We start from the raw sequence: 108,290 nt of genomic DNA on the forward strand, positions 1-108,290 counted from the left end.
ACGCTGGGTGCGCGCAGCTCCTCCGTGCCGCGCTCGCCGCGGAACGGAAGGCCCGACCTCATGCACGGACAGCAGCCCCATGCCGAGAAGCAGGGCGGATACAGCCTGCGGACCACCGACGCGGACGTGGCCGGCGACTGGCTGAAGGCGGCCTACGGGACGAGTCTGCGCATGAAGACGCCGGCGCGGCACGGCTCCTTCCGCTACACCCGCACCGGAGCCGGGCCGATGTCGGTCAGTACCATCGCGCTGCCGGCGGAGTACGCCTACACGACCGACCCGCTCGGCTCCGTGGCCATCACGGACGTGGCCGGCGGCCGCATGGCCCGCGAGTGCGCGGACGACGTCACCGAGGCCGGACCGGGAGACGTCCTGGCGATCTCACAGCCCCATCTTCCCTATGCCGGCCGCGTGTACTCGGCCGAGTTGCGCGCGGTGTCACTGCCGCTCGCCTACCTGGAGCAGGTCTCGGGCCGCCCGGCCGGGCAGGCCTCCCGCCCGCTGCGCTTCACCCGTCTCACCCCGGTCTCGGGGGTGATGGCGGATCAGTGGAAGAGGACCGTCGACTACGTGGAGAGCGTCCTGGACTCGCCGGCGACCGGCGAACCGCTGGTGGTCGACGCGGCGGCAAGGATGCTCGCCGCGATGGTCCTCGCCGCCTTCCCCACCGACGCCCGTCCTGCCCGGGCGCTCGCCGACACCAGGGACGCGACCCCGGAGACGGTGCGCCGGGCCGTCGCCTTCATCGAGTCGCATCCGGCCGCCGAAATCGGCCTGACGGAGATGGCCGCCGCCGCGGGCGTCACACCGCGGGCCCTGCAGTACGCCTTCCGCGGCCACCTCGGCATGACCCCGATGGCCTACCTGCGCCGCGTACGACTGGCTCTCGCCCATGCCGACCTGGTCGCGGCGGACCCGTCGACGTCCACGGTCACGGACATCGCCCACCGCTGGGGCTTCCATCACCACGGGCGCTTCTCGGCGGCCTACCGCAAGGCGTACGGGGTCTCGCCCCGGCACACCCTGGCGGGGTCCTGAGCCGTCAGCCCGCAGCTCCGCCCCCTCCGTCCACCGGTGCGGTCCCCGGCAGGACGGCCAGCAGGCGCTCCCCGTGCGGCGCGACGTCGAGGCCCGCCTCGCGGAGGATCTCGGCCAGCGCCGTCTGGAGCGCCTTGTGCAGACCCGCCAGGTTCGTGAACCGGGACAGGTCCTCCTCGTGGCCGTGCACCTGGACGGTCGGCCGCAGCACCTCGTGGGCGACCCACCCCACCATGACCCCCGCAGGCGTGGGCCACACGCGAAGGCCCTCCCCCTCGCGCGAGGACGTGTCGAAGCCGGCCCGAGCCAGGACACGCCGGACCCGTTCGCAGTCCGAGCCCGCGTGTCCTTCTCCGGGAGACTCCGCGGCCGGGAGCTTTGGGGGTGGCATGTGCCCACTCCATCGACCCGCGGCCCGCGGCGAAAGCCGCCGGGCGAACTGATCCGCCGCGGCCGTCCGGAAAACGAAACGGCCCGTCAGGCGGGAGTTGCGGGCGAGGTCCGTGGCGACGGCCGCGTGGTGCGCTCAACCGGTCACGGGCATGCCGGAGAGCAGCCGGGAGGCGTCGATCTCCGCCCACACCAGCTTGCCCCGGGCGTGCGCCTGCGCACCCCACCGGTCGCAGAGCCGGTCGATGATGTGGAGCCCGTGGCCGCCCGGCGCCCCGGGCCGGGGCGAGGAGCGGCGGCGGGGCAGTGCCGTGGAGCCGTCGAACACCTCCATGCGCAGGACGCCGTCGCCCCGGGACAGGACCAGCTGGAGGCAACCGCCCGCGTGCAGAACGGCGTTGGCGACGAGTTCGGAGATGACGAGCAAGGCGTCCTGCGAGGTGTGGCTCCCGTCCCAGCCCCAGTCACGCAGGGCCTGCCGCAAGAAGTCACGGCCCTTGGCGACCTGGCCGCGGGCTCCGGCCAATGCCAGGAGCCGGCGTTGTGCCGGTGCCCCGGTCCGCTGCGCCGGACGCCGGTCGGTCTGCGATCCCCTGCTCGTCACTGTGGTCTCACCCCCGCCGCTGACACGGCTCTTGTCTCGTGGTTACCGCTCGGTCTCCGGTTGCTTCGGTCGGTTCAGGCGCTGTCGAGTACCGGAGCGGTTCGGGCGGCACGGTGCTCAGACGTCTGCCATGTGCATTCTCAGGGTGAGCCCGGAGTGCGCGGCCCGGATTTCCACGAGGTCGCACAACTGGTGGATCATCCACAGGCCCCGGCCGCCACGGGTGGAGGCGAGCGCGGGACGGCGGCGGCCCGCGAGCGGATCGGCCAGGTGCCCGGCGTCCCTGACCTCGGCCACGACCTCCCGCCGGTCGACGCTCCACAGGCGCAGGCTGCCGCGGCCGCCCCCGTGCGCGAGGGAGTTGGCCGTGGCCTCACTGATGGCCAGGACCAGGTCGCATCGCCGGCTCGCGGGCAGGGCCGTCCCGCGCATCCATGCCTCGGCGAACTCGCGGACCCGGGCCAGTTCCCCGTCCGTGTAGTCCAGGCTCGCCGCTCCCGGGCCCGGTTCCACCAGCGGAACGTCGCATGCAGCGCTCACGACGGAGGCGTCGGTGTACTCGGGGCTCGCCAGTTCGCCGCCCGCCCCCCACAGCGTGGGATGCGTACGCCGGGCGTCGGCGACCACGCCGGCGGAGAGACCGGCCACGTCGTACGGGCACACGATGGTGGCGTCGCGGCCGGCGAAGGCCGTGTTGATCAGGGCCTCGTGCCGGGTGGCCTCCAGCACCTCGGCCCGCGAACGGCCGGGCCATATCGGTTCGCCGACGATCCGGGCGGGCCGACCCTCGTGACGACCGGCGAAATCCTGGAGTGCGGCGAGGATCCGGCCCGGGTTGCGGCCCAGCTGCGACATGTCCACGAACTCGACTCCCGCGGCCTCCCCACCGAGGCTCTCCCGCAGCGGACCCAGCCGGGGCGGGGGTACGGCGACCAGGACCGGTTCGGCCGCCGCGAGCGCGGTGCGCACGAATCCGCCCACGCCGGCGAGGTACTCGTCGGGGCTCCGGTAGAACAGCGCGGGATGGACGAAAGCCCCGGGCCGGTCGGCCGCTGGAACTGTGATCATGCTGCGACCTCCAGCGCGGCACATTCGTCCGGGAACATCTCCGCCACCTTGCGGAGCGAGTAGGGCGGGTGGTGGAGCAGCAGGCGCCTGCCCTGGCCGCGCAAGAGGGCCGATGCCTGCACGACGGCGGCCACGGCGGCCGTGTCGAGGAAACTCACAGCGGACAGGTCGAGGTGGACGACGGGACCCGTCATCCGGCTGACCTCGGTCAGTGCCGCGCACAGCGCGGGCCGGGTGTCCAGGTCTCCGCTGCCGCTCAGGCGAGCGCCGGCGCGGTCTTCCAGCGGTACGGCTGTCAGGGCCACCAGTACCTCCTACGAGGTGAGCATTCCGGTGCGCAGTCGGGCGAGCGTGCGGGAGAGCAGCCGGGAGACCTGCATCTGCGAGATTCCCAGTTCGGCGCCGATCTCGGCCTGGGTCTTCTCCTGCCCGAACCGCAGACTCAGGATCAGCCGGTCCCGCGGAGCCAGCTCACGCAGCAGCGGGGCGAGGGTGTGGAACTCCTCGAAGAGCTCCATCCCCGGGTCGTTCTCGCCGAGCCTGTCGGCCAGGGCGGCGGAGCGGCTCGCGTCCGTGTCCGTCTCGCTGGCGGTGTCGAGCGAGCCGCTGGTGTAGCCGTTCGCCGCGACCAGACCGTCCAGCACCTCTTCCTCCGACAGGTCGAGGTGCTGCGCGACCTCCTTGACCGTCGGGGCCCGGTGCAGTGTCTCGGTGAGGGCCTCCTGCGTCTTGGCGAGCACGGAGCGCAGTTCCTGCAGGCGGCGCGGGACGTGGACGGCCCAGGTCGTGTCGCGGAAATGCCGCTTGATCTCACCGGTGATGTACGGGAGGGCGAGGGTCGAGAACTCGACCTCGCGCTCCGGTTCGTACCGGTCGATGGCCTTGATCAGCCCTATCGTCCCGACCTGGATGATGTCGTTCATGTCGAGCCCGCCCCCGGCGACCCGGGTGCGGAAGCGGCGGGCCGCGTAGTGCACGAGGGAGAGATTCATCTCGATCAGGGTGTTGCGGGCGTACTGGTACTCCCGCGTGCCCTCCTCCAGGGATCGCAGCTTGCCGAAGAACAGCCTCGACAGCTCCCTGGCGTCCGCCGGCGCGACCTCCCGGGCCTGCTCGATCCGGGGGAGCGGGGCGTCGGGGGCGGCCTCGGCCGGGGTGACCGGCGTAGGGGCCGGTGTGTGGTGGTCCGTCGTACGTTCAGGGCTCACGACTGCGGCCGAACGGAGCATGGTGGCGGATCCCTCCCTGTGTGTCGATGGCTGCAGCCGCGCTTGTGCCCCGGTATCCGAGCCTTACACGTGCGGATTCCGGAATCCCGGTCGTGACCGGTCCCCGGGGGCCGGACCGGGCGGCGGGGAGGCAGGCGACGGCCGTGGCGCACGTCGAGCGGGGGTTAGCCTTCACCCGTCGGGTACGTCGAGAGTGAGGTGGGCGATGGCTGAGCGGACTGGCGCCGGGGCACCGGGCGGAGCGCCAGCGGTGGCCGGTGAGGGCGGCATCACCGAGTCGGAGCTCCGGCTGCTGCTGGAGGGGCTCACGGCCGTACGGGACGGAGATTTCCGCACCCGGCTGCCCGATGCGGCGCAGGGGCTCCTCGGGGAGATCGCCACCGTCTTCAACGGGATGGTCAAGCAGCTGTCGCTGTTCACTTCCGAGGTGACGAGGGTGGCGCGGGAAGTGGGCACCGAGGGGACGCTGGGCGGTCAGGCCGAAGTTCCCGGCGTCGACGGAGCGTGGTTGGACCTCACGGATTCGGTCAATTTCATGGCCGGAAACCTCACCGACCAGGTCCGCAACATCGCGCAGGTCGCCACCGCCGTCGCCCAGGGTGACCTCTCCCAGAAGATCACCGTCACCGCGCGCGGCGAGATCCTGGAGCTGAAGACCACCATCAACACGATGGTCGACCAGCTGTCCGCGTTCGCCGACGAGGTGACCCGCGTGGCGCGCGAGGTCGGTACGGAGGGCAACCTCGGCGGTCAGGCCAAGGTCCAGGGCGTTTCCGGGACCTGGAAGGACCTCACCGACAACGTCAACGTGATGGCGTACAACCTGACGGGCCAGGTGCGCTCGATCGCCCAGGTCGCCACCGCTGTCGCCCGGGGCGACCTGTCGCAGAAGATCACGGTGGAGGCCGAGGGCGAGGTCGCCGCGCTCGCCGGGGTCATCAACACGATGGTCGACACGCTGTCCGCGTTCGCCGACGAGGTGACGCGCGTGGCCCGTGAGGTCGGCACCGAGGGCCGCCTCGGGGGTCAGGCCCGCGTGCCCAATGTGGCGGGCACCTGGAAGGACCTCACCGACAACGTCAACTCGATGGCGAACAACCTGACCAACCAGGTCCGCAACATCGCGCTCGTGACGACCGCCGTGGCCAACGGCGACCTGTCGAAGAAGATCGACGTGGACGCGCGCGGCGAGATCCTGGAGCTGAAGACCACCATCAACACGATGGTCGACCAGCTCTCGGCCTTCGCGGCCGAGGTCACCCGCGTGGCCCGCGAGGTCGGCAGCGAGGGACGGCTCGGCGGCCAGGCCGAGGTGGAAGGCGTCTCCGGCACCTGGAAGCGGCTGACCGAGAACGTCAACGAACTCGCCGGCAACCTCACCCGCCAGGTGCGCGCCATCGCCGCCGTCACCAGCGCCGTCGCCGAAGGCGACCTCACCCGTTCCATCACCGTGGACGCGCCGGGCGAGGTCGGCGACCTCAAGGACAACATCAACTCCATGGTCGGCTCGCTGAGGGAGACCACCCGCGCCAACCAGGAGCAGGACTGGCTGAAGTCCAACCTGGCGCTGATCTCGGGCCTGATGCAGGGCCACCGTGACCTCGCGGTCGTCGCCGAACTCGTCATGGACGAGCTGACGCCTCTGGTGGCTGCCCAGTACGGCGCCTTCTACCTCGCCGAGGACACCCCGCAGGGCACGATGCTCACGCTCGTCGGCTCGTACGGGCGCTCCCCGTCCGACGGAGTGGCGCGCCGCTTCGCCCTCGGTGACTCCCTCGTCGGCCAGGCGGCCCGCAGCCACCGGATCATCTCCACCGACCAGGTACCCGCCAACTACGTCATCTCGTCCGGACTCGGCCACACCACACCCGGCAGTCTGATGATCCTGCCGATCGTCGTCGACGACCAGGTCCTCGGTGTGATCGAACTCGCCTCGTTCTCCTCGTTCACGCCCGTCCACCGCGATTTCCTCAGCCAGCTGATGGAGACCATCGGCGTCAACGTGAACACCATCGTGGCCAACGCCCGCACCGACGAGCTCCTCGGTGAATCCCAGCGTCTGACCGCCGAGCTCCAGGCCCGCTCCGCCGAACTCCAGGACCAGCAGGAGGAGTTGCAGCGTTCCAACGCCGAACTGGAGGAGAAGGCGGCTCTGCTGGCCAGCCAGAACCACGACATCGAGGCGAAGAACCTCCAGATCGAACAGGCGCGGCAGGAACTCGAGGACCGAGCCCAGCAGTTGTCACTGGCCTCGAAGTACAAGTCCGAGTTCCTTGCGAACATGAGCCACGAACTGCGCACCCCCCTCAACAGCCTGCTCATCCTCGCCCAGCTGCTCGCCCAGAACCCCTCCCGCAACCTCACCCCGAAGCAGGTCGAGTACGCCGGGATCATCCACTCTGCCGGCTCGGACCTGCTCCAGCTGATCAACGACATCCTCGACCTGTCCAAGGTCGAGGCGGGCAAGATGGACATCCACCCCGAACGCGTCCACCTGCCGCAGCTCCTGGAGTACGTCGAGGCCACCTTCCGGCCGATGACCACGCAGAAGAGCCTCGACTTCACCGTCACCACCGCCCCCGACGCACCCGCCGACCTGTTCACCGACGACTCCCGGCTGCGCCAGGTCCTGCGGAACCTGCTCTCGAACGCGGTCAAGTTCACCGAGCGCGGCGGCGTCGAGCTGCGCATCGAACGCGCCGGTGAGGCCGAGGTCCCGGCCGACGTGCTCCGCCGGGGGAGCGTGATGGCCTTCCGTGTCCGCGACACCGGCATCGGCATCCCGGAACAGCAGCTGGAATCCGTGTTCGGTGCCTTCCAGCAGGCCGACGGCACCACGAGCCGCAAGTACGGGGGCACGGGACTCGGTCTCTCCATCACCCGCGAGATCGCCCAACTGCTGGGCGGAGCCGTGAGCGCGGAGAGCACCCCCGGACAGGGCAGCACCTTCACCCTGTACCTCCCGGTCAGCCACGCCGGCTTCGACGAGGGCCCGGCGGCCCTCCCCGCCGCCGCGGCGCCGTCCCCGTCCGGCGGCGCGTACCGGACGCCCGAACCGCGTCGCGAGGCCGACGGCGACGCCCCCGGGGGCCGGCCGCGCCCGCCCAGGCGCCTCCTCGTCATCGAGGAACGCATGGGCGGCCTGCTCTCCCTCGTCGCCGAGAGCGCCGAGCGCGACCTCGTGCCGCGCCACGCCGGGAGCGGGGAGCACAGCGGCATGCAGGTGGTCGGCGCGACCAGCTCGCAGGAAGCCGCCGCCGTGCTGGCAGCCGAGCCCTTCCACTGCGTCGTCCTCGAACTCGACATGCCCGACGGCGAGGCCCTGCGCTTCCTCGACGCCCTCGACGGGGACCCGGCGCTCGGCTCCCTGCCGGTCCTGGCGCACAACAACCCCCGCCTGAAAGACGGCCAGGAGCAGGCCCTGCGCGAGCGGGCCGCGTCGCGGCGTCTGGAGGTGCTCAGCAGCCTCGACGAACTCCGCGAACGCATCGTGCTGCACCTGTCCGCCGAGGCCCCGGGGGAGGTCCTGCCGCTCGTCGGCCCGGGGGAGAGCGGCGAGCACCCGCCCCAGGTGCTCGACGGCGACCTCGCCGGACGCACCGTCCTCGTCGTCGACGATGACGCACGCAACCTCTTCGCCCTCAGCGGCATCCTGGAACTCCACGGCATGCGGGTACTGCGCGCGGAGGACGGCCGCAAGGGCATCGAGACGCTCACCCGCAACCCCGGCGTCGACATCATCCTGATGGACGTCATGATGCCCGAGCTGGACGGCTACGCCGCCACCGCGGAGATCCGCCGCATGAGCGAGTACGCCGAGCTGCCCATCATCGCCGTCACGGCCAAGGCGATGCCCGGTGACCGGGAGAAGAGCCTCGCCGCCGGCGCCAGCGACTACGTCACGAAGCCCGTGGACGCGGACGACGTCATCGCACGCGTCCGCCACTGGCTGACCCGGCCCGGCCGGGCCGTCGAGGAAGCGGCGGTACGGTGACCTTCTCGCACACCTCCCCGCCCCCCGGGACACGGGCCGACGAGCTGCCGCTGCCCCGCCTTCCGCAGCAGGCACCGTCCCCCCTGGGCCGGCTCGTCGCCACGGTCGAGCGCCTGCGCCGGGAAGTACGGGAGGCCCACGCGGCCGCCGATGGCCGGGCGCTGGTCGAGCTGGCCAAGGGCATCCTGATGGGACGGCTGAACTGCACGCCCGCCGCCGCGGCCCACCAGCTCGACGAGCTGCGCCGGGAGGCCGAGGTGTCCCTCCTCGAACTCGCCGCGGACATCGTCAACCAGGCGGCCCGCGACCACGTCAGCGAGGTCGCCGCCGAGTTCGTCGAACGCACCGCGGCGGCCCTGCCCGCCCCGCAGGCCCCGCAGGCCCCCACCGTGTCCGTACGGCTGCGCACCGCCGAGAGCGGGGTCCTCGCCGCGGCCGACACCCAAGCCGTGGCCGACTCCCTGCTGGCCAACGCGCTCAGCCCGCTGGGAGCGGTCGCGGTCGCCGTGTGGGCCGCGGCCCCCGACGGCTCGCTGGACCTCGCCGGGCACGCGGGTTTCCCCCCGGAGGAGGCCGCCCGCTGGCGACACGTTCCTCCGGGCGTCGCGACCGTCCCCCGCCAGGCCCTGGGCGAGCGCGCCCCGGTGACCATCTCCGACCTGGGGCGCGAGGGCATCCCCTCGGTCGGCCACCGGCTGTGGCCCGACGGGGGCCGGATGGCCGTGCCCGCCGGTACCGGCGGACGCGTGCTCGGTGTCCTCGAAGTCTGCTGGCCCGGGCCCCTGCCGCCGCAGCCGCCGCAGATCCGGCGCCAGGTCGAGGCGCTGGCCGAACTGTGTGCCCACACCCTGGACACGGCACCGCGCACCGAGGCCACGGCAGCGGAGGGACTGCTTCCCGACGTATCGGAGCTGATCGGTCTCGCCGAGGGACTGCGCGACCCGACCATCATCCTGACCCCGGTCCTCGACCCGGCCGGACAACTGGCCGACTTCCGCATCCGCCACGTGAACAGCCGGTTCGTCGACCCCGTCGGCCGAGCCCGCGGAGACGTCAACGGCGCACTGCTGCTGGAGGCCTACCCGATGGCCGCCGGCGAGAACGGGCTCTTCGAAACCGTCGAGCGGGTGCACGCCACCGGCGAACCGTTCCGCGCCGAACGCATGAGCCTGACCGCCCTGGTCGACCAGATCCCCCTGACCTCGGTCGCCGACATCAGTGTCAGCCGGCACGGCGCCGCCGTCCTGCTCATCTGGCGGATCGAGGACGAGGCCGCCCGGCTGGCGAACCTGCTCCAGCACGCCCAGCGCCTGGGCCGCATCGGCGGCTTCGAAGAGAACCTCGCCACCGGCGCGGTGACCTGGAACTCCGAGCTCTACGCCCTCCACGGACTCCCGAGCACCGCACCCCCCGTGCCGCTGAGCGACCTGCCCCACTACGCCCACCCCGACGATTCCGACGCACTCGGCCGCTTCCTGCGCACCGTCCTGCGCTACCGGCGCCCGGCCTCCGTCAACCTGCGCCTGCGCCGGTCCGACGGCATCCTGCGGCACATCCGGGTCGTCGCCGAGCCCGTCCTCGACGCGGCCCAGAGGCTGCACGCCGTACGCGGCGCCTACCAGGACATCTCGGCGCAGCACTGGACCGAGGTGGCCCTCGCCGCGACCCGGGACCAACTGGCGCTCACCGAAGCCGAATCGGCCGAACGCAACAGGCTCGCCCTCCAGCTCCAGCACGCCATCATGCCCCCGCACCACCACGTGGAGGCGCCGGGGCTGAGCGTCGCCGTCCGATACCGGCCCGCCGAGACGGAGTCCCTGGTCGGCGGCGACTGGTACGACACCCTGGTCCTGCCCTCGGGCCTGATCATGCTGTCGGTGGGTGACGTGGCCGGTCACGGCATCGAGGCCGCGACCGGAATGGTCGTCCTGCGCAACGCGCTGCGCGGCCTCGCCGTCACCGGAGCGGGTCCCGCGCAGCTGATGTCCTGGCTCAACACCGTCACCCACCACCTGACCAAGCAGCTCACCGCGACCGCCGTCTGCGGCCTCTACGATCCGCGGACCCGCGTCATGCGCTGGGCCCGCGCGGGTCACCTGCCGCCCGTACTGGTCAGGAAGGGCGAGGCGCAGGCGCTCCCCCTCGTCGACGGACTGCTCCTGGGAGCGCTGCCCGACGTGACGTACACCGAGCACGAGGTACGGCTCGAACGGCAGGACACCCTGCTGATGTTCACCGACGGACTCGTCGAGCGCCGGGACGCCTCCGTACAGGAATCCCTGGCCCACCTGCTGGAGACGGCGGCCGGCGGCGGCGGCGACCTCGACGGCAGGCTCGACGCCCTGCTCACCCGGAGCTGGTCCGACACCGACGACGACACCTGCGTCATCGGAGTGGAGGTCGTCGACTGACCCGCGTCGCTGTCGGCGGGGCGGTCGTCGTCCCGCCGGCGGCCCGGGGACCACTGCGTGGACAGCGAGCGCCGGGGGCTCGGCCGGACCGGATCCGCGGGGAGGCACGGACGTCGGCTGCGCGGCTCGCGTGCGGCGGGACGACGAGGGGTTACACGTGGCGGCGGCCCGTGGACGGCACCCCGGGGAGCGGTGCCGCCCACGGTCACCAGCGGCGACGTTCGCCGTACTGGAGAGACGTGCCACCGTCACCGTCGCGTCTGTCCACGCCTGCGATCCTCAAACCCTGTCTGCGGCAACGGATTTCGGAGCCTGGATGGCGAAGGCGGCAGAACGGGAAGGCGACCGCCTGCATCTGACGACCGGTCAAGCGCTCCGGAGCCCGGTCGCCGGCAGCGAAACGACTGCGCGAGGGACCGGGCCTCGCCGGACCCGCGTCACGGCGGCCTCACCGGGCGTCCGCGATGGGCGGGATCAGGCCACTCCTTGTGTCACCTGATCGGCCCAGCAGCACCTAGAGTGTGCGCGTGACCGAGCAGAACCCCGAACTCATCGCCGGCCGGTACCAGCTGGTCGAACGTATCGGCCAGGGCGGTATGGGCCGGGTCTGGCGTGGCCTCGACCAGCACCTCTTCGGACGTGAGGTCGCGGTCAAGGAGATCCTTTTCCCGCCAGGCATGGAGGACGCCGACCGCGCCGAGCTGCTCCGCAGGTTCGTCGGCGAGGCACGCGCAGCGGTCACCCTCAGCCACCCCGGGATCATCACCGTCCACGACGTGGTGGAGCACAGGGGCGCGCCCGTCATCGTGATGGAGCTGGTCCGCGGGCAGTCCCTGGCCGCAGCCATCCGCGACGCCGGGCGGCTGCCCGTACAGCGCGTGGCCGAGATCGGCGCCGCCGTGCTCGACGCGCTGACCGAGGCGCACAGGGCCCGTATCGTCCACCGGGACATCAAGCCGGACAACGTGCTCCTCACCAAGGACCGTGTCGTCCTGACGGACTTCGGCATCGCCCACCTGTCGGACGCCACGACCAAGCTGAGCCGCAGCGGGACCGTGATCGGCACGCCGCACTACATGCCGCCGGAGCAGCTGGAGGGCAAGCGCCCGACTCCGGCCAACGACCTGTGGGCCCTTGGGGCGACCCTGTACCACGCGGTCGAGGGGCAGCCGCCGTTCGACGCGGACGGTCTGCACGCCCTCGCCGTGGCCGTCTTCACCCGCCCGCACCGGCCGGCACTCCACGCGGGACCGCTCGCGCCCGTGCTGGACGCCCTCCTGACCAAGGACCCGGCGCGGCGCGTGAGTGCCGAGGAAGCGGCCGAGATGCTGGCAGGCGTACTGCGGTCCGCCGCGCCCGTCCGCCGCGCGTCCGGGCCGGGGCACGAAGCCGAGCCCGCCTCCCCGGACGCCTCCTCGCACGCTCCGGACCCCCGGGCGTCGCGGACCCCGACGGTCCTGGACCCCGCCGCCGGTGCGGGCACCGGCAGCCCGAGGCGCCCCCGGCCGGAGTCCACGAGGCGCGCGCGCCCGTCCCGGCGCTCGGTGGTCCTGGCCGCGGTGCTGGCCACGCTCGCCACCGGTTCCGTCCTGACCTGGACCCTCACCCGTGGCGAGGACGCTCCGCGCGGCGGGGGCGCGGCGGCCGGCAGCGGGTCGGCGGCCTCCTCCGTCACCGTGGTGATCGGGGTGGACGCGCCACTCAGCGGTGGACTGGCCTCCATGGGCGTCGGCATCAGGAACTCGGCGGAGCTGGCCGCCAGGACGGCCAACGAAACCAGACACGTCCCCGGGGTGAACTTCGAGATCAAGGCCCTGGACGACGGGGCCGACGCCGCGAAGGGCGCTTCCAACGCGGCCCGGTTCGTCGCCGACGAGAAGGTGCTCGGGGTGGTCGGCCCCCTCAACTCCGTCGTCGCCAAGACCCTGGTGGCGCCGCTCGCGCAGGCGAACATGGCCGTCGTGTCACCGGGCAACACCGACCCCGTGCTGACACTGGGCCGCGACTGGGCCGCGGGCGCCGCCACGCGTCCGTACTCGACCTACTTCCGCACCGTCGCGACGGACGTCGACCAGGGGCCGTTCGCCGCCCGCTACCTGCACGGCGGGGCCAAGAAGACCAAGGTGTACGTGGTGGACGACGGGAGCGCCCACGGCACCGCCCTCACCTCCGGATTCACGGCCGAGTTCACGAAGCTCGGCGGGACCGTCGTCGGCACGGAGCGGGTCGACCCCGCGGAACGGGCCTTCGCGGGCCTCGCGGGGAGGGTGCGGTCCGCGGGAGCCGACGCCGTCTACTTCGGCGGCTACTACGACACCGCGGCACCCCTCTCCCAGCAGCTGAAGCGGTCCGGGGCGAACGTCCCCCTCATGGGCGGCGACGGCATCTTCGACCAGCAGTACCTGACGGCGAACCCGAAGGCCGAGGGCGACCTCGCGACCAACATCGGTGCGGCCGCGGAGGAATCGACGGCGGGACAGGACTTCCTCGCCCGATACCGCGAAGCGGGGTACCCGGAAGCGGCCGGCTGGTACGGGCCGTACGCGTACGACGCGACCTGGACTCTCATCGAGGCGGTGAAGGCGGTCGTGACGTCCAACGGCGGCACCCTCCCCGGCGACGCCCGGGCGAAACTGCCGCCGGCCGTGGCACGGCTGGGCTTCGACGGAGTCACGGGCCGCGTCGCCTTCGACGGGAGCGGCGACACGGTCACCCGCCGGCTGACGGTGTACGCGGTGAACGGGGGCCGCTGGACGGCCGTGACGAGCGGACCGGCCGTCCACTGAGCCGCCACGGCCGCCGCCGGCACCACGGCCGCCGCCGGCACCACCGCCACCGCCGCTGACACGCGGGCCGGCCCGTATCAGGCGTGACCGCTCACGTCGTGTCCCGTGACGGCTCGCGCGTAGGCGTGCAGGGCCGTGATCACCTCGGCACGGGAGCGGCGACCCGCGAGGACCTCCATCTGGTAGCCGTCCTCCATGGCGACGAAGCTGGCGGCCAGCAGCCGGGGCGGATCCTGCAGGGTGAAGTGCCCTTGGGCCTGGCCCAGGACCAGGATGCCGGAGTACACGGCGATCTGGCGTTCGGTCAGTGCGCTGTCCAGGGCCGCTGCCTTCGCGTCGCGCAGGCAGCGGGGCCAGTACTCGAAGAGCAGCCGGGTGAGCGTGTCCTCCGGCCCGCTCGCGACCCCCTTGTCGATGCACGCCGCGAGTTGCCCGCGGGCGTCCGTGAAGCGGTTCGCGGCCTGCTCGCGCTCCCGGCTGTAGCGCTCGATCGCCTGCTGGTAGGTCTCGTGGACCAGGGCGTCCAGGTCGCCGTAGTAGAGCACGGCGGCGGGGGTCACCCCCGCCTCCTCCGCGACGTCACGCAGGCGCAGGCCTTCCAGCCCGCGCGTGACCAAGGCGCGCTCCACCGCCCTGCTGAGCTCGGCCCGGCGGGCCTCCTTGTTGCTGCCCTTCCTCGTGGCCACGCCGTTCTCCCTCGTCCTTCAGTTGCATCTGGATTTAACAATAGCTCCCCATCCCTTGACGTCCCAGCGGTGCAGCTCTTAAATCTGCGTTTAACAATCTGCGTCCTGTGGAGGAACCATGCGCGACCTGAACGACGCCGAGGCCAGAACCGGGCCTGGGTCCGCCCCGGACAAGGGGCTGCGCGGCGGCTCGGTGGGGCTGCTCGCCTCCGTCACCCTCGGGCTCTCCTGTGTCGCCCCGGCCTACAGCATCGCCGTGACCCTCGGCTTCGTGACCCTGGCCGTGGGGGACCTGGCCCCGGCCGCGCTGCTGCTGGGATTCGTCCCGATCCTGCTGACCGCGTTCGCCTTCCGTGAGCTGAACCGGGAGATGCCGGACTGCGGCACCACCTTCGTATGGACCACGCGGGCGTTCGGACCGCTGACCGGCTGGTTCACCGGCGGCTGGGTGGTGCAGGCCGCCACGTTCATCGCGATGACGGCCCTCTCCCAGGTCGGTGCCGTCCACCTGCTCGACCTGCTCGGGTTGGACTCCCTCGCCGACAGCGGCGCCGCCGTGACGATCACCGCGGTGGGGCTGCTGGCGGCGGTGACGGCTATCGCCCACCGGGGCCTGCACCTCTCGGCCACAGTCCAGTACGTACTGCTCGGACTGCAGCTGGCCGCGCTGCTCGGCTTCGGCGCCGTCGCCCTCGTCCGCCACGGCGCCGTCACCCCGACCCTGGGGTGGCTCAACCCCTTCGCCTTCCCGGGTTTCGGCCCGTTCGCCGAGGCGGTGATGCTGTGCCTGTTCATCTACTGGGGCTGGGACGCGCTGATCACCGCGAACGAGGAGACGCGCGACGGGGAACGCGTCGCCGGCCAGGCCGCCGTACTCTCCACCCTCGTGCTTCTGGGGACCTACCTGTTCACCGCCTTCGCGGCCATCGGCTTCGCCGGGACCGGCACCGCCGGCATCGGGCTCGGCAACCCCGACAACGCCGCCGACGTCCTGTCCACGCTCGCCCCGCCCGTCCTCGGCCCGGTACTGGCCAAGGTGATGCAGCTGGCCGTCTGCGTGTCCGCGGTCTCCGCCCTCCTCACCAGCCTCGTCGGTTCGTCCCGCGGCACCCTGTCCATGGCAGCCCACGGTGCCCTGCCCTCCTGCTTCGCCCGCATTCATCCCCGGCACCGCACCCCAGGGTTCGGGACCCTCTTCGCCGGCGGTACCGCCGCCTGCCTCCTCGTCCTGTTCACGTCCGTATCCACCGACTTCCTCGGCGACGCGATCCTCTGCGTCGGACTGCTGATCGCCTGCTACTACGGCACCACCGCACTCGCCTGCGTCTGGTACTTCCGCGGACGGCTGCGGCACTCGCTCCGCGACCTGCTGCTGCGCGGGATCCTGCCCCTGCTGGGCGGGCTGATCATGCTCGCCGCCTTCGCACGCAGCGCCCACGACATGTACGACCCGGGCTACGGCAGCACCTCCTTCCACGGCATCGGCGGAGTCTTCCTCCTCGGCGCCGGCTCCATCGCCACCGGAGCCCTGGCCCTGACCGCCGCCCGCTCCCGCTTCCACCGCTTCTTCCGGGACGGCCGCACGGCCGTGGCCGCACTCACCATCACCGAGGACTGACGCCCCATGCGCACGCTCGCCATCGCCGCCATCCAGACCAGGCCCGTACCCCACGACCTCGAAGCGAGCTGGCAGCGCTTCGCCGACCAGGTCCGCAGCACCCGCGCCCTGTTCCCCCATGTCCAGCTGGTCGTCGTACCCGAACTGCTGCTCGCCGCGGAAGGGACCCTCCTCCACCCGGCCGCCGAAGACTGGATGGAACGGGCCGCCGTCTCGGTCCCGGGCCCGCTCACCGAGCGGATCTGCGCCCTGGCCGTGGAGACCGGCCTGTGGCTCGTCCCGGGAAGCGTGTACGAGCGCACGGAGGACGGACACATCCACAACACGGCCCTCGCCGTCTCACCCGAAGGCGAGATAGCCGCCCGCTACCGCAAGGTCTTCCCCTGGCAGCCGTACGAGAAGACCACCCCCGGACGTGAGTTCACCGTCTTCGACATCCCCGGCGCGGGCCGGGTCGGCCTGGCCGTCTGCTACGACGGCTCCTTCCCCGAAACCGTCCGCCAGCTCGCCTGGCTGGGAGCGGAGATCGTCATCCAGCCCACCCTCACCCCCACCCGCGACCGGGAGATGGAACTGGTCTGCGCCCGCGCCAACGCCTGGACCAACCAGGTCTACATCGTCAACGTCAACGCCGCCGACCCGGCCGGGGTCGGCCTGAGCACCGTCGTCGACCCGGAGGGAATCGTGCGCCAGCAGGCCGGCCCCGGCGAGGAGATCCTCGTCGACGTTCTGGACCTGGAGGCCGTCGCCCGGACACGCGCCTACGGCTCCGCGGGCATCAACCGCCCCTGGAGCCAGCTGGCCCGCTACGGGGAGTCGGTGACCCTTCCGATGTACGCGGGCGGACGCTTCAGGACACCGGACTGGCTCAAGGACGACACCCCGTAGCACCGCGCGCCCCGGGGAGCCGGGGATGCGCATCAGAAGCCGCTGCGGTGGAACACGCACGGGAGGGGACCGGCACACCCCCACGGAGGTACCCCAATGCCCGAGCACCCCGACCGCACCGCACCCTGCGCCGCCCACCCCGAAGCCGACGGCCTCGGAGCGGTGTGCGACCGGATCCGGCAGGAGGTCGCGGCCCGTGCCGACCGCCTCTGGGACGTCGCCCTGACCCTCCACCGCGACCCCGAGCCGGCGTACGAGGAGCACCGGGCGGCCGCCCTGCTCGCATCGGAGCTCGCGCTGGAGGGCTTCCGGGTCGACCGCGGGACGGCCGGCCTGCCCACCGCGTTCACCGCGTCCGCCGGCGACGGCCGGGGACCGCGGGTGGCACTGCTCATGGAGTACGACGCGTTGCCGGGGCTCGGCCACGCCTGCGGGCACAACCTGATCGCCGCGGCCGGGCTGGGGGCGGCCCTCTCCCTGCGGGCCGCCCTCGGCGACCCGCAGGGCTCCCTGCTGGCCGTCGGGACACCCGCGGAGGAGCGGGGCGGCGGCAAGGTCACGCTGGTGGACGCCGGGGTGTTCGACGGCGTGGACGCCGCCCTGATGGTGCATCCCGGCGTCTACAGCTGGTCGTGGGCCCCGCTCACGGCCAGCGCCCTGGTGCGCGTGGGATTCCACGGGCGCGCAGCCCACCCCACCGGCAACCCGACCGACGGCATCGACGCACTGGGCGCGCTGATCCAGCTGTTCAACACGCTCGGTGTCCTGCACCGTCGGCTCCCGTCCGGCTCCCACGTCCAGGGAATCATCACCGACGGCGGGCGGGCCACCAACATCGTGCCCGAATACGCGGAGGGACAGTTCGGGCTCCGCGGCGCGACCACGGCAGCCCTGGAGGAACTCGCGGCCGAGCTGGAGCGGTGCGCCGAAGGGACCGCCGCGGCCACGGGGACCCGGGTCACGGTGGAGCGGGTGGGCGGGCGCTGCGAGCACTTCCGCGACAACCCGGAGCTGTCCGCCCGCTTCGCCGGACACCTGGCGCGGGCCGGGATCCAGCTGACGGAACCGGAACCCGGCGTGTACCTGGGGTCCTCCGACATCGGCAACGTGAGCACGCGCGTACCGGCCATCCACCCGTTCATCGCCATCATGGACGCGGCCGACGGCTCCGACCACACCCCGCTCTTCGCCGGCGCGGCCGCGTCCGCGCGCGGGCGCCACGTCCTGCTCGCGGCGGCGGAAGCACTCGCCTGCACAGCGGTAGAGGTGCTGCTGTGTCCCGAACTGCGCGACCGGGCGTGGGAGTCGCTGCGGGAGAAGGCCGCGGCCGGCCTGTGAGGCCCGGGGCCGGGAGCCTCGGCTGCGGCTTGCCCCGGGTCAGGTGTTGCGCTGGTCGCGGGTGTCCTGGCGGAGCTGCTGGGTGTGGCGGGTCATGGCGTCGATACGGTCGGCGAGCTCGGCGTCCTCGGGGCGCATGAGGTGGGGGCGGCTGTCGGTCAGGGGCTGGAGGAGGCGCGCCGCGTCGTTCTCGGCCAGTGCCGTGTTCAGGTCGCCGACGGCGCCCTGGGCGGTGGCGGGCAGGCCGGCGAGTGACGTGACCTGCCCGGCGAGCCGGCGCAGGTCGGCCGCGTTGTCCCGGGCCCAGGTGGTGACGGTGCGCTCGGCGGCGCGCGAGTCGCGGGTGGCCTGGACCCGCTCCTCACCGGTACTGCCGGCGGTCCCGGGCCGCAGGCGGAGGTAGCGGCGTTCGGCTGCCTGGCGGCTGGCCACGCCGAGAGGTGCGGCCAGGTCGGCCCAGCTCGCGCCCCGGCCCCGGGCGGCCTCGATCAGGCCGCTCTCCCAGCCGGCGAGCTGCTCACGGATCTCCCGCAGCGAGGCCAGGGCGGCCAGCGCAGCCTGCGGACCGGAATCCGGGAGCGGGGCGGGTCCGGCGGGCGCAGCGGGATCCGTGCCGGATTGCCGCGCGGCCTCACTGACGGCCTGGCGAATGGTCGCCAGGGCCGCGGCCGCGGCTGTGAAGGGGATCGGCGGGGCCGGCTGCGCGGGCTCGTTCATGTCTCTCTCCATCGCGCTGTCATCGTTCGGGTGACACCCTGCTTGTCATCATTTCGATGACATGTTACAACGGAAGCACGTTGAAGCGCATTGGCAGTTCCTGCCTGAACCAACTGGAGGTGTTTCGCGATGTTGATGCGCACCGACCCGTTCCGCGAGATGGACCGCATCGTCCAGCAGCTGTCCGGTACGTCGGGCACCTGGTCGAAGCCGTCCGTCATGCCGATGGACGCCTACCGCCAGGGCGATGCCTACGTGATCGCTTTCGACCTTCCCGGTGTGAGCACCGAGGCGATCGACATCGACGTCGAGCGGAACATGCTGACGGTGAGGGCCGAGCGCCGGCCCACGGGGAAGTCCGACAGTGTGCAGATGGAGCTCTCCGAGCGCCCGTTGGGTGTCTTCTCCCGTCAGGTCATGCTGGCCGACACCCTGGACACCGAGAACATCGAGGCCGACTACGAAGCGGGTGTCCTGACCCTGCGCATCCCGATCGCCGAGCGGGCCAAGCCCCGCAAGGTGACCATCGGGGGCGGCGCCGACCGCAAGCAGATCTCCGGCTGACAGACCGGCGACCAGCGGCGGAGGACGGGGGAACCGACCCCCCTCCGGCACCCCCGTCCGCCGCACCTCTCATCCCCTCACCCTCCCGGAGGTGACGTGATGGCGATGCGCCCGGAAGCGTTCCTGGCACAAGTCCAGGAACGCGGCGAGTACAAGACCCGGGAGGACGCCGAACGAGCTGCCCGTGTCGTCCTGGCCCTGCTGGGCGCCCACCTCGTCGGGACCGTCCGCGCCGAACTCGCCGCCCGGCTCCCCGAGACCTACGCCCTGATCCTCCTGAACCCCCTGCAGGCCGCAGAACCGCTCTCGCCCGAACGCTTCGTCCGCGCGACCGCGGCCTGGATCGACGGGGCCACCGAGAAGACAGCCCTCTGGGACATCGGCGCGGTCCTCTCCACCGTCGCCGCGGCAGCGGGCGACACCCTCACCCGGGAGGCCCTGCTCCAGCTCCCGCCCGGCTACGACCTCCTCTTCGGCCACCCCCAGTCCGTCTGACCATTGCCCGCCCAGCCCGGGCCCTCCGAGAAAGGCAACCGCACCGACATGCACGACCAGCTCCACGCGCACCCGGCAGCATCCACCGTGACGCACGAGGAAATGCTGGAACACGTGCGCTACGAAGGCGCCTACCCCACACGCGAACGCGCCGCGGAAGCCGTCCGCACCGTCCTGAGCGCCCTCGGCCGGCAGATCACCGGAGACGAACGCGTCGCCCTCGCCCAACGCCTGCCCGTCGAGGCCGCCCTCGTCTTCACCGCGCAGATCCCGGACACCGAACAGCTCACCGGCTGGGGCTTCATCAAGGACATGGCCGCCCGCACCGGGGCCACCCCGGCCACCGCCCGCTGGGACACCGGCGCGGTCCTCGCCGCCGTCTCACGCCTCGCCGGACCCGACCTCCTCGCCCGCATCCTCCGCCGACTCCCCGACGGCTACGCCCTCCTCTTCGGGCAGCCCGAGCTCCACCGGCCTCAGCGCGCCGCCTGACCCGCAGCTGCGCGGGCTCCGGCCGGCAGCTCGCGGAGGAACCGGGCGAGCACGCGGGTGCCGAGGCGGAGGGCCCGGATGTCGACGCGCTCGTCGGGCCCGTGCCAGTGGTCCCCGGGCAGGCCCGGTCCGAAGAAGAGCACGGGCGCGTCGCAGGCCCGGGCGAGCTGGGCGGCAGGGGCGGCCCCGCCGTTCCCGATCAGCAGCGCCGGCGCGCCGTAGGCATGACTGACGGCCCTGTGCAGGGCCGTCAGGGCCGGATGCCCGGCAGGCGTCCTGTAGGGGTCCGAGATGGTCCGGGCGATGTCCAGGTCGTACGTGTATCCCGGCCGCCGGTGCTCGCGCAGCCAGGTCCGGAGCTGCTCGGCGACCCGGTCGGCGCGCTGGTCGGGAACGAGCCGGAACAGCAGGTCCGCACCCGCCCGCGCGGGGATCAGTCCGAGGGCCGGCGCGTCCGTCCGGCCGGCGGTGAGCCGGGCGATCTCGAAGGAAGGCCGGACCCAGAGCCGCTCCGGCGCCGAGAACCCCGCCTCGCCGGGAGCGGCGAAGGTGCCGGTGCCGGCGAGCCAGGACGGCAGGTCGAAGGGCAGTGTGTCCAGTGCCGCCCGGACGGCCGGCCCCGGCTCGGCCACCGCGTCGTAGAAGCCGGGCAGGGTGACCCGGCCGGATTCGTCACTCAGCTCGTTCAGGACCCTGCACAGCTCGGAGGCGGCGTTCGAGGCGGCCCCGGAGACGGCCCCGCTGTGGAGGGCGTGCCTGGCCCCGCGGACGGTGAGGGACGCGGTCACCGACCCGCGGACCATGGCGCAGACGGCGGCCTGGTCCAGGGACCAGAGCATCGAGTCGGAGACCATGACCACGTCCGCGCGCAGTTCCCGCGCGTGCTGCGCCAAGCAGTCGGCGAGGTGCACGGAGCCGATCTCCTCCTCTCCCTCGACGAGGTATTTCACCGTCACGGCCGGTGCCCGGGCGTGGCCCGTCGCACGGCGTTCGGCCAGGTGGGCGGCCAGGGCCCACAAGTGGCACATGACCTGTCCCTTGGCGTCGGACGTGCCGCGCCCGTACAGGTGGCCGGGACCGGGCAGCGCGGAGAAGGGCCGGGTGACACGCCATTCGGAGGGGTCGACCGCGTGGACGTCGTGATGGCTGTACACGAGCAGCACCGGCGCGTCCGGATCGGAGGCAGGCCAGCAGCCGTAGACGGCCGGATGGTTCCCGGTCTCCCAGGTCTCCGCCCGGGGGAAGCCGGCGCGGCGCATCGTCCCCACCAGCCATTCGGCGGACCTGCGCACGTCGGCGGCCCGGTCCGGGTCGGAGGAGACGGATGCGATGCCCACCCATTCCGCCAAGTCCGCCAGCGCGTCCCGGGCGGGCACCGCCGTCACCGCGGCCATGATCCACGCCTCTCGCCGGCCGATGCCGTGCCCGGGGCGCCTTCCCAGTTGACGGACGTCCATGCGGAGCCCCCGGCCCCCGGCCCCCGGCCGGAGCGAGCGACCGCGACCGGGAGGGCCTCAGGCGTTCTCGCGCAGGTGACGCGCCTGCGCGGCGAGCCAGGCAGGACGGACCATCTCCACGTTGCGGCCGGCGCCCCGCGCGGCCCGCTCCAGCGCGTCGGCGGCGTCGCGCGGAGCCGGCACGGCCCTGGCCCGGGCCGCTTCGGCGAGCGCGTGCGCTGCCGCGGATTCGGTCGCCCCGGCGCGGTCCAGGGAGGCGGCCGCGCGTTCGGCCGTCTCCGCCGCCTGCCCGTACCGGCCCACGCTCCAGTGCGCCCAGGCGGTGTTGTAGAGGCAGACTCCCTCGGTCCGCGGGTTCTCCATGGCCGACGCCGCGGTCAGCGCCTCCGCCAGGAGGGCCAGGGCCTCCTCGGGACGGTCCAGGGCGAGCAGGGCCACACCTTGGGCGTTCAGCGCGTAGTCCGTCGCCTCCGGGACGCCCGCCGCCGCGTAGGCACGTACGGCCTCACCGCCCGCCACGACGGTCTCCTCCCAGCGGCCCAGGGTCAGCAGGGCCGTGAACCGGGCGTTCCAGGAGCGGGCCTCGGTGAGCCGGTCCCCCGAGGCCGCGGCGAGTTCGCCCAGCCGGTCGGCGCCCGCCAGGGCGGCTTCGCCGTCGCCGAGAGTGCTGTGCGCGAGGCTGAGGCTGAGGACGGCGTGGGCCTCTGCTTCGGCGTCGCCGTTCTCCCGGGCCAGCTCGCCTGCCCGGGCCAAGGGGACGGTGGCGTCCCCGAGGCGGCCGAGCTGCCGGTACGCGTCACCGAGGCCGAACATGGCTTCCTGGAGCACGCGGCGGTCCTGGAGGCGCTCGGCCAGCTCGGCGGCCTCCGTGAAGAGCTCGAGCGCGTGCGGCAGCGGGCCGCCGCTCAACCGGGCGTACCCGAAGCTGATGAGATGGGCGAGACGTGCCCGGTCGTCGGTCACTTGTCGTTCCTCCAGTGTCAGATGCATCGAGATCGCCGCGAGCACGGAGCCGTGCCGGACCATCCATCTCCCGATGGCGCCGAGGACCAGCGCGGCGCCGTCGATGTCCCCGGCCCGCACCCGGTGGCCGAACGCGCGCCGGTGTGCCTGTATGTCGTCCAGCGTGCGCCAGTCCCGGCGCGTCGGGGCGGTCCGCGCGTACCATTCGGCCGCCCGCAGCTCCAACGCCCGCCGCCCCTGCGGCCCTTCAGAGGGGAGGGCCCCGTACGCGAGGTCGGCGTCCATCGGGTGCAGCGCGAAGGTGCGCGTTCCCCGGTCCACCGACACCATGCGCATCCTGAGCAGGCGGGACAGGGCGGCCGCCACGTCGAGGCCGGGAGCGATGCCGTCGGCGATCCACTCGACGGTTTCCCGCGGGGCGGGTGTACGCAGCACCGCGAGGACGTTCAGCACGCTGCGGCTGTCTGCGCCGAGGCGCCGGTAGCGGTCCTGGGCGAGGCCCGCCACCACGTCACCGCGCAGCGTGAAGTCCTCCAGTACGTCCTCCAGGGTCGGCAGCATCAGCGTGTCGTCGGCCATCGCGCCCACCAGCAGCTCCAGTGCCCGCGGCACCCCGTGGACCCGGACCGCCGCCCGCAGCAGCTGCTCGTCCGACAGCCGTGCCACTCCGAGGCTGCCGTCCTGGTCGAGTTCGCGCAGCAGCGCGACGGACTCGGCGGGCGGAAGTCCGTCGGACAGCTCGACCTCGGCTGCGAACCGGCGCAGCTCGGGCGGGAGCCGCAGGGGCACTTGCGAGGTGATCAGCAGCCGCGGCGTCGCCCGGGCTCTGAAGAGGCAGTCGAAGAACGCTTCGAGTTCCTCGTCGTCGAGCCGGCCGTCGTCCAGGAGCCGGTCCTCGAGGTTGTCGACCAGGATGACGAAGAGCCGGTCGCCCATCGCGGCGAACAGCTCACCAATCTTGTCCGTGACGGTCCGGTCGGCGGCCCAGACCTCCAGGAGACGTGCTTCGTGTGCGGGGCCGAGGGCGCGGGCGCAGTCGAGGTAGAGACGTTCGAGGGAGACCCCGGAGGTACGGGTGCTCAGGTTGACGAGGCCTGCGGGAAGCGGCGCCTGCGCCTGCGCCTGCCCCGGCCACTCGCCGCGTTCCAGCATCTCCATGACCTTGGCGGCGACCGCGCTCTTGCCGATGCCGCGACGTCCCGTGACCGTCACCATGCGGATGGCCGGGTCGGCGAGGTGGCGGCCGACCAGGTCACGTGCCTCGGCCCGGTCCTTGAACAGCTCCAGCCCGTGTGCGACCGGCAGCCCGATCACCTTCGACGTGGCCGGCTGGACCGGCTCGTCCGGGCCGGGCGACCCGGCGCCCACGTCCGGCAGCGCCGCCGGATCCGGGATCGCCAGCAGCGCGGCCAGCTCCGCCCGGCGGGGTTCGGAGACCCCGTGCAGTGTGTGGTCGATCCGGACGGCCGTCAGCCGGCCCAGCCCTTCTCCGCGGTGGTGCTCGGCGACCACCCCGACGAGGTGGTGCCCGGCCCATACGGCGGCTCCGGACATGCCGGACCACGGCGACACGGCGGGATCGGGGTCCGCGGCCGCCACCGGAACGGTGATCTCCAGGGTGCCGGTCCGCAGGTTGGACAGGGCCGCCACGGTCCCGTCGGCCTGGTGCAGTTCCCGGAACTGCCTGCCGTCGGTGCCGCGCCGGCGTTTCCACAGGGGGAAGCCCGCCGCGTGGACGTCGATGACCGCGTGCCGGTCGTCACCGATGCGGCCGAACCGCGCGGGCGGCACGGGCGTGACGCCCGCCGGGGGAGTGAAGGTCAGCGCGGCCACGTCGCTGGCCGGATCCGACCAGGCGAGCTCCGCCTCGGCGACCCACTGGCCCGGCCGGTCCGCGTCGAAACGCACCCGCACCGCCTCCGCCCCGGCCACCACGTGGAAGGCGGTCAGCACCGTGGCCTCGGCGACCCGGTACCCCGACCCGCGACGCCCGCCTCCGCCCGGGGTCGTGACGATGACCTCGGCGATGCGGTGGGGGTCCAGTCCGCCGCGCCCGGCGGGCGCGTCAGTCCTCACCGAGCAGCTCGTCCCCGGAGATCAGGACCGCCTGCTCCGGTGCGTCCGCACGCACCGGCTGGAGCGTCAGCGTGAGCTTCTGGGTGACCGTGGCCGAGCGCTTCGCCGAGGCGCCGGCGTCGAACACCCAGAACTTCACCTTCACGCCCGGTTCGCGGGTCCGCTCCACTCCCACCGTGAGTTCGAGTTCGACCCGTTCCGCCTTGAACTTCAGACCGGAGTCCTCCCCGTCGGACATCGCCCGGCTCAGCTCCCGGCGTAACTGCGTGATCATGTCCGACAACTCGACCGCATCGTTCACTGGCAAGGCCCCCAAACCGGATCACACGTCAACTGCCCACGATGGTAGGCAACATCATTGCGCATGATCACGCAGGGCCCCTCTTCCCGGCCCGCTCCGCCGGGCTGGTTCAGGGGTGGAGGCGCGTGTCGCTGCCGTCCTGCTGCTCGGCGTGGCCGTGGTCGAACCAGTAGTCACCGGCGGTCAAGTACCGGCAGGAGTACGCGCCGTGCGCCGGCCCGGCGGCGCCGGCCGGCCCCGGCCGGCTGTCCTCGGGCAGGACGAAGGTGTTCCGGGTCCGGTCCTTGAGCCGCTGGTGTTCGAGCACGGAGGTCTCCAGCCGTGGAAGTGGTCGTGGTGGGCCCGCGCATCGTCGCCCTTACGGAGTGGTCATGGGCGGAACACGGCCGGGGCACTCTGCGGGGCACCCGGCCGGCGTCCGTCCGATGACGGTGTGAACGGCGACGTCCACGGGAGGCGGCGGCGAGGGACGGGGGCGATGGCGGGGCCTGGCCGGCGCTTCCTCGCCCGGCCGGGCCCCCACGCATGGACCTTCTCGTCGCCCTGCCACCGTGCCACGGACCGCGCCGGGCCGCCGCCCCGGTGCCTGCGGCCATGGGCCGGTCGGGTGACTCCACCGGCCCGGCCGGACCCGGAGGAGGCCCCCATGGCGGCCGTCGGCATCACCGATCGGCGCGCGACGACCGTCGTAGGGAACCCCGCGCGGGCACGACTGCGCACGCACGGGCAGGAGTCCGACCGCCGGGAGCCCGAGGGGTCGCAGAAGTGGCGGTCCTACTGCTCCCCGGTCCTGTTCTCAGCCGTCTGGAGTGCCTGACTGGCGATGGTGAGGGCCTCTTCGTCGTGGCCCGCCGCCTTTGCCGTCTCGGCCTGGCTGAGGGCGACGCGCAGCAGCTCGACCACGTGCTCCGGCAGGGTGTCCGACGCCACCACGTCAGCCAGCTTCCGGATGGTCTCGGTGGCCAGGTCCTCGGACATCGGGGCGGTCTCCTCGGTCGTCGGTCTTCGTCGTCCACGGTGATCAAGACCATGCGACGCTAGCAGCCGCCGACGGGCTCACGGCGGACCGGAGTCGGCGCACCCGGATGAATCCGCGCTGCCTCCGTCGGGTCCCGGCCCGCTGCCGGATCACGTCTCGTCGGCGTCGGCGTCGGCGTCATCGGCTCCGTACACGTGCGGGCGGCCTCCTTGCCAGGCGATCACGGCGGAGTCACCGAGGACCAGCTCCTCCGGGTCGGGCACCTCGATACGTCGCAGAAACTCGATCAGGTCCGCGTCGGAGTGCGCGATGCCGAGGACGGTCTCGATGCCACGGATACGGATGACGACGCGGCGACCGCCGGTCGGAGAGATGCGGTGAACGAGGATCGGCGCCTGGTCCATGGCTCAGCGGCCGTCGAAGAGGCTGGTGGGAGCGTGCGCGACGCCGACGGCCCGATCTTCGCCATGGACGGGGGCCACGACGGAGCGGCCACCGGCGACGACAGGGCGGACAACGAGGGGGATGTGATCGGCCATGCCTCCAGACTGAGCCGGGCCGGTCGGTCCAGCACGCCGAGCGGTCCGTCGGGAGCGGTCCCGGCCGCCCCTCTCGCGGGACGGCCGGCCTGGGCGGCCGCCCCGGACGGCGGAGCGCCGCGCCCGCCGTTCCGTGTCCGGCGTGGAAACGAGCGCCCGGGGGGTACAACCGTGGGTGCCGGGGCACGTGAGACGGACGGGGCGCACAAGCCCGGTCGTGGTCCGCCCGACACGGGCGCGCGCCGAGCGTACGACGCCGATGAAGGGAACGTGACGGGCATGCGCAGCGTAGGAGTGGAGGAGGAGCTCCTGCTGGTCGACGCCGGCACGGGAGAACCGCTCGCCCTTTCGGCCGCCGTGATGTCGGCCGCGTCCCGCGAGGGCAGCGGGACGAACGCGCCGGCCGAGGGCGCCCTGGAGACCGAGCTCAAGTGCGAGCAGGTCGAGTTCGCCACTCGTCCCGTCCTGCGGATGGGAGAACTGGCCGAGGAGATCGTCCGCTGGCGGGCCGAGGCGGCACGGCACGCCGCCGACGCCGGCGGTGCCGTCGCGGCGCTGGCCACCTCGCCGCTGCCGGTGCGCCCGTCCACGATGCCCGGAGAACGCTACCGCTGGGTGAGCCGGCAATTCGGCCTGACCGGCCAGGAGCAGCTCACCTGCGGCTGTCACGTCCACGTGTCCGTGGCCTCGGACGACGAGGGCGTGGGGGTCCTCGACCGTATCCGGCCGTGGCTGCCCGTCCTGACCGCTCTCAGCGCCAATTCACCGTTCTGGCAGGGCCAGGACAGCGCCTACGGCAGCTACCGCAGCCGGGTGTGGAACCGGCTGCCCTCCGCCGGGCCCACCGACGTGTTCGGCAGCGCCGAGCAGTACCACCGGCAGGTGGGCGAGATGCTCGCGACCGGCGTCCTGCGCGACGACGGGATGATCTATTTCGATGCCCGGCTCTCCGCCAGCTACCCGACGGTCGAGATCCGAGTCGCCGACGTCTGTCTCGAACCCGGCACCCCCGTCCTGCTCGCCGCCCTCACCCGCGCCCTGGTCGAGACCGCCGCCCGGGAGTGGCACGCAGGCCGGCCGCCCGCGCGGATCGGCGTCGGCCTGCTGCGCCTCGCCTCCTGGCAGGCGGCCAAGTCGGGCCTGGACGGCCCGCTCCTCGACCCCCGGAGCATGTGCCCGGCCCCGGCGGGGGTGGTCCTCGACCTTCTGCTGGACCACGTACGGGAGGCACTCGACGACCACGGCGACCTCGAACTCGCACGCGCGGGCGTCGCCCGCCTCCTCGAACGGGGCAACGGGGCCCGCCTCCAGCGCCGCATGCTGCAGAGCACCGGAGACCTGCGTGCCGTCGTGGCCGAGTGCACCCGCCTGACCACGACCGCTTGAATCGCCCCGGGCCACGCGTTCGAACGCACGGCCCCGTCGAATCCGGCCATCGCGGTGCATTGCCGCCAACGCTCGGCGATCCCGTCACATCGCTGCCCGCCTCGGGCTACACAGGACCAAGGGGGTGGTGACCGCTGCTCCCGTGAGGGTCGGACCGGGGGGACTGGGCGCGTGCTCACGATCAACGTGGCGGTACTGCTGGCGTTCATCGTCTTTCTGCGGCTGCGCCGCCGCACCGAGGCCCGCAGCCGCTTCGACGAGAAGATGACCGTGGTCATCGTCCTGGCGCTGGGCATCATCCTCGCCCCCACCGACGTCGGCCAGGGGATCGCCGGCTTCCTCGGCCAGCTGGTCAGCGGAGTCTCGGAAGCCGGCCAGTGACCCTCGGACGCCACCCCGGGCGGGAAGGCGCCGGCTCGGCGGCCGCCGCTGCGCGCCCGGCAGGAACCGGGTGAGCGGCCGCCGCCCCGCCCGGCGCACCACCGGTCGGCCCCGCAGGCGCCGCCGCGGCGGGAACCAGCACGGGGAGCAGGTGGTCCTCGCCCTGCTCGCAGCCGCAGTCGTGTTCAGCCTGGCGGCAGCAGCGTTGCGGTGGCTGGCGGCGCACCCCTGGACGGTGGCCGCCGCCCTGCTCCTGGCCGCCGCAGGAGCCGGCACCTGGATGTGGCGGCGCAGCGATGCCGCCCGGTGGGAGCAGGTACGGGCCAGTGGCCTGCGCTACGCGCTCGAACAGCTCGACCGGCTGCACCACCGGGCGTTCGAGTTCGCGGTGCGGGACCTGATGCGCCGCGACGGCTGTACGGACGCGCGACAGGTCGGCGGGCGGGGGGACAACGGCGCCGACGTCAAGGCCACCGACCCCTTCGGGCGGCGCTGGGTCATCCAGTGCAAGCACAGGAAGGACGGCTGGTCCGGGAAGCCCGTCGGAACCCCCGACCTGCAGGTCCTCAACGGCACCGGCCGACAGATCCACCACGCGGACGTCCTGGTCATGCTCACCAACGGCCGCATCACCGCCAACGCCGCAGACTTCGCGAAGTCCCAGCGCCTCCACCTCGTCGACCGTCACCTCCTCGCCACATGGGCCGGGGGATCCCGCCCCCTGCGGGACCTCCTGCGCGCACTTCCCCCGGCCGACCGCAGAGAGGCTTCCTGAGAGCAGCCGTCGGTCTTCACCAGGAGCTGCCCCCGCCGCGCATGGGCGCCGACGTGGCGGGCAGGTGCCGGTATCTGCTGCCAGCCGCGGTCCGACTCGGCAGCGGTGCCGGACGGGAGGAGATGCCATGGCCCTGGCGTCGGCGGAGTTCGCGGGTGCGCCGTGCTGGATCAGTCTGGCGGCGCGGGACTTGGCCGCTTCGGAGAGCTTCTACCGGGCGGTGCTCGGGTGGTCGTTCAGACGTGGGTCGTTCGGTCGGGCCTTCTCGGTCGCGGAGGCGGACGGGGTGCCTGTGGCCGGCATCGCCCAGGTGGCGCGGGAGCTGGCCGTGGCCGTGGAGTGGACCCCGTACTTCGCCGTCGACCACGCGGACGAGGCGGTGGCCCGGATCCGCGAACGGGGCGGCACCGTCGGCGTCGGCCCGGTCGCCTATCCGCCGCGTGGCCGGGCGGCGCTGGCGATGGACCGCGAGGGCGCGGCGTTCGGGATCTGGGAAGGGCGGGTACTGTCCGAGTGGCGCATCGGCGACGGCGAGACACCGGCGTGGCTGGAACTCCGCAGCCAGGACGCCTTCGCGGCCGCCCTCTTCTACGGCGAAGCGCTCCAGTGGACCACCGGGGGCGGACGGGGCTGCTGCGACGTCTCCTACGAGCACGACCAGGTCGTCCTGCGTTACGCGGGCGAGGCGGTGGCACGTCTGCACGGCGGCCCCGTGGAGGAGGCGGCCGCCCAGCCCCACCTGCGGCCGCGCTGGATGGTCCACTTCCGGGTCCGTGATCTCCAGGCCGCCGCGGCCGCCGCCTCCTCGCACGGCGGCACGGTCGTGGCCGACGGCACGTGGCCGAAGGGGCAGGGGCAGGGGCAGGTGACCGTGCAGGACCCGGACGGAGCCCTGTTCACCCTCGACCACTCACCTGGCGCCCCTTGGCCCGTCCGGACATGACGCGCATGCCGGTCGGCGGCGCGCCCGCTGCGGCCGGGCCGGGCTGATGGTGGTCGGCATGTCCAGGGTTTTCTGGGTAGACGCTGTGCATGAACAATGCGACCATCTGGATCTTCTTGCTGGTAGGAGTGGCTGTCGTGGCGTTCCTGCTGATCGCGTTCGCCCGAGGGCGGCGTATTCATGCCCGCGACAGTGGACCGCTCCACACGGAACCACCTTCCCGCAGCTCCGGTCCGAGTCCCGCTCCGCAGGAGGCAACAGGCGCACGGGAGGCCGATCCCCTCCCGGACCCCGGCTCGGGGGAACGCCTGAAGCCCCACCAGCTCAAGGGATACGGCAACTTCGGCACCCGGCCCGCCTCCGGAGACGACCGCTGAACGGAGACCGGAGTCCGGTGGGGTGAATAGTCCGATGAGGTGAATCGGTGATGTTGCGACCACCGGTGGAGCCGATGCTGGCCAGGGCCGCCGAGTCGGTGCCGGGCCCGGGAGTCCTGGGCGGGCTGGCGTTCGAGCAGAAGTACGACGGCTGCCGGGCGCTGCTGTTCACTCCTCCCGGGGCGGGCGGTCAGCTGCTGGTCCAGACCCGGCGCCGAGCGCTGATCCAGGACCGGTTCCCCGACCTCGTCGCGGCGGCCGGGCAGCTTCCCCGCGGCCTGGTCCTGGACGGAGAGCTCGTCGTCTGGGACACGAAGGCGGCCCGGCTGTCGTTCGAGGGGCTGCAGCGCCGGACGGCCGCCCAGGGCAATGCGCGCGAACTCGCCGCTGACCTGCCCGCGCTCTACATCGCCTTCGACGTCCTGCAGCAGAACGGAACCGAGCTCCTGGACCACCCCTACTGGCAGCGCCGGCTCCGGCTGGAGGACCTGTTCACCACGCACCGGCTCGCAACGCCCTGGACGCTCTGCCCGATGACGACGGACCTGGTCACAGCGCAGCACTGGCTGGAGTCCTGGACCGAGGAGTCAGCGGTCGAGGGCATCGTCGTCAAGGCCATGAACCAGCCCTACCAGGTCGGCCGCAAAGGCTGGTACAAACTCAGGCGCCGGGACACCACCGAAGCGGTCATCGGCGCGATCACCGGCAGCATGGTCCGGCCGCGGCTCCTCCTCCTGGGCCGCCGCAACCCTCTCGGCCGCCTCTGCCCCGTGGGCCGCACTGCGCCGCTGCGCCCCGAGGCGGCACGCCTGGTCGGGGGCAACCTGACTCCGGCAGATGCCGTGCACCCGTGGGCGGGCCTCCGGTTCGCGTCGGCCTCGAACAGGAAGGACGTACTGGACGTGATCCTGGTCCGGCCGGAGCTGGTCGCGGAGATCAGTGCCGACACGGCGGTCGACCGGGGCGGTGTCTACCGGCACCCGGTGCGGTTCAAGCGGCTACGGCTGGACGTCACCGTGGAGGACGTGCCCTGGTTCGGGGAGGGCGTGGAGGGGGCCGCCGACTGAGGATGCGGGGGACCGCCTCCGGTTCAGGGGATCGGCAGAGCGGCCCTCCGGTGCGTGCCCGTCGCAGGAGGGGGCAGGCGGACGGTAGGCCCAGCCGACAGCGGACCCCAGAGAGGCATTGGCCGATGAGTGACTCGAATCCCGACCCGCGAACAGCCCTGCTGCCCGATCGAGGGGCGGCTGTGGACGAGCACGGCCGCCCGCCGGGAGTCCCGTCCCGGATCGGCCCGGGCACCGGCCCGGCCGCCGACCCGGAACGCGTGGCCCGTAACCGCGCCCCCCGAAAACACGGGGTGCGTGAGGAACCGGCACCCTCCGTGGAGGAGTGACGCCGTAGGAGCATCTCACCGCCGACGTCCTCCTGGTGCGAACGGGTGGTGTGCAGGCGGCAGGGGAGGGGTGCTGCGTCGGTGTATCGATTCGCCGCGAAGCACCGCCTCTAGGGTCGCTCGCAGCAGCTCAGAGCGAACGACGTCGTACCGTCGACAGCAGCCAGGAGGCCCTGTGTCCCAGTCCGCGTCCAACTCCCCGCAGCACCGCATCTTTGCCATGCTGGATGTGGACGGTGATGGTGTGGTCACCCACGCGGAATACCTCGGCAGGGTGGAGCGTGTCGCCTCGGCGATGGGCCGCGACGCCACGCATCCCGTGGTCGTCGCGTCGCGGGCAGCGCATGAGGCGGTCTTCGCGGACATGGACGGTGACCACGACGGCCGGGTGACGTTCGAGGAATACCGGACGTGGGTGGGTCACGACGCGTTCGAGCGTTCCTGCCGGCCCGCTCTGGGTTCGCTCTTCGACATCGCGGACGCCGACGGCGACGGGTGCCTGGACCGCGTGGAGTTCATCCGCATGCGCACGGCGGCAGGCAACGCCGAGACCGATGCCGCGGCCGCTTTCGACGACCTGGACGCGGACCGTGACGGGCGCGTAGACCGCGAGGCGTACCTGGCTGCGATCCGGGCTTTCGTCACCACGGGCACCTCGCCCATGGCGGCCTCGTACGGCCCCGGCCTGGCCACGCTCAATGCCGTTCGCTAGCGCCGTGACCGGAAGGGTTCACCGGGTCGCGCTGCCCGGCACGGCACCTCGCCGCGTTGTCGGACCACGGCGGTACGTCCAGTACGAGCCGTGGCCCTCCGCCTTGCGATGCACCGCACCGGACAACGCGCCCCGGCAAACCCTTCCGGTAACGGCACTAGCCGCGAATGTCGTCTCCATCCCCCCACGACGCCGGTCCCGACACCTTCTTGGGTGTCGGGACCGGCGTCGTCGTGAGGGGGAGTGCGATCAGGCGGGTCGGCCGCCGAAGGGCGCGCCGGTGCCGTAGTACGTGCCCAGCTCCTCCCGGTACCCGGCGTCGCCGAGGTGCTTGTCACGGTGGAACTCGGGGGCGTTCTTGATCTGTTCCTTGGTGCGGTCGACGAAGATCTTCTTGTCCTCCGGGTCGATCCTGACAACGGTACTGGCCGGCAGCAGGACCTCCTTACCGAAGATCCATACGCCGGTGTCCACGACCAGGTAGGCGTCACCGACCTCGTCGGAGTGCTTGTCGACCTTGCCGATGCTGCCGTCGGTCGCCTCGACCTTGTATCCGGTCAGATCGGTACCGGCCAGGTGGCCCGCGGTCGGCTGGTAGCTCCACATGTGTTCAGTCACGCGAAAAACAACTCCTCCGGTCATCGAGGGGGCGGTGGAAGAACGAATTCTTCACCGTCCTCCTGTTCCGTTTCCGTACATCGTGCTCGGCAGCTGTGCTGCTTTCACCTGGACTTCGCTTGCCCCCACTTCACGACATCACGCACCCGAATCGAAAACGGGCCCGGGAGGCAAGGGCCTGACGAAAGCGACATGGCACGGCGGTGGCCGGGCACCCCTTGGAAGGGGGCGACCGGCCACCGCCTGCGGTGTCAGAACCGCTTTTCCGCGGCTACCAGCGATACCAGCGGCCACTGCCGCCCTTGGGTCGGGCGACGAAACCGATCAGCCACAGGATCAGGACTGCGACAGCCACCCACCAGAGAATCTTCACCGCGAAGCCCGCGCCGAAGAGGAGAAGGACCAGCAGGAGAACGAGAAGCAGGGGAACCATGATTATCAACCTCCGAAGCGCCGTGTGCCCCACCGTTCCCGGGGCATGCATTCGATTCCTCTTTGTTTCTTCTCCTGATTCCCGGGCAGACGGTTCCGCCCGCATGCGCGACGCGCTTCGGCGAAGCCGCATCGGAATGAGATGCACTGGAAAGTTCTTGCGCTGGTTGGCCCAATCGGCGCACCAGTGAGGCGTTCTGAGGGCAGAACAGTCCTCATGGACAGCAATCACGACATGGATCCGGCACACCAGGTTCCGGAGGGTGTGGACGAGAAGACGGTGCGCGCTCTGGGAGCGTTGTCGAAGGCGCTGGAAACCACCGAGCGAGCCCGTGGCCATCTCTACGGCTTCCACCAGCTCACCGGGACCGCGGACTTCGAGCTCGGCGACGCGGTCCGGCTCCTGCGCGAGGCGGGGCACGAGGAGCAGGCCGATCGTGTCGAGCGCGAGATCGTGGGCCGCAACGTCATCCCGGGTCACTGGACCTTCCAGATCATCGAGGCGTACAACTCCACGTACTACCGGCCCTTCGCCGCAGTGGAACGGGACATCGTGGCCGAGCTGGCCGGCGGGCGGGACCACCTCCTGGAGGCCCGCCTGAAAACGATTCGCCGCACTCCCCACCACCCCGACCACACCGCGACGCCCCCGTCCTGAAGGAAGGGCACCCCCACCCCCACCCCGGTCGGAGCCCCCTTCATGCCACAGCGTGCGCTCCGACCGTCTGCCGGTAGGCCACGTGCCCGCCCAGCGCACCGCTGACGGCTACGGCGGCCATCCCGCTCAGGCCCCACAGGCGCCCCCTCGCCGTGCGGCCGCGGAGCCGCGCTGTCAGGGACGTGGCGTAGCAGGCCACCGCGGCGACGTTCAAGGCCGCGTGGACCAGGCCGACCCGGGCCTGTTCGGGAGGCAGGTCCGCCCAGTCCGCCCAGCCGGCGGCCACGGCCGGGGCAACGCCGGCCAGTCCGACGGCGGTCAGAAGGGTCGTCGCGTGGCGCGTCCCGGGCGCCACGTCGAGTACCGACGCCGACAGCCAGCATCCGATGGGCACCTGTACGAGCACAGGGTGCACGGGGTGGCCCAGTTGCCTTCCGCGCAGCAGATCGCGCATGCCGCCCAGGGGGAGGGAGCGGATTCCCCGCTGCAGCACCTTGATGGCCGGATCCGCCGCCGTCGCCCGCTCCAGCCCGTCCAGGGTCTTCAGCCAGCGTGCCGAGGTGGTGTCGAGGGCCGCGGTCAGCCGGGCCGTGGGCGCGATGTCAGGCGTATGTGAGTTCATACACGACGCCTACCCACTGCCCTGCCGCCGTCCCGCCCTGCCCGCGACTGCACCCGAACGGCAAACCGGCCGAATGGAGGAGCGCCAGCCTCCATCGCGGTTCCGGACCGGCCCGATCCTCGTGTCGGGCGGCCGCCCGACACCGCCCGCACCGGGTGGTGCATGGCGTCAGGCGGTCACGGTGTCGCCATGGCGGTGAGCCACCCTCCAGACGCCGTCTTCCCTGCGGTACACCTGGGTGGCCCGCAGGGTGTAGGTGCGGGGCTGCCCTTGCACGGACGTGGACGTGTGCTCCAGGCCGACGGTGTAGGCCATGTCGCCGCTGACGTCGTAGGCCAGCAGCTCGTACTCGTACGACGTGCACGCGGAGAAGGCCTCTGCCAGATCGGTGAAGAGGGTGTCGAGCTCGTCGCGGCCGACGGCGTTGCGCCAAGCCCCGAGGACGCTCACCGGTTCGGTGCGGGACCAGAGTGCGCGTCGGGGAGCCGCGTCGCCGTTGTGCAGCGAGATCTCCGCCTCGCGCAGCGTGGTCCTGACCCAGGTCAGGAAGTCGTCACGATCGTTCATTCCTTCAGCATGGCCCGGCCCGGCGCCGGGCTCACGGAGGGCGCCGGTCGCCTTTCGCAGGAAGTGGGGCTGGGTCAGTCGGGTCCTGCGGCTGCGCCGGGTGGGTGGAGGCCGGGCCCCAGCGGCGGCCCGGCCAGGGGCGTGGGGGAGAGGTCGGTGGGCGCTTCGCCGGCTTCGAGGAGGGTGTCGGCGGCGCCGACGATGAGCGGGTCGGGCCGACCGACGGCCGTCTCGTCCTTGCGGTCGTAGTCGACGCGCCACAGCAGGCTGCGCATGGCTTCGAGCCGGCCCCGCCGCTTGTCGTTGCTCTTGACCACGGTCCACGGCGCGTGAGCGGTGTCCGTCGCACGGAACATGGAGACCTTCGCCTCGGTGTAGGCGTCCCACCGGTCCAGGGAGGCCAGGTCGGTCGGCGACAGTTTCCACTGCCGTACCGGATCGACCTGCCGGATGGCGAACCGGGTGCGCTGCTCGGCGCGGGACACCGAGAACCAGAACTTCACCAGCAGGATCCCGTCCTGCGTCAGCATCTCCTCGAAGACGGGGCACTGCCGCAGGAACAGTTCGTACTGCTCCGCGGTGCAGAATCCCATCACCTTCTCGACGCCGGCCCGGTTGTACCAGGACCGGTCGAAGAAGACGATCTCGCCGGGTGCCGGCAGATGGGCGACGTACCGCTGGAAGTACCACTGCCCCGCCTCCCGCTCGCTCGGCTTGTCGAGGGCCACGATCCTCGCGCCACGGGGGTTGAGCCGCTCGGTGAACCGCTGGATCGTGCCGCCCTTGCCCGCCGCGTCCCTGCCCTCGCAGACCACCACCAGGCGGCCACCGGTGTCCTTCACCCAGCGCTGCAGCTTCAGGAGCTCGATCTGCAGGACCCGTTTGGTCCGCTCGTACTCGCGCCGCCGGATCTTGTGGTCGTAGGGGTAGTTCTCCCGCCAGGTGCGGATGGGAGCGCCGGAGGAGTCCAGCAGGACCGGCTGCTCGGGCCGCCGGTCGTCCACACGCAGCCCGGACAGCAGCCCCGAGGCCTCCCGCCGGTCGAACCGCTCGTCACTCACGCCATGCCCCTACCCAGCGCAGCCACCTCCATGGCCGCGCAGCCATCTGCCCGCGGCCGGCGACGACTGTGAGTGCCAGGCGGGTGACCGGCGGATTGCCGGGTATGCGCGCCTGGGAACACCCCTGGCGAGCGGAGGAAGGTGAGGAATCGATGAATGCCGTCGGAATGCGTACGGACCGCGGCAGTGACGAGTCGATGGGCGAGCTCGTGACACGGGCGTCGCAGCAGATCTCGGAACTGGTCCGGCAGGAAATGCAGCTGGCTCGGACGGAGACGATCCAGAAGGGCAAGCGCTACGGCATGGGCGGCGGCCTGTTCGGCGGAGCCGGCCTCATCGGCATCCTGGCGGCCCAAGCTCTCGTCGCCGCCGCGATCGCAGCCCTCTCGCTGGTCCTGCCGGTGTGGGCGGCCGCTCTGATCACCGGCGGCGTGCTGGCAGCGGTGGCCGCTGTCCTGGCCGTGGCCGGCAAGAAGCAGGTCGTCCGGGCCGGCGGCCCCGCACCCGAACAGACCATCGAAAGCGTCAAGGCCGACATGGCCGAAATCAAGGAGAAGGCACACCGATGAGCCACCAGCCCCCGAGCGACGAATCCGCACCGACTCCGGACCAGCTGCGCGAACAGGTCGAGCGAACCCGCCACGAACTCGGCCGGACCGTGGAAGCGCTCGCGGCCAAGGCCGACATCAAGGAACAGGCCAAGGAGAAGGCGGCCGAGATCAAGGAGCAGGCGGCGGACGCGGCCGAGTTCGTGACGCACCAGGTGCGGGAGAAGGCGGCGCAGGCGGCCGGACTGGTGAAGGACAAAACCCCCGACCCCGTCCTCGACAAGGCGGCCCAGGTCCGTGACAGCGCGGTCCACGCCGGGCATCTGGCGGCCTCCAAGTCCCCGGAACAGGTACGCGAGAAGGCGGCGTCAGCCGCCACCATGGCACGGGCCAACCGCGTCCCGCTCATCGCAGCCGCCGCGGCGGTCGTGGTCTTCCTGCTCCTGCGCCGCAACCGGAGGCGCCGGTGAAGGCGGCCAAAATCGCTTATCAGCCCGTGGGGCTGATGTTGGGCGCTGTGAGCGGCCTGGCGGCCGGGGCGGTGTTCAAACAGACATGGAAGATGATCGGCCACGAGGACGATGCCCCGGATGCCATCGATGAGAACCGCACGTGGAAAGAGGTACTCATCGCGGCGGCTCTGCAAGGCGCGATCTTCGCGGTGGTCAAGGCTGCCGTCGACCGCGGCGGGGCGGCCGCCATGCGGCGTCTGACCGGCACCTGGCCCGGCTGAACCAGCCCCCGCGGCGTCCCGCCCCCGGCCGCGGCCCCACCGCCCGCGGCCGAAGGGGCGGCTCCGGCACCGCAGGGGTGCCATGGCGGCGCGTGCCCCGGCGACCGGCTACGTTCCCGGCGCCGGGGCGCGGCGCTGCCGGATGCTGCGCACACCTCGGACGCGACCCGGCGTCAGCTGCATCCGCCCGGCTCTCCCGCCGTCCTCACTTGCTTGCGGTACGCCCCCGGCGGCGATCCGAAGTGCCGTTTGAAAGCCTTGGAGAAGGCGAACTCCGACGTGTACCCCGTGTGCTGGGCGATGGTGCCCAGCGGGGTCGGCGACCGCTGCAGCAACCGCGCCGCGGTGGCCATCCGCCAGTTGGTCAGGTATGTCAACGGCGGCTCGCCGACCACCGAGGCGAAGCGGCGGGCGAACGCCGCGCGGGACAGTCCGGCGCGGATGCCGAGAGACTCCACGGTCCAGGGATGGCCGGGATCGTCGTGGATCGCCTTCAGGGCCGGGGCGACCGCCGGGTCACTCAGCGCGGCCGCCCAGCCCCGGCTCCGCTCCTTCGGCAGCTCGGCGTACCACGACCGGAGGATGTACAGCAGCAGCAGATCGACGAGCGCCGTGACGACCGCGTCCGAGCCCGGCTGCGGGGCGTGGAACTCGGCGCAGAGCTGATCGACCGCCGAGCGCAGCACCGGGTGGCGGCCGGGCACCGCGGGGAGGTGGATGACCTCCGGCAGGTCGCTGAACAGCGGATGCGGGCGGTCGACGTCGAGCGCGTACGCGCCGCACACCAGCACCGTGCGCGGTCCCGGTCCGCCCAAGGTGACCTGGCCGATCGGCGAGGAACGGTCCACGCGCTCCGGTACGAAGTCCACCGGCTCGCGGCCCGGCGCGTCACACAAGGTGTGTCCGCTGCCGCGCTGCAGGAACACGATGTCGCCGGGTCCGAGCGCGAGCGGTTGGCCGTGCGGTGGAAGCAGGTGGCAGTGGCCTTCGACGACCACGTGGAATCCGGCTCCTGAGACGGGTCGGAACTTCAAGGCCCACGGGGCGTGCGCGTCGGTGCGGGTCACCATCGGGCGTCCCGTGCGCAGGACTTCGAGGGTGTCGCTCAGGATGTCCATGACGCCACTCTAGTCCCTGGCTGGCGAGACGATCAGACAACAAACGGAGACTTGTAGTCATTCACCGTCTCGATCGGGAGACGTACGTTCTTGCCATGGCGGTCGCCGAAGCCCGGTACCGCACAGGCGAAGGAATGGATCCCATGTCTCTGACTCTGGCTCTGGCCGGCAAGAAGATCGTGATCATCGGTGGAACCTCTGGCATCGGCTTCGCGGTGGCCCGACAGGCCGCGGCGGCCGGCGCGGACGTCGTGGTCGCCTCGAGCAATCAGGGCCGTGTGGACGCCGCGGCGAACCGGCTGGGCGAGCGGGCCGAGGGCCGCCGCCTGGACGTCGCCGACGGCGACGCCATCGCCGCGTTCTTCGAGCAGGTCGGGGAGTTCGACCACCTCGTCTACACCGCGGGTGAATCCCTGCTGATCAAGCCGTTGGCCGACACGACCCCGCAGGAGGCCAGGGCCGTCTTCGAGCGCCGGTTCTGGGGTGCGTTCCTCTGCGCCAAGTACGCAGCACCCCGACTTCGCGACGGCGGGTCGATCACGTTCAGCTCCGGCGTCCTCGCGATCCGCCCCCTGTCCGGAACCGCCCTCACGGCGGGCATCACCGGCGGCATCGAAGCTCTGTCCCGGGCGCTCGCCGTCGAACTCGCCCCTCTGCGCGTCAACGTGATCCAGCCCGGTGTGATCCGCACCGAGCTGTGGGAGGGCAGCGTCCCGGACCCGGAGGCTTTCCTCCGTGGCGCCGGGTCCGAGCTGCTCACGCGACGTGTCGGAACCGCCGAGGAAGCCGCGGCGGCCTATCTCTTCGCGCTGACCAACGCCTACGTCACCGGCACCACGCTCGCGATAGACGGCGGCGCGGCGCTGGTGTGACACAGGCCCCGGATCACAGCCGGCGGCCCTCGCGTCCGGCACGCCGGGCACCGCCGCGGCTGCGGGCGTCCCCGGAGCCGCCGCCCAGTCGGGCCGGCCCCCGGTCGCACGCCCCCGCTGGCCGGCGACGCGGTCGCGGGTCGGCATCAGTGGCGGCCCTGGCCCGCCAACGCTGCGGTCGACGGGGCGGCAGGCGCAGGCCCGGGCCCGGTCCCCCGGGCCGGCGTGCGGGCGGCGCGGCGCAGCTCCACGCGGCCGGCCCGCCAGCCCGTGGGGGAGTCCCAATGGGGGTGGGTGCACAGCCGCCCGGAAAGTGCGATCAGCCGACGCCGCAGCACGGTCGTCCCGGCCGTGGCCGGGGCCTCGGCCAGGGCGGTGTAGGTGGTCAGCCACGCCCGTTCCAGGGCGAGCAGGTCCGGAGGGAAGCGGAACGGTGTATTCACTCCTCCATCCGAGCATATGTTCGATTTTGTTGTCGAGTGACGACGCGCGCGGTGTCGCTACCCGGCCCGGGCGTGGTGCGGGCGGGAGACTGCAGCATGGACGTGGAGTCGGTGGCGGTGGAGTTGTACGGGCTGCGGCCGACGGAGTTCACCGCGGCCCGTGACCGGTACGCCGCCCGCGCCCGCCAGGCCGGCGACCGGCCGCTCGCCACCGCGATCACGGCACTGCGGAAACCGACCGTCGCGGCGTGGACGGCCGGCCTGCTGGTCCGCCACAGAACCGAAGAGGCGCAGGCCCTGCTCGCGCTGGGCGACGCGCTGCGCGCCGCGCACCGGACGCTCGACGCCACGGCCCTGCGAAAGCTGTCGCATGACCAGCATGTGGTGATCGGCCGCCTCGCACGCACGGCGCGCACACTGGCCGCCGAGGCCGGGCAGACGGTGAGTGAACCGGTCCTCCACGAGGTGGAACAGATCCTCCATGCCGTTCTCGCCGATCCCGGCACCGCCGCGCAGTGGTCCGCGGGACGGCTGGTGAAGACCCCGGACGCAGTTCAGGGCTTCGCCGGCCTCGAACCCCTTCCCGGCTCCGCCCCGCCAGGGCGGGCTCCTGCGGCCGGGCCTGCGGAACCAGCGGTGAAGCGCGTACGGACCCCTGCGCCGAAGACGGAGGAGCGGAAAGACCGGGCGGACCGGGCGGACCGGGTACGCCGCGAGCGCGTGGAAGCGGCCCGCGGGGAGCTGGCCGAGGCCACGGCCGAGAGGGAGCGGCTGGAGGCGGAAAAGGCCGCGGCCCGGGAGCTGGCCGACAGTGCGGCGGCCGCCCTGACCGCGGCCGAGGACGACCTGCGGGACGCGAAGGAGCGGCTGGAGGCGGCACGCGCGGCGAGCACGGAGGCGGCAGCCCGCTCGCGGGATGCCGCGCGTGCCGCGGCGAATGCGAAGACGCGGGAGCGGAAGGCGGCACGGAACGTCGAGAAGCTGACCGGCCCCGCGGGATGAACCACCCGTTCCGGTCCATCCCGCAGGGGTGAGCAGCGCCAGGCGGGGCAGGAGCCAAGAAGCACGACACCGCAGGTCGAGGTGGTGATCCCAGTATGGCCAGACCCGTATGGACCGGGGTTGTATCTTTCGGGCTCGTCTCGCTGCCGATCGCGCTCTACAGCGCCACCGACAGCCACACGATCCGTTTCCACCAGCTCCAGCGCGGCACCGCGGACCGCATCCGCAACCGGCGCGTCAACGAGCGCACCGGCGACGAGGTCGACAACGCGGAGATCGTGAAGGGCTTCGACACCGGCGACCAGTACGTCGTCGTCGAACCGAAGGAACTCGAGGACATCGCGCCGGGCCGCTCCAAGGCCCTGGAGGTGTCCGGGTTCGTCGACCTCGACACAGTCGACCCGATCTTCTTCGACAAGACGTACTACCTCGGCCCCCGCGGCGAGCAGCACGGCAAGGTGTACGCGCTGCTGCAGCGGGCCCTGGCGGAGTCCAACAAGGCCGGTATCGCCACCTTCGTGATGCGCGGCCGCGAATACCTCGTCGCGCTGAAGGCCGAGGACGACCTGTTGACCCTGCACACCCTGCACTGGGCCGACGAGATCCGCGACCCGCACCGGGAGGTCCCCGACCTGCCGGACAAGACGGAGCCCACCGCGGCCGAGGTGAAGATGGCCCACCAGCTCATCGACGCCCTCACCACCGACTGGAACCCCGAGGACTTCCATGACACCTTCCAGGAGAAGGTGAAGGCCCTGATCGAGGCCAAGGCCGCCGGAGAGAGCGTGGAGAAGGCCGAGCCGGCCGCCCAGCCCACCGGTGTCGTCGACCTGATGGAGGCGCTGCGCGCGTCCGTCGAACAGGCCCGCAGCCCGAAGGCCACCGGAGGGAAGGCCGCCACGCAGGGCGCCCGGAAGGCCGGCGCGCAGAAGAAGCCCGCGGCGAAGAAACGCGTCACGGCACACGGCTCGGCCCCCGGGAAACCGTTGATGTCCCTGACGAAGGCCGAGCTGTACAAGAAGGCCGCGGCCGCCGGGATCGAAGGCCGCTCCACCATGAACCACGACCAGCTCGCCCGGGCTCTGTCCGGCGGCAGCGACTGAGCGCGGATTCGGCGCAGGGGTGGGCGGACAAGCCGGTCCGCGACGGGTGCGCCCCGACCGCGCGTGGCGCGTGGGCGTGGCCGGGACGGGAGTTCAGGAACGTCTGCCCGCGCATGCGCCGGGTGTTGTTCCAAGTGCCTGTTGCGACTGCGCCTTACGGTGGGCTCCGTGACGGAGCACGTGGCGGACACGACGAGCACGGCGATGGCCGCGGCCCACCTCAAGGAGAGGCTCTACGCGACGATCACGATGATCTCCGTCGTCATCGGGCTCGCCGGCGGCACCCGTCTGGACGTCGTCGGAGCCGCGGCGACGGTCGCAACCGCCGCTGTGGGCCTGTGGCTGGCCGCGCTGGTGGCCGACCAGCAGGCTCATCGCGTGACGCACGGGGCCGTCGCACGGGGGCGCGAACTGCGCGCGATGCTGTTCGTCAGCAGCCCGCTGCTGCTGTCTGCGGTGGGGCCGCTCCTTCTGATCGGCGTCTCGGCACTGGGAGTGATCGGCTTGGACACGGCGCTGTACACGGCTGCCGGGGTCAACATCGCCAGCCTGTTCGCGTGGGGGTGCTACGGCGGGATCCGGATGGGCGGAGGGACGGCGTTCGCCCTGCTCGCCGGCGCGATCGACGCGGCGATCGGGACAGCGGTCGCGGTGGTCAAGGCAGCCAACGGCCACTGACACCCGCCCGTACGGGCGAAGGAGCAGGTCGGCGATGCGCCGCCTCGGCCCTCGCCTACGGCCCCTCTACGGACCTGAGGGGCTCAAGCCGCGCGGACTTGGCGAGCGTCGGCTGCGGCGGTCACCATCCCCGCCGCGCCCCCTCCCCGTCGAAGTGGCGGGCGGAACCGTCCCCGTGACCTCGGCAATCCGGGCGGCACCGGCACTGAAGGTGAAGGAGCGAGAAGCGGCGGGGGGACAGCGAGGTTCCCCCGGGCGGGCCAACCGGGCCTGCTGCACAGCAACCAACATCGCCAGGGCGCTGGTCCAATACGGCAGATTCGGTGCCCTCGGCACGGCCTTGTGCGGGGGCTCCGCGTGGGTGCGGAACCCGTTCGGCGGGGTCACGGTTCGTGCAACGTCAGCCGGCCGCCATTGACGTAACCGTCCGGACATGCGACAAAGGCCTCAGGCAGCCCCGCCGGACCAGCACATCCGCGCGGGCCCCATTCCTGCTCACTTCGCGCCGCCTCCCACGATGGGCCCTCGCGCGCATTCGACTACTCCATCAGTCGGGCAGAGGCGCCGCCCAGTACCAGCACCACGACGACGGGAACACCAACTTGACCCTCTTGCCCGGATCCCGTGTGCCGGGGCGGACCTGGACGGTCCGGCTCACCGGTCATCCCGATCACACCGTGTCCGTCACCTGCAGCAGCACAGCGTGCCGGATGCCGGCCCGCTCGAAGGACACCGCGAGTCTGCGGCGCTTCGCCGCGGACCACGCCAAGGCACACGCGCGCCTCGCCGCCATCCGGCCCCATACCGCCTGCGCCTGCGGCAGCGCAGAGTGCGCCCTCCACGAGGCTCGCGTCCAGTGTGCCGGGACCACGTTGTTGGTCCTGGTCCACAATCAGGCCATCGGCCAGGTCTGGACCTTGGCGGAAGTGTGCCAGGCCTGCGCGAGGCAGATCCCGCACACCACGATCCTGGCCACGGGCAGGCCCCCCGTTCCGGCGCCCGCATCAGCTGGCGTGGCGCAGCCCGTGCAGCGGGCCGCAGTGCCGGGCGGGTTCTCCTCACCCGACGCCGCGCCCGAGCCTTCGCCCGGGCGGCGGCAGCCCCCACGCCGACGGGCCTGACGCGGTGGGCCGGCCCTGAAGGACTGCGTACTCCGCACTGCTGAGTCCGAGTGTGCACTCGGGTGAGCCCCGGCCGGCCGTGCCCTCACCGAACGCGGCAAGCGATTGCGGGCGACACGCCCACAGAGTGCGGTGGACGGGCAGTGACACCGCCCTCGTGAGCGGGAATACGAGGCCCGCAGCGGTGCACAGCGGGCACAGGAAGGGTTCGGTCGGCTGATACGCCAACGCGGCTTGCCGCGCCGGGTTGTGCAGCCCCCATGTATGACCGACGGACTGAGCTGGGCTGGTCACCGCGCCAGTGGCGGAGGCGGCCAGGAGCCCTGCGAGCCCTGAGGCCCTGCACAGGGGTTGCGGAGGCACTGGGCGTGGTGCCCGTACTGCGACGACGGGGACGAGGGCGACGAGTCGCCGGCCGTCGACCCCGCCGACGGCCCGGGCCGGCCCACGGGTCCCTCCTGGCATCGGCGACGCCCAGCTCAGGGCCTCCCCGCCCGACCGCGCTGCCTGCCCCCGGGCCTGGCCGGCCCGCCGGCGTGTCCGGGGCGACAGGGGTCCGGCCATTGTCCGTATGCCGGTCCCGGCGGACGCCGACGCGGATACCTCGTCATGATGTGCACATGATGCGCAGCGACGACAAGAACACCGACTCCCCGGCGATCGCCCTGCTCAAGGAACTGGGAGCCGAGTCCACCAAACACTCCGGCGGTACGCTGCTCGCCCACCTGCTGCGCGTCGAGGCGCTGCTCGCCGCGTGGGGCGCACGGCCTGTTCTGCGGACGGCGGCCCTGTGCCACGCCTTCTACGGTACGGACGGGCTGCCGCTGAGCCTCCTCGAACTCTCCGAGCGCGCCCGCCTCGCCGAGGCGATCGGTGCGGAGGCGGAAGAGCTCGTGTACTTCTACGCCAGCTGCGACCGCAAGGCCTCCTACCCCAGCCTCGCCTCCCCGGACGAGGAGTCGGTGACTTTCCGGGACCGCTTCACCGGTGAGGAGTTCACTCCGTCCCCGCAGCAGCGCCGCGACTTCGCCGAGCTGACGGTGGCCAACGAACTGGACCTGGCCAAGGTGAATGCGTCCTTCCGTGAGCGCAACGGCGCGCACCTGCTCGAGCTCTTCACGAGCTGGGCCCCGCTTCTGTCGGAGGCGACCCGCCGAGAAGTGACCACGGTCCTCGGCTGACCCGTGCGGACCGCGGCGTACTCGTCCGCCGGCTCCTGGAACCCTCGCCTGCCGTGAGTGGTCAGCGCATGCGGACGGTGACCTCGGGAAGCGGTAGGTCGGCCAGGTTGAGCTGGAGGCCGGTCAAGGTCAGGTAGGTCTGCGAGTCGCTCAGGGTGTCGGACGGTGCCTGGGTCTTCCCGCGTGTGCTCACCAGCAGGTACCAGCCCCCGCGTTTGTAGCTGCGGGAGACGTCGGCGCTGTCGCCGTTCGGGTTCAGCACCCAGCCCTCGTGCTCCAAGTCCGTACAGATCGCCTTCATTTCGGCCTGCGCGGCCGCCTTCTCCCGGACGGCCGTCCAGCCCGTCCTGTTCAGGTTGGATCCGGCCGGGGCCGTCGACCTGCCCTGCTCCGGGTCGAGGCCCGCCGCTCGCACCGCCTTACGGATCACTTCGTCCACCTCGGCCCGCGTGAGGGGAGGCGAGGTGGGTTCGGGCTGCGGCGCGGGCGCCGACGCGGATCCGGATGGTGTGGACAAGGGTGCGCCCAGGTGGACGCGCCCCTCGTCGTCGATCTGGACCCGGTCCGGCATGACTGCGGCAGCCAGACTCACGATCAACGTCGCGGCCAGTCCGATCCACACCCTCTTCAAGAACGCGTTCAACGTGGAAACTCCCCCCGAATGATCATCGAAGGCGAGTCTCACACACCCGTCGAAGTCGTCCGGGCGGCGGGCGCCCCGCCCCCGGGTTGACCCTCCCCCTACGTCAGGCTTGAGGCTGTTGCCGAACGAAAGGGCAGGTCCATGGGCTACACCGTGGGTCAGGTCGCGGCATTGGCCGGGGTGACCGTACGCACGCTGCATCACTACGACCGGACGGGACTGCTGTCACCCGGCGGCCGCAGCCGGGCCGGCTACCGCCGCTACGGCGAATCCGACCTCGCGCGGCTCCAGCAGATCCTCTTCTACCGCGAGCTCGGCTTCACCCTCGACGAGATAGCCGAGATCCTTTCCGAGGCCCAGGGCAACGCCCTGGAGCACCTGCGGTCGCGACAGCGGGAGCTGGCGGAGGAGATCGCCCGGTTGCAGCGCCTCATGGTGGTGACCGAGCGGGCGATCGAAGTCCAGCAGACCGGTGTACCACTGACGCCGCAGGAGCGGTTCGAGGTCTTCGGGGAGATCACCTTCGACCTCAGCTACGCCACCGACGCGCAGCTGAAGTGGCAGGACTCCGCAGCACACGGGGAAGCGATGGCGCGTGCGGCCGCCCACACCAAGGAGGACTGGGAGCAGCTGATGGGGGAGGCCTCGGCGTGGCGGACGGAACTGCTCCGCGTATTCGACGACGGGGAACCGGCCGACGGCGAACGGGCCATGGACATCGCCGAGGCGCATCGTCTCCATGTGGCCCGCTGGTTCACACCCTGCTCACCCGACGTGCACCGCCGTATCGCCGATGACTTCACCGCGGACCCGCGTGCCTTCGCCCTCGCCGTCCCGGCCCCGCAGCAGCGGCCGGGCCTGGCGGCCTACCTGGCCCAGGCGGTCCACGCCAACGCATCCCGTTCGTATTCCCTTTCCCTGGAAGAACCACCAACGAGGACACATGAGAATCCTGATCGCCACGGCCGGCTCACGCGGTGATGTCGCCCCCTACACCGGGCTGGGCGCCGCACTGCGCGAGGCCGGGCACGAGGTAGCTCTCGCCGCCACCGGATCGTTCGCGCCCCTGGCGGCAGAGGCCGGCCTGGAGTTCCGCCCGCTGCCCGCGGACCCGCGGGCACACGGCGACGTCCAGGACAAGCGCGAACTGCTGGGAGTCGCGGCCGCGTTCATCACACAGCTGGGCGAAGGCTTCGCCGATGCGGTCACCGACCGTACGGACCTGTTGCTGCTCTCGGCCACCACGGCCCCGCTCGGCTGGCACGTCACGGAAGCCAAGGGCATACCCGGCCTCGGCGTGTACCTGCAGCCCACCCACCCGACCGGCGACTTCGCGCCCACCGTGGCGGGAACCCGCTCACTGGGCCGGCTCGGCAACCGGGCCGCCGGACGGTTCGCCCTGCGCATGACCGACCGCGTCTTCACCCAGGCCGTGGCCCGCCTGCGTGAACGCCTGGAAGTGCCCCCGCTGTCCGCCGCGCGCATGCGCCGCCGCCGGCACGCGGACCGTTGGCCCGTACTGCACGGCTTCAGCACGGCGCTGCTGCCACGCCCCCACGACTGGCCGCCCCACCTCAGGGTGACCGGCAACTGGTGGCCCCACGCCGATGCGGACCACCGACTGCCCGACGAACTGGAGGACTTCCTCGCAGCAGGACCGCCCCCGGTACTGATCGGGTGGGGCAGCATGGCCGCCGGAGAGGGAGAGCGGCTGAGCGAGATCGCCGTACGGGCCCTGCGCCGGGCCGGGCTGCGCGGCGTACTGCAGTCGGGCAGCGCCGGGCTTGCCGCCGAGGGCGACGACGTCCTGACCATCGGCGTCGTCCCGCACGCCGTGCTGTTCCCGAGGCTCGCCGCCGTCGTCCACCACGCCGGTGCCGGCACGGCGGCGGCCGCTCTGCGGGCCGGGATTGCGTCCGTCACGGTGCCGGTCGCCGCCGACCAGCCCTTCTGGGCCATGAGGCTCGCGGCGATCGGCGCGGGCCACACCCCGATCCCCTTGCGCGGCCTGACCGCCGAACGGCTCGCCGACGCCCTCGTCCGCGTGACGTCGGATCCGTCGTACGCCGAGGCCGCCGGAGCCGCCGCGCGGCACATGGCGGTGGAGGACGGCGCGGCCGCCGTCGTGACGGCCGTACGACAGCTGTCCGTGTGACGCGGGACCAGGTACGACAGGCGCGACGCTCGCCGGGGGCCGGCGGAGGTGGGGGCGAATGTCCGTGCGGGGCCGGGACCGTGTGCCTACGATCGGGCCATGACGATGACGGACGGCTCCCGATGGTCCTTGTGCTCCCGCAACTCGTTCCTGTCGATCGGGTCCGTCGGCTCTGTGTTGTCGGTCGGGTCGGTCGGCTCGTTCTTGTCCATCGGGTCGGTCGGTTCGGCCTCGTCCGTCCTCTCGGTCGGCTCGTGGGCGAGCCTGGGCTCACTGCTGTCTGCCGGATCCCGGTGGTCGGTCCTCTCCTGGCGCTCCCGCTGCGGTGTCCTGGCCGGGGGAGCGGCCCTGGCCGCGACGACCGCCCTGGCCCTGACCCGGCAGGGCACCGACGGCTGACCTCCGGTTCGGGCCATGGCCCATCCCACCCCCTGGGCCTGAGCGGGCCGGGCTGCCACCGGAGGCCTCCGCGGGGTGCTGTCATCCCCCACCTGCGGTTGGGCGGGATGACAGGACCCCGCCAGGTGACACACGGTCCGGGCGGGGTCCTGGGCATGGACGTTCAGCCGGTCTCAGCGCTTTCTGCCGCGCGCCTCGCCCTCGCCGCGGTCGCGCTTGCCCTGGTCCTGGCTGCTCGGCCTGAGCTCTTCGGGGGTCTTGCCGCGGGCGGCTTCCTGCTCGGTGCCGGGGTGCGCGGGGTCCTGACCGGCCCGCAGGCGTTCTTGCTCTTGCCGGCTCTTGCTGGGTTCCTGGCGCTTGTTCTGCTTGCTGGCCATAACGGTGGCTCCTATGGAAGCTGGGGGGAATCCCAACCTGCCACGCAAAGCGACGAGGCGCACTATCTGAGTAACCGTCCGTGTTGGTTCTCTGATCGATCGGGCGCCCCTCAAGGTGCGGCACGGCGCGCCTTCCCCCCCGGCCGCTGCCTCCGCGAGAGAGCGGGCCGGCCGGATTGCGCCGGAGGGCGGATGGGTGGCGCATGGCGAGTGGGCCCTCGCCGGTGTAACCCACCTGGGTGAGCGGGCCACGTCGAGGAACTCGCCCACCCCCGTCTTCGCCTTCGGCCGCCCTCTCCGGCGTCAGACGCCCGCCCTATGGCCGTCCGCCCGTGAACCGGCCGGCGCGGGTGCCGCCTCCGCCACGCGGAGACCGGTCGCGTTGGCCCGCAGAAGCGAGCGGACTCCTGGCTCGGCGCTGACCGCGGTCAAGGCGATGCCGAGGCCGGAGCAGGTACGGGCAGTGCGCAGCAGGGCGGACAGCGCGGCCACCGTCGCCGCTCCCGGATGCAGGACGATGACGACCTCCTCCGGCCGGAAGGCGTGGATCATGTCGTACAGGGAGTTCGTCAGGTGCGCGCGGTCCGCCATGTCCACCGGATGGTCAAGTGTCACGGTCAGCAGGCCGGGGACGTAGAAGTGGTTGACCAGCATGGTGCCGCCTCCTTTCGGAGTGCGTATACCCGCGATCAGGAGCAGTACCGTCGACCCGCGGCAGGCGGCCACGCGCGCCGTCCTATCCGCCCGGCAGAGCAGGGCCGGTCAGGACGAGGAGCGTGGCGTCGGCCGTGGCCAGGGCCAGGACGACCAGGAACGGCACCCTTCCACCCGCGAGGGCGGGTGGCGCGACCACGGCCGATCCGCTCAGGGCCAGGGTCACCCCCAGGAGCAGGGCGCCCGCAGGGTGGACAGAGCCGGTCGGGCCCACGGTCACCAGCACGCACGAGGCGAAGGCGAGCGCGGAGGCCACTGCGATGGACAGGCGTCGCCCCAGCCGCTGCGGGAGCCCCAGAACCCCGCTCGCGACGTCCTCGTCGAGGTCGGGCAGGGCATTCGCGAAGTGCGCGGCGGCACCCAGCACGGCTGCCGCGGCGGTCAGCCACGGCGGAGGCCAGCCACCGGGCCGGGCGGCCAAGGTCCCGAACGCGGGCAGCAGACCGAAGGCGACGGCGTACGGCAGCCAGGAGGCGACCGTGCGCTTGAGCCGGAGGTTGTAGGACCAGGCGGCGGCGACGCAGCCCAGGTGAACCAGGCCGGCCGCGACCCCGCAGGCCAGCGACAGCGGGACGCAGGCGACCAGGGCGGCAAACGCGGCGCCGGTCACGACTCCCGGCCGTACTTCCCCTGTGGCCAAAGGCTTGTCCCGTCGGCCGGCGGCCTGGTCGCGCCGCATGTCCAGCCGGTCGTTGCACCAGCCGATCGACAGCTGGCCGGCGGCGACCGCTGCCACCGCTGTGGTGGCCGCGGCGGTGTTGAGCCCGACCGCCGTGGCCAGCAGCGCCGCGAGGAGTGTGACGGCGGCAGCCGGGACGGGGTGACTGGCCTTCAGGAGGCGCATGAGGCCCAGGAGGCCTGGGAGGCCTGGGAGCGCGGCGGGAACGGGCTCCCGGTTTGCCCGGTACTCCACCGAACCCGTGGGCGCGGTGCGTGCGGGCTTCGCCGCGGGTCCTTCGCCGGTGGTGACGGGCACCTGCCCACCCTATGAGTACGGCGCGCCCGCTGGTGGCCGCGTTACGGCGTGCCGTGGCCCGCTGTCCCTATGTTGGAGCAATGACACGCGTCCTCGGGGTGAGCACGGTGTACCCGCCCCATCGCCATACGCAGCAGGAAATCACCGATGTGCTCGCCTCCTGCCTGCCGTCCGGTGCCGACGGCGCGCTCCTGCGCCGGCTGCACGCCGCGGCCCAGGTGGATGCGCGTCACCTCGCCCTGCCCCTGGAGGAGTACCGGGAGCTCGGCAGCTTCGGTCACACCAACGGCCTGTTCGTCGAACTCGCCGTCGCCCTGGGGGCGGAAGCCGTCGAGCGGGCGCTCGACGACGCCGGGGTGCGCGCCGAGGACATCGACCTGATCGTCTCGACGACCGTGACCGGCATCGCGGCGCCGTCGGTGGACGCGCGCCTGGCCGCGCAGGCCGGTCTGCGCCCCGATGTCAAGCGGCTCCCGCTCTTCGGGCTCGGCTGCGCCGCGGGAGCCGCCGGGCTGGCCCGTGTTCACGACTTCCTCACCGGCCCGCCGGGCCGCACCGCGCTCCTGCTGTCCACCGAACTCTGCTCACTCACGTTGCAGCCCACCGACACCTCGCCGGCGAACCTGGTGGCCGGAAGCCTCTTCGGGGACGGGGCCGCCGCGCTGGTGGCGGTCAGCGGTGAGGAGTCCGCAACGGGACAAGGAGCGCGCCCCCGCGGACCGCGGGTCGTGGCCACGCGCAGCCGCCTGTACCCGGGGACGGGGCACCTGCTCGGCTGGGACGTGGGCGACTGGGGCTTTCGCATGGTGCTCGGCCGAGAGGTCCCCGAGCTCGTCAGGCTGCACGTGGCGGAGGAGGTCGAGTCCTTCCTCGCGGCTCATGACCTCAAACCGCGTGACGTCGCGGCATGGATCTGCCATCCCGGCGGCCCGCGCATCCTCGACGCCCTCGCCGAGGAACTCGGGCTGCCCGACGCTGCCCTGGCTCCCTCCCGCCGCGCCTTGGCCGCCACCGGCAACCTGTCCTCCGCCTCGGTGCTCCAGATCCTGCGCGACACGTGCGCCGCGCCGCCGCCACCACCGGGCGCGGCCGGCCTGATGATCGCCTTCGGGCCCGGCTTCGCCTCCGAACTCGTACTGCTGGCCTGGTGAGCGCGCCATGACTCCGTACGTCGTGCTGGTCCTGCTGGTCGTGGGTGAACGGTGCGCCGAACTCGTCGTGGCACGGCGCAACGGCCGCTGGAGCGAGGCCCGCGGAGGCCGCGAACACGGGGCCCGGCACTACCCTGCGATGGTCGCCCTGCACACGGCACTGCTGCTCGGCTGCCTCGTGGAGCCCTGGGCGGCCGACCGGCCCTTCCTGCCCCTGCTCGGCTGGCCCGCGCTGGCCCTGGCCCTGGCCGCGCAGGGGCTGCGCTGGTGGTGCGTCAGCACCCTCGGCCCCCGCTGGCACACCCGCGTGCTGGTCGTGCCGAGCCTTCCCCCGGTCGTCTCCGGCCCCTACCGCCACCTCCGCCACCCCAACTACCTGGCCGTCGCGGTCGAGGGTCTGGCCCTTCCCCTGGTGCACACCGCATGGGTGACCGCCGTGGGCTTCACGCTGCTGAACGCGGCGCTGCTGACCGTTCGCATCCGCTGCGAGGACGCGGCGCTGGCGCCCCTGCGGGCCCTCCCCGTCACCGGCGCGACACCGTGATCGACCTGTTCGTCGTCGGAGGCGGTCCGGCGGGTCTGGCCACCGCCATCCACGGGGCGCTCGCCGGCTTCGACGTGGTGGTCGCCGAACCACGTCCCACGCCGATCGACAAAGCATGCGGCGAGGGCCTGATGCCGGGCGCGGTACGTGCTCTGGAAGCGCTCGGCATCGAAGTGCCCGGCCGGCCCCTGCACGGTATCCGCTACGTGGACGCGGCCGGCGGCCAGAGCGCCGAAGCCCGGTTCAAGGCGGGGCACGGCCTCGGTGCGCGCCGCCTCCTGCTGCACGAGGCACTCGCCGCGCGGGCCGCCCGGCTCGGTGTCCGGATCCTCCCGCACCGGGTCCGCCTGGTCAGCCGGCACGAAGCCCACGTCACGGCGGACGGGATGGCAGCCCGATACCTCGTCGCAGCGGACGGACTGCATTCGCCGACCCGCCGGGCGCTCGGCCTGGCCGTACGGCCGGACCCCAGGCGTCAGCCGCCCCGGTACGGATTGCGCCGCCACTACTCGGTCGAGCCGTGGAGCGACCTGGTGGAGGTGCACTGGTCGGCCGGCTGCGAGGCGTACGTCACGCCGCTGGGCCCGCAGCAGGTCGGGATCGCCATCCTGACGTCCGAGCAACTGCCCTACGACGTCCAGCTGTCACGCTTCCCGGTGCTGGAGTCCCGGCTCTCGACGGCCCGCCGGACACCCGTCCGGGGCGCGGGGCCGCTGCGCCAGCAGGCGCGCTGCCGGGTGGCCGGCCGGGTGCTGTTCGTGGGTGACGCCGCGGGATACGTCGACGCTCTGACGGGTGAGGGACTCAGCCTGGCCCTGCTGGGGGCGGCGGAACTGGTCCGCTGCCTGAGCGCGGGGCGCCCGCAGGATTATGAACGGGCGTGGTGCCGACTGTCCCGCGACTACCGGATGCTGACGCGGTCCCTGTTGTGGGCGCGCAACCGACCCCGGCTGGCTCCTCTGATCACCCCGGCGGCGGCACGTTTCCCCGGCCTCTTCCAGCACGCCGTCAATCTGCTGGCCTGAGCCGCGGTCCGGCCCCGGTCGGCGACCCCCTGCCGCTCAGGCGGGGCCGGCGTACCCGAACCGCTACTTGAGCGGATCATGGCCCCAGTTCATCAGTGAGTAGCGCCACCGGGTCTCGGTGACGTCGCCGCCGGGGCGCTGCTCGATGTGACGGTGGACGTAGCCGACGACCTTGCGCATGTGGCCGAGATCGTCGTCGGTGAGGTCCGCCTTCTTCTTCCGCAGGAGTCTGACGATACGGCGGCCGGAGGCGTGTCCCACGCTTTCGCCGCCGTCGCTTTGTCCGACGCTCTTCGACTCCTCGGTGTCCAGCCAGCTCTCCAGCTCGCCGGCAGTCATGTTGACCGCGGCCGCGAATGCTTCCTGGCCGCCGTCCTCGCCGCCGTGCCGCCGGTCGCCTGCCATCAGGAGGCCTTGCCCTTCTTGTGCAGTGCCTGCGGCTTGTGCACCGCGGTCCGGCCGGACTTGTCGCTCTCCACCTCGTACTGCGGTTCCTCCTTCGAGGCGTCGACGGTGCGGCCGGCCGCCCGGGTCCGGTGCGTGATCTTCTTCTGGACCTTCCCCGTCACCTTCTGGCCGTGGCTGCTCCACGAGACGTCGTCGCCCTTGCTCAGACCGTCCTTCGCCATGCCGTTCGCCTCCATCCGTCCGGTCGTGCGTACGGTGGTGGTCCGGCGCGGTCCGCGGACCACCCCTCTCCACGCTCATGCCCGCGAGGCGACCCCGCACGCGCCGCCCCGCGACCGCGGGCCCAGCCGCCCGGAGCGCTCAGGTCAGCGGGCGAGGGAGACGGCGAAGGGCTCGAAGCCGCGTCGGCGCAGGATGTGGGGTACGACCAGGATCATGGCTTCGGTGGCGCGGGCGGTGGTGATGTCGCCGAGGTCCTCGATCCATCCGGGCTGCCAGCCCAGGTCGCGCAGCAGGCCGGTGACGGTCTTCTTCGCGTGTTCGTCGTTGCCCGAGAGGTAGGCGGTCGGTGGGGTGGCCAGGGTTTCGGGAGCGGTCATGACCGTGAACAGCATGGTGTTGAGGGTCTTGACCACACGGGTGTCGGGGAGGGCGGCCTGGAGCTTCTCGGCGAGGCTGCTGCCGGGATAGCACAGGTCGACGGGCAGGCCGTCAGCTGCGTCGCGGGTGGCGTTGGAGACGTCGACGAGGATCTTGCCGGCGAGTTCGGTTCGCAGGGCGGCCAGGCGGTCGAGGGTGCTGTCTCCCGGGGTCGCGTTGATCACGATCTCGGCGGTTCGGGCGGCGGTGCGCTGGTCCGAGAAGGAGACGCGGGGGTCCGTGCCGCCGGCAGCAGCTGCGGTGTCTTCCGTCGGGTTCCGCCGGCCGAGGGTGACGTGGTGTCCGGCCTCGGAGAGCTTGCCGGCGAGGCGGGTGGCGACGCGGCCGGCGCCGAGGATGCCGATGCTTGTCATGCGGTGATGCTCCTTGCGGTGATCGGGGTGGGGTGAGAGCGGGGATGTCCGGTCAGGCGATCGGCGAGAGGACCTTCAGGGCGGCGCCGTGGATGCCGGGGGCCGCGGCCAGGAAATCGCGGCTGGCAGTGTTCCAGGGCTCGCCCCTCAGGTCGGTGACGGTGCCTCCGGCCTCGGAGACCAGCAGGGCACCGGCGACCAGGCCGGAGCGGACGTCGGAGAACTGCCAGAACGCGTCCATGCGTCCGGCGGCGACGTGGATGAGCTGCATCGTGGCGGGCACGGACACGCGCACGACCAGGCCGTTGACGAGCATGGCGGTGACCGAGTCACCGATCCGCCGGAAGGTGCGCTCGTCCTCCCCGGGCTTGGCCTGGCCGGTGCCGGTGAGCGCGGCGCCCAGGTCGGTCTTGGCGGACACCTTCAGGGGCCGGCCGTTGAGACGGGCGCCGCCGCCGGCGACGGCGGTGTAGGTGTCGCCGGTCAGGGGCAGGTGGACCACGGTGAGTACCGGCTGGTTGTCGCGGACCAGAGTGGCGGTGACGGCCCAGTCCTCCATGCCGTGTACGTGGTTGATGTTCCCCTCGGCGGGGTCGACGACCCACCACTCCCCGGGCGGGAGCGCGCCACCGGCCAGCTCGTCCTCCGCCCACTGCGAGCCGTGCCGGGCCCGCAGCAGCGGTTCCCGCAGCACGTCCAGCACCGCGTCGTCGTTGGCGTGGATCTCGCCGACGACCTCGTCCAGACTCACGCCCCGGGCGTGGGAGGTGTAGCGGTCGCGCAGCGTGGCGCCGGCGGCCGTCACCGCGGCCGTCACGTCGGACAGCAGGGTCGTACCGGCGTTGAAGGGCATGGCTGTGCTCATGGTGGGCTCCTCGGGATCGGTCCGGGCGGATCGGAGCGGGGCTGTCACATCGCCCCCGCACTCCGAAGGTAGGCCGCCTGACTATTAACAACAAGTGCATGCTTGTCACTTGTAGAGTTACTCCCATGCAACTGGACCTGAACCTGCTCACCGCCCTGGACGCCCTGCTGGAAGAGGGCAGTGTCGCCGGCGCGGCAGCACGCCTCCACGTCACCGCACCGGCGATGAGCCGCTCCCTGGGCCGCATCCGCAAGGCCACCGGCGACCAGATCCTGGTCCGCACCGGCCGCAGCATGGTCCCCACCACCCGCGCGCTGGCGATGCGCGCCCAGGTCCACGCCCTCGTGCAGCAGGCCCATCAGCTCCTCTCCGCGCAGCAGGAACTCGACCTGGCGGCTCTGGACCGGGTCTTCACCGTGCGCTGGCACGACGCACTGACCGCAGCCTGCGGCACCGCCCTGACCACTGCGGCCCGCCGTCAGGCCCCCGGCGTCCGGCTGCGCCTCTCCGCCGAACCCGGGACCGACGACGCGGAGCTGCGCCGGGGTGAGGTCGACCTGGAATCGAGCTCCGGCGCTCCGACGCTCCCCGACATCCGCCACCGCCTGGTCGGCAGGGACCGGCTGGTCGTCGCCGTCCGCCCGGGCCACCCGCTCACCGAAGGCCCGTTGAGCCTCAAGCGCTACGCAGCCGCCGAACACCTCACCGTCTCGCGGCGCGGAAACCTGCGCGACCCGATCGACGACGCCCTGGCCACACGCGGCCTCGAACGACGCGTCGTCGCCGCCGGACCCACCGCAGCCTTCGCCCTGCAACTCGCCCTCGACACCGACCTGGTCGTGACCCTCCCCGACGCGGTCACCCGCACGGCCCGGGAACGACTCGGCCTGGCCACGCTGCCGTCGCCACTCCCGCTGCCCGACGTCCCCCTGTACCTGCTGTGGCACCAGCGCTACGACAACGACCGCGCCCACACCTGGATGCGAGACCTGGCCACCGAAACCGTCCAGGCGCTCTTCGCACCACCGGCCGCCTCTCAACAGCCGTCGGCGTCGTGAAGGGTCCGAGCCGCCCTGCGGGACGGCTTCGAGGAACGATGGTTTGTCGAAGCACAGCGGACAGATTCGGCCACTGAGCGGCCAGTAGATGGCATCCGGGCGGTGCCGGGACGCCGATGCGATGTGATGGGCCTATTCACCGTTGATATGCCAGCCGGTTGGGGCCGATATGAACGACGAGGCCAGTACAGCGTCGACGAGCGAGTCCACAGCGGCGGGGCCCGCGGCCCGCCGCTGCGCCGCTGCCTCCCCGGATGACCGGACGGGGGCGGGTGAGGAGCGGTTCCGGGGGCTGTTGGAGGCGGCGCCGGACGCGATGGTCATCGTGGACGACGGTGGTGTCATCAGGCTGGTGAACGCGCAGACCGAGACGCTGTTCGGCTACCGGCGCGAGGAGTTGCTGGGTCAGCCGGTGGAGTTGCTGATCCCTGGCCGGTTCCGGCCCCAGCACGCTGCCCACCGGGGTGCTTACGCGGCGAGCCGGCAGGTGCGGCCGATGGGGGCGGGGCTCGAGCTGCACGGGCTGCGCAAGGACGGCACGGAGTTCCCCGTCGAGATCAGCCTGAGCCCGCTGGAGACCACCGACGGGCTCCTGGTCTCCGCCGCTGTCCGCGACGTCAGCGACCGCAAGGCCGCCGAGGAGCGGTTCCGGGGGCTGTTGGAGGCGGCGCCGGACGCGATGGTCATCGTGGACGACGGTGGTGTCATCAGGCTGGTGAACGCGCAGACCGAGACGCTGTTCGGCTACCGGCGCGAGGAGTTGCTGGGTCAGCCGGTGGAGTTGCTGATCCCTGGCCGGTTCCGGCCCCAGCACGCTGCCCACCGGGGTGCTTACGCGGCGAGCCGGCAGGTGCGGCCGATGGGGGCGGGGCTCGAGCTGCACGGGCTGCGCAAGGACGGCACGGAGTTCCCCGTCGAGATCAGCCTGAGCCCGCTGGAGACCACCGACGGGCTCCTGGTCTCCGCCGCTGTCCGCGACGTCAGCGACCGCAAAGCCGCCGAACAGCACATCAACCAGCTCGCCTCTCTCGTCGAGTCCTCCCAGGACGCCATCCTCGCCAAGACCCTCGACGGGCACATCACCTACTGGAACGCGGCCGCCCAGCGGCTGTACGGCTACACCGCCGAGGAGGCGATCGGCCGCCACGTGGCGATGCTGGCGCTGCCCGACCGCACCCATGAGGTCGCCGTGCTGCTGGAGCGGCTGGCCCGAGGGGAGAAGATCGAGCACTTCGAGACCCTCCGCGTCACCCGGGGCGGTGGGCTGGTGGACGTGGACGTGACCCTGTGGCCCACACGGGCCGAGGACGGCACGGTCGAGGGCGCGTGCGCGATCGTACGGGACATCAGCGACCGCAAGCGGGCCGAAGCCGAACTTCAGGCCCTGTACGAGCAGCAGCGCCACATCGCTCTGACCCTGCAGCGCAGCCTGATGGGCACCCCGCCCGCCATTCCGGGCCTGTCCACCGCCAGCAGATACCTGCCCGCCACCCAGGGCGCCGGCGTGGGCGGTGACTGGTTCGACCTCATCCCGCTGGGGGCGGGCAGGGTCGGGATCCTCATCGGTGACGTCATGGGGCGCGGGCTGGACGCCGCCGCCGTCATGGGCCAGTTGCGGGCCGCCGCCCACGCACTGGCCAAGACCGGCATGGAGCCCCGCCAGCTGATGCAGGACCTCGACGCGATCGTCGCCGACCTCAACCTGCCCGACCAGCTGGTCACCTGCTGCTACCTGGTCCTGGCCCCGGACACCGCCGAGGTCACCGTCTGCTCGGCCGGCCACCTGCCCGCACTGCTCATCGACCCGGCAGGCGGGGTGCGGGAGCTGCAGGCCCCGGTCAGCGCCCCGCTCGGTGTCGGCGGCGTCCCGCACGAGCAGGCCCGTACCGCCGTCCCGCCGGGCGCCGCCCTCGTCCTCTACACCGACGGCCTGATCGAGACCCCCGGCAGCGACATCGGCTACCGGCTCGCCGAACTCGTCCGCACCCTGGACAGCGCCTTCGCCACCGCCAACGGCCTGGAAACCATCGCCGACGACGTCCTGGCCGCGCTGCTGCCCGATGTGGAGGGACACAACGACGACGTCACCCTGCTCCTGGCCCGGCTGCCCGCCGCCCCGCTGGCCAGCGCCACCATGCAACTGCCCACCCGGGCCTCCTCCGTGGGCGACGGACGCTCCTTCCTCACCAAGACCCTCACCGCCTGGGACTGCGCCCACCTGGCCGACGACGCCCGACTGCTGGTCTCCGAAGTCCTCACCAACGCCATCCAGCACGCCCAGGGCCCACTCGGCCTCCACCTGCGCCGCACGGCGGCCGAACTCACCGTCGAGATCAGCGACCACAGCCCCCACCTGCCTCAGCCCCGACTCGCCGCCCCCGACGAGGAATCCGGGCGCGGCCTCCTGCTGGTCGACGCCCTCGCCGACAGCTGGGGCGTGCGCCCCACCGGCGGAGGCAAGACCACCTGGTTCACCCTCCAGACCGGCGGCGGAGCGCGATGATCTCCGGCACGAGACCGAGCCCCCCGTGCCGCGCCCGAGGCGCTCGCCCCAGGCGGCACCGTCGGCATAGGGCGCCACAAAACCGGTGGTGCCGACCCCGTGCGCGTCGTTACCGTGCTGCCGGACCAGTCGTCTAGGCAAGGACGTTCCGTTGTACACCGTGTGAGACCCCCCGATTGCTGATTCGTCGCGCGTCGCACCTGTGCGCCGCGCTCCTTTCTGCTGCGGTCTTCTCACTGGAACCGGTGTACTTCTGTGCTCAATACCTGGGTGGTCGCTCCCACCTGCCTGCCGCTCGTCCTCCGCCGATGCCACACGTGCGCGTCCCGGCGCTTCCGGCCGAACGGCAAGTTCCGCGTCAACGCCAACCACAAGCTCCTCGACGCCTGGCTCCTCGTCCTCTGCACCGCGTGCGGCGACACGGCGAAACTCACGGTCCTGGAGCGGGCGCACGTGCGCTCCGTACGACCCGAGCTGCTGGACCGACTGCATGCCAACGACCCCGGTCTGGCCGCCGAGTTGCTCCAGGACCCGGTCGTGCGGCGCCGCAACCACATCGCCCTCGACTGGGACGGCGCCTGGCGCCTCGACACCGGCGGTTCGGATCACCTGGACCGCGAGGTGATCGACGTCTCGGTGCGCTTCGCAGCGCGGATCCCGGTCAGGCCGGTCCGATTGATCTCCGAGGGGTGCGGTCTTTCACGGGCCGAAGTCGAGAGACTGATCACGGACGGGAAGCTCGTCTCAGCGGTCCGGCTGAGCGGCAAGCTCTCCGGGGACTTCACCTTCACGCTCAAGCGCTGACCCTCCCCGGGGCACCCGCAGGTTCGGCACATCCCCGCGGGCGGTGTGCTGCCGGGCCGGCGCGCGTCCGCCCGTCATTCGAAGGCGGCGGCCGCCTCTCGAAGGGCGCGCGCCACGAGCGCCGGTTCGTAGGGTGCCCGTTCACCAGGGGTGTACGTCACCGAGCGCAGGCGGCCGGTGTAGCGGAAGCTGCGGTGGCGCTCGTACACCGGCCAGGAGACCGGGGACTTGCGGTCCACCCCCACGCTGATCCCCTGGAGGGGCGCCATACCGATCAGCTGGTGGACGCTGTGCGAACGGCCGGTCTCCACGCCGTCGACCAGGACGCGGAACTCCCAGCGCAGGCCCTCCACCGCGGCGGCCGACAGCGTGACCGTCCGCCGGCCCGCGGGCAGCGGGCCGGCGTCGGTCTCGTGCAGCCGGCCGTACTCGTTGTACGCGAAACGCAGCCGCCCGCCCTCCACGTACAGGCTGTAGCCGCCGCCCTGGTCGCCGTGCGACACCAGTACGCCCTGGTCAGAGGCGGCATGCTCGTCGAGTTCGACGGTGACGTCGAAGGAGCGGAACGAGATGAGCCGGGAGGAGCGGTAGCGCTCCAGCTCGGGAGTGCCCGCCAGGAGGGTCAGGGGGCGGTGGAACCGTTCCTCGGCGGGGTTGCGCCGGGCCAGTGCGCCACTGCCGTCGGCCAGGGGGAAGACGCCGTTGCGCCAGGCCGCCGCTTCCCACGCCGCGGCCAGCTCCTTCACCACCTCCGGGTGCGCCCCCGCCACGTCGGTGGTTTCGGTGGGATCGGTGCGCAGGTCGTACAGCGCCCACTCGCCGTCGTCGTACGGTGCGCCCGGGCGGTGCAGCGTGACCAGCTTCCAGCCGTCGCGGTAGTAGCTGCGGTTGCCGGACATCTCGCAGTACTGCTCGGTGTGGGCGCCGGGCGTCCGCCCGTCGCGCAGGACGGGGGCGAAGCTGACGCCGTCGAGCTCCTGGGCGGCCCGCGAGCGCCACAGCTCCGGGCGGCGCACGCCGGCGAGTTCCAGCAGTGTGGGGGTGATGTCGGTGACGTACTGGTACTGCTGCCGGACCCCGGAGTCGCCCGCGGCCCGCCGAAGTCCCTCGGGCCAGGAGATGACGAACGGCACGCGCACGCCGCCCGCATAGGTCTGGCCCTTGTAGAGCCGGAACGGCGTGTTGGAGGCCATGCCCCAGCCGCGCGGGTAGTGCACCAGGCTCTGCGGACCGCCGATGAGGTCGGTGTCCCGGTCCACGTCCTCGTTCCAGTCTTCCGGGACGGGCTGATGGACGAAGCGGCTGAAGTAGCTCCGCGTTCCCTCGGCGCCGCCCTCGCCGGTGCCGCCGTTGTCGGAGGTGAAGACGATGATGGTGTTGTCGAGTTCGCCGAGTGCGCGCAGGGTGTCGGTGAGCCGGCCGAGGTTCTGGTCGATGTTGTCGACCATGGCCGCGTAGACCTCCATGTAGCGGGCGTAGCGGCGCTGCTGTTCGGGCGTCAGACCGTCCCAGGGACCTACGTCGAAGCCCGCCTCGGAGTTGCGTTCCGGCAGGGTGGTCCCCTCGGGGAACAGGCCGTCGGCGATCTGCCGGGCGAAGCGGGTGTGGCGCAGGGCGTCCCAGCCCCCGTCGTAGCGTCCGCGATGGCGTTCGACGTCGACGGCCTTGGCCTGGAGGGGGCCGTGGACCGCGTTGTGGGCGACGTACAGGAAGAACGGCTTGTCGGGGTCGTGGGCGCGGAGTGACTTGACCATGGAGATGGCCTGGTCGGTGATGTCGTCGGTGTAGTAGTAGCCGTCGGGCAGTTCGTCGATGTCCAGCGGGCTGTTGTCGCGGACCAGTTGGTGCGGGTGGAAGAGGCTGGTCAGGCCTTCCAGTACGCCGTAGTAGCGGTCGAAGCCCTTCTGCAGCGGCCAGTTGCGCCGGTCGTCGGCGGCGTTGGACGCCGAGTCGCGGGTCAGGTGCCACTTGCCGACGGCGTAGGTGGCGTAGCCCGCGTCGTGCAGGACCTCGGCGAGGGTGGGGATGTCCTCCCCGACTTCCATGCCGTACCCGGGGAAACCGGGGTCGAAGTTGGCGACGGTCGAGTACCCGACGCGGTGCGGGTTGAGACCCGTGAGCAGGGCGGCACGGGCGGGGGAGCACAGCGGCATGGTGTGGTAGTTGGCCAGGCGCACGCCGTCCGCGGCCAGTCCGTCGAGCACGGGGGTGGGGACCTCCGAGCCGAACGGCCCGATGTCGCTGTATCCCATGTCGTCGACGAGGACCACGACGACGTTCGGGGCGCGGCCTCCGGGCCGGCGCGGCGGCTGCCAGGAGGGCTCGGACTCGGCGAAGGTGCGGCCGACCCGTCCGGCGAAGCCGGCGTAGGGATCGCGGCGGTTCGGCGTGTCCGAAGTGGCCGGGGTGGAGGGAGTGGCGGGGGTGTCGGGGGTGTCGGGGGTGGTCACGGGCGGAGCTCCTTGGAAGAGGACGGGGGAGAGGACGGCGCGGTCCTGGGTACGGACCCGAGCAGGATGCGGGTGTAGGGGTGTGCCGGGCGGGTGCAGACCTCGTCGGCGGGGCCGGTCTCGACCACCTGTCCGCGGTGCATCACGGCGATGCGATGGCTGATCTGCCGCACCACCGCGAGATCGTGGGCGATGAACAACAGGGCGAGCCCCAGGTCACGTTGCAGGTCGGACAGGAGATTGACGACCTGGGCCTGGACGGAGACGTCGAGTGCGGAGACGGGCTCGTCGCAGATGAGGACCGACGGTTCCGGGGCCAGGGCCCGGGCGATGCCGATGCGCTGGCGCTGGCCGCCGGAGAACGCGCGCGGGTGGTGCCCGGCGGCTTGCGGATCGAGTCCGACCTGCCGCAGCAGCGCGGCCACCCGTTCCGCCCGCTGCGCACGGTCGCCGAGACCGTGCGCGATCAGCGGCTCGGCGATGATCTGGCTCACGGTCATCCGGGGGTTGAGGGACGAGAAGGGGTCCTGGAAGACCATCTGCACTTCGCGGCGCAGCGCCCGGGAGGTTTCCGGGGACGCCCCGGACAGCTCCCGCCCCCGGAACCGGACGACGCCGGAGGTGGGTGCGTGGACCTGGACGATGGTGCGCGCGAGAGTGGACTTGCCCGACCCCGACTCACCCACGATCCCCAGCGTTTCGCCGGCGTGCAGGACGAGGTCGACCCCGTCCAGGGCGACCCGCGGATCGCGGCGCCCGGCGCGCCCCCGGCCGGGGAACGTCTTGCGCAGCCCGGTGACCTCAAGGAGCGGTGTGGCGGCCGGGTCCGTGGCCGGCCGGGTCCGGAGGTCGGCGGGTGGTTCCGAGGAGGGTTGAGCGGAGGCTTGCGCGATGACGACGTCCTTCGGACCGGTGACCCAGCACGCGGCACGGACGCCGGCCGCAGCCCGCGTCAGAACGGGCGCCCGCTCATGGCAGCGGTCCTCGGCCAGCGCGCAGCGGGGCGCGAACGCACACCCCCCGGTGGTGGCGGCGGGGTCGGGCGGGCTGCCGGGAATGCTCCGCAGCCGGGTTCCCGAGGGGGACTCCAGCCGGGGCACGGCCGCCAGCAGCCCGGCGGTGTAGGGGTGTCGGGGGTCCGCGAGGACCCGGTCGGTGGGCCCGTCCTCGACCACCGTGCCGCCGTACATGACCAGCATGCGACGGCAGGAGCGGGCGACGACGCCGATGTCGTGCGTGATGAGCACGAGAGCGGTGCCCGTTTCCCGGTTCAGCCGTTCGAGCAGCGTCAGGATCTGGTCCTGGACCGTGGCGTCGAGCGCCGTGGTCGGTTCGTCGGCGAGCAGGACGTCGGGTTCGTTGGCGAGTGCGAGGGCGATCATGACGCGTTGGCGCATACCGCCGGAGAACTGGTGCGGGTGGTCGTCGACTCGCCGTGCGGGGTCGGGAATCCCGACCAGGTCCAGGAGTTCCAGCGTGCGCCCGCGGCGCGAGCGCCGGTCGCCGCGGCCGTGCGCGCGCATCGCCTCGTCCAGGTGCTGCCCGATGGAGAGCACCGGGTTGAGGGAGGCCATGGGGTCCTGGAAGATCATCCCGATCCGCCCGCCGCGGACCCGGCGCAGCGCCTCTTCGGGAGCGGTGGCGAGATCCTGGCCGTCGAGCAGCACGGAGCCGTCCGTGATGCGGCCGGCACCCGGGAGCATGCGCGTCAGGGCGAGCGCCAGGGTCGACTTGCCCGAGCCGGACTCACCCACGATTCCCAGCGTGTCCCCGGCGGCGAGGGAGAGGTCCACGCCCCGGAGCGCGTGCGAGGTCCGGCCGCCGAGCGGGAACCCGACGTGCAGGCCGCGCACGTCCAGCACGGGACGGGCGCGCAGGCCGGAGGCGGTGGTGCCGGTGTCGGCTATGCCGGTGGTGCCGGTGGTGCCGGTGGTGGTGCGGGTCGTGGCCTGGGTCACTGCCGGATCCCCCGGTTCAGGGCTTCCGCGACGAGGGCGAAGCCGATGACGAGTGCGGTCACCGCGATCAGCGGCGCCAAGGCGAAGGCGGGGTGGGTGCCCATGTAGCCCGTTGACTGGCTGAGGATGCTGCCGAGCGAGGGCTCCGGGGGCCTGATGCCGACCCCGATGAAGCTCATGGCCCCCTCGATGAACACGGCGATCGACAGGGCGGTGGCCATCTGGACCACGATGGGGTCGATCGCGTTGGGCAGGACATGGCGGAACAGGACGCGCAGCCGCCCCGCTCCGCCGACCCGTGCGGCGACGGCGTACTCGCGTTCGCGCTGCACGAGGATGCCGCCCCGCAGCAGCCGGCCGAAAGCGGGTGTCTCCGCCAGCGCGATGACGGCCACGACCGGCAGCCGGCCCGGCCCCCAGATGGCGGTGATGGTGAGGGCGAGGATCAGCCCGGGGAAAGCCAGCACGAGGTCGAAGGCCCGCTGGACGGCGGCATCGGCAGCCCGGGAGGAGACGGAGAGCATGGCGAGGGCGCAGCCCGCCGCGGCGGCGACGGGCACGGCCGTCAGACCGATGGCGAGGTCGGCGCGGATGCCGTGGAGCACCCGGCTGAACAGGTCCCGTCCGAGGTCGTCCGTGCCGAACGGATGCCGCGACGAGGGACCGAGCAGGGCGTCGCCGCTCTGTGCCAGCGGGTCGGCGGAGGTGAGCAGCGGCGCCAGCAGCGCGGCCAGGGCGATCGCGGACACCAGGGTGAGTCCGGTGATGCCGCGGACGGTGAGCAGTCCGCCCACGTAGCGGTTGCGGGCGCGGAGCGGGAAGGTCGTGGTCGTCATGGTTCACTCCCACCTGATCCGGGGGTCCAGCCAGGCGTGGACGATGTCGGTGAGCAGTTGGACGGCGACGAACACCGCGACCAGCAGCAGGAGCAGGGCCTGGACGACGGGGTAGTCACGGCGGACCACCCCCTGTTCGGCGAGCATGCCCAGCCCCGGCCAGGCGAAGATGGCCTCCACCACCACGGCTCCGCTGAGCAGCTGCCCGATCTGCATGCCGAGTACGGTGACGGAGGACGGCAGGGCGTTGGGCAGCGCGTGCCGCCAGATGATGCGCCGTCGGGTGACGCCCACGGCCGTGGCGGTGCGTACGTAGTCCTCGGCCAGGGCGCGCTCCAGCCCGTCCTTGAGGTAGCGCCCGAGGACGGCGGCGCTCGGCAGGGCGAGACACAGAGCGGGCAGGAGCAGGTACTGCAGGCCGATGTCGGGGGCGTCGAGCACCGACTGGTACCCGCCGGCGGGCAGCAGGCGCAGGGCCACCGCGAACACCAGCACCAGCACGATCCCGGTGACGAACGGCGGCACGGCCAGCGCGGCGGTGGCCACCGCCCGCGCCGCGGCGCGCACCCCGCGACCGCGCCCGGTCGCGCCGAGCACCCCCAGCGCCAGGCCGAGCGCGACCGTCAGCACCAGGGCGCCGACGGTCAGCTCCACCGTCCGGCCCAGCCCCTGGCCGATGAGGTCGGACACCTCGCCGCCGATGGCGTACGAGGGGCCGAGGTCGCCGCGTACGAGATCGCCGAGCCAGGTGACGTACTGGGCCGACAGCGGCCGGTCCAGGCCGAGTCGGGCGCGGATCGCCTCGACGGCCGCCGGACCGGCGTCGGGTCCGGCCAGGGTGGTGGCCGGGTCGCCCGGGATGAGGCGCAGGATCACGAAGACGACGAACGAGGCGAGCGCCAGGACGAGCAGCGCTGAGGGAATCCTCTTCAACAGGTAGGAGCCCACGGCGTCACACCAGGTACGCGTCGTCGAGGACGAGGTAGCCGAACTTGTTGAGGTCCGCTCCGTGGACCTTTGCCGTGGCGACCTCCACCTGCGCCTCCACCGCGAGGTCGATGATGAAGGCCTCGTCCAGGAGCTGGTCGCTGATCCGCTGGTAGGCCGCCAGCGCCTCGGGGCCCTCCGCGTCATCGCGCACCCAGGCCGCCCGTACCGCCTCGGTGTAGGCGGGTGAGCTGAACTGCGAGGTGTTCTTGGCCTCGTTGAAGGGGTAGGCGCTGACGGCCAGGGTGGAAGGGTGGACCTGGGCGAAGCCGTGGCCCATCGTCCACAGCGCCGGCATCTGCTGGGCGATCAGCTTCTTCTGCATGGTCGCCGAGTCGTACGGCTGGAGCTCGGTGGTGATGCCGATCTGCTTCAGGTCGTACTGGATGATCTGGGCGATGGCCGTCACCCTCGGGACCGACGCGTGGGCCAGCGGCAGGGACAGGCTGTCGTGCCCGGCCTCCTTCAGCAGGGCCCGCGCCTTGTCCGGATCGTGCTGGTAGCGGGTGGCGTTGGCATCGCTGTACGCCGGGGAGGACTTCGGCCAGGGGGCCGCGCTCGCCTGGCCGTAGCCGCCGAGGACCTGCTTGACGATGCGCTCGCGGTCGACGGCCCAGGACAGTGCCTGGCGCACGCGCTTGTCGCTGGTGTACTGCTCCTTGACGTTCGCGCCGAGGTAGAGGGCACCGGCGCCCGTGTCGTAGCCCTTGATCCGGAACTGCTTGTCGTCCTTCAACTGCGCCACGTCCTGACCCCGGACGTCGAACGAGAGCTGTGACTGGGCGGTGCGGAGCGAGGACAGCAGCGAGTCGGGCTGCGGGATGATGCGTATCTCGACCTTGTCCAGGTAGGGGCGGCCGGGCTGCCAGTAGCGCTCGTTGCGCGCGAAGCTGAGCGAGGCGCCCGGGTTGCGGCCGGTGAAGGTGTAGGGCCCGGTGCCGATGAGCTGCTTGCCGGTGACGGCGTCCTCGACGGAGTCCTTGTCGGCGATGAACATGAACTCGAAGAGGTCGAACAGGTTGCTGACGGGATGGGCGAGGCCGAGCGTGATCTCGTGGTCGCCCCGCTTCTCGAACGCGGTGACTGCGGCCGCCGTGGATCTCAACTGGGCTGCGCGCACGGGGTTCTGGAGGTTCTGCACGGCGAAGATGACATCGTCCGCCGTGAACTTGCGGCCGTTGTGGAAGGTGACGTCGTCGCGGAGTGTGAAGGTGATGCTCTTGCCGTCCGGTGCCACCTGCCAGGACTTGGCCAGTTCCGGCTGCGGCCGCAGCTTGTCGTCGTAGCGGGTGAGGGTGTTGAACACCAGGCGCGGGACGAGAGTCATCGCGCTCACCGCGAAGAGCAGGGCCGGAGTGAAGTCGACCCCGTGCGCGACCGTCAGGGTACCTCCCCTGCGGGCACCCGCAGCGGCGGCGGGCGCGCTGTCGTCGACCGCGGAACGGCAGGCGCCCAGCGTCATGAGCAGGGAGCCGGCGCCCACGGCGCGCAGCAGGCCCCGCCGGGAGAGGGGAGGGAGGGTGGTCATGATGGAACCGCCTTGGCGAGGAGGAAGCGAGAGGGAAACTTAATTGCAATCTGAGCGGAACTAATTCACCCCAGGTGGGACCGGGTGCGGTCCGTGGCAGGGGGAGCGGGGTGGAGCACGGGAAGCCGCGACGCGGAGATCCGGTCAGGAGCGCGGAACGCGGTGGGAGGGGAGCGGCCGGGTCGCCCGACCGTCTCGGGGAACGGGAACGCCGGGACCGCGGCCGGGACGGCCGTCAGGCTGAAGTCGGAATCAGCGGGGACAGCCCGGCGACGGCACGGCACAGATCGCGCTGGCATGGCGACAGAGGTCGACATGCCGGCGGGAAACGAGCCGCACGGTCTGGGTCATGCGCGCAGATTGTCAGACACCCGATGATTGGTCAAACGCCGCTGTTCGTAGCGGATCGCCGTAGATGTTGGCCAGAACGGCCGTGCCGGCCGCGACGTCCAGTGCCCGTTCCCCGGTTCCCGGAGCCACGATCCGCTCCGGGTCGTCGCACAGGTGCGAGCGCGCGACCGCCTCCTCACGGATCGCGTCGAGGTACCGGGGATGGGCCCCGGAGAAGGTCTCGTGCACCACCACCACGTCCGGATTGACCAGATCGGCCAGCAGCGCGACCGCCCGCCCGATCAACCGAGCCCGGCGCAGCACCAGGTGGTCGGCGCCGGGGTGCCCCGCCGCCACGGCCTCGCAGAGCAGGGCGCGGTCCGGTTCGGCGATGATGCCCCGCTCCGCGGCCTGCGCGAACAGGACGGTGTCGGAGACGACGGCCTCGAAGCAACCGGTCCTGCCGCAGGCGCATTTCGCCCGGCTGCCGGGTACGGGCTGGTGCGCCAGGTCGCTGGTGGCCGCACGCGGGCCGAGGTGCACCCGGCCGCCACTGCCCAGAGCCGCGTCGACCACATGGCCCACGAAGACCGCCACGATGCTGTGCTGCGCATCGGGATGGCCGAAGAGGATCTCCGACTGGGCGAGGGCGCGCGCGTGGTTGTCGACGTACACCGGCAGTCCGGTGACCCGCTCCAGCGCGTCGCGCAGCGGTACCTCGTACCAGCCGAGCGGTTCGTGCCGCACCGCGATCCCCCGCTCCGGATCCACCCTTCCCCCCAGCACCGCACCGACGCCCGCGATGGTGAGGCCACCCCTGTGCGCGGCGAGGAAGGCGGGCAGCCGGCTGGTCACCCGGCCCAGGATCCCGGCCGGGCCGGGCTCCCGACTGCTCACGTCCTCCCTGGCCAGGACGCGCCCGCGCAGGTCGATCAGGGACAGCGTCGCGCCCGGCACCCCGATGTGCACACCGGCCACCGCGACCCGGCCGCAGTCGATGTCCACCGGAACCTGCGGCCGGCCGACGCCCGCCGCGGCGACCAGCTCGGGGCGCTCCCGCACCAGCCCCAGCCGGGCGAGGTCGACCACTTGCCGCGAGACCGCTGCCGGGCTGAGCCCGGTGAGGGCCGCGATCCGCCTGCGCGCCACCGGCCCGTGGTCGAGCACGGTCCGCAGCACCGCGGAGGTGTTCGCCTCCCGTCGGCCGTCGCCGCCGTGGAGTTGCCGGTGGGGCCTGTTCAGCGGGGCGGGCATCTGAGGTTCCTTACTCGGGCACGGGTGGTTCCGGCGGGGCGGTCGCGCGTACGGACCGCGCGGGGGAGCCGGGTGCCCCGGTGCTGATCGTAAGCGGGCCGCCCTCGTGGGCGGGGACCGAGCCGCCCGTGGTGATCGCCACACGACCGCAACGCCGCTGCAACGACCGCCAGCGAGAATCGTGTTGTCCGCAACGGCCGTCGCACAGCCCGTCGGCGTCGGTCAGACGAGCGCCGGCGCGGGCAGGTAGGGGGCGATGTTGCGCCAGGCGCGCTCGATGTACTCCTCCTTCTCGCCGACCGGGGCGACATAGTGCAGCGCACCTTCGGCGGCGTCGTTGCCCTTGAGGCGCGCGATGATCCAGGCGGCGAGGTAGTGCGAGGCCAGGCAGCCGCCGGCGGTGGCGATGTTGTCCTCGGCGTAGAAGGGCTGGTTGAGGACCTCGACGCCGGCGGCGACGACCCACGGCTTGGTGATGAGGTCGGTGCAGGCGGGGATACCGCCCAGCAGGCCGAGCCTGGCCAGCACGAGCGCGCCGGAGCACTGTGCCGCGATGAGCTGGCGCGAGGGGTCCAAACCCTGCAGGACGTTCATGATCGCCGGGTCTTCGGTCACCTCGCGGGTGGCGATGCCGCTGCCGACGATGACGGCGTCAGCGGCGCAGGCCTCCTCAAGAGTGGACATCTGCTCGATGACCACCCCGTTCATCGACGTCACCTTGGCGCTGGGGGTCGCGATGGTGACGCGCCAGTCATCGGACTTGAGGCGGTTGAGCACACCGAGCGCGATCAGGGAGTCGAGTTCGTTGTAGCCCTCGAAGGTGAGGATGGCGATGTGCACGACGGGTGTCCCTTCCGAATGGGTGTGATGCGACGGTAGGGATCCGCGAGCAGGACAGTCAAAGAATTGTCATGGATACAATCCGGTGCATGGCTGCCTCGCGGTACAAGAAGCTGGTCGACGCGCTCGCATCCGACATCCGAAGCGGGCGCCTCGCCCCGGGGGCGCGCCTGCCGACCCACCGCGCTCTCGCCGCTCGCGAGGGCATCGCCGTGGTGACCGCGACCCGGGTGTACGCCGAGCTCGAAGCGGCGGGACTGGTGAGCCGAGAACAGGGCCGCGGCACCTTCGTGCGTGACATCGCGGTCCCCACCGGGCACGGCATCGATCAGCAGGCAGTCGCCACGGACGCGGTCGACCTCAGCTTCAACTACCCGTCGCTGCCCGGCCAGACCGATCTCCTGCGGCAGGCCCTGCGCGAGGTCGCCACCTCGGGTGATCTCGACTCGCTGCTGCGCTACCAACCACACCGAGGGCGTCCACAGGACAGAGCCTCCATCGCACGCCACCTCGGACACCGGGGAATCACCGCCGACGCGGATCACCTCCTCATCACCAACGGTGCCCAGCACGGCCTGGCCGTCACCATCATGGCCACCCTGAGCGCCGGCGACGTCGTCGCGGTCGACGCACTCACCTACCCGGGCTTCAAGGTGCTCGCGCACGCCTTCCATCTCGACCTGGAACCCATTCCCACCACCGCCGACGGACCGGATCTCGATGCCCTGGAGAGACTGTGCGCGACCCGCCCTGTGCGCGCGATCTACACCATGCCCACCCTGCACAACCCTCTGGGCTGGGTCATGACGGCAACCGACCGCACCCGCCTGACCGGGATCGCTCGGAAGCACGGTCCGCTCATCATCGAGGACGCCTCGTACGCCTACCTGGTCGAGGACCCTCCACCGCCTCTGGCCGCAACCGCGCCGGACATCACCGTCTACGTCTCGGGACTGTCCAAGAGCATCGCCACCGGCCTGCGGGTCGGGTTCGTCCTCGCCCCGCCTCGGGTGGTGCCCTCGCTCGAACGTGCCATCCGGGCGACCACCTGGAACACACCCGCCCTCACCACCGCCATCGCCTGCCGCTGGCTCGACGACGGCACGGTGCAGCACCTGGAAGCTCAGAAGCGGGACGACGCCACGACGCGCCAGGCACTCGCCAGGCAGGAACTGGCGGGTCTCCGGCTCACCGGCCACGCCTCGTCCTACTTCACCTGGCTGCCGTTGCCCGACGACGCACGCGCCGACCGCCTGACCGCCACCCTCGCACGCCGGCGCATCTCGGTCACCACGGCGGAGCCGTTCACCACCACGACGCACACGCCACAGGCGATCCGGCTCGCCCTGGGCTCGACCGATCTGGAAAGTCTCCGGTCGACGCTGCGCACAGTGCGGCACGTCGCCCTCGAGGACGCCTGCGCCTGACGCCGTCACCCGATCGGTGGGCCGGTCGGCGAAGGCCTTCGGCGAGTCCCGCCACGGCGCGACCCTGGACCTCCACCACGACCGGTGCGCGAGCCGGGGGAGACTGGTGGGGTGACGGACCGGTCTCGGCCGTCTGCTGGTACGGATCGACAGGCGGGGGCCGGAGCCCCTGCGGAGGGTGAGCGTTGTGTCGCGTCGTTTTGACTGTTCGAACGAGTCGGAATGGGCCGAGGGACTGCGGGAGGCCGCGGCCGCCGTACGCCGCGGCGAGCTGGTGGTGCTGCCGACCGACACGGTGTACGGGATCGGTGCGGACGCCTTCGCGCCCCGGGCTGTGGCCGGGCTCCTGGACGCCAAGGGACGTGGGCGGGCCATGCCCTCACCCGTGCTGGTCGGCTCCCCGCAGGCCCTGGACGACCTGGTCGACGAGCTGCCGCGGGCAGCGCGGGAGCTGGTGAGCGCGTTCTGGCCGGGCGGGCTGACCCTGGTCGTCCGTCACAGGCCGGAGCTGGGGTGGGACCTGGGGGAGACGAACGGCACGGTCGCGGTGCGGATGCCCGACCATCCGGTGGCCCTCGCCCTGCTCGCCGAGACCGGGCCGCTGGCCGTCTCCAGCGCGAACCTGACGGGCAAGCCCTCGCCCCAGGACTGTGACGCCGCCCAGGACATGCTCGGGGAGACGGTGGCGGTCTACCTGGACGCCGGACCGACGACGGCGGACGTGCCGTCGTCGATCGTGGACCTCACCGGGCCGGCCCCCCGGTTGCTGCGCGCCGGCGCGATCAGCGCCGAACGACTGCGGGCCGTCGTACCCGACCTCCGAGAAGGCTGAGGCTCCCGGGCAGGCCGGCGCCGCGGCCCGGCCTGCCCGAGGCGGTCAGATCGCGGGGACGGACGGGACGTCCAGGCCACGGGCGGTCACCAGCTGGGCGGTGCCGTCCGCGAGGCGGTAGGCCAGGCCCACGACAGCGGCCTCACCTGCCGCGACACGCTCGGCGAGCAGCCGGGAGCGGTCGAGCAACAGGTCGACGGTGTGCCGTATGTGCTCGGCGATGAAGTCGCCGTCCTCGGTGTGGCCGGCCGCCCGGGCGGCCAGCACGCTCGGCGTCACGCGCTCGATCACGTCCCGCACGAAGCCTCCCGCGGTGGCCCCGTCCTCCACGGCGGCGCGCGTGGCAGCGACCGCGCCGCAGGCGTCGTGGCCGAGGACGACGACGAGCGGGCAGCCCAGGACGCTGACGCCGTACTCGATGCTGCCGAGCACCTCGGTGCCCACGACGTGGCCCGCCGTCCGTACCACGAACAGGTCGCCCAGCCCACGGTCGAAGATGATCTCGGCGGCGAGCCGGGAGTCGGAGCATCCGAACAGGACGGCGAACGGAGCCTGTGCCGGGACGATCTCGGTGCGGCGGGCGGCGTCCTGGTTGGGGTGCTCGGGCGCACCGGCGACGAAGCGTTCGTTGCCGGCCAGAAGCGTGGTGAGAGTCTCCTGGACACTCATACGATCGTCGGTCATGGCCGCAGACTACGCGGCGGGGGCCGGGTCGGCCGCATGCAGGGGGCCGCACGGTACCTCCGGCCCCGTGCTCGGGTGGCATGACGGACGGACACCGCCGTGAGGATCACCGTCCCGTGGGAAGTGGCCGGCCGGTACGTTTCCGCGTACGCGAAGGTGCCCGGAGCCGTGGGGCTCCGGGCACCTGTGTCAGACCGTGGCCGGTCGGCCGGCCGGCCGGTCAGAAGGTGAGCTTGAAGTCCGTGATCGTGCCGACGTCGGCGGCGCCCTTGTCCTGGACCTTCAGCTTCCAGGTGCCGTTGGCCGCCACGGCCGAGGCGTTCACCGTGTAGGTCTTGTCCAGGTTCGCCGTGGAGTCCGAGGAGGAGTTCTGCAGGCGGAACGAGGTCCCGTTGGGGGCCACCAGGTCGATCTGGAGGTCACCGATGTAGGTGTGGGTGATCTTCACGCCGACCTTGAGGGTGCTCGGCGCGTTGCCGGTGACGCCGGTGACGGCGACGGACGAGGTGACCGCGGGGCCGGGGTAGTCCGGGATGGCCACCTGGGTCGTGCTCTCGAAGACCTTGCCCGGGGTCGGGTTGCCGCCGCCCGAACGGGCGCCGACGTTGACGGCGGCCCAGGCGTCGGTGACGGCGTTGACCTCGGCGCTGCCGGCCCCGTACAGCTCCGTCGCCGCCGCGATCGTGCCGGCGCGGGCACCGGCGTAGTCCGTGGTGGAGTTGAACTTGGTGGTGAGCGCCTTGTACCAGACGAGCTGTGCCTTGTCCCGGCCGATGCCGGTGACGGGCAGGCCGTCGGAGGTGGGCGAGTTGTAGCTCACGCCGCCCACGACCTTGGCGCCGGAGCCCTCGGAGGCCAGGTAGAACCAGTGGTTGGCCGGGCCCGAGGAGTAGTGGACGTCGAGGTTGCCGACGCCGGAGTACCAGGCGTCGGCGGAGCCGCCGTCCTTGCTCGGCTTGTCCATGTAGCGCAGCGGGGTGCCGTTGCCGTTGATGTCGATCTTCTCGCCGATGAGGTAGTCGCCAGGGTCGCTCGGGTTGTTGGCGTAGAACTCGACGGACGTGCCCATGATGTCGGAGGTGGCCTCGTTCAGGCCGCCCGACTCGTTGCTGTACTCCAGGCCCGCGGTGGCCGCGGTGACGCCGTGCGACATCTCGTGGCCGGCGACGTCCAGTGAGGTCAGCGGGTCGTTGTTGTTCGTGCCGTCGCCGTACGTCATGCAGAAGCAGCTGTCGTCCCAGAACGCGTTGACGTACGCGTTGCCGTAGTGGACGCGGGAGTAGGCGGCGACGCCGTCGCCGCGGATCCCGGAGCGGCCGAAGACGTTCTTGTAGAAGTCCCAGGTGACTCCGGCGCCGTAGGCGGCGTCGGCGCCCGCGGTGGCGGCGTTGGAGTTGAGGCCGTTGCCCCAGGTGTCGGTCGACTGGGTGAAGAGCGAGCCCGTGCCCGACGTACCGTGGTTGAGGTTGTACGTCTTGTGGCCGCCGCGGGCCGCGTCGTTCAGCGTGAAGCTCGAACCGGACGACGAGGTGCCGAGGGTGACCTGGCCGCTGTAGTGGGTATTGCCGACACCGGTCTCGATGCCCTGCCACTGGTGGAGCTTCGCGCCCGTCCTGGCGTCGGTGATGACGTGGAGCTGGTTGGGGGTGCCGTCGTCCTGCAGCCCGCCGACGACCGTCTCGTACGCCAGGGTCGGCACGCCGTTCGCCATCCACACGATCTTGCGGGGAGCGGCGTCGGCCTTGTCGGCCTTCGAGCCGACCGCCTTCGCGGCGTCGAGGGCCTTCGCGGAGGCGGCGGCCGGGGCGTCGGCCGGGGCGGAGGTGGAGACGCCCTGGAGCTGGGCCTCGGACGCCTTGCTGACGCTCTGGGTGCGGTCGGCCGCGGTGCGGTTGACGACGAGGTCTCCGCCGAGGACGGGGAGCCCTTCGTACGTGCGCTCGTACCGGGTGTGCGTGGTGCCGTCCTGGTCCTTGACCACGTCGCGGACGAGGAGCTTCTCCTGTGGCTGGAGGCCGAGTTCCCTCGCCGTGGCGGCCGTGGTGCTCTGCGCCTTGGCTATGAGCTCGGCGCGCTGGGAGGGGGTGAGCTGCGCGGGGAGCGCGCCCGGGTTGCGGACCTGGCCCTTGGGGGCGGCGGCGTTCGCGGACGGTTCGGGCTGCGCGTTGGCGGTGCCGGCCTGGACGCCGACGGTGAGGAGAGCGGCTGCGGCGAACAGGGCTCCCGTGGCGGTGGCGTTCCGCCGGTGCGTGGACTTCACGCGGACTCCTTCGATGCGTGGGGGGTGGAACCGGCGGCCGCGGTGAGGCCGGCCGGGCGGAGCGTGTCGATCTCGTCCTGCTGGGGATGGGGAGAGGTTGCCAGCGATCCCGATGATCGCCATGTACGCGTCAGGTATTGGCCGAAACACGTCCGGATTTCGCCCTACCGCGTCCGCTGAACGGACGCCAGATGCCTCTACGGATGGCCTTATGCGCCGCCAATCCGCCTTATTTCCGGCGCACTTGACGCAGGTCAAGACAGTGAATGGCGTATTTCGCGATCAGGTAAAGCGTTCGGCATCAACCGTCAAACAGCCTTGTTCCGAACACGACTTGACGGCTCTGATCGCGGTGCTTCGACCCGGCCGACTACCGAAGCGCGCCGTCCCCGCTACGAGGCAACCGTGCCGCTCGAAGTCTTTGACAAGTGGCTGCGACGGGCGGCCTTCTGGGACCATGCCCTGGTGAACTCAGGACTCCCCGCCGGATGGACGATCGAGCGCGTGCGCGCGCTTTCCGGAAACGCCGGCGCCGTCTCGCTCTCCTCGGATCGGCTCGTAGTCCTTGAGATCGCCGGTCAGGACGACTACCAACCGCTCCGGCCCGACGTGATCCTTGCGTTCGGCGAGTTGTGCCTCGTGAGGGACGACGGTGAGTGGTTCATAGGACAGCTCGACGATGACGGCTCAGTGATCTGCTGGGCCTCCCACGGATCTGACCTGGCGCAGGCCATCCAGGGTCTCTGAACGGCCCTCCGCATCTACAGCCGCTCTCGGCACACGGTCCGGGCCAGGAGGTCCTGATCGTCACTCAGGTCAGCGGGCGAAGCGGTCGGGATCGGCGGCACGCCAGTCGGCCGACCAGGAGTGCGGGGGCGACGCGAGGAGCTCCCCGGGAGCGAGCCACTCGTACAGGTCGGCGTAGGAACGCACGGTGTCCGGGCCCAACCGCTGGAGCAGCATGCCGGGATGCAGATCGCGTGCTCCGTCCACGCCCATCGCCGCCATGATCTGCAACGCGCTCTTCACGGTGGCCTCCTGAAAGCGCTGCACCCGGCGGGACTTGTCGGCGACGTCGACGGCCCGGGCGCGCCGCGCGTCCTGCGTCGCCACACCGACGGGGCAGGTGTTGGTGTGGCACCGCTGGGCCTGGATGCAGCCCACCGCGAACATCATGGCCCGGGCCGCGTTCGTGTAGTCGGCGCCCTGGAGGAGCCGCTTGACGAGGTCACCACCGGTGGCGACCTTGCCGCTGGCGCCGATCCTGACCCGGTCGCGCAGGCCCGTGCCGACGAGGGCGTTGTGGACGGTCATGAGGCCCTCGCCGAGCGGCAGTCCGAGGTTGTCGGCGAACTCCAGGGGGGCGGCGCCCGTGCCGCCCTCGGCCCCGTCGACGACGATGAAATCCGGGCTGGTGCCCTCCTCCAGCATCGCCTTGCACACGGCGAGGAACTCGCGGCGGGAACCGACGCACAGCTTGAACCCCACGGGCTTGCCACCGGCCAGTTCCCGCATGCGGGCCAGGAAGCGGACCAGTTCGCGGGGTGTGCCGTAGACACGGTGGTAGGGCGGGGAGACGACCGTCCTGCCCTGTGGTACGCCCCGCACCTGCGCGATCTCCGCGGTCACCTTCGCGCCCGGCAGGACCCCGCCGATCCCCGGCTTGGCCCCTTGGCTGATCTTCAACGAGACGCACTTGACCTGCTCGTACGCCGCCTTGCGGGCGAACTGCTCCGCGTCGAAGCCGCCGTCCCGCGTGCGGCAGCCGAAGTAACCGGTGCCGATCTCCCACACGAGGTCGCCGCCGGGCCGCAGGTGGTACTCCGAGAGGCCGCCCTCGCCGGTGTCGTGGGCGAAGCCGCCGAGCCGCGCGCCGGCGTTCAGGGCCAGCAGGGCGTTGCCGGAGAGCGAGCCGAAGCTCATCGCGGAGACGTTGAGCAGCGCCATGTCGTACGGCTTCGTGCAGGCGGGGCCGCCGATCCGGACCCGGGGAGGCTCCGAGCGCACCGGGCGCGGGGCCATGGAAGGTGTCAGGTACTCCGACCCGGGCCGGTAGAGGTCGAGTTCCGTACCGAAGGGCTCCTCCGCGTCCGTGCCCTTGGCCCGCTCGTAGACGATGCTGCGGGTGTCGCGGTCGAAGGGGCGGCCGTCGAAGTTCCGCTCGATGAAGTACTGCTGCAGTTCCGGCCGCAGCGCCTCCAGGGCGAAGCGCAGGTGGCCGAGCAGCGGGTAGTTGCGCAGCACCGCATGGCGCCGCTGGACGAGGTCGTGGCCGGCCACCGCCACGAGCAGCAGCAACGGGACGGCTCCGGTCCACCACCAGGGGGAAACGAGGACGGCGGCGGCCGCCGCACCGGCGGCGAGCGCACCCAGTACACCCGGCAAAATGTTCTTCAGCACGCCGCGCGTATGTCCCCGGCCCCCGCAAACCAATCCGTCGCGCCCCGATCCTGCCCCGAAAGTCGTTTGGCCCGCTTGTCGGACGCACCTAACCTCGGGTCCATGATCCAGATGAGGCACGACGGGTTGCGCGGCTATCAAGTGGGGGCAATACGCGCGGAGCTTCGTGAGCTCACGGTGAGTGACGATCGTGAGGGCATGCTGGAGGGCACGCCGTATCTGCACCGTCGCTTCCGCCTGATGGGCTTCGAGAAGACGATGGCAGCAAGGCCGCACGTGTATGTGCACGACCTCGACAGGATCCGAGCCGAAGCGGAGGCGCGGGTCGAGGAGTGGCTGCCGCGAGAGATCGTTCATGCTCGACTGACGTCATCGTGGACGCCTGAGAACATTGCGGAGTTCGGTCACACGGAGCTCTCGGTGATGTGGTTCCAAACGGCTGCGCAGGATCCCTTCGCCGACCTGGCCACGATCGTGCGTCCCCTGGACTGGGCTGCCCTCGCCAGGTTCGTCCCGTTCGAGGACTAGGCTGACCAGGCTTCCTTGAAGCGTTGTTGGTGTGGCGCCGGGCTGTCCGGGAAAGTCGCGAGCGGCCATCCAAAAGGCGAGGACGGTGGCTTCGAAGCGGACCGTGGGCTCCTCGAAGCCGGTGGCCGCGGTCCGGTTCCGCTTCAGCCGGTTGACGCCGCGTTCGATGACCTCGCGAACCTGACCGGCGGCGCGGTCGACGAGGTCCGTCCCGTCGACGGTCGAGAACGGCCGGCCGGGCGTCATCTGGTGCTTGCCCAGGCCGCGGCCGAAGAGTGTAGCAGAACGAACGGTCCGAGCGCCTTGCGCAGCGCTCGCCTCGTGGACCGCGGACCGGCCCGTCTTGTGGCTCTCCACCTCGTACTGGGGCTCCTCCGCGGAGGCGTCGACCGTACGGCCCGCCGCCCGGGTGCGCGGCGCGTTCCCTGTCGGCGTTCATCACGGCTCCCGTCCGTCCACGTTCCGGCGGGCTGCGCCTGCCCCGGCCTGGCCGGGCACGCCGTCCCGCCCGGGGAGGGTTCGTGGGCGCCGGAGCGGGCACGCGCCGGGCGTGAACGGAAAGGCGTCGCCACCCGTCATCCCCGACGGGCACCACGTCGTCATCGGTGGTCGCCGCTGGCGTGCCACCGACCCGGCCCTCCCGGCGGAGGCGTCCGCCCGGCTGCGCGCCCACCTGATGGCCGCGCGCCGTGCGGTGGCCGCCGCACGGCGTACCGGTGACGCGGCAGCGGAGCGCGCCGCCCGGGACCGGGTGCAGACGGCGAAGGTGGCCCTCGGTGAGCGCGGCACGCCCTGGTGGGAACAGAGCGCAGAGGAGCGAAGGGCCCGCTGGGGCGACGGCCTGCGGGCGCTCGACGCCTGAGGCGGGAGACGCGAGCGGCCGGCCCGTCGGCACCGCGGCGCGCCGCCGCAGTGGGAGGCTGGAGTGGTGACGCGCACCGCGAGACAGACGGGCCGGGCCCTGGAACGCGCCATCCTGGACCTGTTGGACCGCCGCGCTCAGGCCTCGACGATCTGCCCCTCCGACGCCGCGCGAGCCGTGTACGAGGGGGATGACGACGGCTGGCGCGCGCTCATGGAACCGGCCCGCCGCGCAGCCCGACGGCTGGTCAGGTCGGGCGAGGTGGAGATCACCCAGGGCGGCCGCCGGGTCGACCCTGCGGCCGCCCGCGGCCCGATCCGGATCCGCCGCGTCCGCTGAGCTCCCCCCGGACGGGGAAGGGGAGGTCAGGCTCGGCGGCGTGCCGCCGCCGGTTCGACGGGGCGGTGGCCGAACAGAGCCGTCGCGGTGCTCACCGCACCGATCCAGGCCATGACGGCCGCCCCGGCCACCGCCGGTGAACCACCGAGGGCTCCCGTGACGACGGCCAGGAGAGCCGCTCCCAGTACGAGGGCGGCCCCGGCGGCTTCCAGCGGGCCTGCCGTGAAGCGGATCCGGGCCTTCCCGACCGGGACGGGCCGCGGGGCGTGCGTCGTCGCATCTGCCGGGAGCTGCCCTGGCAACGGGTTCCACGCGGCTGCCTCGGGCGCGGACAGTCGCCTTCGAGCGGACATCGGGCCTCCAGGGCGAGGTGCGCCCCTCCGGGAAAGGGGAGGGGCGCAGCGGTTGTCGAGGGGCAGGGGCCGGACCGGAACGCGCTGCGGCCCGTACGGCCGGGCGCCGGCAACGCGACGCCGTCGCGCGACCGGCCCCCGGGCCTCAGGCCGTCGGCTCCTGCGGGACGGGATTGCTGCTCTGGCGGCCGTCCTGCACCTGTGACGCGTCCCCCTGTGACGCGTCCCCGGGCTCCCGGGGCTCCCCCGGCTGCCCGGAGCCACCGGAGTTCCCGGCGCCACCGGCGTCACCCGCACCTTCGCCGCGTCCGGCACCCGCCGCGCCCGGCAGATCCGGCGCCGGGGGGTCCAGCGGCGGAAGGTCGGGAGTGAGGGCCGCCGCGCTCGCGGGCACCTTGGCGGGCAGCTCCGGCTCGGTCGTCCCGGGCTCGCGGGTCTTTTCCGTATCGTTCATGTCGGCCGCTTGCCCCCTATTCCGGTCCGGACACGTACCGGGCGCGTCAGGCCGTCCGGGAAGCGAGCGTCTGCCGGGGCGGCAGCCGGAGCGGCGCCGCGACCGCCGAGCAGAAATCGGCCAGCCCCGCCGCCAGGGCCTCCCGCGAGGCCGGTGACATCGTCGCCATCGCCTTCGCCAGGGCCTCCTGCCGGCGCGCGCGCAGGCCATCGAGGTAGGCGCGTCCGGCGGGCGTCAGGTGGACCAGGACTTCGCGCCGGTCGTCCGGCCCGGGCTGCCGTTCGAGGAAGCCGACGGCCTGGAGCCGGTCGCACAACCGGGTGACCGACGGCGGGGCCGCCTCCAGCAGCCGGCCCAGTTCCCGCAGGTTCATCTCGTGCCCGTCGACGAGGAACAGCACCCGGGCCTGGGCGGAGGAGACGGGCGGCTCGCCGACCGTGTCGCGCCCCCGCTCCCAGACCACCTCCAGCAGCTCGATCAGCTCGCTCATCTCCGCCACCGCCGACATGACCGGCCGGTGGGAGCCGCTCGGCGGCTGACTCATGTGACACTCCCTACCGGCGTACGAGCCGCCTTTCCCGGCGAACCGGCGGCTTCGTGGTCCCCCATTTTGACAGTCGGAAGAGAGGCGGGTATCGAACCGGTGGCTGGAGGCGACGGAGTGGCGCGCATGCTGCGGGACGCGGCACCGCACGAGCTGTTCGAGAAGGTCCGGGAGGCCCTGGTCCGCGACCACGGAGCACGGAGCGCGGAACTGCTGATGGCGGACTACGCCTCGGCCCGCCTCCAGCCCGTCACGGCCCAGCCGTACACCGCGGAGTCCGTGTCGGCGTACAACAGCCCGGAAGGCCGGGCCTTCGGCGCCCAGGAGCCGCACGTCGTCGCCCGGGAGAGCGGGGTCACCGCCCACCTTCCGGTGAGCGTGCGCGGCGACCGGCTGGGCGTCCTGAGCGTCCACTTCGCCGCCGGCGCGTACGCGCCCGCGGCCCTCGGTCCTCTGCGGGACGTGGCGGACGCGCTCGCCCACGAGATCCTCGTCGCCGACCGGGACACCGACTTCTTCCTCCAGGCCCGGCGGGCCAAGCGGCTCACCCTGGCCGCCGAGATGCAGTGGCAGCTGCTGCCCGGACGCTCCTGCTCGCGTCCGGAGTACGACCTCGGCGCGCAGTTGGAGCCCGCCTACGCCATCTACGGCGACTGCTTCGACTGGTCGGCCTCCGCCGACCACCTCACGCTGACCGTCAACAACGGCATGGGCGAGGGCATCGACGCCGCCCTGCTGACCAGCCTCGCCGTGAGCGCCATGCGCAACGCCCGCCGGGCCGGTCTCGGGATCGCCGACCAGGCGTCGCTGGCCGACCAGGCCCTGTACGGCCAGTACCGGGGCCGGATGCACCTGGCGGTGCTGCTGCTGCGCATCAGCCTGGACACCGGCGAGGCCGAGGTCGTCGACGCGGGATCGCCCCGTCTGTGGCGACTGCGCGGGGGAACGGTGGAACAGATCGAGCTGGAGGCCCAGCTTCCGCTCGGGATGTTCGAGGACACCGTCTACACCTGTCAGCGCTTGCGCCTGCTGCCCGGGGACCGGCTGTTCTTCCTGAGCGACGGGGTGTACGACGTCCTGTCCCCGGCCGGGGAGCGCTACAGCCTGAACGCCCTGGGCCGGGCCGTCCTGAACACCCGTCTGCTGCCGCCCTCACAGGTGCCCCGGGCGTTCCTGGAGGAGCTGGCCGGACACCGCGGCGCCGTCGAGGCCGCCGACGACGCCATGGTCCTCTGTCTCGACTGGCACGGACGGCCCGGTGCGGGGCAGGGCCAGGGCGAGCCGTAGGGCGCCGGGGACGGGGGGATGCCACAGTGGTGGCATGTCCCGTCCCGGCCCGACCGGAGCGCACGAGGATCCGGCCGCGGTGCTCGGCGCCGCCGCGGAACTCCTCGCGGCCCTGTACGCCCGGGGCCAGGACGGCGGAACACCGGCCGTGTCCCCCTCGCAGTGGAGGGCGCTGCTCGCCGTCGAGGCGGCCGAGGGCATCAACCTGCGGGCCCTGGGTGCCCTGCTCGACTCCCGCCCGCCGTCCGTCACCCGGCTCTGCGGCCGGCTGGAGGCCATGGGCCTGCTGACGCGCGCTCCGCACCCGAGCAGCCGGCGCGAGGTGGAGCTGCGTCTGACACCCCGGGCGCGGGCCCTGCTCGACGAGCGGCGGACGGCCCGGGAGCGCGCCCTGACGGCGGTGCTCGCCAGGATGGCACCCCACGACGTGGATGCGCTGGTGAGGGGTCTCGCGGCGTTCCGGGAAGCGGCCACCGGGCTCTTGGCGGCCGACGTCGCCGCGAGCACGCCGGCTCCGCCGGCCGCGCCGACCCCCACCGCGGACGTGCCGCCGGCCGCCCCGGCCGCTGCCACCCCGCCGACAGCCCCCCGCACCGCCCGGATCTCGGACACCGCCTGAAGGCCGGGCGGGTGTCCGTGCCGGGGGCCGGTTCGACCACCGGTGCGCGCACGGCATAATCATTGAGTTGGTAAAACATTGCCTGACGGCAAATGATCGCTCTACGCTGATACGGCACGACCAGGCGTCCGTCGGACGTCCGCTCCGGCGGCGAGAAGGGACAGACGCGACGCGATGGCGAGCACTCTCGGGCTCGGGGACCGGCACCCTGCTGCCCGCACGCCACCGCGGCAGGCGGTGAACCGGGCCCGGCAGGCCGCGTCCGTCGAGCAGGACGACTCCCTGGCCCTGTGGGACGGGGTGCCGCCGTACGTCCTGCTCATAGAGGACGACGAGGGCGACGCCCTGCTCGTCGAGGAACTCGTCGAGGACAGCGGCATCGACGTCCGCCTCGGCCGCGCCCCCTCCCTCGCCGACGCCCTGCTCCTCCTGGAGGAGGAGGCACCCGACTGCGTGCTGCTCGACCTCCACCTCCCCGACGCCCAGGGGCTCGACGGACTGAAGAAGGTCCTCGCGGTCTCCGCCGAGGTCGCCGTCGTCGTCCTCACCGGTCTCTCCGAGGAACGCGCGGGACTGACCGCCGTCGCGGCCGGTGCCCAGGACTACCTGATCAAGGGACGTGTGGAGCCGGACGTCTTCATGCGGGCCATCAGGTACGCGATCCAGCGCAAGCGGACCGAGTTGGCGGCGGTCGCCCTCGAAGCGAGCCGGCTCCGCGCCGAGGAGAACGCCCGCCTCGAACGCGGTCTGCTGCCGACCCCGCTGCTCCTCGACGACCCGGCCGACGCCGTCAGCGTCTGCGCCCGATATCACCCCGGACGGGCCCAGACACTGCTCGGCGGTGACTTCTACGACGTCGTCCAGACCCCCGACGGGGCCACCCACGCCGTAGTCGGCGACGTCTCCGGGCACGGCCCGAGCGAAGCGGCGCTCGGCGTGTGCCTGCGCGTGGCCTGGCGGTCCTTCGTGATGGCCGGCGCGCGCGACGCCGAGCTGCTCGGACTGCTGGAGCGCATCCTCCTCGCGGAGCGCTCCGGTCCCGAGATCTTCGCCACACTGGTCTGCGTCACCCGCCCGCCCGGCAGCGCCGCCGTGTCCGTGCAGCGGGCCGGCCACCCCGGATTCCTGGTCCGCTCCACGGCCGGCGTGGAGCTGCGGACCGTCCCGGGAGGGCCCGCGCTCGGCATCCTGCCCGGCTGGGGCGCCGGCTGGCCCGTCACCGAGGTCCCGCTGGAGAAGGGCGGCGCCGTGATGCTCTTCACCGACGGGCTGATCGAGGGACGCGTCGGTCCGGGGTCCGAACGGCTCGACGAAGCCGGTCTCCTGGAAATCGCCCGCCGCCACGCCGACCTGCCCGCCGAACCGTTCGTCGACTCCCTCATCCAGGCGGCGCAGGGCCTCGCCGCGGACTGGGGCGGCCTGGCCGACGACGTCGCCGTACTGCACCTCGAATGGAACACCCCCACGTGACCCCCACCACGCAGCCGCCGGCAGAGCGCCGAGGACGGTCCGCCGACCGGTACGGGCCGAGCCTGCGGACCTGGCTGACCACCGTGCTCGCCGTCCTGGCCCTCATGGTCGTCGGCACGGGCGCCCTCGGAGCCGCCCTCCTCTCCCGCACGACCACGGCCGGAGACCGGCTCGTCGACGGAATCCTGCCCGCCCAGCGGGACGCGCTGCGGCTGGAGACCGCCCTCCTGGACCAGGAGACCGGCATCCGCGGCTACCTGCTGGCCGACCAGCCCGCGCTGCTGGAACCGTACGAACGCGGCCTGGCCAACGAGACCACCGCCGCGCAGCGCCTGTCGTCCGTCCTCGAAGGTGACGCCGGGGTACGCGCCGACCTGGCGGCCGTGCAGGAAGCCGCCCGCGCCTGGCGCGAGGAGTTCGCGCTGCCCGCCATCGCCTCCGTGGACGACGGCGGCCCCCGGCCCTCGCTCCAGACCGGCAAGGACCGTTTCGACGAGGTCCGCCGGCGGATCGCGGCGCAACAGGCGCACCTGGACCGCGTCCAGGCCGAAGCCCGCACCACCTTCGGCGAGGCGCGTACGCAGCGCGACAGGATCCTCCTGGCGATCGTCGCGGTCTTCCTGCTGGCCGGAGTCGCCCTCGGGGTCCTCCTGCACGTCGGTGTGCTCCGGCCACTGGCCCTGGTGCGCACGGCCTCCCGTCGCGTCGCGAACGGGGCCTTCGACGAGCAGATCCCGCTGCGCGGGCCGGCCGAACTGCGGGACCTGGCCGCGGCCGTGGAAGCCATGCGGCACCGCACCGTCGCCGAACTGAACGAGTCGCGGCGCAACGCCGAGCGGCTCGACCGCACGGCCGCGGAACTCGACGCCCAGGCGGTCGAGCTGCGCCGTTCCAACGCGGAGCTGGAGCAGTTCGCGTACGTCGCCTCGCACGACCTCCAGGAGCCGCTGCGCAAGGTCGCCTCCTTCTGCCAGCTCCTGGAGAAGCGCTACGGGGACCAACTCGACGCCCGCGGCACCCAGTACATCGCCTTCGCCGTCGACGGCGCCAAGCGGATGCAAGTGCTGATCAACGACCTGCTGGCCTTCTCGCGGGTGGGCCGGATCCAGGACGCCCGCGAGACGGTCGCCCTGGACGGTCCCCTGGACCGGGCCCTGCGCAACCTGGCCGCCGCCGTCGAGGAGAGCGACGCGGAGATCACGCGGCCCGAGCGGCTCCCGGACGTGGTGGGTGACCCTACGCTCCTGACCATGCTGTGGCAGAACCTGCTCGGCAACGCCGTCAAGTTCCGCTCGCCCGACCGCACCGCGCGGGTGGAGGTCGCGGTGGTCGATGACCCCGCCGCGGACCCGGGCTTCGCCACCTTCGCGGTCACGGACAACGGCATCGGCGTCCCGGCCGAGTTCGCGGAGAAGGTGTTCGTCATCTTCCAGCGGCTGCACGGCCGCGAGGCGTACGGAGGGACCGGCATCGGCCTCGCGCTCTGCAAGAAGATCGTCGAACACGCGGGCGGCCACATCCGGATCGACACCGTCCAACAGGAGGGCACCCGGATCGTCTTCACCCTGCCCGTGGCCCGCGATTCCGATTCCGATGCCGACCCCGATGCCGCACCGGACCCCGTACTCACCGAAGGAACCCCCTCATGAGCACCTCCGACGACCACACCCGGCCGGCCCCCGCCGAAGTCCTGCTGGTCGAGGACGACGCGGGCGACGAGCTGATGACCCGTGAGGCCTTCGCCGACAACAAGATCGGGAACGTCCTGCACGTGGTGCGGGACGGGCTGGAGGCGCTGGACTTCCTCTACCGCCGCGGCGAGCACGCCGACGCGCCGCGCCCCGATCTCATCCTCCTCGACCTGAACCTGCCCAAGTACGACGGCCGGCAGGTGCTCGAACAGATCAAGACGGATCCGGAGCTGAGCCACATCCCCGTGGTCGTGCTCACCACCTCGGCCGCCGAGGAGGACATCCTGCGCAGCTACAAACTGCACGCGAACGCCTACGTGACGAAGCCGGTCGACCTCGACCAGTTCATGCGGGCGATCCAGCAGATCGACGACTTCTTCATCACGGTCGTCAAACTGCCCCGCGCCGCCCGGTGAGGGCCGGACGGGAACGGGGCGCATCACGAACCGGCGCAACGACGCGGAGAGGACGGCCATGAACAGGGACACGAAGGACACGGAGACACGCAGCCACGTCGAGACGCGGTCCGAAGGGGACGTACGGATCGTGGTGATGGCGGGGGAGTTCGACATGGACAACGTGGCCGCGCTGCGGGTCGCGATGGACCCCGCGGCGCCAGGTGTCGCCCGGTACGTACTGGACGTCGCCGCGGTGACGTTCGTCGACTCGACCGCACTCAGCGTCCTGCTGCAGCCGGCCCTGGAACGGACGGTGATCCTGGCCGGGAGCGTACCCGCACGCCTGGCCCGGCTCCTGGAACTCACCGGCGCCGACACCGCGTTCACCACCGCGCCCGGTGTGGCCGAGGCCATGACCATGACCGTCGCGCCCCGGCGGGTGTGACGGGGCCGAGGTCCTTCCCCGGTTTGAGAACCGCAATCGCGGCCATACGGGCGTCCGACACTGTTCGACGTCCGTCGAGGTCCCCGGTCCGACACGGATCGGGGACCTCGACGCGTGAAGGGGAGGGGATCTCGTATGACGACACCGGACGAGGACGCGCCCGGGTCCGTGCGGGGCACGGGTCTCGGGCGCGACGTGGTGCTCGTGGTCGGGCTGCTGGGCATCGGCATCGGCGGCCCGGTCGCCTTCGTGAAGGCCGCGCCGGAGAGCGGGGCCGGACTCCCGCTGTCGCCGATCGCCGCCCTGGCCGCACTGCTGCTCGGAGCGGTACTGGTGAAGTGGACGGTCGCCCCCGGCCGGCGCCGCGTCCCCCGGCGGCGCGGCATCCGGGGGCGGCGTCCGGCAGCGGCGCCAGACGGGAACGCGGCACCGACGACGGAGCTCCCCGACGTGGGAAGCGGGGCCCTGGACCACGCCGGGGCCGACGCGGACGGCTTCGAGCACACGGTCGCCGCCTTGTGCGCCCGGGACGGCTGCACCTCGGTGGAAGTCGTCGGCGGCGCGGGCGACCTGGGCGCCGACGTCCTCGCGACGACGGCGGACGGGAGGCGGGTGGTGCTGCAGTGCAAGCACTACTCCGAGGACAACCGGGTCGGTTCGCAGGACCTCCAGCGCTTCGGCGGGACCTGTTTCGCGGTCCACCGGGCGGATGTCGCGGTCCTCGTCACGACCGGTTCCCTCACCGCACCCGCGGCCGAGTACGCCGAAACCTGCGGGATCGTCTGCGTCGACGGCGAAGCCCTGGCGGCGTGGACGGAGATGGAGGCACCCCCTCCGTGGGAGGCGGGCGGACCGGAGCCCGGAGCGAGTCCCTCCGCCTGACCCGGCCTGCCGCCCTGCGGCTCTTCCCACCAGCTCGTCCCGACCGTCCCGACCGAGGAGCACCGCCATGACCGACACCGACACCACCCGCGCCGCCGTCACCGGCAGCCCCGCCGCCCGCACCACCCCACTGCCCGGACCCGGGCCCGTCACCGTCACCCCCGGCACGGACCAGGTGCAGGAACGCATCCACCGCATCCGCCGCCGGCTGGAGAGACTGATCGGCATCGCCGCGACCGAGGGGAACTCCGTACGCCCCCTGCGCAACGGAGACGAGATCTTCCCCGCGATGCTGGACGCCATCGGCTCCGCCCGCCACACCGTCGACATGATGACGTTCGTCTACTGGAAGGGCACCATCGCCCGCCGGTTCGCCGAGGCCCTGGCCGAACGCGCCCGCGCCGGAGTCCGCGTACGGCTGCTCCTGGACGGCTTCGGCAGCCGCCTGATCGAGCAGGACCTCCTGGACCACATGGACGCCGCCGGAGTGGACGTCGCCTGGTTCCGCAAGCCCGCCTACCTCTCCCCGCTCAAGCAGAACCACCGCTGCCACCGCAAGGTCCTCGTCGTCGACGAACGGACGGCCTTCACCGGGGGAGTGGGCATCGCCGAGGAATGGTGCGGCGACGCCCGCAACCCCGGCGAATGGCGCGACACGCACGCCGAGGTCCGCGGACCCGCCGTCGACGGGATCGCCGCGGCGTTCGCTCAGAACTGGGCGGAGTGCCATCCGGAGCTCTTCGACGAACGCGACCGCTTCGTGTCCCACGAGCCGGCCGGCTCCGCCATCGTCCAAGTGGTGCGCGGGTCCGCCGCCTTCGGCTGGCAGGACATGCAGACGCTGATGCGCGTGATCCTCGAATCGGCGCAGGAGCGCGTGCGCCTGGCGACCGCGTACTTCGCCCCCGACGACCATTTCGTCGGCCTGCTCGCCGCCGCCGCCCGCCGGGGCGTCACGGTCGAGATCCTGCTGCCCGGCCCGCACACGGACCAGCGCGTGTGCCAACTGGCCGGACAGCACCACTACGAGGCCCTCACCGCCGCGGGCGTGCGCATCCACCAGTACCAGCCGACGATGATGCACGCGAAGGTCATCACCATGGACGGCGTGGTCTCCCTCATCGGCTCGTCCAACTTCAACCGCCGCTCCCTCGACCACGACGAGGAGGTCATGCTGGCGGTGATGGACCCGGACCTCACCCGGATCCTGGACGGGCACTACGACCAGGACCTGGAGGTCAGCACGCGGATCGTCGGGCACCGCTGGAGGCGCCGCCCCCTGCTGCAGCGCGCCCGGGAGCTGTCGGTCCGCCCGCTGCGCCGCTATCTGTGAGTGCCCGGGCGGTCAGGACAGGCGCAGTACGGTACTGATCGTCTTGCCGTCGGAGTGCGTGCGGCACTCCACGCGCTCGGCGAGGCGCTGTACGAGCGGCCACCCGTACCCGCCCGGACGTTCGACCGTACCGGTCCGGGCAGCGGGGACCAGGGGGCTGGCGTCGCCGATGGACAGGCGCAGGAGGTCCTCGGTGATGTCGGCACGGAAGGCGGTGACCCCGCCGCCGTGACGGATCGCGTTGGTGACGAGCTCCGACGTGACCAGGAGGGCGTCCGCGGCGGAGGCCGTGTCGAGCCCCACCCCGGCCCGCAGCAGCACCTCGCTGACACGGGCGCGGGCGGCCGCCGCGGAGAGGGGCGGGCGGGCAGACCGCGTCTCGCCCTCCCGCGTCCGCCCGTCGCCCAGGACGTCGCCCGAATCCGGTGTGGTGTTCATGACGTCAGCGCTGCCTCCAGACTGTCCGCCATCCTGAAGACGGATGCGGTCCCGGTGACCTCGAACAACCGCTGTACCGCGGTCTGCAGAGGGCCGGCGAGCACGAGGACCGCTCCGGCACTCCGGTGGGCCCGTTGGGCGTCCAGCAGCGCGTGCAGGACCGAGGAGTCCGCGAAGCGCGTACCGGAGAGATCGACCACTGTACGCGCGAGACCGCTCGCAGGGGTGGCGGCGAGGGCCCGGTTCAGGGCGGGTGCCTGTTCCTCGTCGATGTCGCCCCGCAGGCAGACGACTGCGACGCCCTGCTCGGTGGTCGTCGTGACGACCCCTTCGTCTCCGGTCACCGGGACATCCTCCTACACGGGAGTCCGGAGGGCGGAAGGGGGGTCCTCGGGAGGCGGGCGGCCCCCACCCGTGCGGGTGAGGGTTCGTCATGATGTCGGAAGGGTGTCCGGTTGCGGCCGACGTGCTCCTTGGAGGATGGTTGCCGTGAGGCAACAATGTCTCCGTCGTGAAGAAGAAGAGGTGAGGGGTTCGCGCAGCGGGCCTTGGATGTGTGGTTCCTTCCCCGCAGATGACGTCCGGTTCGCCGGCGGCGGGCCTCCCGTGGAGTGAGGCCCCGTACCCCGTTTTCGCTGCCGACCCCCAGGCCAGGGTGGTCTTCGCCAACGAGGCGGCCCGGCTGGTCTTCCCGCGGGCGCGCCCCGGCGCGGCCCTGGCCGACGTGGTGCCCGCATGGCTGGCCGCGGCGCACGCGCGGCACCGGGCCGACCCCGTCCCCGCCAGGGCGCCGGCGCCCGACGCGGCCCGGTTCGTACAGGGCCCCGTCGGCGAGGGATCGTTCGAGGCGCACCCCACCCCCAGGGACGACGGGAGCGTGGTGTGGTGGCTCGTGGACGACACGGACCACCGGCTTGCCCGGGAAGCCCTGCGGACGGAACAGGAACGCACCGCGTTCCTCGTCCGCTCGTCCAACCTGCTGCTGTCCTCGCTGAATCTGGACCGCTGCATGGACGTCACGGCGCAACTGGCCGCCGAGCACCTCACCGACGCCGCCCTGGTGATCGCACCCGCGCGCGACACCGGCCTGCCGGTGGTGGCCTGCGTGCGCGGCGGCACGCCCTCCGTGTCGCTCCGGGCCGTCGACCCCGACGAGGTCCCCGGCCTGGCGGAGGCGCTCCAGGGATTCCCGCCCGTGCCGTCCCGCTGGATCGATCCCGCGGCCGCGCCAGACTGGCTGCTCCCCGAGGGCCTGGACGGCGTCGGGTCGATCGTCGTCACCCCGCTGCCCGGCCACGGGGTGCCCGCCGGCGCACTCGTCCTGCTGCGCGGCACCGGGGCCCCCGCCTTCACGGAGGGCGAAGAGGTCTTCGCGAGGCTGTTCGCGGCCCGCGCCGGCGCGGCGATGTCGGCGGCCCGCCTCTACGCGGAGCAGGCGTCGGTCACCGAGACGCTGATGCGCGAACTGCTGCCGCCCCGGCTGGGCCACGTGGCCGGCGTCGAGTACGCGGGGGGCTACCGCCCCTCCAAGGACCACGAGCGGGTCGGCGGCGACTTCTACGACGTCCACCCCGCCGCCGTCGAGGGCGACGCGTCGTTGGTCGTGCTCGGCGACGTCTGCGGCAAGGGCCTGGAAGCCGCCGTCATGACCGGGAAGATCCGCAACACGCTGCACGCGCTGCTGCCCATGGCCGACGACCACCACCGGATGCTCAGCCTCCTCAACTCCGCGCTTCTCAACTCCGAGAGCACCCGCTTCGCCACCATGGTGCTGGCCTCCGCGGCACGCGAAGGCAACAGCGTGCGGCTGCGGCTGACCAGCGCCGGCCACCCCGCCCCGCTGCTCCTGCGCTCCGACGGCCGGATCGAGGCGGCGGCCACGCACGGCACCCTGGTGGGGGTGCTCCCCGCCGTCTCCGCCGAGACGGCCTCGGTCACGCTGGCACCCGGCGAGGCCTGCGTCCTGTACACGGACGGGATCAGCGAGGCCCGCGGCGGTCCGCTGGGCGGGGTGATGTTCGGCGAGGAGCGGCTGCGGCGCGCCCTGTCCGAGTGCGCGGCGATGCCCGCCCAGGCCGTCGTCGAACACGTGCAGATGCTGACCGCCCAGTGGGTGGGCCAGGGCCGTCACGACGACATGGCCATCGTGGTCATCTCCGCGCCGCGCACCAACCACCTCAGCGCGGTGGACGGCCACACCCGGGGCAGGTTCACCGCATGACACCGCAACCCACCTCCCCGGCCCTGAGCACGGACGAACTCGTCGAGCAGGTATGGGAATCCGTCATGGCCCTCGACGAACCCGCCGCGGTGGGGTCGGTCCTGCGGGCGCTCGACGACGGGTTCGACCCGGAGTCGGTCCTGCTGGAGGTGATCGGCCGGGTCCAGGGGCGGGTGGGCGAGGAGTGGGCCGCCAACCGCATCAGCGTGGCCCAGGAGCACGCCGCCACCGCCATGAACGACCGGGCCGTCGCGGCACTGGCCCTGCATCCCGCGGCACGGACGGAACCCCGCCACGGCCGGATCACGGTCGCCTGCGTGGACGGTGAATGGCACGCCCTGCCGGCCCGCCTGCTCGCCGAGGTCCTGCGGCTCCGCGGCTGGCACGTCGACTACCTCGGCGCCCAGGTACCCGCCCCGCACCTCATCGCGCACGTGCACCGCACCGGACCCGACGCGGTGGCCCTCTCCAGCTCCATCCCCACCCGCCTGCCCGTCGCGCACGCCACGATCACCGCCTGCCAGGCCGTCGGCACCCCCGTGATCGTCGGCGGCGCCGCCTTCGGAGCCGGCGGCCGCTACGCCCGGCTCCTGGGCGCGGACGCGTGGGCGCCCGACGCCCGCACCGCCGCGGACGAGCTCGCCCGCCGGCCGCTGCCCCGGCCCCGGCCCGGCCACCAGGCCATCGACGACCTCCCCCACCTGAAGGACCAGGAGTACACGCTCGTCGCGCGCAGCCGGCCCCGCCTGGTCCGCGAGGTCCTCGTCGACCTGGAGGACGCCTACCCCGCGGTCCGCGACTACACCGAGGCGCAGCGCGAGCGTACGGCCGAAGACCTCGCCCACATCGTGGAGTTCCTCGCCACCGCCCTCTACACCGACGACGAGGAACTCTTCGGCGGCTTCCTGCTCTGGACCGCCGACGTCCTGCACGCCCGAGGGGTCCCGGCCGCGTCCCTGCTGCCCGCCCTGACACTGCTGCGCCGCCGCCTCGGGGACTTCCCCCGGGCCGACGCCGTGCTCCGCGCCGGCGCAGACCGCCTCACCCGTACCCTCCTGACCGCCGCCGGGAACGCCGAATGACCAGCTCGCCCCCCACTCCGCTCCGCCTGTCGTGCCGCCGTGCCGACGACGCCCTCCGCATCGAACTGCGGGGCGACCTCGACCACCGGTACGCCGACCTGCTGGTCCACGACGTCAGCCGTGCGCTGGGGGAGTACGGCGCGCCGCGCGAGGTACGGCTGGACTGCTCGGGCATGACCGGCGTCGACCCGAGCGGCCTGTCGGCCCTGCTGATGGTCCGCCGCCGTACCGACGCGGCCGGTGCGGCGCTGCACCTCGACGGCCGGCCCCAGCAGTTGGAGCGGCTGCTGGAACAGACCGGCACCCTCGCGCACTTCACGGGTGGCGCCGGTGCGCGCGCTCCGGCGACCGGTCCGGCCGAGGACCCCGCCCCCACGCCCTCCTCCGCCCCGCACCCCACGGCCTGACACCTCACCGAGGTCGCAGGCATGGCTCGCGACGGGCGGGGCAGGCGAGCAGCCACCGCACGACATGCTCGCCTTGAGGAGTTGAACATGAACGAACAGCAGCAGGCTGCCCCGTACACCGTGCCCGGCCTGGACCGGGAGGAGGCGCGGAAGGTCGTGGACCTCCTGCAGGCGCGGCTGCACGCCCTCAACGATCTGCACCTGACCCTGAAGCACGTGCACTGGAACGTCGTGGGCCCGCACTTCATCGCCGTCCACGAGATGCTGGACCCGCAGGTGGAGGCGGTCCGGGAGATGGCAGACACCACCGCCGAACGCATCGCGGCGCTCGGCGGCGTTCCGGTCGGCACTCCGGGCGCCATCGTCGCCGGGCGTACGTGGGACGACTACGGCGTGGGGCGCGCGGACGCCGTCGCGCACCTGGGGGCCGTGGACCTGGTCTACACGGGGCTGATCGAGGACCACCGGCGGGCCATGAAGGCCACCGACGAGCTCGACCTCGTCACCCAGGACATGCTCATCGGTCAGCTGGCACGGCTGGAGCAGTTCCAGTGGTTCGTGCGCGCGCACCTGGAGTCCGGCGGGGGCCGTCTGAGCACCGAGGGCGCGCACACCCTCCAGGAGGCGGCGGGCCGGGCCTCCGGCGGCCCGGACATCTCCTGATTCGAGTGTGCCGAAAGAAGTTCCGGGCATTCGATTCCACGGAGGTCGATATTCATGGTTCCCCTTCTTCTTGTTCTCCTGCTGATCCTGATCCTCGCCGGTGCGGGATTCGCGCTGAAGATCCTGTGGTGGGTCGCGATCGCGGTCCTGGTCGTGTGGCTGCTCGGTTTCGTGGCCCGGCCGAAGACCGGCGGCGGACGCTGGTACCGCTGGTAGCGCAGGACTGAGAAAGAGAATGCCGGGCGGCCCCGTGCCTGCCCGCCCCGCCCCACCCCCGGGCAATTCGAGGAGTTGTTTTTCGCGTGACTGAGAACGTGTGGGCTTACAAGCCGACGGCCGGCCGTCTGACGGCCACGGACCTGACGGGCTACCGGGTCGAGGCAATCGATGGCGGCATCGGGAAGGTCGACAAGCACTCCGACGAGGCCGGTGACGCCTACCTGGTCGTCGACACCGGTGTGTGGATCTTCGGCAAGGAGGTGCTGCTGCCCGCGAGCACGGTGATCCGGATCGACGAGGTCGAGGAGCGGGTCCACGTCGACCGCACCAAGAGCCAGATCAAGGACGCACCGGAGTTCCACCGGGACCAGCACCTCGACGACGCCGTCTACCGGGAGGAACTGGCCGCCCATTACGGCACCGTCGCCCCCTTCGGCGGCCGGCCCGCCTGACGGTCGCGCCGGCGACGTCCCGGCCCTGCCCCGGCACTCACCCGAAGTGCCGGGGCAGGGCCGCGCCGCAACCCGGGCCGGGGCGGCGACGTCCCGGCTGTGCGTACGCGCGTCTGCCCCGACGGCGTACGCCACCCTGGGCGCCAAGTGTGGGAAGCCGTTGCGCTGCTGATGCGTTGAGCGCAGGGAGGAGGCGGGGCCGATGACGCACCGGCAGCTCGTCAGCGGCCCGCGCCGACAGGGCTGTGCCAGTATCCGGCACAAGGCTTCGACGACGGGGGAAAGTTATGGAGAACGACAGCAAGCAGGACATCGGCCAGGCGCTGGTCCTCGGGCCCGGCGGGCGTCTGGGCACCGCATGGACGGCCGGACTGGCAGCGGGGCTACGCGATGCCGGGCTGGACCTGGGCGAGGCAGACCTCATCGTGGGGACCTCAGCCGGGGCGATCGTCGGCGCGGTCCTCGCCACTGGCCAGGATCCGAGCCGGCTCGCCACCCTCCCGGCCCGGCCCCCCGCCGATGCCCCGTCCGCGCCGCGCCGCCCCGATCCGGCCGTGATGGGCGCGGTGTTCGCCGTGCTCGGGGACCCGGCCCTGGACCCGGCCGAAGCCCGTCGCCGGGTGGGCCGCATCGCCCTGGAGACGGTGGACGCGGCAGCCGAGAATCGCGCCATCGCCCAGCGCGCGGCACTGATCACCGCCGAGGCCTGGCCGAGGCGTCCTCTGCTGATCCCGGCCGTCGACGCCGAAACGGGCGAGCCGATCGTGTGGGACGCCGCCGCAGGCGTCGAACTGGTGCGCGCGGTCGCCGCGTCCAGCGCCTTCCCCGGGATCGATCCGCCCGTCGCCGTTGACGGCCGCCGCTACCTGGACGGTGCCCTGCGAGACGGCATCAACATCGACCTGGCGGCCGGCGCCCGCAGCGTGGTGGTCATCGACCCGCTCGCCCACCGCCATCCCCGCCCTGCGACAGAGGGCGCCCACTTCGTGACGCCTGATGCGGCCATGGTGCGCCTGCTGGATTCCGGGCGGGACGACCGTGAAGCGTGGGCAGCGGCCTTCCAGTCCGGTGAGACCCAGGCCCGCGCGGCGGCCGAGGAACTACGCGCCCACTGGCGGCCCGCCGCGGGGTGCTCTGCAGCTTCGACCTTCCCGAGTCGGTGAGCAACGGCGCACCTTCGACGGCTCTTCCACAACGGGTGCCCTCCCCACGAAGGACGACATGGCCGCCTTCCTCGGCACGACACTCCTGGATCCCGAGCAGTACCCGGCGGCAGAGCTCATCGCGCTCTGCCGGACCACGGGCGATCACGAAGTCCAAACGGTGGCCCGTGCTGCGGACCCGAGAGAAACGGGGGGCGGTCGAGCCGGGCCGCTGGGCCTTCACCCAGACGAAGAAGGCCAAGATCAGCCGGCGGCCGGGAGGACCGGTACGCAGAGGAGCCCGGGGCCCCTCGCCTGAAGCCCCTCCCGCCCACCTCATGACGCTGCCTCAAGCAGTCCGGCCAATGGCGAGCCCGGCGATCACAAGTACGAAGCCGAGAGAGCACACGATGCGCTGTCGGCGGGACCACGTGTCCCACCCGCGCTGCGCCTTGCTCCCCACCAAGATTCCGACCCCGCCAATGATGAATACGCTCAATCCCAACCAGGCCATGTAGGCATCCGACGCGCCAAGACGCGCACTCGTCAAGGGATTTACGCGGAGAACCACACTGCTCTGCGCAGGCCCCCGTCGCCGTCCCTCCGAGTTGGCCGACGTCCCGAGACCGATCCGCGGTGGCCTCGGCGAGGGCGCCGTACCGGGGCAAAGGCGGAGGGGCGGGCCGTCCTCGTGGGCGGCCCGCCCCTCCTCGCGCGCGGTGCGGTCGATGTCACTGCTGCTGGCGGCGTACCGTGTCGCCCCAGTAGCCGCCGACCTCACGGTGGTAGGCGGTGTCACCGAGGTGTTCCTCCCGGACGAAGTCCGGGGCATCCTTGATCTGTTCCTTGGTCCGGTCGACGTAGACCTTCTCCTCCGTGGTGTCGACACGGGTGATCGTGCCGGCAGGCAGGAGCACTTCCCTGCCGAAGATCCAGGGGCCGGTGTCGACGACGATCCAGGAGGCGTCGGTCTCGTACGAGTGCTTGTCGACCTTGCCGATGGTGCCGTCGAGGGCTTCCACCTTGTAGCCGGTGAGGTCCCTGTCCTCGAAGTGCGCGACGGTCAGGTGGTAGGCCCAGATGTTGTCGTTCACGGGTGCGGGTTCCCTTCGCGGTGGTGGTCGGTGTGCGGACGCCCGGGCCGATCGGGCCGACCGGGGCCTTTCAGCCGCGCAGCCGGACAACACGGTCGGGCGGAAGCGCAGTTGCCGTGGGGATCGCGCCGGATCCGGCGGGACGGCTGAGCGGCTTGCGCCCGGGGGTGGGTCGCCATGCGGCTCGCCTGCCCCGGATCGGCGGATCGATGCACGCCGGTTCCAGGGGCCCGTGGGCGGCACGGGGGAGTGGGTGCGGCGAGGGAGGTACTCGCCCATGCAGCCGACGAAGCGTCGAGCAAGGGCGAAGGACGCTGCGTCATTGTTCTCGAGTCCGACGGTTCGCTGTCTGTCCGGGATGACGGACGGGGCACCGACACCCGTGCGGACGAGCACGGCCGGAGCGTGAAGAAGCCGGTCATGGCGACGAAGGATCTCAGGTACTTCGATCTCCCACAGGTCGAAGTGCTGCCTGACGGCCGTCCTCGGCGCGGGATGTCCGTGGTCGCGGCGCTCAGCGAGTGGCTCGTCCGTACCAATCGGCGCCTCAACGGGGCCTGGACCCAGCGCTACGAACACGGCGTGCCGGTCACCGATCTCGTGCCCGTCGAGGGCGTCGGCACGACCTGGACACTGGTCCGGTTCAAGCCGGACAGGTCGTTGGGTTCGGTGACCGTGCCGGAGCCCAGAGCTCTTTCGCGCCTGGCCACCGCCTGGCCGCATCTGGAGGTTCAGGTCGATGACCGGCGCTGTCACTGACGCGATCGGCCGTTGACGAGCGGCCTCACATGTCAGGTCTGCTGTCAGGCGGCCATTTCCATAGACTCTGAATATAAAAGGGCTATGCTTCGAGCGTGAGTCGTCAAGACACCGCTCCTGGCGCGTCCGGCGCCATCGGGGCTGCCCTCTACGGCCTGGCCACCAGGGCCGCGAGACGCCTGCCCCGGGACATGAGCCTGACGTCCGCCGCCACCCTGGCCACCCTGGAACGGACCGGCCCGCGGCGCATCACCGATCTGGCCGCGGTCGAGGGCGTCACCCAGCCCGCCATGACCGCCCTGGTCCGGGTGATCGAGGAGTCCGGCCTGGTCGAGCGGCGGGGCGACGCGTCCGACAAGCGGGTCACGCTGGTGTGCCTGACCGAGGCCGGCGCCTCCTACGTCCGCACGCGGCGCCAGGCCGGCGTCCACGCGTTCGAGCGGTTGATCGGCGAGCTCACCGGCGACGAGGTCGAGGCGCTGGTGGCGGCCCTTCCGGCGCTGCGGCATCTGGCAGAGCTCGAAAGCCAGGACCGCGAAAGGCCGAAGCAGTGACCGGGCAGCCGGTCGGCGGGGCAGCCGTGGAGGCGTTACCGGTAACGCGTTCCGAGAAGCGGCTACTGGTCCCTGCCCTGATGTTCATCGCTCTGGTCGTGGCGGCGGTCGCCAGCCTCGGGACGCCGCTCATCACCAGCGTGGCGACCTCGTTCCACGTCTCGCTCGGCAGCGCGCAGTGGACACTGACCGTCGCGCTGCTCAGCGGCGCCGTCGCCACGCCGGTCCTGGGCCGGCTCGGAGCCGGCCCGCACCGGCGGGCCACGATCCTCGCCACCCTCGCGGTCGTCGTCGCCGGCAGCGCGCTCACCGTGCTGCCGCTGCCGTTCGTGTGGCTGCTGGCCGGCAGGGCGGCCCAGGGCGTCGGACTCGGGCTGACGGCGCTGCTGACGGGCGTGGCCCGGGACCACCTTCCCGAGGAGCGCGGCGCGGCCGTGATCGCCCTGATCTCGGTGGTCTCGATCATCGGGGCCGGAGTCGGCTACCCGCTGGCCGCACTGCTCGCCGAGCTCGGCGGGGTGCGGGCCGCCTACGGCCTCGGCCTGGTCGTCACCGCCGCCGCCCTCCTGACCGCGTGGCGCACCATACCCGAAGCCCCCGAAGGCCGCTCCGCCCGCGTGGACGTGGCCGGCGCGGCCGTCCTGGCCGCCGCGCTGCTCCTGGTGCTGTTCCTCGCCGGGGAACGGAATCTGTGGAGCCGGCACCTCGCCGTGGCGGCGGGCCTGGCCGTCGTCGCGGTGGTGCTGCTCCGGGTCTGGGCCGCCATCGAGCTGCGCAGCACGACGCCCCTGGTCGACGTGCGGGCGGTGCGGCACCCGGCGGTCGCCGGGGCGAACCTCGCCATGTTCGTCGGCGGGATCGGCATGTACCTGCTCCTCACGCTCATCACCCGGTACGCGCAGACGCCGCACGGCGCCGGCTACGGCTTCGGGCTGACGACCTTCGTCGCCGGGCTGGTCCTCATCCCGTTCTCGGTGCTGGGATTCGTCGCCGGCAGGCTCACGCCGCGGGTCCGGACGCGGATCGCCGCTCCCCTGCTCCTCGCCGGCAGCGCCGTCGTGGTCGGAGGCGGGTTCGCCCTGTTCGCGGCGGTCCGGTCCGACCCGGCCGAACTGTTCGCGGCCATGGGCGTGCTCGGCTTCGGCGTCGGCGGCTTCTCGGCCGCGATGCCCGGCGCCATCCTGGCCGTCACGCCCAAGAGCGAGACGTCGAGCGCCATGAGCTTCAACTACGTCGTCCGCAGCGTCGGGTACTCCCTGGGCAGCGCCATCGGCGGCCTGATCCTCGCCGCGGGCACCGGCCCCGGCCACCGCTTCCCCGACGACAGCGCCTACACCACCGCGGCGCTGGTCGGCATCGGCGCCATGGCGATCACCACGCTGACAAGCCTCGCCATCGCCCGCCGACGCTCGTCCGAGACCAACCCTCAAGCCAGAAGCACACACGACAACACTGGAGGTTCCATGCCCAAGGGCTACTGGGTCAGCGTCTACCGCAACATTTCAGACCCCGAGAAACTGGCGGCTTACAACAAGCTGGCCGCCGCGGCCGTCCAGGCCGCAGGCGGTCGGACCTTCGTCCGTGGCGGTCGGGTCGAGGCGCATGACGCCGGAATCGCCGAGCGCACCGTCCTGGTCGAGTTCGACAGCTTCGAGCAGGCCGTCGCGGCGCGCGAGAGCGCGGCCTACCAGGAGGCGCTGGTCGCCCTCTCCGACGGCGTCGAGCGCGACTTCCGCATAGTCGAAGGCATCGACTGACCGAGGTCCGGCCGGATCTGCACTTCCGGTCCGCCAGTCCGGACCACTGGAACGTGGGTGCGTCAGGAGCCGGCTCGCAGAGCTTGAGTGAACGAGATGTGCTCCTTCTGGAACGACCCCCTCCGCAGGGGTTGACTGAGGCATGTGCCAGGCGGATCGTAGGGCGCCACAGCCGACCGAACGCTGGAGGTCCCGTGACCGATGAGTACCGCACCAGAGAGCGGACGCTGCCAGTTGGCACCGCTGCGATCCTTGGGGCAGCTGGCATGGACCTGACGGATGCCGAGCTACTCGAGCGGTACCCGCGCGTAGCCGAGATCCTGGCACGTTGGGAGCAAGACGAGCGCGGATGACGCCCGATCAGGGACCATTCCGGGCCGACAGCCTTCCCGGCTCCCCACGGGAAGGCTGTCGCGCAGGGCTCACTACGGGCCCGGGACCGGACCGGGCCGACCCGACGGACCACCTGATGTGACGACCGTGCCGTAGGCCCGGAGGGTGTCGACCGGGTCGCCGGGGTGGCCTCGCAGGGTGGCGTCCAGAAAGGCGAGGGTGGCCCCGGCGACGACGCGCGGACTCTCGGCGCGGCCCAGGGTGCCGACGATCGAGGGCACCGGGGGCAGGTAGAGCGGGCCGTCCATGAAGGTGAGGTGCCCGGCGCGGGGGACCGTGAGCCGGTAGCTGCTCGCGGTGTTGTGCCCGAGGGCCTCGGTGAGCCGGGGCAGATAGCGCGGGTCGGTCCCGGAGGTGATCTCCTGGGTGAGCGCGAGCGCCGGCTGTTCGAGGGCGGGCGCGGTGGGGCCGTGGGGGTAGCCGTCCAGGTCGACGGCGGCGTCGAACCGGCGGTCCTGCCGGGCCGCCTGCAGGGCGGCGGCTCCGCCCAGGGAGTGGCCGGCCACCGCGGCGCGGCCGGTGTCAAGGCGTCCGGTCAGCGGGTCGGGGGTCTCGCCGCGGTCCAGTCGCTCCAGCCGGGTGAGGACGAAGCCGAGGTCGGCGGCCCGGACGGCGGTCCAGCCGGCGGCCAGCTCCTCGTCCCGGTCCCGGTCCCCCGAGGAGGCGGTGGTGGCGCGGATCGTGCGGCCGTCGGCGAGGACGACGACGCCGGAGTCGTACGGGTGGTCCAGGGCGGCGACCAGGTAGCCGTGGCTGGCCAGCTCCTCCGCCCATGCGGTGTTCTGGGACCGTACCCCGCCCGACCCCGGCGAGAAGAGGACGACCGGGAACCGCTCTCCCCCGTCCGCCGGCGGGGCGTCGACGACCGCGTGACTGCGGGCCCTCGGGACGCCGTCGACCAGGAAAGCGGGCAGGTCGGCCCCGCCGGCGAGGGCCTCGGAGACTATCCGCGCCTCGTCCTGCGTGCGTCCCAGGTACTGGGCCCGGGGAACGCCCGCGGGGCTCCTGCGCGCCGGGTACCAGAGCTGGACCACCACCGTGCGCCGGTCGTCCGGATCGGCGGTGAAGCTCTCGGGGCGGAGCGGGTCCGTCCACTGCACCACCCGGGTGCCGACCCCGAAGTCGCCCGTGGGCTCGTGGAAGACGGGCACGGGGAAGGCCCAGGCGGCCACCGGCCCGGTGGCGACCAGGGCGGCGCAGGCCAGCGAGCCCGGCAGGGCCGGCCACCGGCGGGCCCGCCGCGCCGGTCGGCCCGTACGGCGCCGCAACAGGGGCGGGAGGGCGAACGCCGAGGCGACGGCGGCGCCGGCCAGGACCGGCAGCATCTGCCAGCGGACCCCCACGACGCCCAGCACGATCGCCGACGGTACGAGGACCGCCCCGGCCGCGACGGTGCCGGGCCGGCGGTGGGCCGCGGGGAGCCGACGCGCCACCAGCAGTGCGACGGCGCCCAGCAGGACGAGGACTTCGGGAAGGGACAGGGACAGCCCCGGGATGGTTTCGGTCACCCGGTCATGCTCGGCGGCGGGCCCGCGCGGCCGCGTCGGCCCCGCGTCGCCGCCGACTGCGACCGGGGTGGCAACCGGCGCGAGCCGCGGCGCGACCGGGGTGGCAACCGGGCACCCCGGACCGGCGGCCGGCTTGCCACCGCGGGAGGTAGCGGTCTCATCCTGTGGTCGTACGCCGTGCCTGGTGCGTTCCGACGCCGGGATCATGTGCGGCGCGGGCCCGCGGCCTAGGCTGCGGCTGTACGAGGAGGCGGCCCCGGCCGGGCCGCCACGACGGCCGGTCGGCGGAGAGGTGTGACGGTGCGCCACGGGGACCGGGTACCGCGCCTGGTGTGGGACTCGGTGCTGCCGGCGCTGCTCCTGCTCCACGTCGTGACCACCTACCCGGCCCGGGAGCTGCCGGTGGCGGCGGCGCTCACCGCCGCCCTGGCGGTGCCCCTGGTGTGGCGGCGCCGGGCTCCGCTCGCGGTGTTCGCCGCCGTGGTCGCCGCGGCCTTCGTCCAGTGGCTGGCGGACGTCCAACTGGCCGCGGACATCGCCCTGCCGGTGGCCCTGTACACGGCGGCCGCGCACACGGGCCGGCGTGGCACGCTGCTCGCCGCAGCCCTCGTGGAGGGCGGGGCCGTGCTGGCCTGCCTGCGGTGGGCGTCGAACGGCGCCTTCCTGACCCCGTTCGTCGCGCTCTCCGCGACGGTGGTGGCGGCCGCGGTCCTCGGGGTGAACGTGCGCACCGGCCGCGCCTACCTCGCCGCGGTGCAGGAGCGGGCCGAACGGCTGGCGCTGCACCAGGAGCAGCAGGCGCAGTTGGCCGTCGCCGAGGAGCGGGCCCGGATCACCCGCGAGATGCACGACATCGTCACCCACAACCTGTCCGTCATGGTCGCGCTCACCGACGCCGCCCTCTACGCGCAGCACAGGTCCCCGGACCGGGCCACCGCCGCGATGCAGCAGATCTCCGAGACGGGCCGGCAGGCCCTCACCGACATGCGCCGCTCACTGGGCGTCCTGCGGGCCGACGAGCCCGACGCCGAGCGCCACCCGCTGCCCGGCATCGCCCAGCTGGAGGCGCTCGCCGACCAGATGGCCGCCGCCGGGCTGCCGACCGGCCTGCAGGTCCGCGGCCGCCACGCCCATGTGCCGGCCACCGCACAACTCACTGTCTACCGCCTGGTGCAGGAAGCGTTGACCAACACCCTCAAGCACACTCCCACCGGCACCCGCGCCACGGTCCTGGTCGAGTGCTCGGCCGGGAGCGTGGGCGTGGAGGTCACCGACAGCGGGCCCCGGACGGCGCTTGCAGACGCCCCACCGTCCGGTCACGGCCTTCCCGGTATGCGCGAGCGCGCGGCCGCCTACGGGGGGACGCTGCGGGCCGGACCGCTTCCGGGCGGCGGCTGGGGCGTGCGGACCCGGCTCCTGCTGGGCAGCGGCGGGACGGGCGTCGTATGACGATCCGCATCGTGATCGCCGACGACGAGGCGCTGCTCCGGATGGCCTTCGGCACGGTCCTGGAGGCCCAGCCCGACATGGCCCCGGTCGGGGAGGCCGCGGACGGCGCCCAGGCCGTCCGCCTCGCCCGGGAGCTGCGGCCCGACGTCGTACTGATGGACGTCCGGATGCCCGGGACCGACGGGATTGAGGCGACCCGGCAGGTCGTCGAGGTCTCCCCGGGTAGCAAGGTGCTGATCCTGACCACGTTCGACCTGGACGCGTACGCCTTCGCCGCGCTCGGCGCCGGGGCCTCGGGCTTCCTGCTGAAGAACACCCGGCCCGAGGAGCTGCTCGCCGCGATCCGCAACGTCGCGGCGGGCGACGCGGTGCTCTCCCCGCGGATCACCCGGCGCCTGCTGGAGGACTTCCGTCCGCACCTGGCCGAGAGGGGCACCCCCGTCGCCGTCCGCGACGAGCGGCTGGACCGGCTCAGCGCCCGGGAGCGCGAGGTCCTCGTCGAGGTCGGTCGCGGCCTGTCCAACGCCGAGATCGCGGCCGCCCTGTACCTCGCGGAGGCGACCGTGAAGTCCCATCTGGGGCGGATCCTGCTCAAGCTGGAACTCCGCGACCGGATCCAGGCCGTCGTCTTCGCCCACGAGAACCGCCTGGTCCCCCAGGCCTGATGATGAGCGCCGACTCCCGCCCGTCGGCGACGTGGACGGCAGTTGTTCACCGCCTCGGGAGGCGGTTGGATCGGGGCGGGGCCGATGATCACGGGAACGGGAGGCGCCTGATCCGGAGGCTGCTCCGGGTGCCGTTCGGAGAGTGCCGAGGGGGACGTCGTGGAGTGGTCGATGGGGTTGCCCGGATTCGCCGCCGGGCTGCTGATATCCGTCATCACCGCGCCCGTGGGCGTCTCCGGAGCGGTCTTCCTCCTGCCCGTCCAGGTCAGCGTGCTGGGCGTGCCCAGCCCGGCCGTAACACCCACGAACCTGCTGTACAACGTCGTGGCCGGCCCCGGTGCCCTCCTGCGCTACTGGAGGGCCGGACAGCTGGGCGGACCGCTGACCCGACTCCTGATCGCGGGCACCGTACCCGGCGTCGTCATCGGTGCTGTGATCCGCGTCTACGCCGTACCCGGCCCGCGCATCTTCCGCCTCCTCATCGCGGCACTGCTCCTGCCACTCGGCCTGTGGCTGTGGCTGCGGACCGTACGCCCGGCGCCACCCCGCACCTCCCACCGGCCTTCGCCCCGCGCGACGACGTCGCTGGCCCTGGCCGTCGGCGTGGCGGGCGGCATCTACGGAATCGGGGGCGGTTCCCTGCTCGGCCCGATCCTCGTCGGCCGCGGGGCACCGGTCGCCACCGTCGCGCCCGCAGCCCTCGCCTCCACCTTCGTGACCTCCATCGTCGGTGCGACCACCTACGCTCTGCTCTCCCTCGCCGCCACCGGCGACGTCGCCCCCGACTGGCTGCTGGGGCTTTCCTGCGGCGTCGGCGGTCTCCTCGGCGGATACCTCGGCGCCCGCCTCCAGCCGCACCTGCCCGAGACGGCCCTCCGGCTCCTGCTCGGCACCCTCGCCACCGGAATCGGCGCGCTCTACGCGGTCCAGGTCCTGCGCTGACCCCCGGATAATGATTCGTCCCCAGAGGACGGTGTCCCTACGCTTTTCTTCGCAGCGGGAGTGCGCGCACTTCCGCAGGCTGCGGTGCCGTGGCAGAGCGGTCCATTGCGATCGCCGTGGGCGAGGTCCCTCCCACGGCGAGTGACGGAGACGGGGCGGGCCTGCTCCCATCTGTCTCGCGGGTTCAAATCCCGTCGGCACCGCAGCCGACCATTGACGTGCCGCATCCGCTTCCCTGCGGCACTGTGTCCGGCCGGGGCTGTTGCCGTCAGTGCCGGGGTGGGCGGCGCCTGCTCCGGGTGATCCGGCCCGCTTCCGGCATCGGGGACGATCACCGGGCGGCCCGCCCCGATGCCCTTGAGCGGCTTCGCTACGGCGAGCTGGGGGTGTCCACGCCGGCCGGACAGATCCCGCTGACCTGGATCCGGTACGGCAGGCCCCTGCGCCGCCGCAGCTCCCGGGCCGGGGCCAGGCCGATACGGCTGGAGCCGCCGGTGAGCAGGACGGACACCCGAGGCTCGGCGGTTGAGGAGGAGCGGAATGGACAGGCGCAAAGCAAAGCCGCATTACCCATATGAAGCTAGGGAGCGCCGTCATGTCTGACCCGAAGGCTGACAAATCACCGTTGGAACGCGTGACCGGCGAGAACGACGTGACACCCGAGGAGGAGCGGCAGCGCCAAGCGGCCCAGCCCGGCAGTAAGAACCGCATGCAGGACATGGCGCACAAGGTCAAGGACGCCGCGCAGGAAGTCATGGGAACCGGAAAGCGCGAACCGTCCCGCCCCACCCAAGAGGAGCAGGACGTGCTGCGCGAGCTCCACAAGGGATCCGACCGCTGAAACCCTGGGCCGCGGCGGCCACCCGGTCGGCAGACCGCGAGAGCGTCGCGCAGCCCTGCCTGCGGGCCGCGTGGTGGAACAGGGGCCGGCGCATGTGGGTGCAGCCTCAGAGTCAGGGATGGGTCCCCGCCCTCGGCTCGGCGTCGTCGCTGTCCACGTGGGTCAGTACGGGCCCGTACTCGATCGAGCTGCCGGGAACGTTCCGGGGTGCGGCGCCGGGCCGGTCGCCGCCGCCGGGTGAGCCGGCCGGTTCGTGGAGGTCGGGAACATCCGGGCATGGTCGACCGTTCTTCTGTATGTGTGGGTAGGGCGAAGGGGCTGATGTCCCCGGGTCCAACCATCCGCTTGCGGGGAAGATCATCCGACTGAAGCCCCGCAGTACCTTTCGCCGTGAGGCGACCCTCCTCGACCGCCCACACCTTCAAACGCCCGGCCAGCCCTCCCCCCCGGCTGGTCGTGGCCCGCCCCGACTGGCCCTCCCCCCCCCGGGCCGGTCGGGGCTTTTGCCGGCTCGGCTACGCCGGAGCGGCGCCCGGGCCGCGCAACCTGCGGGACGGGACCTGGGGTCTCTTGTTGGACGAGATACGGGCGGGTGATGAACTCGATCAGGTGCCCGGCGGGGTCTTCGAAGGAGCCGGCGCACAGCTTCGAGAGCTCTACACCAACCCTATGCGGTGCGCGACTTCCTCGTTGTGGCGCAGCTGCTGGTGTGCCTGGGGACCGAGGGTGTTGATGATGCCGGCGATGAGTACCTCGATGACGGCGAGGGTGGGAACGAGGCTGTCGTAGGGGGCGGTGGCACCCACCTGGCTCGGCAGGACAACGTCCGCGTGGGCGGTGGCGGGGGAGAGCCAGGGGTCGGTGAACACGACGGTCTTGCCGGCGGCCTCGCGGGTGAGCTGGGCGATGGCGGTCTTGTCGTCCTCGTAGCGCCGGTAGTCGAAGAGCACGACGACGTCCCGGCGGGATAGCTGGGCCAGTGCCGCCGTACGTTCGACGGGCCGGTCGGGCAGGAAGCGGACGTCTTCGCGCAGCTGCATCAGGTGCAGGCCGAGGTACTGGGCCAGCAGGTGGGTGAAGCGGCCTCCGGCGAGGATGATGTGGCGTTTGCGGTCGGCGAGGAGTTCGACTGCGCGCTGGAAGTCGTGCGGGGGGATTTCGGCGAGCGTCTGGGCGAGTGCGGGGGCGAAGGTGGCGTTGCCGTGTTCGAGGAGGCCCGCAGTGCTGGTGGTGTCATGGGAGTGACCCAGGCCTGCGGCTTCGTACAGGGCGACGGGGGAGGCGTTGCGGACGTCGAGTTCGCTGCGGACCGCCGCCTGGAGGTCGGGGAAGCCGCGGTAGCCCATCCGCGCTGCGAAGCGCAGGACGGTGGGGGTGGAGACCGAGGCGCGTTCGGCGATGACGGCGACGGTTTCGAAGACCGCGGACGGGTAGCCGGCCAGCAGTGTTCGGGCGACCTTGCGTTCAGCGGGGCTGAGCGCGCCAAGGCCGGCGCGAATGCTGTCGGCGATGGTGCCGGTCATCGTCGGGTGGTTTCCTTCCGGAGAGGTAGTGCCGTGTTCGCCGAGCCTAGTGCCGGCGCGGCGAACACGGATGTGCGGGCTTGCCGTTGCCTCGGGCTCAGTCCGGGGTGATGGTGAGGGCGAGCGAGGTCAGCGTCGTCGGGTCCGAGGAGCCGGTGGCCCATGCGGTGGTGGCCTGTGTCCGGGTGAGCGTCACGGTGTAGCGCGGATCGGTCTCGAAGGTGGAAGCCGTCGCGGTGCGCTGGGTGCGGCTGGCCGCGAGGGCACGGGCGGTGCCCAGGAGGGAGTAGGGCCGGCCGCTGGTGTTGGCCGGGGAGTAGAAGGCGTCGGTGTTGGGGGGAATCGGGGTGTCGCCCGTCGGGGTGATGGGGTGCTTGCCGGGGGCGGGAAGGGCCTGCCAGGTCTGGGGCAGGTAGCGGTCGCCGTCGGTGAGGTAGGTGTAGCGGGCTCCGTTCAGCGACCAGCCGGCGGTCGTGGTGTGTGCGCGGGCTTGGCGGAGGTCGAGGACGGTCAGGCCGCGGGTGCCCCTGACGGTAGCGGTCTCGGCGGGTGTGCCGGGGCTGTCGATGATGAGGGCGGTGTTCTCTTCGAGGCCGTAGACGCGTGTGTGGCCGGTGTCGGCGGCCAGGCGCAGAGCGCGTCCTTCGCGGCCGGCGGCGCCGGTGTGCGTGTCGAGGAGGCCGGAGCGCAGGAACCCGAAGCCGCCCGCCGGCAGGTAGCCCAGGCGGGCTGGGTCGTCGAAGTAACCGGGGCTGCTCCCGTCGCGCAGGGCCTGGTAGGAGTCGCCTCCGGTGACCATGTCGGCCCCGGCCATGATCTGCGCGCCGGCGGAGGACCCGGCGACGACGGCGCCGGCGGCGAGCTTGGCGCGGATCGTGGCCAGGACCTTGCTGTCGGTGTGCGCGCTGCCGTGAAGGAGGGTGGTGATGTAGCGGTACTGGTCGCCGCCGCCGAAGAAGAAGCCGGTCATGGAGCTGACCTGGGCGACGACCACGTCGGAGTCCGCGTTGGTGAGGTGATCGAGGTCGACGGGTATCCACTGTGCGTCGGCGGCTCCGTGCTGCTTGAACAGGGAGGCGTAATAGGCGCCGTTGCAGGCTGAGTTGCCGCACCGGGCTGGGTCGTCGGCGTTCGGGTCCTGGCTGGCGGGGATGGAGGCGGCGGTCAGGACGCCGATGCGGGCGGCGGCGCCGCC

113 protein-coding genes, 1 tRNA gene and 1 pseudogene (1 of these 115 cut by a window edge) are annotated in these 108,290 nt (G+C 72.3%); 63 read left to right on the plus strand and 52 right to left on the minus strand.

Annotated features, from left to right (window positions below; translation table 11 throughout):
* Window positions 1–60: 60 nt before the first annotated feature.
* Window positions 61–1,038: a helix-turn-helix transcriptional regulator gene (locus tag ACZ6Y1_RS26565; RefSeq protein ID WP_469634701.1), complete on the plus strand. Its 978-nt coding sequence runs from the start codon at window positions 61–63 to the stop codon at window positions 1,036–1,038.
* A 4-nt stretch (window positions 1,039–1,042) separates the two neighbouring features.
* Here ACZ6Y1_RS26565 and ACZ6Y1_RS26570 read toward each other — a convergent pair whose 3' ends face one another.
* The 5 genes from ACZ6Y1_RS26570 to ACZ6Y1_RS26590 all read right to left on the minus strand — a co-directional run bounded on the left by ACZ6Y1_RS26570 (window position 1,043) and on the right by ACZ6Y1_RS26590 (window position 4,329).
* Window positions 1,043–1,297: a hypothetical protein gene (locus ACZ6Y1_RS26570; protein WP_469634704.1), complete on the minus strand. Its 255-nt coding sequence runs from the start codon at window positions 1,295–1,297 to the stop codon at window positions 1,043–1,045.
* A 267-nt stretch (window positions 1,298–1,564) separates the two neighbouring features.
* Window positions 1,565–2,032, minus strand: a complete 468-nt coding sequence (locus ACZ6Y1_RS26575) for an ATP-binding protein (protein WP_469634707.1) — start codon at window positions 2,030–2,032, stop codon at window positions 1,565–1,567.
* Between the two features lie 117 nt (window positions 2,033–2,149).
* Window positions 2,150–3,100 (minus strand): anti-sigma factor RsbA family regulatory protein, encoded by a 951-nt coding sequence (locus tag ACZ6Y1_RS26580; RefSeq protein WP_469634710.1) that lies wholly within the window; start codon window positions 3,098–3,100, stop codon window positions 2,150–2,152.
* Window positions 3,097–3,405, minus strand: coding sequence for an STAS domain-containing protein (locus tag ACZ6Y1_RS26585; protein ID WP_469634713.1), 309 nt, complete (start codon window positions 3,403–3,405; stop codon window positions 3,097–3,099). The genes ACZ6Y1_RS26580 and ACZ6Y1_RS26585 overlap by 4 nt, the downstream gene beginning before the upstream one ends.
* Window positions 3,406–3,414: 9 nt before the next feature.
* Window positions 3,415–4,329, minus strand: coding sequence for a SigB/SigF/SigG family RNA polymerase sigma factor (locus ACZ6Y1_RS26590; protein WP_469634716.1), 915 nt, complete (start codon window positions 4,327–4,329; stop codon window positions 3,415–3,417).
* Window positions 4,330–4,534: 205 nt separating this feature from the next.
* On the opposite strand from ACZ6Y1_RS26590, the gene ACZ6Y1_RS26595 reads away from it, so the two are divergent.
* From ACZ6Y1_RS26595 to ACZ6Y1_RS26605, 3 genes are all read left to right on the plus strand, one after another.
* Entirely contained in the window at window positions 4,535–8,323 is a 3,789-nt protein-coding gene (locus ACZ6Y1_RS26595; protein ID WP_469634719.1) for a HAMP domain-containing protein, read from the plus strand.
* Complete coding sequence (locus ACZ6Y1_RS26600; protein ID WP_469634722.1) at window positions 8,320–10,734, plus strand: SpoIIE family protein phosphatase; 2,415 nt, start codon at window positions 8,320–8,322, stop codon at window positions 10,732–10,734. Before ACZ6Y1_RS26595 ends, ACZ6Y1_RS26600 begins: the two co-directional genes overlap by 4 nt.
* A gap of 527 nt (window positions 10,735–11,261) precedes the next feature.
* Window positions 11,262–13,520: a bifunctional serine/threonine-protein kinase/ABC transporter substrate-binding protein gene (locus tag ACZ6Y1_RS26605; protein ID WP_469634726.1), complete on the plus strand. Its 2,259-nt coding sequence runs from the start codon at window positions 11,262–11,264 to the stop codon at window positions 13,518–13,520.
* A gap of 77 nt (window positions 13,521–13,597) precedes the next feature.
* On the opposite strand, the gene ACZ6Y1_RS26610 is transcribed toward ACZ6Y1_RS26605, so the two are convergent.
* Window positions 13,598–14,206, minus strand: a complete 609-nt coding sequence (locus ACZ6Y1_RS26610; protein ID WP_469634729.1) for a TetR/AcrR family transcriptional regulator — start codon at window positions 14,204–14,206, stop codon at window positions 13,598–13,600.
* A gap of 118 nt (window positions 14,207–14,324) precedes the next feature.
* Here ACZ6Y1_RS26610 and ACZ6Y1_RS26615 point away from each other — a divergent pair, with 118 nt between their 5' ends.
* The 3 genes from ACZ6Y1_RS26615 to ACZ6Y1_RS26625 all read left to right on the plus strand — a co-directional run bounded on the left by ACZ6Y1_RS26615 (window position 14,325) and on the right by ACZ6Y1_RS26625 (window position 18,050).
* Window positions 14,325–15,824: an APC family permease gene (locus ACZ6Y1_RS26615; protein WP_469634732.1), complete on the plus strand. Its 1,500-nt coding sequence runs from the start codon at window positions 14,325–14,327 to the stop codon at window positions 15,822–15,824.
* Window positions 15,825–15,830: 6 nt separating this feature from the next.
* Window positions 15,831–16,712 carry a carbon-nitrogen hydrolase family protein gene (locus ACZ6Y1_RS26620; protein WP_469634735.1) on the plus strand — a complete coding sequence of 294 codons (882 nt, stop codon included), beginning with the start codon at window positions 15,831–15,833 and terminating at the stop codon, window positions 16,710–16,712.
* A gap of 96 nt (window positions 16,713–16,808) precedes the next feature.
* Entirely contained in the window at window positions 16,809–18,050 is a 1,242-nt protein-coding gene (locus tag ACZ6Y1_RS26625; RefSeq protein ID WP_469634738.1) for an amidohydrolase, read from the plus strand.
* 39 nt (window positions 18,051–18,089) lie between these two features.
* Here ACZ6Y1_RS26625 and ACZ6Y1_RS26630 read toward each other — a convergent pair whose 3' ends face one another.
* Window positions 18,090–18,767 carry an HSP18 transcriptional regulator gene (locus tag ACZ6Y1_RS26630; protein WP_469634741.1) on the minus strand — a complete coding sequence of 226 codons (678 nt, stop codon included), beginning with the start codon at window positions 18,765–18,767 and terminating at the stop codon, window positions 18,090–18,092.
* Between the two features lie 129 nt (window positions 18,768–18,896).
* Between ACZ6Y1_RS26630 and ACZ6Y1_RS26635 the strand changes: the two genes are divergently transcribed.
* The 3 genes from ACZ6Y1_RS26635 (at window position 18,897) to ACZ6Y1_RS26645 (ending at window position 20,318) form a co-directional block, all read left to right on the plus strand.
* Entirely contained in the window at window positions 18,897–19,331 is a 435-nt protein-coding gene (locus tag ACZ6Y1_RS26635) for an Hsp20/alpha crystallin family protein (protein ID WP_469634744.1), read from the plus strand.
* Window positions 19,332–19,430: 99 nt separating this feature from the next.
* Window positions 19,431–19,826, plus strand: coding sequence for a DUF2267 domain-containing protein (locus ACZ6Y1_RS26640; RefSeq protein ID WP_469634747.1), 396 nt, complete (start codon window positions 19,431–19,433; stop codon window positions 19,824–19,826).
* A 48-nt stretch (window positions 19,827–19,874) separates the two neighbouring features.
* Window positions 19,875–20,318: a DUF2267 domain-containing protein gene (locus tag ACZ6Y1_RS26645; RefSeq protein WP_469634750.1), complete on the plus strand. Its 444-nt coding sequence runs from the start codon at window positions 19,875–19,877 to the stop codon at window positions 20,316–20,318.
* Here the strand turns inward: ACZ6Y1_RS26645 and ACZ6Y1_RS26650 are convergent.
* The 7 genes from ACZ6Y1_RS26650 to ACZ6Y1_RS26680 form a co-directional block, all read right to left on the minus strand.
* Complete coding sequence (locus tag ACZ6Y1_RS26650; protein WP_469634753.1) at window positions 20,303–21,712, minus strand: M20/M25/M40 family metallo-hydrolase; 1,410 nt, start codon at window positions 21,710–21,712, stop codon at window positions 20,303–20,305. The genes ACZ6Y1_RS26645 and ACZ6Y1_RS26650 overlap by 16 nt on opposite strands.
* A 120-nt stretch (window positions 21,713–21,832) precedes the next feature.
* On the minus strand, window positions 21,833–24,814 hold the full coding sequence (locus ACZ6Y1_RS26655; RefSeq protein ID WP_469634756.1) for a trypsin-like peptidase domain-containing protein: 2,982 nt from the start codon (window positions 24,812–24,814) through the stop codon (window positions 21,833–21,835).
* On the minus strand, window positions 24,804–25,115 hold the full coding sequence (locus tag ACZ6Y1_RS26660; protein ID WP_469634759.1) for a trypco2 family protein: 312 nt from the start codon (window positions 25,113–25,115) through the stop codon (window positions 24,804–24,806). Before ACZ6Y1_RS26660 ends, ACZ6Y1_RS26655 begins: the two co-directional genes overlap by 11 nt.
* A 109-nt stretch (window positions 25,116–25,224) precedes the next feature.
* On the minus strand, window positions 25,225–25,422 hold the full coding sequence (locus tag ACZ6Y1_RS26665; protein WP_469634762.1) for a hypothetical protein: 198 nt from the start codon (window positions 25,420–25,422) through the stop codon (window positions 25,225–25,227).
* 467 nt (window positions 25,423–25,889) lie between these two features.
* Window positions 25,890–26,093, minus strand: coding sequence for a hypothetical protein (locus ACZ6Y1_RS26670; protein WP_469634765.1), 204 nt, complete (start codon window positions 26,091–26,093; stop codon window positions 25,890–25,892).
* A gap of 150 nt (window positions 26,094–26,243) precedes the next feature.
* Window positions 26,244–26,498, minus strand: a complete 255-nt coding sequence (locus tag ACZ6Y1_RS26675; protein WP_469634768.1) for a hypothetical protein — start codon at window positions 26,496–26,498, stop codon at window positions 26,244–26,246.
* A gap of 3 nt (window positions 26,499–26,501) precedes the next feature.
* A complete protein-coding gene (locus ACZ6Y1_RS26680) occupies window positions 26,502–26,633 on the minus strand; it encodes a hypothetical protein (RefSeq protein WP_469634771.1) in 132 nt (43 codons plus the stop codon).
* Between the two features lie 279 nt (window positions 26,634–26,912).
* Here ACZ6Y1_RS26680 and ACZ6Y1_RS26685 point away from each other — a divergent pair, with 279 nt between their 5' ends.
* The 7 genes from ACZ6Y1_RS26685 to ACZ6Y1_RS26715 all read left to right on the plus strand — a co-directional run bounded on the left by ACZ6Y1_RS26685 (window position 26,913) and on the right by ACZ6Y1_RS26715 (window position 32,603).
* Entirely contained in the window at window positions 26,913–28,019 is a 1,107-nt protein-coding gene (locus ACZ6Y1_RS26685; protein ID WP_469634774.1) for a glutamate--cysteine ligase, read from the plus strand.
* Between the two features lie 171 nt (window positions 28,020–28,190).
* On the plus strand, window positions 28,191–28,400 hold the full coding sequence (locus ACZ6Y1_RS26690; RefSeq protein WP_469634777.1) for a hypothetical protein: 210 nt from the start codon (window positions 28,191–28,193) through the stop codon (window positions 28,398–28,400).
* A 70-nt stretch (window positions 28,401–28,470) separates the two neighbouring features.
* Window positions 28,471–29,175: a restriction endonuclease gene (locus ACZ6Y1_RS26695; RefSeq protein WP_469634780.1), complete on the plus strand. Its 705-nt coding sequence runs from the start codon at window positions 28,471–28,473 to the stop codon at window positions 29,173–29,175.
* A gap of 127 nt (window positions 29,176–29,302) precedes the next feature.
* Window positions 29,303–30,118, plus strand: coding sequence for a VOC family protein (locus ACZ6Y1_RS26700; RefSeq protein ID WP_469634782.1), 816 nt, complete (start codon window positions 29,303–29,305; stop codon window positions 30,116–30,118).
* Window positions 30,119–30,207: 89 nt separating this feature from the next.
* A complete protein-coding gene (locus ACZ6Y1_RS26705; RefSeq protein WP_469634785.1) occupies window positions 30,208–30,495 on the plus strand; it encodes a DUF6479 family protein in 288 nt (95 codons plus the stop codon).
* Window positions 30,496–30,545: 50 nt separating this feature from the next.
* The gene (locus ACZ6Y1_RS26710; RefSeq protein ID WP_469634788.1) at window positions 30,546–31,562 is read left to right on the plus strand and encodes an ATP-dependent DNA ligase; all 1,017 of its coding nucleotides are present in this window, start codon (window positions 30,546–30,548) and stop codon (window positions 31,560–31,562) included.
* A 504-nt stretch (window positions 31,563–32,066) separates the two neighbouring features.
* On the plus strand, window positions 32,067–32,603 hold the full coding sequence (locus ACZ6Y1_RS26715) for an EF-hand domain-containing protein (protein WP_469634790.1): 537 nt from the start codon (window positions 32,067–32,069) through the stop codon (window positions 32,601–32,603).
* Window positions 32,604–32,852: 249 nt separating this feature from the next.
* Here ACZ6Y1_RS26715 and ACZ6Y1_RS26720 read toward each other — a convergent pair whose 3' ends face one another.
* Entirely contained in the window at window positions 32,853–33,221 is a 369-nt protein-coding gene (locus ACZ6Y1_RS26720) for a PRC-barrel domain-containing protein (protein ID WP_469634793.1), read from the minus strand.
* Window positions 33,222–33,492: 271 nt separating this feature from the next.
* Entirely contained in the window at window positions 33,493–33,654 is a 162-nt protein-coding gene (locus ACZ6Y1_RS26725; RefSeq protein WP_399248575.1) for a hydrophobic protein, read from the minus strand.
* 216 nt (window positions 33,655–33,870) lie between these two features.
* Between ACZ6Y1_RS26725 and ACZ6Y1_RS26730 the strand changes: the two genes are divergently transcribed.
* On the plus strand, window positions 33,871–34,311 hold the full coding sequence (locus ACZ6Y1_RS26730; protein WP_469634797.1) for a hypothetical protein: 441 nt from the start codon (window positions 33,871–33,873) through the stop codon (window positions 34,309–34,311).
* A 40-nt stretch (window positions 34,312–34,351) separates the two neighbouring features.
* Here the strand turns inward: ACZ6Y1_RS26730 and ACZ6Y1_RS26735 are convergent, their stop codons facing one another.
* The 3 genes from ACZ6Y1_RS26735 to ppk2 form a co-directional block, all read right to left on the minus strand.
* Complete coding sequence (locus tag ACZ6Y1_RS26735) at window positions 34,352–34,933, minus strand: DUF2231 domain-containing protein (protein ID WP_469634800.1); 582 nt, start codon at window positions 34,931–34,933, stop codon at window positions 34,352–34,354.
* A 168-nt stretch (window positions 34,934–35,101) separates the two neighbouring features.
* Window positions 35,102–35,500 carry a YybH family protein gene (locus tag ACZ6Y1_RS26740; protein WP_469634803.1) on the minus strand — a complete coding sequence of 133 codons (399 nt, stop codon included), beginning with the start codon at window positions 35,498–35,500 and terminating at the stop codon, window positions 35,102–35,104.
* A gap of 74 nt (window positions 35,501–35,574) precedes the next feature.
* Window positions 35,575–36,561 (minus strand): polyphosphate kinase 2, encoded by a 987-nt coding sequence (gene ppk2, locus ACZ6Y1_RS26745; protein WP_469634807.1) that lies wholly within the window; start codon window positions 36,559–36,561, stop codon window positions 35,575–35,577.
* A gap of 152 nt (window positions 36,562–36,713) precedes the next feature.
* Here ppk2 and ACZ6Y1_RS26750 point away from each other — a divergent pair, with 152 nt between their 5' ends.
* Genes ACZ6Y1_RS26750 through ACZ6Y1_RS26760 form a run of 3 tightly spaced genes read left to right on the plus strand, consistent with a single transcriptional unit; the run spans window position 36,714 to window position 37,842 of the window.
* Window positions 36,714–37,130: a phage holin family protein gene (locus ACZ6Y1_RS26750; RefSeq protein ID WP_469634810.1), complete on the plus strand. Its 417-nt coding sequence runs from the start codon at window positions 36,714–36,716 to the stop codon at window positions 37,128–37,130.
* Complete coding sequence (locus ACZ6Y1_RS26755) at window positions 37,127–37,579, plus strand: DUF3618 domain-containing protein (protein ID WP_469634813.1); 453 nt, start codon at window positions 37,127–37,129, stop codon at window positions 37,577–37,579. Before ACZ6Y1_RS26750 ends, ACZ6Y1_RS26755 begins: the two co-directional genes overlap by 4 nt.
* Entirely contained in the window at window positions 37,576–37,842 is a 267-nt protein-coding gene (locus tag ACZ6Y1_RS26760) for a DUF4235 domain-containing protein (protein WP_469634816.1), read from the plus strand. Before ACZ6Y1_RS26755 ends, ACZ6Y1_RS26760 begins: the two co-directional genes overlap by 4 nt.
* 173 nt (window positions 37,843–38,015) lie before the next feature.
* On the opposite strand, the gene ACZ6Y1_RS26765 is transcribed toward ACZ6Y1_RS26760, so the two are convergent.
* Complete coding sequence (locus tag ACZ6Y1_RS26765; RefSeq protein WP_469634819.1) at window positions 38,016–38,960, minus strand: AraC family transcriptional regulator; 945 nt, start codon at window positions 38,958–38,960, stop codon at window positions 38,016–38,018.
* Window positions 38,961–39,103: 143 nt separating this feature from the next.
* On the opposite strand from ACZ6Y1_RS26765, the gene ACZ6Y1_RS26770 reads away from it, so the two are divergent.
* The gene (locus tag ACZ6Y1_RS26770) at window positions 39,104–39,832 is read left to right on the plus strand and encodes an SDR family oxidoreductase (RefSeq protein WP_469634822.1); all 729 of its coding nucleotides are present in this window, start codon (window positions 39,104–39,106) and stop codon (window positions 39,830–39,832) included.
* 146 nt (window positions 39,833–39,978) lie between these two features.
* Here ACZ6Y1_RS26770 and ACZ6Y1_RS26775 read toward each other — a convergent pair whose 3' ends face one another.
* Window positions 39,979–40,275, minus strand: coding sequence for a hypothetical protein (locus ACZ6Y1_RS26775; RefSeq protein ID WP_469634825.1), 297 nt, complete (start codon window positions 40,273–40,275; stop codon window positions 39,979–39,981).
* Window positions 40,276–40,371: 96 nt separating this feature from the next.
* Here ACZ6Y1_RS26775 and ACZ6Y1_RS26780 point away from each other — a divergent pair, with 96 nt between their 5' ends.
* The 4 genes from ACZ6Y1_RS26780 (at window position 40,372) to ACZ6Y1_RS26795 (ending at window position 45,360) form a co-directional block, all read left to right on the plus strand.
* Window positions 40,372–41,277 carry a hypothetical protein gene (locus ACZ6Y1_RS26780; RefSeq protein WP_469634828.1) on the plus strand — a complete coding sequence of 302 codons (906 nt, stop codon included), beginning with the start codon at window positions 40,372–40,374 and terminating at the stop codon, window positions 41,275–41,277.
* A gap of 95 nt (window positions 41,278–41,372) precedes the next feature.
* Window positions 41,373–42,380 carry a non-homologous end joining protein Ku gene (gene ku / locus ACZ6Y1_RS26785; RefSeq protein ID WP_469634830.1) on the plus strand — a complete coding sequence of 336 codons (1,008 nt, stop codon included), beginning with the start codon at window positions 41,373–41,375 and terminating at the stop codon, window positions 42,378–42,380.
* 168 nt (window positions 42,381–42,548) lie between these two features.
* Window positions 42,549–43,058, plus strand: a complete 510-nt coding sequence (locus ACZ6Y1_RS26790) for a hypothetical protein (protein WP_469634833.1) — start codon at window positions 42,549–42,551, stop codon at window positions 43,056–43,058.
* Between the two features lie 1,741 nt (window positions 43,059–44,799).
* On the plus strand, window positions 44,800–45,360 hold the full coding sequence (locus ACZ6Y1_RS26795; protein ID WP_469634836.1) for a DUF6817 domain-containing protein: 561 nt from the start codon (window positions 44,800–44,802) through the stop codon (window positions 45,358–45,360).
* A gap of 61 nt (window positions 45,361–45,421) precedes the next feature.
* Here ACZ6Y1_RS26795 and ACZ6Y1_RS26800 read toward each other — a convergent pair whose 3' ends face one another.
* Window positions 45,422–46,003: a hypothetical protein gene (locus tag ACZ6Y1_RS26800; protein ID WP_469634839.1), complete on the minus strand. Its 582-nt coding sequence runs from the start codon at window positions 46,001–46,003 to the stop codon at window positions 45,422–45,424.
* 141 nt (window positions 46,004–46,144) lie between these two features.
* Between ACZ6Y1_RS26800 and ACZ6Y1_RS26805 the strand changes: the two genes are divergently transcribed.
* Both ACZ6Y1_RS26805 and ACZ6Y1_RS26810 read left to right on the plus strand, forming a co-directional pair.
* The gene (locus tag ACZ6Y1_RS26805) at window positions 46,145–46,984 is read left to right on the plus strand and encodes a MerR family transcriptional regulator (RefSeq protein ID WP_469634842.1); all 840 of its coding nucleotides are present in this window, start codon (window positions 46,145–46,147) and stop codon (window positions 46,982–46,984) included.
* Window positions 46,947–48,158 carry a glycosyltransferase gene (locus tag ACZ6Y1_RS26810; protein ID WP_469634845.1) on the plus strand — a complete coding sequence of 404 codons (1,212 nt, stop codon included), beginning with the start codon at window positions 46,947–46,949 and terminating at the stop codon, window positions 48,156–48,158. Before ACZ6Y1_RS26805 ends, ACZ6Y1_RS26810 begins: the two co-directional genes overlap by 38 nt.
* 86 nt (window positions 48,159–48,244) lie before the next feature.
* Here ACZ6Y1_RS26810 and ACZ6Y1_RS26815 read toward each other — a convergent pair whose 3' ends face one another.
* The 4 genes from ACZ6Y1_RS26815 to ACZ6Y1_RS26830 form a co-directional block, all read right to left on the minus strand.
* Window positions 48,245–48,574, minus strand: a complete 330-nt coding sequence (locus tag ACZ6Y1_RS26815; RefSeq protein WP_469634848.1) for a hypothetical protein — start codon at window positions 48,572–48,574, stop codon at window positions 48,245–48,247.
* Window positions 48,575–48,730: 156 nt separating this feature from the next.
* On the minus strand, window positions 48,731–48,934 hold the full coding sequence (locus tag ACZ6Y1_RS26820; protein ID WP_469634852.1) for a hypothetical protein: 204 nt from the start codon (window positions 48,932–48,934) through the stop codon (window positions 48,731–48,733).
* Between the two features lie 303 nt (window positions 48,935–49,237).
* Window positions 49,238–49,588, minus strand: a complete 351-nt coding sequence (locus ACZ6Y1_RS26825; RefSeq protein ID WP_469634854.1) for a hypothetical protein — start codon at window positions 49,586–49,588, stop codon at window positions 49,238–49,240.
* Window positions 49,589–49,670: 82 nt separating this feature from the next.
* Entirely contained in the window at window positions 49,671–50,492 is an 822-nt protein-coding gene (locus ACZ6Y1_RS26830; RefSeq protein WP_469634857.1) for a UbiA family prenyltransferase, read from the minus strand.
* Window positions 50,493–50,704: 212 nt separating this feature from the next.
* On the opposite strand from ACZ6Y1_RS26830, the gene ACZ6Y1_RS26835 reads away from it, so the two are divergent.
* The 3 genes from ACZ6Y1_RS26835 to ACZ6Y1_RS26845 are packed head-to-tail and all read left to right on the plus strand — an operon-like array spanning window position 50,705 to window position 53,344.
* Window positions 50,705–51,775 carry a type III polyketide synthase gene (locus ACZ6Y1_RS26835; protein ID WP_469634861.1) on the plus strand — a complete coding sequence of 357 codons (1,071 nt, stop codon included), beginning with the start codon at window positions 50,705–50,707 and terminating at the stop codon, window positions 51,773–51,775.
* A gap of 7 nt (window positions 51,776–51,782) precedes the next feature.
* Window positions 51,783–52,319, plus strand: a complete 537-nt coding sequence (locus ACZ6Y1_RS26840; RefSeq protein ID WP_469634864.1) for an isoprenylcysteine carboxyl methyltransferase family protein — start codon at window positions 51,783–51,785, stop codon at window positions 52,317–52,319.
* Complete coding sequence (locus ACZ6Y1_RS26845) at window positions 52,316–53,344, plus strand: NAD(P)/FAD-dependent oxidoreductase (RefSeq protein ID WP_469634867.1); 1,029 nt, start codon at window positions 52,316–52,318, stop codon at window positions 53,342–53,344. The genes ACZ6Y1_RS26840 and ACZ6Y1_RS26845 overlap by 4 nt, the downstream gene beginning before the upstream one ends.
* A 63-nt stretch (window positions 53,345–53,407) precedes the next feature.
* Here the strand turns inward: ACZ6Y1_RS26845 and ACZ6Y1_RS26850 are convergent, their stop codons facing one another.
* From ACZ6Y1_RS26850 to ACZ6Y1_RS26865, 4 genes are all read right to left on the minus strand, one after another.
* Window positions 53,408–53,749, minus strand: coding sequence for a DUF3140 domain-containing protein (locus ACZ6Y1_RS26850; RefSeq protein ID WP_469634870.1), 342 nt, complete (start codon window positions 53,747–53,749; stop codon window positions 53,408–53,410).
* On the minus strand, window positions 53,749–53,973 hold the full coding sequence (locus tag ACZ6Y1_RS26855) for a hypervirulence associated TUDOR domain-containing protein (RefSeq protein WP_469634872.1): 225 nt from the start codon (window positions 53,971–53,973) through the stop codon (window positions 53,749–53,751). The genes ACZ6Y1_RS26850 and ACZ6Y1_RS26855 overlap by 1 nt, the downstream gene beginning before the upstream one ends.
* Window positions 53,974–54,117: 144 nt before the next feature.
* Window positions 54,118–54,765 (minus strand): NADPH-dependent F420 reductase, encoded by a 648-nt coding sequence (locus ACZ6Y1_RS26860; protein ID WP_469634875.1) that lies wholly within the window; start codon window positions 54,763–54,765, stop codon window positions 54,118–54,120.
* A 52-nt stretch (window positions 54,766–54,817) separates the two neighbouring features.
* Window positions 54,818–55,630 (minus strand): inositol monophosphatase family protein, encoded by an 813-nt coding sequence (locus tag ACZ6Y1_RS26865; RefSeq protein WP_469634877.1) that lies wholly within the window; start codon window positions 55,628–55,630, stop codon window positions 54,818–54,820.
* Between the two features lie 125 nt (window positions 55,631–55,755).
* Here ACZ6Y1_RS26865 and ACZ6Y1_RS26870 point away from each other — a divergent pair, with 125 nt between their 5' ends.
* From ACZ6Y1_RS26870 to ACZ6Y1_RS26880, 3 genes are all read left to right on the plus strand, one after another.
* Window positions 55,756–56,688 carry a LysR family transcriptional regulator gene (locus ACZ6Y1_RS26870; protein WP_469634880.1) on the plus strand — a complete coding sequence of 311 codons (933 nt, stop codon included), beginning with the start codon at window positions 55,756–55,758 and terminating at the stop codon, window positions 56,686–56,688.
* 169 nt (window positions 56,689–56,857) lie between these two features.
* The gene (locus ACZ6Y1_RS26875; protein WP_469634884.1) at window positions 56,858–59,191 is read left to right on the plus strand and encodes a SpoIIE family protein phosphatase; all 2,334 of its coding nucleotides are present in this window, start codon (window positions 56,858–56,860) and stop codon (window positions 59,189–59,191) included.
* Between the two features lie 255 nt (window positions 59,192–59,446).
* Window positions 59,447–59,995, plus strand: a complete 549-nt coding sequence (locus ACZ6Y1_RS26880) for a DUF1062 domain-containing protein (protein WP_469634887.1) — start codon at window positions 59,447–59,449, stop codon at window positions 59,993–59,995.
* A gap of 74 nt (window positions 59,996–60,069) precedes the next feature.
* Here ACZ6Y1_RS26880 and ACZ6Y1_RS26885 read toward each other — a convergent pair whose 3' ends face one another.
* The 8 genes from ACZ6Y1_RS26885 to ACZ6Y1_RS26920 all read right to left on the minus strand — a co-directional run bounded on the left by ACZ6Y1_RS26885 (window position 60,070) and on the right by ACZ6Y1_RS26920 (window position 70,178).
* Window positions 60,070–62,445 carry an arylsulfatase gene (locus ACZ6Y1_RS26885; RefSeq protein ID WP_469634890.1) on the minus strand — a complete coding sequence of 792 codons (2,376 nt, stop codon included), beginning with the start codon at window positions 62,443–62,445 and terminating at the stop codon, window positions 60,070–60,072.
* The gene (locus tag ACZ6Y1_RS26890; RefSeq protein ID WP_469635098.1) at window positions 62,442–64,322 is read right to left on the minus strand and encodes a dipeptide ABC transporter ATP-binding protein; all 1,881 of its coding nucleotides are present in this window, start codon (window positions 64,320–64,322) and stop codon (window positions 62,442–62,444) included. Before ACZ6Y1_RS26890 ends, ACZ6Y1_RS26885 begins: the two co-directional genes overlap by 4 nt.
* A gap of 77 nt (window positions 64,323–64,399) precedes the next feature.
* Window positions 64,400–65,239, minus strand: coding sequence for an ABC transporter permease (locus ACZ6Y1_RS26895; RefSeq protein WP_469634894.1), 840 nt, complete (start codon window positions 65,237–65,239; stop codon window positions 64,400–64,402).
* A 3-nt stretch (window positions 65,240–65,242) separates the two neighbouring features.
* Window positions 65,243–66,187, minus strand: a complete 945-nt coding sequence (locus ACZ6Y1_RS26900) for an ABC transporter permease (protein WP_469634897.1) — start codon at window positions 66,185–66,187, stop codon at window positions 65,243–65,245.
* A gap of 4 nt (window positions 66,188–66,191) precedes the next feature.
* Window positions 66,192–67,754: an ABC transporter substrate-binding protein gene (locus ACZ6Y1_RS26905; RefSeq protein WP_469634900.1), complete on the minus strand. Its 1,563-nt coding sequence runs from the start codon at window positions 67,752–67,754 to the stop codon at window positions 66,192–66,194.
* Window positions 67,755–68,006: 252 nt separating this feature from the next.
* On the minus strand, window positions 68,007–68,105 hold the full coding sequence (locus ACZ6Y1_RS26910; protein WP_469634903.1) for a putative leader peptide: 99 nt from the start codon (window positions 68,103–68,105) through the stop codon (window positions 68,007–68,009).
* A 12-nt stretch (window positions 68,106–68,117) separates the two neighbouring features.
* Window positions 68,118–69,338, minus strand: a complete 1,221-nt coding sequence (locus tag ACZ6Y1_RS26915; protein ID WP_469634906.1) for an ROK family protein — start codon at window positions 69,336–69,338, stop codon at window positions 68,118–68,120.
* Between the two features lie 222 nt (window positions 69,339–69,560).
* Complete coding sequence (locus ACZ6Y1_RS26920; protein ID WP_469634909.1) at window positions 69,561–70,178, minus strand: DJ-1/PfpI family protein; 618 nt, start codon at window positions 70,176–70,178, stop codon at window positions 69,561–69,563.
* Window positions 70,179–70,267: 89 nt separating this feature from the next.
* On the opposite strand from ACZ6Y1_RS26920, the gene ACZ6Y1_RS26925 reads away from it, so the two are divergent.
* Both ACZ6Y1_RS26925 and ACZ6Y1_RS26930 read left to right on the plus strand, forming a co-directional pair.
* Window positions 70,268–71,605 carry an aminotransferase-like domain-containing protein gene (locus tag ACZ6Y1_RS26925; protein ID WP_469634912.1) on the plus strand — a complete coding sequence of 446 codons (1,338 nt, stop codon included), beginning with the start codon at window positions 70,268–70,270 and terminating at the stop codon, window positions 71,603–71,605.
* Between the two features lie 187 nt (window positions 71,606–71,792).
* Window positions 71,793–72,437: an L-threonylcarbamoyladenylate synthase gene (locus ACZ6Y1_RS26930; protein WP_469634916.1), complete on the plus strand. Its 645-nt coding sequence runs from the start codon at window positions 71,793–71,795 to the stop codon at window positions 72,435–72,437.
* Between the two features lie 45 nt (window positions 72,438–72,482).
* Here ACZ6Y1_RS26930 and ACZ6Y1_RS26935 read toward each other — a convergent pair whose 3' ends face one another.
* Both ACZ6Y1_RS26935 and ACZ6Y1_RS26940 read right to left on the minus strand, forming a co-directional pair.
* The gene (locus tag ACZ6Y1_RS26935; RefSeq protein WP_469634918.1) at window positions 72,483–73,121 is read right to left on the minus strand and encodes a carbonic anhydrase; all 639 of its coding nucleotides are present in this window, start codon (window positions 73,119–73,121) and stop codon (window positions 72,483–72,485) included.
* A 220-nt stretch (window positions 73,122–73,341) separates the two neighbouring features.
* Window positions 73,342–75,381: a M4 family metallopeptidase gene (locus tag ACZ6Y1_RS26940; RefSeq protein WP_469634921.1), complete on the minus strand. Its 2,040-nt coding sequence runs from the start codon at window positions 75,379–75,381 to the stop codon at window positions 73,342–73,344.
* 405 nt (window positions 75,382–75,786) lie between these two features.
* Here ACZ6Y1_RS26940 and ACZ6Y1_RS26945 point away from each other — a divergent pair, with 405 nt between their 5' ends.
* Window positions 75,787–76,128, plus strand: coding sequence for a hypothetical protein (locus ACZ6Y1_RS26945; RefSeq protein WP_469634924.1), 342 nt, complete (start codon window positions 75,787–75,789; stop codon window positions 76,126–76,128).
* 69 nt (window positions 76,129–76,197) lie between these two features.
* On the opposite strand, the gene ACZ6Y1_RS26950 is transcribed toward ACZ6Y1_RS26945, so the two are convergent.
* Window positions 76,198–77,778 (minus strand): FMN-binding glutamate synthase family protein, encoded by a 1,581-nt coding sequence (locus ACZ6Y1_RS26950; RefSeq protein WP_469635101.1) that lies wholly within the window; start codon window positions 77,776–77,778, stop codon window positions 76,198–76,200.
* 105 nt (window positions 77,779–77,883) lie between these two features.
* Between ACZ6Y1_RS26950 and ACZ6Y1_RS26955 the strand changes: the two genes are divergently transcribed.
* Complete coding sequence (locus tag ACZ6Y1_RS26955) at window positions 77,884–78,309, plus strand: hypothetical protein (RefSeq protein WP_469634927.1); 426 nt, start codon at window positions 77,884–77,886, stop codon at window positions 78,307–78,309.
* Window positions 78,310–78,618: 309 nt separating this feature from the next.
* Here the strand turns inward: ACZ6Y1_RS26955 and ACZ6Y1_RS26960 are convergent.
* Window positions 78,619–78,723, minus strand: a pseudogene (locus ACZ6Y1_RS26960) (hypervirulence associated TUDOR domain-containing protein); the annotation flags it as partial.
* A gap of 136 nt (window positions 78,724–78,859) precedes the next feature.
* Between ACZ6Y1_RS26960 and ACZ6Y1_RS26965 the strand changes: the two are divergent.
* Together ACZ6Y1_RS26965 and ACZ6Y1_RS26970 are read left to right on the plus strand one after the other, a co-directional pair.
* A complete protein-coding gene (locus ACZ6Y1_RS26965; RefSeq protein ID WP_469634930.1) occupies window positions 78,860–79,171 on the plus strand; it encodes a hypothetical protein in 312 nt (103 codons plus the stop codon).
* Between the two features lie 66 nt (window positions 79,172–79,237).
* Complete coding sequence (locus ACZ6Y1_RS26970) at window positions 79,238–79,510, plus strand: DUF3253 domain-containing protein (protein WP_469634932.1); 273 nt, start codon at window positions 79,238–79,240, stop codon at window positions 79,508–79,510.
* A gap of 26 nt (window positions 79,511–79,536) precedes the next feature.
* Here ACZ6Y1_RS26970 and ACZ6Y1_RS26975 read toward each other — a convergent pair whose 3' ends face one another.
* From ACZ6Y1_RS26975 to ACZ6Y1_RS26985, 3 genes are all read right to left on the minus strand, one after another.
* A complete protein-coding gene (locus ACZ6Y1_RS26975; protein ID WP_469634935.1) occupies window positions 79,537–79,863 on the minus strand; it encodes a hypothetical protein in 327 nt (108 codons plus the stop codon).
* 145 nt (window positions 79,864–80,008) lie between these two features.
* Window positions 80,009–80,317: a hypothetical protein gene (locus ACZ6Y1_RS26980; protein ID WP_469634938.1), complete on the minus strand. Its 309-nt coding sequence runs from the start codon at window positions 80,315–80,317 to the stop codon at window positions 80,009–80,011.
* Between the two features lie 46 nt (window positions 80,318–80,363).
* Window positions 80,364–80,861, minus strand: a complete 498-nt coding sequence (locus ACZ6Y1_RS26985; protein WP_469634940.1) for a MarR family winged helix-turn-helix transcriptional regulator — start codon at window positions 80,859–80,861, stop codon at window positions 80,364–80,366.
* Window positions 80,862–80,987: 126 nt separating this feature from the next.
* Here ACZ6Y1_RS26985 and ACZ6Y1_RS26990 point away from each other — a divergent pair, with 126 nt between their 5' ends.
* The 8 genes from ACZ6Y1_RS26990 (at window position 80,988) to ACZ6Y1_RS27025 (ending at window position 88,986) form a co-directional block, all read left to right on the plus strand.
* Window positions 80,988–82,148, plus strand: coding sequence for a PP2C family protein-serine/threonine phosphatase (locus ACZ6Y1_RS26990; RefSeq protein WP_469634943.1), 1,161 nt, complete (start codon window positions 80,988–80,990; stop codon window positions 82,146–82,148).
* 34 nt (window positions 82,149–82,182) lie between these two features.
* On the plus strand, window positions 82,183–82,767 hold the full coding sequence (locus ACZ6Y1_RS26995; RefSeq protein ID WP_469634946.1) for a MarR family winged helix-turn-helix transcriptional regulator: 585 nt from the start codon (window positions 82,183–82,185) through the stop codon (window positions 82,765–82,767).
* A 174-nt stretch (window positions 82,768–82,941) separates the two neighbouring features.
* Entirely contained in the window at window positions 82,942–84,237 is a 1,296-nt protein-coding gene (locus tag ACZ6Y1_RS27000) for a PP2C family protein-serine/threonine phosphatase (RefSeq protein ID WP_469634949.1), read from the plus strand.
* 104 nt (window positions 84,238–84,341) lie between these two features.
* On the plus strand, window positions 84,342–85,886 hold the full coding sequence (locus tag ACZ6Y1_RS27005) for a sensor histidine kinase (RefSeq protein ID WP_469635104.1): 1,545 nt from the start codon (window positions 84,342–84,344) through the stop codon (window positions 85,884–85,886).
* Complete coding sequence (locus ACZ6Y1_RS27010) at window positions 85,883–86,344, plus strand: response regulator (RefSeq protein WP_469634952.1); 462 nt, start codon at window positions 85,883–85,885, stop codon at window positions 86,342–86,344. The genes ACZ6Y1_RS27005 and ACZ6Y1_RS27010 overlap by 4 nt, the downstream gene beginning before the upstream one ends.
* Window positions 86,345–86,402: 58 nt before the next feature.
* The gene (locus ACZ6Y1_RS27015) at window positions 86,403–86,771 is read left to right on the plus strand and encodes an STAS domain-containing protein (protein ID WP_469634955.1); all 369 of its coding nucleotides are present in this window, start codon (window positions 86,403–86,405) and stop codon (window positions 86,769–86,771) included.
* 135 nt (window positions 86,772–86,906) lie between these two features.
* The gene (locus ACZ6Y1_RS27020; protein WP_469634959.1) at window positions 86,907–87,653 is read left to right on the plus strand and encodes a restriction endonuclease; all 747 of its coding nucleotides are present in this window, start codon (window positions 86,907–86,909) and stop codon (window positions 87,651–87,653) included.
* Between the two features lie 67 nt (window positions 87,654–87,720).
* The gene (locus tag ACZ6Y1_RS27025; protein ID WP_469634962.1) at window positions 87,721–88,986 is read left to right on the plus strand and encodes a phospholipase D-like domain-containing protein; all 1,266 of its coding nucleotides are present in this window, start codon (window positions 87,721–87,723) and stop codon (window positions 88,984–88,986) included.
* Between the two features lie 12 nt (window positions 88,987–88,998).
* Here ACZ6Y1_RS27025 and ACZ6Y1_RS27030 read toward each other — a convergent pair whose 3' ends face one another.
* The gene (locus tag ACZ6Y1_RS27030) at window positions 88,999–89,424 is read right to left on the minus strand and encodes an ATP-binding protein (RefSeq protein WP_469634965.1); all 426 of its coding nucleotides are present in this window, start codon (window positions 89,422–89,424) and stop codon (window positions 88,999–89,001) included.
* On the minus strand, window positions 89,421–89,768 hold the full coding sequence (locus ACZ6Y1_RS27035; protein WP_469634971.1) for an STAS domain-containing protein: 348 nt from the start codon (window positions 89,766–89,768) through the stop codon (window positions 89,421–89,423). The genes ACZ6Y1_RS27030 and ACZ6Y1_RS27035 overlap by 4 nt, the downstream gene beginning before the upstream one ends.
* Before the next feature lie 230 nt (window positions 89,769–89,998).
* Here ACZ6Y1_RS27035 and ACZ6Y1_RS27040 point away from each other — a divergent pair, with 230 nt between their 5' ends.
* From ACZ6Y1_RS27040 to ACZ6Y1_RS27070, 7 genes are all read left to right on the plus strand, one after another.
* The gene (locus tag ACZ6Y1_RS27040; RefSeq protein ID WP_469634976.1) at window positions 89,999–91,645 is read left to right on the plus strand and encodes a PP2C family protein-serine/threonine phosphatase; all 1,647 of its coding nucleotides are present in this window, start codon (window positions 89,999–90,001) and stop codon (window positions 91,643–91,645) included.
* On the plus strand, window positions 91,642–92,727 hold the full coding sequence (locus ACZ6Y1_RS27045) for a cobalamin B12-binding domain-containing protein (protein WP_469634979.1): 1,086 nt from the start codon (window positions 91,642–91,644) through the stop codon (window positions 92,725–92,727). Before ACZ6Y1_RS27040 ends, ACZ6Y1_RS27045 begins: the two co-directional genes overlap by 4 nt.
* Window positions 92,724–93,134 carry an STAS domain-containing protein gene (locus ACZ6Y1_RS27050; protein ID WP_469634983.1) on the plus strand — a complete coding sequence of 137 codons (411 nt, stop codon included), beginning with the start codon at window positions 92,724–92,726 and terminating at the stop codon, window positions 93,132–93,134. The genes ACZ6Y1_RS27045 and ACZ6Y1_RS27050 overlap by 4 nt, the downstream gene beginning before the upstream one ends.
* 87 nt (window positions 93,135–93,221) lie before the next feature.
* Window positions 93,222–93,797, plus strand: coding sequence for a Dps family protein (locus tag ACZ6Y1_RS27055; protein ID WP_469634986.1), 576 nt, complete (start codon window positions 93,222–93,224; stop codon window positions 93,795–93,797).
* A 54-nt stretch (window positions 93,798–93,851) separates the two neighbouring features.
* Window positions 93,852–94,013 (plus strand): hydrophobic protein, encoded by a 162-nt coding sequence (locus ACZ6Y1_RS27060; RefSeq protein ID WP_469634989.1) that lies wholly within the window; start codon window positions 93,852–93,854, stop codon window positions 94,011–94,013.
* An 86-nt stretch (window positions 94,014–94,099) separates the two neighbouring features.
* Window positions 94,100–94,468 (plus strand): PRC-barrel domain-containing protein, encoded by a 369-nt coding sequence (locus ACZ6Y1_RS27065; protein ID WP_469634994.1) that lies wholly within the window; start codon window positions 94,100–94,102, stop codon window positions 94,466–94,468.
* A 287-nt stretch (window positions 94,469–94,755) separates the two neighbouring features.
* Window positions 94,756–95,631 carry a patatin-like phospholipase family protein gene (locus tag ACZ6Y1_RS27070; RefSeq protein ID WP_469634998.1) on the plus strand — a complete coding sequence of 292 codons (876 nt, stop codon included), beginning with the start codon at window positions 94,756–94,758 and terminating at the stop codon, window positions 95,629–95,631.
* Window positions 95,632–96,341: 710 nt separating this feature from the next.
* Here ACZ6Y1_RS27070 and ACZ6Y1_RS27075 read toward each other — a convergent pair.
* Entirely contained in the window at window positions 96,342–96,704 is a 363-nt protein-coding gene (locus tag ACZ6Y1_RS27075) for a PRC-barrel domain-containing protein (protein WP_469635002.1), read from the minus strand.
* Between the two features lie 420 nt (window positions 96,705–97,124).
* On the opposite strand from ACZ6Y1_RS27075, the gene ACZ6Y1_RS27080 reads away from it, so the two are divergent.
* The 3 genes from ACZ6Y1_RS27080 (at window position 97,125) to ACZ6Y1_RS27090 (ending at window position 99,774) form a co-directional block, all read left to right on the plus strand.
* Window positions 97,125–97,463 carry a hypothetical protein gene (locus ACZ6Y1_RS27080; RefSeq protein ID WP_469635006.1) on the plus strand — a complete coding sequence of 113 codons (339 nt, stop codon included), beginning with the start codon at window positions 97,125–97,127 and terminating at the stop codon, window positions 97,461–97,463.
* Window positions 97,464–97,654: 191 nt separating this feature from the next.
* Entirely contained in the window at window positions 97,655–98,017 is a 363-nt protein-coding gene (locus ACZ6Y1_RS27085; protein ID WP_469635108.1) for a MarR family winged helix-turn-helix transcriptional regulator, read from the plus strand.
* A gap of 80 nt (window positions 98,018–98,097) precedes the next feature.
* Entirely contained in the window at window positions 98,098–99,774 is a 1,677-nt protein-coding gene (locus ACZ6Y1_RS27090; protein ID WP_469635009.1) for an MFS transporter, read from the plus strand.
* 425 nt (window positions 99,775–100,199) lie between these two features.
* Here ACZ6Y1_RS27090 and ACZ6Y1_RS27095 read toward each other — a convergent pair whose 3' ends face one another.
* Window positions 100,200–101,675 carry an alpha/beta hydrolase family protein gene (locus ACZ6Y1_RS27095; RefSeq protein ID WP_469635010.1) on the minus strand — a complete coding sequence of 492 codons (1,476 nt, stop codon included), beginning with the start codon at window positions 101,673–101,675 and terminating at the stop codon, window positions 100,200–100,202.
* Between the two features lie 294 nt (window positions 101,676–101,969).
* On the opposite strand from ACZ6Y1_RS27095, the gene ACZ6Y1_RS27100 reads away from it, so the two are divergent.
* The 4 genes from ACZ6Y1_RS27100 to ACZ6Y1_RS27115 all read left to right on the plus strand — a co-directional run bounded on the left by ACZ6Y1_RS27100 (window position 101,970) and on the right by ACZ6Y1_RS27115 (window position 104,934).
* Window positions 101,970–103,124, plus strand: coding sequence for a sensor histidine kinase (locus ACZ6Y1_RS27100; RefSeq protein ID WP_469635012.1), 1,155 nt, complete (start codon window positions 101,970–101,972; stop codon window positions 103,122–103,124).
* Window positions 103,121–103,789, plus strand: coding sequence for a response regulator (locus ACZ6Y1_RS27105; RefSeq protein WP_469635014.1), 669 nt, complete (start codon window positions 103,121–103,123; stop codon window positions 103,787–103,789). Before ACZ6Y1_RS27100 ends, ACZ6Y1_RS27105 begins: the two co-directional genes overlap by 4 nt.
* 159 nt (window positions 103,790–103,948) lie before the next feature.
* The gene (locus tag ACZ6Y1_RS27110; protein ID WP_469635017.1) at window positions 103,949–104,731 is read left to right on the plus strand and encodes a TSUP family transporter; all 783 of its coding nucleotides are present in this window, start codon (window positions 103,949–103,951) and stop codon (window positions 104,729–104,731) included.
* Between the two features lie 83 nt (window positions 104,732–104,814).
* Window positions 104,815–104,934, plus strand: a tRNA-OTHER gene (locus tag ACZ6Y1_RS27115).
* Between the two features lie 167 nt (window positions 104,935–105,101).
* On the opposite strand, the gene ACZ6Y1_RS27120 is transcribed toward ACZ6Y1_RS27115, so the two are convergent.
* Window positions 105,102–105,242 (minus strand): hypothetical protein, encoded by a 141-nt coding sequence (locus tag ACZ6Y1_RS27120; protein WP_469635024.1) that lies wholly within the window; start codon window positions 105,240–105,242, stop codon window positions 105,102–105,104.
* Window positions 105,243–105,326: 84 nt separating this feature from the next.
* On the opposite strand from ACZ6Y1_RS27120, the gene ACZ6Y1_RS27125 reads away from it, so the two are divergent.
* Window positions 105,327–105,572: a hypothetical protein gene (locus tag ACZ6Y1_RS27125; RefSeq protein WP_469635028.1), complete on the plus strand. Its 246-nt coding sequence runs from the start codon at window positions 105,327–105,329 to the stop codon at window positions 105,570–105,572.
* Between the two features lie 656 nt (window positions 105,573–106,228).
* Here ACZ6Y1_RS27125 and ACZ6Y1_RS27130 read toward each other — a convergent pair.
* The gene (locus tag ACZ6Y1_RS27130; RefSeq protein WP_469635033.1) at window positions 106,229–107,095 is read right to left on the minus strand and encodes a MurR/RpiR family transcriptional regulator; all 867 of its coding nucleotides are present in this window, start codon (window positions 107,093–107,095) and stop codon (window positions 106,229–106,231) included.
* Between the two features lie 97 nt (window positions 107,096–107,192).
* Window positions 107,193–108,290 carry the 3' portion of a cyanophycinase gene (locus ACZ6Y1_RS27135; RefSeq protein WP_469635039.1) on the minus strand. 189 nt of this gene lie beyond the right edge of the window, so the window shows 1,098 of its 1,287 coding nt (coding positions 190–1,287); its start codon lies off the right edge, out of view; the stop codon is at window positions 107,193–107,195.

It is taken from the genome of Streptomyces sp. NPDC053432 (genome assembly GCF_055585365.1).

What these genes read in the sequence shown, in the direction of transcription:
- ACZ6Y1_RS26830 (WP_469634857.1), bottom strand. Translation starts at nt 50,492, where the DNA reads ATGCGCCTCCTGAAGGCCAGTCACCCCGTCCCGGCTGCCGCCGTCACA.
- ACZ6Y1_RS26680 (WP_469634771.1), bottom strand. Translation starts at nt 26,633, where the DNA reads ATGGCCGATCACATCCCCCTCGTTGTCCGCCCTGTCGTCGCCGGTGGC.
- ACZ6Y1_RS26795 (WP_469634836.1), top strand. Translation starts at nt 44,800, where the DNA reads ATGATGCGCAGCGACGACAAGAACACCGACTCCCCGGCGATCGCCCTG.
- ACZ6Y1_RS27030 (WP_469634965.1), bottom strand. Translation starts at nt 89,424, where the DNA reads ATGAACACCACACCGGATTCGGGCGACGTCCTGGGCGACGGGCGGACG.
- ACZ6Y1_RS26820 (WP_469634852.1), bottom strand. Translation starts at nt 48,934, where the DNA reads ATGGCCAGCAAGCAGAACAAGCGCCAGGAACCCAGCAAGAGCCGGCAA.
- ACZ6Y1_RS26850 (WP_469634870.1), bottom strand. Translation starts at nt 53,749, where the DNA reads ATGGCAGGCGACCGGCGGCACGGCGGCGAGGACGGCGGCCAGGAAGCA.
- ACZ6Y1_RS26710 (WP_469634788.1), top strand. Translation starts at nt 30,546, where the DNA reads ATGTTGCGACCACCGGTGGAGCCGATGCTGGCCAGGGCCGCCGAGTCG.
- ACZ6Y1_RS26705 (WP_469634785.1), top strand. Translation starts at nt 30,208, where the DNA reads ATGAACAATGCGACCATCTGGATCTTCTTGCTGGTAGGAGTGGCTGTC.
- ACZ6Y1_RS27105 (WP_469635014.1), top strand. Translation starts at nt 103,121, where the DNA reads ATGACGATCCGCATCGTGATCGCCGACGACGAGGCGCTGCTCCGGATG.
- ACZ6Y1_RS27045 (WP_469634979.1), top strand. Translation starts at nt 91,642, where the DNA reads ATGACACCGCAACCCACCTCCCCGGCCCTGAGCACGGACGAACTCGTC.
- ACZ6Y1_RS26725 (WP_399248575.1), bottom strand. Translation starts at nt 33,654, where the DNA reads ATGGTTCCCCTGCTTCTCGTTCTCCTGCTGGTCCTTCTCCTCTTCGGC.
- ACZ6Y1_RS27060 (WP_469634989.1), top strand. Translation starts at nt 93,852, where the DNA reads ATGGTTCCCCTTCTTCTTGTTCTCCTGCTGATCCTGATCCTCGCCGGT.
- ACZ6Y1_RS27130 (WP_469635033.1), bottom strand. Translation starts at nt 107,095, where the DNA reads ATGACCGGCACCATCGCCGACAGCATTCGCGCCGGCCTTGGCGCGCTC.
- ACZ6Y1_RS26870 (WP_469634880.1), top strand. Translation starts at nt 55,756, where the DNA reads ATGCAACTGGACCTGAACCTGCTCACCGCCCTGGACGCCCTGCTGGAA.
- ACZ6Y1_RS26675 (WP_469634768.1), bottom strand. Translation starts at nt 26,498, where the DNA reads ATGGACCAGGCGCCGATCCTCGTTCACCGCATCTCTCCGACCGGCGGT.
- ACZ6Y1_RS26590 (WP_469634716.1), bottom strand. Translation starts at nt 4,329, where the DNA reads ATGCTCCGTTCGGCCGCAGTCGTGAGCCCTGAACGTACGACGGACCAC.
- ACZ6Y1_RS27005 (WP_469635104.1), top strand. Translation starts at nt 84,342, where the DNA reads ATGGTCGTCGGCACGGGCGCCCTCGGAGCCGCCCTCCTCTCCCGCACG.
- ACZ6Y1_RS26990 (WP_469634943.1), top strand. Translation starts at nt 80,988, where the DNA reads ATGCTGCGGGACGCGGCACCGCACGAGCTGTTCGAGAAGGTCCGGGAG.
- ACZ6Y1_RS27025 (WP_469634962.1), top strand. Translation starts at nt 87,721, where the DNA reads ATGACCGACACCGACACCACCCGCGCCGCCGTCACCGGCAGCCCCGCC.
- ACZ6Y1_RS26630 (WP_469634741.1), bottom strand. Translation starts at nt 18,767, where the DNA reads ATGAACGAGCCCGCGCAGCCGGCCCCGCCGATCCCCTTCACAGCCGCG.
- ACZ6Y1_RS27055 (WP_469634986.1), top strand. Translation starts at nt 93,222, where the DNA reads ATGAACGAACAGCAGCAGGCTGCCCCGTACACCGTGCCCGGCCTGGAC.
- ACZ6Y1_RS26740 (WP_469634803.1), bottom strand. Translation starts at nt 35,500, where the DNA reads ATGAACGATCGTGACGACTTCCTGACCTGGGTCAGGACCACGCTGCGC.
- ACZ6Y1_RS26860 (WP_469634875.1), bottom strand. Translation starts at nt 54,765, where the DNA reads ATGACAAGCATCGGCATCCTCGGCGCCGGCCGCGTCGCCACCCGCCTC.
- ACZ6Y1_RS26670 (WP_469634765.1), bottom strand. Translation starts at nt 26,093, where the DNA reads ATGTCCGAGGACCTGGCCACCGAGACCATCCGGAAGCTGGCTGACGTG.
- ACZ6Y1_RS26935 (WP_469634918.1), bottom strand. Translation starts at nt 73,121, where the DNA reads ATGACCGACGATCGTATGAGTGTCCAGGAGACTCTCACCACGCTTCTG.
- ACZ6Y1_RS26995 (WP_469634946.1), top strand. Translation starts at nt 82,183, where the DNA reads ATGTCCCGTCCCGGCCCGACCGGAGCGCACGAGGATCCGGCCGCGGTG.
- ACZ6Y1_RS26810 (WP_469634845.1), top strand. Translation starts at nt 46,947, where the DNA reads ATGAGAATCCTGATCGCCACGGCCGGCTCACGCGGTGATGTCGCCCCC.
- ACZ6Y1_RS26875 (WP_469634884.1), top strand. Translation starts at nt 56,858, where the DNA reads ATGAACGACGAGGCCAGTACAGCGTCGACGAGCGAGTCCACAGCGGCG.
- ACZ6Y1_RS26750 (WP_469634810.1), top strand. Translation starts at nt 36,714, where the DNA reads ATGAATGCCGTCGGAATGCGTACGGACCGCGGCAGTGACGAGTCGATG.
- ACZ6Y1_RS26985 (WP_469634940.1), bottom strand. Translation starts at nt 80,861, where the DNA reads ATGAGTCAGCCGCCGAGCGGCTCCCACCGGCCGGTCATGTCGGCGGTG.
- ACZ6Y1_RS26840 (WP_469634864.1), top strand. Translation starts at nt 51,783, where the DNA reads ATGACTCCGTACGTCGTGCTGGTCCTGCTGGTCGTGGGTGAACGGTGC.
- ACZ6Y1_RS26975 (WP_469634935.1), bottom strand. Translation starts at nt 79,863, where the DNA reads ATGTCCGCTCGAAGGCGACTGTCCGCGCCCGAGGCAGCCGCGTGGAAC.
- ACZ6Y1_RS26805 (WP_469634842.1), top strand. Translation starts at nt 46,145, where the DNA reads ATGGGCTACACCGTGGGTCAGGTCGCGGCATTGGCCGGGGTGACCGTA.
- ACZ6Y1_RS26765 (WP_469634819.1), bottom strand. Translation starts at nt 38,960, where the DNA reads ATGGACATCCTGAGCGACACCCTCGAAGTCCTGCGCACGGGACGCCCG.
- ACZ6Y1_RS26755 (WP_469634813.1), top strand. Translation starts at nt 37,127, where the DNA reads ATGAGCCACCAGCCCCCGAGCGACGAATCCGCACCGACTCCGGACCAG.
- ACZ6Y1_RS27000 (WP_469634949.1), top strand. Translation starts at nt 82,942, where the DNA reads ATGGCGAGCACTCTCGGGCTCGGGGACCGGCACCCTGCTGCCCGCACG.
- ACZ6Y1_RS26865 (WP_469634877.1), bottom strand. Translation starts at nt 55,630, where the DNA reads ATGAGCACAGCCATGCCCTTCAACGCCGGTACGACCCTGCTGTCCGAC.
- ACZ6Y1_RS27080 (WP_469635006.1), top strand. Translation starts at nt 97,125, where the DNA reads ATGGCGACGAAGGATCTCAGGTACTTCGATCTCCCACAGGTCGAAGTG.
- ACZ6Y1_RS26730 (WP_469634797.1), top strand. Translation starts at nt 33,871, where the DNA reads ATGGACAGCAATCACGACATGGATCCGGCACACCAGGTTCCGGAGGGT.
- ACZ6Y1_RS26620 (WP_469634735.1), top strand. Translation starts at nt 15,831, where the DNA reads ATGCGCACGCTCGCCATCGCCGCCATCCAGACCAGGCCCGTACCCCAC.
- ku (WP_469634830.1), top strand. Translation starts at nt 41,373, where the DNA reads ATGGCCAGACCCGTATGGACCGGGGTTGTATCTTTCGGGCTCGTCTCG.
- ACZ6Y1_RS26855 (WP_469634872.1), bottom strand. Translation starts at nt 53,973, where the DNA reads ATGGCGAAGGACGGTCTGAGCAAGGGCGACGACGTCTCGTGGAGCAGC.
- ACZ6Y1_RS27125 (WP_469635028.1), top strand. Translation starts at nt 105,327, where the DNA reads ATGTCTGACCCGAAGGCTGACAAATCACCGTTGGAACGCGTGACCGGC.
- ACZ6Y1_RS26895 (WP_469634894.1), bottom strand. Translation starts at nt 65,239, where the DNA reads ATGACGACCACGACCTTCCCGCTCCGCGCCCGCAACCGCTACGTGGGC.
- ACZ6Y1_RS27040 (WP_469634976.1), top strand. Translation starts at nt 89,999, where the DNA reads ATGACGTCCGGTTCGCCGGCGGCGGGCCTCCCGTGGAGTGAGGCCCCG.
- ACZ6Y1_RS26915 (WP_469634906.1), bottom strand. Translation starts at nt 69,338, where the DNA reads ATGCCCGCCCCGCTGAACAGGCCCCACCGGCAACTCCACGGCGGCGAC.
- ACZ6Y1_RS27015 (WP_469634955.1), top strand. Translation starts at nt 86,403, where the DNA reads ATGAACAGGGACACGAAGGACACGGAGACACGCAGCCACGTCGAGACG.
- ACZ6Y1_RS27010 (WP_469634952.1), top strand. Translation starts at nt 85,883, where the DNA reads ATGAGCACCTCCGACGACCACACCCGGCCGGCCCCCGCCGAAGTCCTG.
- ACZ6Y1_RS26685 (WP_469634774.1), top strand. Translation starts at nt 26,913, where the DNA reads ATGCGCAGCGTAGGAGTGGAGGAGGAGCTCCTGCTGGTCGACGCCGGC.
- ACZ6Y1_RS26635 (WP_469634744.1), top strand. Translation starts at nt 18,897, where the DNA reads ATGTTGATGCGCACCGACCCGTTCCGCGAGATGGACCGCATCGTCCAG.
- ACZ6Y1_RS26640 (WP_469634747.1), top strand. Translation starts at nt 19,431, where the DNA reads ATGGCGATGCGCCCGGAAGCGTTCCTGGCACAAGTCCAGGAACGCGGC.
- ACZ6Y1_RS26700 (WP_469634782.1), top strand. Translation starts at nt 29,303, where the DNA reads ATGGCCCTGGCGTCGGCGGAGTTCGCGGGTGCGCCGTGCTGGATCAGT.
- ACZ6Y1_RS26625 (WP_469634738.1), top strand. Translation starts at nt 16,809, where the DNA reads ATGCCCGAGCACCCCGACCGCACCGCACCCTGCGCCGCCCACCCCGAA.
- ACZ6Y1_RS26955 (WP_469634927.1), top strand. Translation starts at nt 77,884, where the DNA reads ATGATCCAGATGAGGCACGACGGGTTGCGCGGCTATCAAGTGGGGGCA.
- ACZ6Y1_RS26980 (WP_469634938.1), bottom strand. Translation starts at nt 80,317, where the DNA reads ATGAACGATACGGAAAAGACCCGCGAGCCCGGGACGACCGAGCCGGAG.
- ACZ6Y1_RS26595 (WP_469634719.1), top strand. Translation starts at nt 4,535, where the DNA reads ATGGCTGAGCGGACTGGCGCCGGGGCACCGGGCGGAGCGCCAGCGGTG.
- ACZ6Y1_RS27070 (WP_469634998.1), top strand. Translation starts at nt 94,756, where the DNA reads ATGGAGAACGACAGCAAGCAGGACATCGGCCAGGCGCTGGTCCTCGGG.
- ACZ6Y1_RS26905 (WP_469634900.1), bottom strand. Translation starts at nt 67,754, where the DNA reads ATGACCACCCTCCCTCCCCTCTCCCGGCGGGGCCTGCTGCGCGCCGTG.
- ACZ6Y1_RS26565 (WP_469634701.1), top strand. Translation starts at nt 61, where the DNA reads ATGCACGGACAGCAGCCCCATGCCGAGAAGCAGGGCGGATACAGCCTG.
- ACZ6Y1_RS27085 (WP_469635108.1), top strand. Translation starts at nt 97,655, where the DNA reads ATGAGCCTGACGTCCGCCGCCACCCTGGCCACCCTGGAACGGACCGGC.
- ACZ6Y1_RS27050 (WP_469634983.1), top strand. Translation starts at nt 92,724, where the DNA reads ATGACCAGCTCGCCCCCCACTCCGCTCCGCCTGTCGTGCCGCCGTGCC.
- ACZ6Y1_RS26580 (WP_469634710.1), bottom strand. Translation starts at nt 3,100, where the DNA reads ATGATCACAGTTCCAGCGGCCGACCGGCCCGGGGCTTTCGTCCATCCC.
- ACZ6Y1_RS26910 (WP_469634903.1), bottom strand. Translation starts at nt 68,105, where the DNA reads ATGACCCAGACCGTGCGGCTCGTTTCCCGCCGGCATGTCGACCTCTGT.
- ACZ6Y1_RS26735 (WP_469634800.1), bottom strand. Translation starts at nt 34,933, where the DNA reads ATGAACTCACATACGCCTGACATCGCGCCCACGGCCCGGCTGACCGCG.
- ACZ6Y1_RS26615 (WP_469634732.1), top strand. Translation starts at nt 14,325, where the DNA reads ATGCGCGACCTGAACGACGCCGAGGCCAGAACCGGGCCTGGGTCCGCC.
- ACZ6Y1_RS26825 (WP_469634854.1), bottom strand. Translation starts at nt 49,588, where the DNA reads ATGCTGGTCAACCACTTCTACGTCCCCGGCCTGCTGACCGTGACACTT.
- ACZ6Y1_RS26770 (WP_469634822.1), top strand. Translation starts at nt 39,104, where the DNA reads ATGTCTCTGACTCTGGCTCTGGCCGGCAAGAAGATCGTGATCATCGGT.
- ACZ6Y1_RS27020 (WP_469634959.1), top strand. Translation starts at nt 86,907, where the DNA reads ATGACGACACCGGACGAGGACGCGCCCGGGTCCGTGCGGGGCACGGGT.
- ACZ6Y1_RS26650 (WP_469634753.1), bottom strand. Translation starts at nt 21,712, where the DNA reads ATGGCCGCGGTGACGGCGGTGCCCGCCCGGGACGCGCTGGCGGACTTG.
- ACZ6Y1_RS26815 (WP_469634848.1), bottom strand. Translation starts at nt 48,574, where the DNA reads ATGGCCCGAACCGGAGGTCAGCCGTCGGTGCCCTGCCGGGTCAGGGCC.
- ACZ6Y1_RS27090 (WP_469635009.1), top strand. Translation starts at nt 98,098, where the DNA reads ATGTTCATCGCTCTGGTCGTGGCGGCGGTCGCCAGCCTCGGGACGCCG.
- ACZ6Y1_RS26780 (WP_469634828.1), top strand. Translation starts at nt 40,372, where the DNA reads ATGGACGTGGAGTCGGTGGCGGTGGAGTTGTACGGGCTGCGGCCGACG.
- ACZ6Y1_RS26645 (WP_469634750.1), top strand. Translation starts at nt 19,875, where the DNA reads ATGCACGACCAGCTCCACGCGCACCCGGCAGCATCCACCGTGACGCAC.
- ACZ6Y1_RS26925 (WP_469634912.1), top strand. Translation starts at nt 70,268, where the DNA reads ATGGCTGCCTCGCGGTACAAGAAGCTGGTCGACGCGCTCGCATCCGAC.
- ACZ6Y1_RS26835 (WP_469634861.1), top strand. Translation starts at nt 50,705, where the DNA reads ATGACACGCGTCCTCGGGGTGAGCACGGTGTACCCGCCCCATCGCCAT.